This window comes from Mycobacterium sp. BK086 (assembly GCA_004362315.1).
Lineage (GTDB): Bacteria > Actinomycetota > Actinomycetes > Mycobacteriales > Mycobacteriaceae > Mycobacterium.
Genome location: SNWL01000007.1, coordinates 473,411 through 588,753, shown reverse-complemented (window position 1 = coordinate 588,753; position 115,343 = coordinate 473,411). Strand labels below are relative to the sequence as shown.

Annotated in this window: 65 protein-coding genes, 1 tRNA gene and 1 pseudogene (1 of these 67 cut by a window edge); 27 read left to right on the top strand and 40 right to left on the bottom strand. The window is 66.9% G+C overall.

What is annotated here, in order from left to right:
- From atpB to fadD1, 8 genes are all read right to left on the bottom strand, one after another.
- Positions 1 to 482: the 5' portion of a F0F1 ATP synthase subunit A gene (atpB, locus tag EV580_RS26345; protein ID WP_133694961.1), read on the bottom strand. It extends 274 nt beyond the left edge of the window; the window shows 482 of its 756 coding nt (coding positions 1-482); it begins with the start codon at positions 480 to 482; its stop codon lies beyond the left edge, outside the window.
- Positions 483 to 489: 7 nt separating this feature from the next.
- Complete coding sequence (locus EV580_RS26340; protein WP_133694959.1) at positions 490 to 966, bottom strand: ATP synthase subunit I; 477 nt, start codon at positions 964 to 966, stop codon at positions 490 to 492.
- Between the two features lie 236 nt (positions 967 to 1,202).
- Positions 1,203 to 2,393, bottom strand: coding sequence for a glycosyltransferase family 4 protein (locus tag EV580_RS26335; RefSeq protein ID WP_133694957.1), 1,191 nt, complete (start codon positions 2,391 to 2,393; stop codon positions 1,203 to 1,205).
- Entirely contained in the window at positions 2,393 to 3,046 is a 654-nt protein-coding gene (locus EV580_RS26330; protein ID WP_133694955.1) for an L-threonylcarbamoyladenylate synthase, read from the bottom strand. Before EV580_RS26330 ends, EV580_RS26335 begins: the two co-directional genes overlap by 1 nt.
- Entirely contained in the window at positions 3,043 to 3,891 is an 849-nt protein-coding gene (gene prmC, locus EV580_RS26325) for a peptide chain release factor N(5)-glutamine methyltransferase (protein ID WP_133694953.1), read from the bottom strand. The genes EV580_RS26330 and prmC overlap by 4 nt, the downstream gene beginning before the upstream one ends.
- Positions 3,888 to 4,955, bottom strand: a complete 1,068-nt coding sequence (prfA, locus tag EV580_RS26320) for a peptide chain release factor 1 (protein ID WP_133694952.1) — start codon at positions 4,953 to 4,955, stop codon at positions 3,888 to 3,890. The genes prmC and prfA overlap by 4 nt, the downstream gene beginning before the upstream one ends.
- Before the next feature lie 89 nt (positions 4,956 to 5,044).
- The gene (gene rpmE / locus EV580_RS26315) at positions 5,045 to 5,275 is read right to left on the bottom strand and encodes a 50S ribosomal protein L31 (RefSeq protein ID WP_133694950.1); all 231 of its coding nucleotides are present in this window, start codon (positions 5,273 to 5,275) and stop codon (positions 5,045 to 5,047) included.
- Positions 5,276 to 5,415: 140 nt separating this feature from the next.
- On the bottom strand, positions 5,416 to 6,987 hold the full coding sequence (gene fadD1, locus EV580_RS26310; protein ID WP_133694948.1) for a fatty-acid--CoA ligase FadD1: 1,572 nt from the start codon (positions 6,985 to 6,987) through the stop codon (positions 5,416 to 5,418).
- Positions 6,988 to 7,162: 175 nt separating this feature from the next.
- On the opposite strand from fadD1, the gene EV580_RS26305 reads away from it, so the two are divergent.
- Entirely contained in the window at positions 7,163 to 7,789 is a 627-nt protein-coding gene (locus tag EV580_RS26305; protein WP_133694947.1) for a TetR/AcrR family transcriptional regulator, read from the top strand.
- A gap of 84 nt (positions 7,790 to 7,873) precedes the next feature.
- Positions 7,874 to 8,677, top strand: a complete 804-nt coding sequence (locus EV580_RS33935) for an RsiV family protein (protein ID WP_166654897.1) — start codon at positions 7,874 to 7,876, stop codon at positions 8,675 to 8,677.
- On the opposite strand, the gene rho is transcribed toward EV580_RS33935, so the two are convergent.
- From rho to argS, 6 genes are all read right to left on the bottom strand, one after another.
- The gene (gene rho / locus EV580_RS26295) at positions 8,674 to 10,581 is read right to left on the bottom strand and encodes a transcription termination factor Rho (RefSeq protein WP_133694945.1); all 1,908 of its coding nucleotides are present in this window, start codon (positions 10,579 to 10,581) and stop codon (positions 8,674 to 8,676) included. The two genes, EV580_RS33935 and rho, sit on opposite strands and share 4 nt — an antisense overlap.
- Positions 10,582 to 10,859: 278 nt before the next feature.
- On the bottom strand, positions 10,860 to 11,804 hold the full coding sequence (gene thrB / locus EV580_RS26290; RefSeq protein ID WP_133694944.1) for a homoserine kinase: 945 nt from the start codon (positions 11,802 to 11,804) through the stop codon (positions 10,860 to 10,862).
- Between the two features lie 14 nt (positions 11,805 to 11,818).
- Positions 11,819 to 12,904 (bottom strand): threonine synthase, encoded by a 1,086-nt coding sequence (thrC, locus tag EV580_RS26285; protein ID WP_133694942.1) that lies wholly within the window; start codon positions 12,902 to 12,904, stop codon positions 11,819 to 11,821.
- The gene (locus EV580_RS26280) at positions 12,901 to 14,208 is read right to left on the bottom strand and encodes a homoserine dehydrogenase (RefSeq protein WP_133694940.1); all 1,308 of its coding nucleotides are present in this window, start codon (positions 14,206 to 14,208) and stop codon (positions 12,901 to 12,903) included. Before EV580_RS26280 ends, thrC begins: the two co-directional genes overlap by 4 nt.
- 6 nt (positions 14,209 to 14,214) lie before the next feature.
- A complete protein-coding gene (lysA, locus tag EV580_RS26275) occupies positions 14,215 to 15,546 on the bottom strand; it encodes a diaminopimelate decarboxylase (RefSeq protein WP_208114666.1) in 1,332 nt (443 codons plus the stop codon).
- A gap of 83 nt (positions 15,547 to 15,629) precedes the next feature.
- Entirely contained in the window at positions 15,630 to 17,282 is a 1,653-nt protein-coding gene (gene argS / locus EV580_RS26270) for an arginine--tRNA ligase (protein WP_133694936.1), read from the bottom strand.
- A gap of 126 nt (positions 17,283 to 17,408) precedes the next feature.
- Here argS and EV580_RS26265 point away from each other — a divergent pair.
- The 4 genes from EV580_RS26265 to EV580_RS33930 all read left to right on the top strand — a co-directional run bounded on the left by EV580_RS26265 (position 17,409) and on the right by EV580_RS33930 (position 26,485).
- Positions 17,409 to 17,481 (top strand) — tRNA-Arg (locus EV580_RS26265).
- A 545-nt stretch (positions 17,482 to 18,026) separates the two neighbouring features.
- A complete protein-coding gene (locus tag EV580_RS26260) occupies positions 18,027 to 19,505 on the top strand; it encodes a hypothetical protein (protein WP_133694934.1) in 1,479 nt (492 codons plus the stop codon).
- Positions 19,506 to 19,895: 390 nt separating this feature from the next.
- Complete coding sequence (locus EV580_RS26255; protein WP_133694933.1) at positions 19,896 to 21,149, top strand: hypothetical protein; 1,254 nt, start codon at positions 19,896 to 19,898, stop codon at positions 21,147 to 21,149.
- Between the two features lie 257 nt (positions 21,150 to 21,406).
- Positions 21,407 to 26,485, top strand: a complete 5,079-nt coding sequence (locus EV580_RS33930; protein WP_166654896.1) for a PE family protein — start codon at positions 21,407 to 21,409, stop codon at positions 26,483 to 26,485.
- 126 nt (positions 26,486 to 26,611) lie between these two features.
- Here the strand turns inward: EV580_RS33930 and EV580_RS26230 are convergent, their stop codons facing one another.
- Positions 26,612 to 27,130, bottom strand: coding sequence for a hypothetical protein (locus tag EV580_RS26230; RefSeq protein WP_166654895.1), 519 nt, complete (start codon positions 27,128 to 27,130; stop codon positions 26,612 to 26,614).
- Between the two features lie 88 nt (positions 27,131 to 27,218).
- Between EV580_RS26230 and EV580_RS33925 the strand changes: the two are divergent.
- Positions 27,219 to 27,986, top strand: a pseudogene (locus EV580_RS33925) (PE family protein); the annotation flags it as partial.
- Position 27,987: 1 nt separating this feature from the next.
- On the opposite strand, the gene EV580_RS26215 reads toward EV580_RS33925, so the two are convergent.
- Positions 27,988 to 29,751: an AMP-binding protein gene (locus EV580_RS26215; protein WP_133694928.1), complete on the bottom strand. Its 1,764-nt coding sequence runs from the start codon at positions 29,749 to 29,751 to the stop codon at positions 27,988 to 27,990.
- Positions 29,752 to 30,026: 275 nt separating this feature from the next.
- Between EV580_RS26215 and pks2 the strand changes: the two genes are divergently transcribed.
- From pks2 to EV580_RS26200, 3 genes are all read left to right on the top strand, one after another.
- Positions 30,027 to 36,371 carry a sulfolipid-1 biosynthesis phthioceranic/hydroxyphthioceranic acid synthase gene (gene pks2 / locus EV580_RS26210; RefSeq protein WP_133694926.1) on the top strand — a complete coding sequence of 2,115 codons (6,345 nt, stop codon included), beginning with the start codon at positions 30,027 to 30,029 and terminating at the stop codon, positions 36,369 to 36,371.
- A 70-nt stretch (positions 36,372 to 36,441) separates the two neighbouring features.
- Entirely contained in the window at positions 36,442 to 37,116 is a 675-nt protein-coding gene (locus tag EV580_RS26205; protein ID WP_133694924.1) for a methyltransferase family protein, read from the top strand.
- A gap of 13 nt (positions 37,117 to 37,129) precedes the next feature.
- Positions 37,130 to 38,080: a metal-dependent hydrolase gene (locus EV580_RS26200; protein WP_133694922.1), complete on the top strand. Its 951-nt coding sequence runs from the start codon at positions 37,130 to 37,132 to the stop codon at positions 38,078 to 38,080.
- On the opposite strand, the gene EV580_RS26195 is transcribed toward EV580_RS26200, so the two are convergent.
- The 5 genes from EV580_RS26195 to EV580_RS26175 all read right to left on the bottom strand — a co-directional run bounded on the left by EV580_RS26195 (position 38,077) and on the right by EV580_RS26175 (position 60,720).
- Positions 38,077 to 53,631 carry a non-ribosomal peptide synthetase gene (locus EV580_RS26195; protein WP_166654892.1) on the bottom strand — a complete coding sequence of 5,185 codons (15,555 nt, stop codon included), beginning with the start codon at positions 53,629 to 53,631 and terminating at the stop codon, positions 38,077 to 38,079. The genes EV580_RS26200 and EV580_RS26195 overlap by 4 nt on opposite strands.
- Positions 53,618 to 58,165 carry a non-ribosomal peptide synthetase gene (locus EV580_RS26190; RefSeq protein WP_133694921.1) on the bottom strand — a complete coding sequence of 1,516 codons (4,548 nt, stop codon included), beginning with the start codon at positions 58,163 to 58,165 and terminating at the stop codon, positions 53,618 to 53,620. Before EV580_RS26190 ends, EV580_RS26195 begins: the two co-directional genes overlap by 14 nt.
- A 27-nt stretch (positions 58,166 to 58,192) precedes the next feature.
- Complete coding sequence (locus tag EV580_RS26185) at positions 58,193 to 58,423, bottom strand: MbtH family protein (RefSeq protein ID WP_133694919.1); 231 nt, start codon at positions 58,421 to 58,423, stop codon at positions 58,193 to 58,195.
- A 279-nt stretch (positions 58,424 to 58,702) separates the two neighbouring features.
- Positions 58,703 to 59,980 carry a glycosyltransferase gene (locus tag EV580_RS26180; protein WP_133694917.1) on the bottom strand — a complete coding sequence of 426 codons (1,278 nt, stop codon included), beginning with the start codon at positions 59,978 to 59,980 and terminating at the stop codon, positions 58,703 to 58,705.
- A 14-nt stretch (positions 59,981 to 59,994) separates the two neighbouring features.
- Entirely contained in the window at positions 59,995 to 60,720 is a 726-nt protein-coding gene (locus EV580_RS26175) for a class I SAM-dependent methyltransferase (protein WP_133695076.1), read from the bottom strand.
- 102 nt (positions 60,721 to 60,822) lie between these two features.
- Between EV580_RS26175 and EV580_RS26170 the strand changes: the two genes are divergently transcribed.
- The 7 genes from EV580_RS26170 (at position 60,823) to EV580_RS26140 (ending at position 69,583) form a co-directional block, all read left to right on the top strand.
- Positions 60,823 to 61,323: a DUF2505 domain-containing protein gene (locus tag EV580_RS26170; RefSeq protein ID WP_133694915.1), complete on the top strand. Its 501-nt coding sequence runs from the start codon at positions 60,823 to 60,825 to the stop codon at positions 61,321 to 61,323.
- Between the two features lie 75 nt (positions 61,324 to 61,398).
- Positions 61,399 to 63,594, top strand: coding sequence for an acyltransferase family protein (locus EV580_RS26165; protein ID WP_221218885.1), 2,196 nt, complete (start codon positions 61,399 to 61,401; stop codon positions 63,592 to 63,594).
- Positions 63,595 to 63,693: 99 nt separating this feature from the next.
- Complete coding sequence (locus EV580_RS26160; protein ID WP_133695072.1) at positions 63,694 to 65,886, top strand: acyltransferase family protein; 2,193 nt, start codon at positions 63,694 to 63,696, stop codon at positions 65,884 to 65,886.
- Between the two features lie 44 nt (positions 65,887 to 65,930).
- Positions 65,931 to 66,974 carry an NAD-dependent epimerase/dehydratase family protein gene (locus EV580_RS26155; RefSeq protein WP_133695070.1) on the top strand — a complete coding sequence of 348 codons (1,044 nt, stop codon included), beginning with the start codon at positions 65,931 to 65,933 and terminating at the stop codon, positions 66,972 to 66,974.
- 127 nt (positions 66,975 to 67,101) lie between these two features.
- The gene (locus tag EV580_RS26150; protein ID WP_133694914.1) at positions 67,102 to 68,031 is read left to right on the top strand and encodes an ATP-binding cassette domain-containing protein; all 930 of its coding nucleotides are present in this window, start codon (positions 67,102 to 67,104) and stop codon (positions 68,029 to 68,031) included.
- Positions 68,028 to 68,783: an ABC transporter permease gene (locus tag EV580_RS26145; RefSeq protein ID WP_166654891.1), complete on the top strand. Its 756-nt coding sequence runs from the start codon at positions 68,028 to 68,030 to the stop codon at positions 68,781 to 68,783. The genes EV580_RS26150 and EV580_RS26145 overlap by 4 nt, the downstream gene beginning before the upstream one ends.
- Complete coding sequence (locus EV580_RS26140; RefSeq protein ID WP_133694912.1) at positions 68,780 to 69,583, top strand: ABC transporter permease; 804 nt, start codon at positions 68,780 to 68,782, stop codon at positions 69,581 to 69,583. Before EV580_RS26145 ends, EV580_RS26140 begins: the two co-directional genes overlap by 4 nt.
- A 2-nt stretch (positions 69,584 to 69,585) precedes the next feature.
- Here the strand turns inward: EV580_RS26140 and EV580_RS26135 are convergent, their stop codons facing one another.
- The 5 genes from EV580_RS26135 to EV580_RS26115 all read right to left on the bottom strand — a co-directional run bounded on the left by EV580_RS26135 (position 69,586) and on the right by EV580_RS26115 (position 76,017).
- The gene (locus EV580_RS26135; protein WP_133694911.1) at positions 69,586 to 70,863 is read right to left on the bottom strand and encodes a glycosyltransferase; all 1,278 of its coding nucleotides are present in this window, start codon (positions 70,861 to 70,863) and stop codon (positions 69,586 to 69,588) included.
- A 6-nt stretch (positions 70,864 to 70,869) separates the two neighbouring features.
- Positions 70,870 to 72,171, bottom strand: a complete 1,302-nt coding sequence (locus tag EV580_RS26130) for a glycosyltransferase (protein WP_133694909.1) — start codon at positions 72,169 to 72,171, stop codon at positions 70,870 to 70,872.
- Between the two features lie 8 nt (positions 72,172 to 72,179).
- A complete protein-coding gene (locus EV580_RS26125) occupies positions 72,180 to 73,184 on the bottom strand; it encodes an NAD-dependent epimerase/dehydratase family protein (protein ID WP_133694908.1) in 1,005 nt (334 codons plus the stop codon).
- Positions 73,185 to 73,230: 46 nt separating this feature from the next.
- Positions 73,231 to 74,613, bottom strand: a complete 1,383-nt coding sequence (locus EV580_RS26120; RefSeq protein ID WP_133694906.1) for a nucleotide sugar dehydrogenase — start codon at positions 74,611 to 74,613, stop codon at positions 73,231 to 73,233.
- Between the two features lie 135 nt (positions 74,614 to 74,748).
- The gene (locus EV580_RS26115) at positions 74,749 to 76,017 is read right to left on the bottom strand and encodes a glycosyltransferase (RefSeq protein WP_133694904.1); all 1,269 of its coding nucleotides are present in this window, start codon (positions 76,015 to 76,017) and stop codon (positions 74,749 to 74,751) included.
- 175 nt (positions 76,018 to 76,192) lie between these two features.
- Here EV580_RS26115 and EV580_RS26110 point away from each other — a divergent pair, with 175 nt between their 5' ends.
- From EV580_RS26110 to EV580_RS26100, 3 genes are all read left to right on the top strand, one after another.
- Positions 76,193 to 77,833: a GMC oxidoreductase gene (locus EV580_RS26110; RefSeq protein WP_133694902.1), complete on the top strand. Its 1,641-nt coding sequence runs from the start codon at positions 76,193 to 76,195 to the stop codon at positions 77,831 to 77,833.
- A 63-nt stretch (positions 77,834 to 77,896) separates the two neighbouring features.
- Complete coding sequence (locus EV580_RS26105; RefSeq protein ID WP_133694900.1) at positions 77,897 to 79,015, top strand: class I SAM-dependent methyltransferase; 1,119 nt, start codon at positions 77,897 to 77,899, stop codon at positions 79,013 to 79,015.
- Between the two features lie 111 nt (positions 79,016 to 79,126).
- Positions 79,127 to 81,313: an acyltransferase family protein gene (locus EV580_RS26100; protein ID WP_221220560.1), complete on the top strand. Its 2,187-nt coding sequence runs from the start codon at positions 79,127 to 79,129 to the stop codon at positions 81,311 to 81,313.
- On the opposite strand, the gene EV580_RS26095 is transcribed toward EV580_RS26100, so the two are convergent.
- The 5 genes from EV580_RS26095 to EV580_RS26075 all read right to left on the bottom strand — a co-directional run bounded on the left by EV580_RS26095 (position 81,310) and on the right by EV580_RS26075 (position 86,824).
- Positions 81,310 to 82,482, bottom strand: a complete 1,173-nt coding sequence (locus tag EV580_RS26095; RefSeq protein ID WP_133694897.1) for an acyltransferase family protein — start codon at positions 82,480 to 82,482, stop codon at positions 81,310 to 81,312. The two genes, EV580_RS26100 and EV580_RS26095, sit on opposite strands and share 4 nt — an antisense overlap.
- 3 nt (positions 82,483 to 82,485) lie before the next feature.
- Positions 82,486 to 83,760: a glycosyltransferase gene (locus EV580_RS26090; protein WP_133694895.1), complete on the bottom strand. Its 1,275-nt coding sequence runs from the start codon at positions 83,758 to 83,760 to the stop codon at positions 82,486 to 82,488.
- Between the two features lie 132 nt (positions 83,761 to 83,892).
- The gene (locus EV580_RS26085) at positions 83,893 to 84,891 is read right to left on the bottom strand and encodes a Gfo/Idh/MocA family protein (protein WP_133694894.1); all 999 of its coding nucleotides are present in this window, start codon (positions 84,889 to 84,891) and stop codon (positions 83,893 to 83,895) included.
- A 92-nt stretch (positions 84,892 to 84,983) separates the two neighbouring features.
- Positions 84,984 to 85,973, bottom strand: a complete 990-nt coding sequence (locus tag EV580_RS26080) for a Gfo/Idh/MocA family protein (RefSeq protein WP_133694892.1) — start codon at positions 85,971 to 85,973, stop codon at positions 84,984 to 84,986.
- Positions 85,973 to 86,824, bottom strand: coding sequence for a class I SAM-dependent methyltransferase (locus EV580_RS26075; RefSeq protein WP_133694890.1), 852 nt, complete (start codon positions 86,822 to 86,824; stop codon positions 85,973 to 85,975). The genes EV580_RS26080 and EV580_RS26075 overlap by 1 nt, the downstream gene beginning before the upstream one ends.
- A 161-nt stretch (positions 86,825 to 86,985) precedes the next feature.
- On the opposite strand from EV580_RS26075, the gene EV580_RS26070 reads away from it, so the two are divergent.
- The 3 genes from EV580_RS26070 to EV580_RS26060 all read left to right on the top strand — a co-directional run bounded on the left by EV580_RS26070 (position 86,986) and on the right by EV580_RS26060 (position 90,655).
- Positions 86,986 to 88,155, top strand: a complete 1,170-nt coding sequence (locus EV580_RS26070; protein WP_133694889.1) for a glycosyltransferase family 4 protein — start codon at positions 86,986 to 86,988, stop codon at positions 88,153 to 88,155.
- 75 nt (positions 88,156 to 88,230) lie between these two features.
- Entirely contained in the window at positions 88,231 to 89,880 is a 1,650-nt protein-coding gene (locus tag EV580_RS26065) for a GMC oxidoreductase (protein WP_133694887.1), read from the top strand.
- Positions 89,881 to 89,890: 10 nt separating this feature from the next.
- On the top strand, positions 89,891 to 90,655 hold the full coding sequence (locus EV580_RS26060) for an alpha/beta fold hydrolase (protein ID WP_133694885.1): 765 nt from the start codon (positions 89,891 to 89,893) through the stop codon (positions 90,653 to 90,655).
- On the opposite strand, the gene EV580_RS26055 is transcribed toward EV580_RS26060, so the two are convergent.
- The 4 genes from EV580_RS26055 to EV580_RS26040 form a co-directional block, all read right to left on the bottom strand.
- Positions 90,652 to 91,644, bottom strand: coding sequence for a Gfo/Idh/MocA family protein (locus EV580_RS26055; RefSeq protein WP_133694884.1), 993 nt, complete (start codon positions 91,642 to 91,644; stop codon positions 90,652 to 90,654). The genes EV580_RS26060 and EV580_RS26055 overlap by 4 nt on opposite strands.
- 30 nt (positions 91,645 to 91,674) lie before the next feature.
- Positions 91,675 to 92,508 carry a TylF/MycF/NovP-related O-methyltransferase gene (locus EV580_RS26050; RefSeq protein ID WP_221218887.1) on the bottom strand — a complete coding sequence of 278 codons (834 nt, stop codon included), beginning with the start codon at positions 92,506 to 92,508 and terminating at the stop codon, positions 91,675 to 91,677.
- Positions 92,509 to 92,583: 75 nt separating this feature from the next.
- Positions 92,584 to 93,852 (bottom strand): glycosyltransferase, encoded by a 1,269-nt coding sequence (locus tag EV580_RS26045; RefSeq protein WP_133694882.1) that lies wholly within the window; start codon positions 93,850 to 93,852, stop codon positions 92,584 to 92,586.
- 4 nt (positions 93,853 to 93,856) lie between these two features.
- Positions 93,857 to 94,831, bottom strand: a complete 975-nt coding sequence (locus EV580_RS26040; protein ID WP_133695065.1) for a sulfotransferase family protein — start codon at positions 94,829 to 94,831, stop codon at positions 93,857 to 93,859.
- A gap of 110 nt (positions 94,832 to 94,941) precedes the next feature.
- Between EV580_RS26040 and EV580_RS26035 the strand changes: the two genes are divergently transcribed.
- From EV580_RS26035 to EV580_RS26020, 4 genes are all read left to right on the top strand, one after another.
- Positions 94,942 to 96,336, top strand: coding sequence for a condensation domain-containing protein (locus tag EV580_RS26035; protein WP_286171858.1), 1,395 nt, complete (start codon positions 94,942 to 94,944; stop codon positions 96,334 to 96,336).
- 534 nt (positions 96,337 to 96,870) lie between these two features.
- Positions 96,871 to 97,290: an MmpS family transport accessory protein gene (locus EV580_RS26030; protein ID WP_133695061.1), complete on the top strand. Its 420-nt coding sequence runs from the start codon at positions 96,871 to 96,873 to the stop codon at positions 97,288 to 97,290.
- The gene (locus tag EV580_RS26025) at positions 97,287 to 100,169 is read left to right on the top strand and encodes an MMPL/RND family transporter (RefSeq protein WP_133694880.1); all 2,883 of its coding nucleotides are present in this window, start codon (positions 97,287 to 97,289) and stop codon (positions 100,167 to 100,169) included. Before EV580_RS26030 ends, EV580_RS26025 begins: the two co-directional genes overlap by 4 nt.
- A gap of 9 nt (positions 100,170 to 100,178) precedes the next feature.
- On the top strand, positions 100,179 to 103,109 hold the full coding sequence (locus EV580_RS26020; RefSeq protein ID WP_370629595.1) for an MMPL/RND family transporter: 2,931 nt from the start codon (positions 100,179 to 100,181) through the stop codon (positions 103,107 to 103,109).
- Positions 103,110 to 103,113: 4 nt separating this feature from the next.
- Here EV580_RS26020 and EV580_RS26015 read toward each other — a convergent pair whose 3' ends face one another.
- From EV580_RS26015 to EV580_RS25995, 5 genes are all read right to left on the bottom strand, one after another.
- Positions 103,114 to 104,553 (bottom strand): sugar nucleotide-binding protein, encoded by a 1,440-nt coding sequence (locus tag EV580_RS26015; protein WP_133694877.1) that lies wholly within the window; start codon positions 104,551 to 104,553, stop codon positions 103,114 to 103,116.
- A gap of 16 nt (positions 104,554 to 104,569) precedes the next feature.
- The gene (gene rfbB / locus EV580_RS26010) at positions 104,570 to 105,568 is read right to left on the bottom strand and encodes a dTDP-glucose 4,6-dehydratase (RefSeq protein ID WP_133694875.1); all 999 of its coding nucleotides are present in this window, start codon (positions 105,566 to 105,568) and stop codon (positions 104,570 to 104,572) included.
- Complete coding sequence (gene rfbA / locus EV580_RS26005) at positions 105,568 to 106,437, bottom strand: glucose-1-phosphate thymidylyltransferase RfbA (protein WP_133694873.1); 870 nt, start codon at positions 106,435 to 106,437, stop codon at positions 105,568 to 105,570. Before rfbA ends, rfbB begins: the two co-directional genes overlap by 1 nt.
- On the bottom strand, positions 106,434 to 112,904 hold the full coding sequence (locus EV580_RS26000) for a beta-ketoacyl synthase N-terminal-like domain-containing protein (RefSeq protein ID WP_133694872.1): 6,471 nt from the start codon (positions 112,902 to 112,904) through the stop codon (positions 106,434 to 106,436). Before EV580_RS26000 ends, rfbA begins: the two co-directional genes overlap by 4 nt.
- On the bottom strand, positions 112,901 to 115,343 hold a 2,443-nt coding region (locus EV580_RS25995; protein ID WP_166654890.1), incomplete at its 5' end, for an SDR family NAD(P)-dependent oxidoreductase. The genes EV580_RS26000 and EV580_RS25995, both read right to left, overlap by 4 nt.

Sequence of the window (115,343 nt, the reverse complement as noted above, 5' to 3'; positions counted from 1 at the left end):
ACCTTGATCGGGTGGCCGATCACGCCGCGTCGCCAGATGCCGGCCGCGTGGTAGCAGAGGAACACGAACAGCGCGAGCGCCAGCACGAAGTTGATATCGGCGGCCGGCGGCTTGAGCAGTTCGTGCGTCGCGCCTTCGGCGTTCTGGTACTGGACGGGCAGTACCGAGATCCAGTTGGAGACCAGGATGAAGACGAACAGCGCCACTGCCAGCGGCAGCACGAACGGGGCGACCTTCATGCCGATCGCGGATTCGATCTGGCCCCGCATCTGCGTGGTCAGCGCCTCCCAGAACAGCTGCACCCCGCTGGGCACACCGGTCGAGGTGACCTTGGCCCGCAGCACGAAGGCCAGCGCGATCACGATGGCGCCGGCGATCGCCGTCGCCAGGATGGTGTCGACGTTGACCGTCAGACCCAGCCAGTGCGCGGTCTCGTGGTGGCCGACCTCGATGGCGGCCTCGGCGAGGATTCGTTCACTCATCGTGTGTTCAATCCTTCGATGCTTCGTCTGCGGAGCTGGCGGCCCCGGGGGTTGCATTCACGTCGACGTCGTCTCCGGTGCGAATCTTCTTCCACACCGGCAACGCCGTGCTCAAGACCAGCAGAACTTGGAACAACGCCAAGCCGAAGAGCACGCCGAGCCCCATGGGACGGAAGAGGATCGCGATGGTCAGCCCGACCACCGAGATCACCAGCAACCGGGTCGCCGAGTTGAGGGCCATCTTGCGCTTCAGCGGATGGTCACTCGCGGTGATCGACTCGACCGAACGCTGTACGAGCACCGCGTTGAGCAGACCGAGGGCCAGGCCGATGCCGAAGAAGACGCCGAACATGATGTACGGGCCGGCCGTCGCGGCCGCGATCACCACGAGCGCGGTCAGGACAGCACAGATAGCAAGCAGCCGCACGGGCCGGAAGGCAACGGACGGGAACACCAACGGCGCATCTTGCGCTGGCGTCGTCACAGGTTCACCTCAATCTTGCGTTCTCGAGAGCCGTTGGAGCGATTTCTGCGTGCTGGTCCGCCGAGCGTATCGGAGGGCGACAGGCGCGCTGGAATCACCCAAGGGGCAGCTCCCTTTGTCGGTCGTAAATCGGCGCCGATCGGTCGTGACTCCGATGGGCCGGGCCGGCAACCCGCGAGGTTTCTTCGGGTTCTGCCAGTAACGTACCACATGGTAGACGGCAGAAAACACGTCTACTACTTACTGTCGTAAAGTCCCTCGTAATCGTCGTCGCGACGACGCAACAGCGGGACCAAAGTGACGACGACGGCGACGACGATCGCGGCCAGCATGACCGCTCCCGTGTAGCGCGGATCGAAGAAGATCGTGGCGGCCGCACCGAACGCGATGATGCCCACCCACAGGTAGATGAGCAGGACGGCCCGGCGATGCGAGTGGCCGATCTGCAGCAACCGATGGTGCAGATGCATCTTGTCGGGGCTCAGCGGACTGCGCCCGGCGCGGGTGCGCCGGACGATCGCGAGCAGGGTGTCCAGGGCCGGCACCAGCATCACGGCGATCACCAGCAGGAACGGCGAGAGCAGGGCGAAGACGTCGCGCGCGCCGTAGGCGCTCTGCGAGATCGGGCCTGCCGCGGTCGTGGAGGCGGCGGCGAGCATCAGGCCGACGAGCATCGAACCGGAGTCGCCCATGAAGATCTTGGCGCGATAGAAGTTGTGCGGCAAGAACCCCAGACAGGCGCCGGCCAGCACCACCGAGATCACCGCGGGCGGGTAGAACAGCACGTCGCCGCCGTGGTCGCGCAGCAGCCCGACCGAGAAGATGCAGATCGCCATCGCCGTGATCAGCCCGAGTCCGGCGGCCAATCCGTCGAGGCCGTCGACGAAGTTCATCGCGTTGACGATCGACACCGTCAATGCCAGCGTCAGCAGGATCGACGACACCTGGTCCAGCACGATGGTGCCGACCCCGCCGATCGGGATGTACAACACGCTCCATGCGACGCCCATGGTGACCAGCACGCTGGCCGCGGTGATCTGGCCGGCGAATTTGGTCAGCGCGTCCAGACCCCAGCGGTCGTCGATCAGGCCGATCCCCATGATCAACCCGCCGGCGACGACCACCGCGGGCATGCCCGAGGAATAGATGAAGCCGCGGGCCAGCGCCGGCAGCTGAGAGGCCAGGAAGACGGCGGTGACCACGCCGACGTACATCGCCAGCCCGCCCATCCGCGGGGTCGGCTTGATGTGCACGTCGCGCTCGCGGGGGTAGGCCACCGCACCGAGGCGGGTGGCCAGCACGCGCACCCATCCGGTGGCGAAGTAGGTGATGATCGCGGCGGTCAGCCCGACAAGGGCCAACTCGCGCAACGGAACTCCGGCGCCGCGGTCGGCCAGCGCCAGATTGCTCGCTACGAGATCAAGCATCACGCCATCAGCGACGCGACGTCGGTACCCAGTACCTCGGCGATGGCCGCGGCGCTGATCGGGCCCTCCCGCAGGATCTTCGGGGTGGGCCCGGTCAGGTCGACGATCGTCGAGGCGGCCTGCTCCGCCGACGGCCCGGCGTCCAGGTACACCTGAACCAGATCAGCGAGCTGGCGCTGCGCTTCCTCGGACGTCGTAGCCGCCGGGCGCCCGGACAGATTGGCACTCGACACCGCCATCGGTCCGGTTTCACGCAGCAGTTCGATCGCCACCGGGTGCAGCGGCATCCGCAGCATGACGGTCCCCCGCGCGTCGCCGAGATCCCACTGCAGTGAGGGTGCCTGCTGCACAACCAGGCTCAGCGCGCCGGGCCAGAAGGCGCGGATCAGTTCGCGGGCGCTGTGCGGAACCGAGTACACCAGGCCTTCGATGGTGTGCCACGAGCCGACGAGCACGCCGACCGGCATATCGCGGCCACGCCCCTTGGCGGCCAGCAGCGCGGCGACAGCTTCGTTGTCGAAGGCGTCGGCGCCGATGCCGTACACGGTGTCGGTGGGCATCACGACCAGCCGGCCGCTCTTCACCGCCGCGGCCGCCGCGGTGATGGCCTCGGCCCGTTGGCCGGCGTCGGCGCAGTCGAAAACCTGAGTCACGCTGACTCCTTTGTCCGGCGGGCCGTCACGAACCGCGGGCGCCCCGTCAGATCGCGATGCGGGGCCACTGCGGTGAAAAGCGTTGTGCTGCTGATCGTCTCGACGGTGCGGTCCGACGTGGTGTCGTCGTGCTCGACGGCGAACAGGCCGCCCGGCTTGAGCCAGCCGGCGGACAGGCGCGCGATCGGCGCGATGACGGCCATCCCGTCGGCACCGCCGAACAACGCGTGCGCCGGGTCATGGTCGGCCACTTCGGGATCCAGCGCTGCCCCGGCAGGAATGTACGGCGGGTTGGAGACCACGAGGTCGACGCTACCGGTCAGGTCTGTGAGGAGCCCGGGCACGGTGACATCGGCCCGCACCAGCTCGACCGTCGTCCCCTCGGCGTTGCGCCGCGCATAGTCCAGCGCGGTGGCGTCGTCGTCGACCGCGATCACCCGCGCCTGCGGCCAGTTGGTCGCCAACGCGATGGCCAGCGCACCGGATCCGGTGCACAGGTCCACGATCACCGGACGCTCGGGCAGTCGCTGGGCCAGCGCCCATTCCAGCAGCGCCTCGGTCTCCGGGCGTGGGATGAACACCCCGGGCCCGACCCGCAGCTCCAGCGGGCCGAACGCGGCTGAGCCGGTGATGTGCTGCAACGGGATCCGACTGCGGCGGGCGTCGATCGCCTGGTCGTAGCGGGTGAAGAAGTCGCCGCCGGGTTCGTCGATCGCGACCAGCCGGCCACGACTGACCCCGGCCACATGCGCGGCCAGCAGCTCAGCATCGGTGCGGGCGGAGTCGATTCCGGCCTCGGCAAGGGCGGCGGTGGCCACATCGATGGCCTGCCGCAATGCGCTCATGCCTGCTGGAGCCGGGTCTGCTTGTCGGCCTCGGCCAGCGCATCCAGCAGCGGGTCGAGCTCGCCGTCGAGCACCTGGTCGAGGTTGTGGGCCTTGAAGTTGATCCGGTGATCGGCGATCCGGTTCTCCGGGAAGTTGTACGTGCGGATCCGCTCGCTGCGGTCGACGGTACGAATCTGACTGGCCCGGTCGGCGGAGGCGTCGGCCGACGCCTGCTCCTCGGCCAGTGCCTGCAGCCGCGCGGCCAGCACCACCATCGCGCGGGCCTTGTTCTGCAGCTGCGACCGTTCGTTCTGGCAGGTCACGACGATGCCGGTGGGCAGGTGGGTGATGCGCACCGCGGAGTCGGTGGTGTTGACGCCCTGGCCGCCCTTGCCCGAGCTTCGGTAGACGTCGATCCGCAGATCGGATTCGTCGATCTGCACCTGCTCGACGTCTTCAGGCTCGGGATAGACGAGGACGCCTGCGGCCGAGGTGTGCACACGGCCCTGCGATTCGGTGACCGGAACCCGCTGGACCCGGTGCACGCCGCCCTCGAACTTCATCCGCGACCACACACCGTCGGCCGAGTCGCCCTTGCTGCGGATCGACAGTGTGGCGTCTTTGTAGCCACCGAGATCCGACCACGTCTCGTCGAGCATCGTGACGGTCCAGCCGTGGCGCTCGGCGTACCTGATGTACATGCGCGCGAGGTCGGCGGCGAACAACGCCGACTCTTCGCCGCCCTCACCGGATTTCACCTCGAGAACAATGTCGTCGGCGTCGTGCGGATCGCGCGGCGCCAGCAGATCGGTCAGATGCGTGTCGAGCTCGGCGACCTTGGCTTCCAGCTCCGGGACCTCGGCGGCGAACGACGCGTCCTCGGCGGCCAGCTCGCGGGCGGCCTCCAGGTCTCCGCGGGCGGCCTCCAGCCTGCGGTACGTCGTGACGATCGGGGCCAGTTGGGCGAATCGGCGCCCGACCCGGCGGGCGTTACCCGCATCGGCGTGCAGTGCGGGATCCGACATCTGCCGTTCGAGGTCAGCGTGTTCGGTCAGCACGGCCTCGACTGAGTTGGTCGTCATGCCTGCTCACCTCCTGTGCTCACTGGTCCCAAACGCAAACCGACGCCCGGCCTGCGCGCATGGCAGCAGAGCGGGCGTCGGTAAAGCAGCTACTTGTCGGCAGCGTCCGCAGTCTTGCGCTTTCCGTAGCGCTTCTCGAAGCGGGCCACGCGGCCGCCGCTGTCGAGGATCTTCTGCTTGCCGGTATAGAACGGGTGGCACTGCGAGCAGACCTCGACCACGATGTGGCCGCCGTCCTTGGTGCTGCGAGTGCTGAAGGAGTTGCCACAGCCGCAGACCACGGTGGTCTCGGCGTAGGCGGGATGAATCCCTTGTTTCATGGTGTCCTCTTCATTCTGTGGTCGCCGGGTCGCCCACCAGAGAATTCCCTGGTAATCGAGCGTGAACCGGTACCTGAGGTGGTCGACGATCCAGTATGCCAGGTGGACCGTCACCAGCCCAAACGCGTCGTCGCCGCCGGCTATTCCGAGTAGGTCTTGGCCCGGGCGGCGCGTGTCCAGACCACCCCGGTTCCGGGGTGGGGACCGCGGGCGATGAGCTCTCGCTTGAGCACCTTGTTGGTGGCGGTGGCCGGAAGCTCGTCGGCGATCCAGACGTAGCGCGGCCACGCCTTGGGCGACAAGTCGGACTGCTGGGCCAGGAACTCGGCCAGCTCGTCGGGACCGAGCTCGGCGCCGTCGGCCAGCACGATCGCCGCCATCACCTGGTCGCCCACATGCTCGTCGGGCACCGGATACACCGCGACCTGGCTGACCACAGGCAGCCGCTGGATGATGCGCTCGATGGGCGCGGCGGCCATGTTCTCGCCGTCCACCCGCATCCAGTCCGCGGTGCGCCCGGCCAGGAAGATCCAGCCGTCGGCGTCGCGGTAACCCAGATCACCGGACCAGTACATGCCGTGGCGCAGGCGTTCGTCGGTGGCTCCGGCGTCGTTGTAGTAGCCGCCGAACATGCCGCCACCGGTGGTGTTGACGATCTCGCCGATCGCATCATCCGGATTGGCCAGCGCACCGCTGTCGTCGAAAACTGCTGTGGCACATTCAGTTCGGGTCTCGGAATCGTAGATGGCCACCCCGGGAAAGCCCTTGCCGACCGAGCCGGGCGGGCAGTCGTCCTCGCGGGTGATGATGACCGCGCCCTCGGTGGAGCCGAAGCCGTCCCACACTGCGCAGCCGAACCGGCGGCTGAATTCCGCGATGTCGCGGTCGGTGGCCTCGTTGCCGAAGGCGACCCGCAGCGGATTGTCGTGATCGTCGTCCGCTTCGGGCGTGGCCAGCACGTAGGCCAGCGGCTTGCCCACGTAGTTCATGTAGGTCGCGCCGTAGCGGCGCAGATCCGCCAGCAGGCCGGAGGCCGAGAACGCCGCCGGCGCCATCGCCGCCCCGGCGCCCAGTGCCACCGCCCAGCCCGCCATCAACGCGTTGGAGTGGAACAGCGGCATCGAGAGGTAACAGACGTCGTCGGCGGTGATGGCGAACCGGTCGACCAGCGCGACCCCGGCGAACGGCACCATCATGTGGGCGACCTGAACCGCCTTGGGCTCCCCACTGGTCCCCGAGGTGAAGATCAGCATGAACGTGTCGGTCGCGGTGACTTCCCGGTGCGGGGTCAGCTCCCCCGCGCCCGCCAGCAGCGCCGACCATTCCGGCGAGTCGACGTCGAACACCCGGACTCCGGGCAGCTCGAGCCCGTCGAGCAGGGCGCGATCGGCGGCGTCGGTGAGCAGGATCTGGCAGTCGGCCTTGACGATGTCGCGGGCCAGCGCCGCGCCGCGCCGGGTGTTGTTCACCCCGCACAACACGTATCCGCCGAGGCCGGCGGCTGCCATGGCGGTGAGCATCGCGGGGGTGTTGCCCAGCAGCGTTCCCACATGCAGCGGCCGGTCCGGGTCGGCGATCGCGATCAGCGCCGCCGCCTGCCGGGTGGCCTCGTCGAGGTGTTCGCGCCACGTCCACACCTGCTCGCCGAACTTCACCGCCGGGGTGGTTTCGCTGAGGCGCTCACGAAGCAGCTGCTGGACGGTCTCGGCCACGGATCTCCCGTCTTTGGTCATCTCCCGCGATATGCGGTGCCTTAGGTCACAATAGAAGCGCAGGGTAAACAGAATGACAAATCTGTCTACCCATGCAGCGGGACCCACCGCTGATCCGGGTTTGGAAGGATGTCCCCAACGGGACTGTCGCGTCGATACGAGGAGGACCACCAAGGTGACTGCCAGCACCGACGCCGACAGTCGGCAAGGGGCCAAATCCGTCCAGGAGCGATTGGTCGACGCCGCGGAACAGTGCCTGCGGGCCAAGGGCATCCGGGCGACGACGGTCTCCGAGGTGGCCGAGGCCGCGGGGGTGTCGAGGGGCTGGCTCTACCGGCACTACCCCGACAAGGCCTCTCTCCTGGGCGCGGCGATCGTGCGACTCAACAACGCGTTCTGGGCGGAGTCGCATGAGGTACTCGACGGCCTCGGCACCTTCGAAGAGCAGCTGGCCGTCGGGGTACGGCTGGGCCGCAGCGCCTACGACTCCCCCGGCGCGCTGGTGATGCAGCTGCGCCGCGACGAGCCCGAGGAGTTCGCGGCGTGCGCGGGCGCCGGCGTGCAGGGTCTGGTCCCCGACCTCGGCCGGTTCTGGCAGCCCTATCTGGAGGCGGCGCGCGACCGCGGCGAGATCCACGCCGAGACCCAACTCGACGAGGCCGCCGAGTGGGTGGCCCGGGTGCAGATCAGTCTCGGCACGGTTCCCGGCGAGACGCTCGACCCCGACGACTACGACGCAGTGCTGCGCTATATGCGGCGATATGTTTTGCCCGGCCTGAGCGTTGCGCCCGCGTCACAATGATGTACCGGCGTGAAAACCGTTGGGCGCCAAACGCAATAGCAATCCAGGCGCGACACCACGGCACCTCCTGACACAATGTCCGTCATGGGCACACGCAGCCGCCGGGGGGCGGTCTTGGTCGCGGCTTTGGCAATCGGGCTCACCGCATGCGGCGGGTCGACGACGACGAAGGCCACCACCGCGACCACAAAGGCCGCCACGACATCGGCCAGCACCGGCGCGTCACCGACGACGGCGGCACCGACCAGCGGGGTGTCCAACAAGCAGAAGTATTCGGTCACCCGCTCGACGGCCGGGGACGCCACCGCGGACGGCAAGGGCCGATGGACCCTGGTCGTCGACACCATCACCGGCGGCGATCCGCAGGTGGCCGGGGCGTTCAACAGCGCGGTGCACGCATCAGCCGAAGGGCAGCTCGACCCGGTCAAGACCGGGGCGAACCCGGACGGGACGTGGACGTTCGAGACCCAACCGCAGATCTACTTCGGCGGGGCATCGGTCTCGGAGCTGATCAGCGGCCTGTTCGTGCCGGTTCCTGCCGCGCATCCGACCAGCTACGTCAGCACGGTGGTGATCGATTCGCGGACGGCCAAGCCGATCACGCTGGCGGATTTGTTCACCGACAAACAGGCCGGCCTGAACAAGCTCTCGGAGCAGACGAAGGCGTTACTACCCGCGGTGAGCGGAGTGGGCCCGACGCCGATGGCCGACGAACCCGGCAATGCCCCGACCGAAGCCAACTTCGCCAACTGGATCCCCACGCCCGACGGCCTGGAGATCCACTTCGCTGACTACCAGTTCTTCCACGGGACACCGACGATCACGGTGCCGTGGTCGGCGCTGGATGGCCTGCTGGCGCCCGGCATGGACGCCCTACGCCAGAGCTAGTCGATATCGCCGTTGCCGTTGCCGCCGCCACCCGGTGCCGTCTTGGACACCTGGACCAGGAACTCGTAGTTGTTCTTGGTCTTGCGCAGCTGGCTCATCAGCAGGTCGATGGCCTGGTGGCTGTCGAGGCCGGAGAGCACGCGGCGCAGCTTGTGCACGATCGCGAACTCGTCGGGGCTCAGCAGCAGCTCGTCCTTGCGGGTGCCCGACGGGTTGACGTCGACGGCCGGGAACACTCGGCGCTCGGCGATCTTGCGGTCGAGCTTGAGCTCGGCGTTGCCGGTGCCCTTGAACTCCTCGAAGATCACGGTGTCACCGGTCGAACCGGTCTCCACCATGGCCGTTGCGATGATCGTCAGCGAGCCGCCGTGCTCGATGTTGCGGGCCGCGCCCAGGAAGCGCTTCGGCGGATACAGCGCGGTCGAGTCCACACCACCGGACAGGATGCGGCCGGACGCCGGGGAGGCGTTGTTGTAGGCGCGGCCCAGGCGGGTGATCGAGTCGAGCAGCACGACAACGTCCTTGCCCTGCTCGACCAGGCGCTTGGCGCGCTCGATGGCCAGCTCGGCGGCCTGGGTGTGGTCTGACGGCGGGCGGTCGAAGGTGGAAGCGATGACCTCACCCTTGACCGAGCGCTGCATGTCGGTGACCTCTTCAGGTCGCTCGTCGACCAGGACCACCATCAGATGGCACTCGGGGTTGTTGCGGGTGATCGCGTTGGCGATGTCCTGCATGATCGTGGTCTTACCGGCCTTGGGCGGCGACACGATCAGGGCGCGCTGGCCCTTGCCGATCGGCATGATCAGGTCGATGACCCGGGTGGTCAGCCGGTCGCTGGTGGTCTCCAGGCGCAGCCGCTGGTTCGGGTACAGCGGGGTCATCTTGGTGAAGTCCGGACGGTTCTTGGCCGCCTCCACCGGGCCGCCGTTGACGCTGTCGAGGCGGACCAGCGGGTTGAACTTCTGGCGCTGGTTGTTCTGCTCGCCCTCCTTGGGCACGCGGACCGCACCGGTGACGGCGTCACCGCGACGCAGGCCGTTCTTGCGGACCATGTTCATCGAGACGTAGACGTCGTTGGGTCCGGCCAGGTAGCCCGAGGTGCGCACGAACGCGTAGTTGTCGAGCACGTCGAGGATGCCGGCGACCGGCTGGACGACATCGTCCTCGCGGAGCTCGGCGTCGTTACCGCCGCCGCCTTCGCCGCCCTGCCGCTCGCCGCGACGACGGCGATCACGGAACCGGCGGCCGCGACGGCCCTGACGGTCGTCGTCGTCGTCCTGGTTGCCGCCGCCGCCGCGGTTCTGGTTGTCGCGGTTCTGGTTGTTGTTGTCGCGATTCTGGTTGTCGCGGTTCTGCTGGCCGCCGCCCTGGTTCTGGCCGCCCTGATCGGACTGGTCACGGCCACGATCGTCGCGGTTGTCGGACTTGTTCTCGGAGCGCTTCTCGCCCTGCTCGGGGCGGTTGTCCTGCGTCTTCTGCTGCTCAGCACCCTCACCGGCAGCACCGGCAGCGCCGGCATCGCGGGAGGCGGCGCGGCGCTCACGGCGCCGCGGCTCGGTGCCGTTGGCTTCGGTCTTCTCGGCGTTCTCAGTGTTCTCGGCGTTCTGACGGGGCTCGCTCGGCTGCTCGGCAGGTGCCACAGGGGCGTCGTCGGCGCGGTGGTTGGTGCCGTTGCTGCCGCCGTTCTGGTGCTCCTTGATCGCGGCGATCAGATCGCTCTTGCGCATCCCGGAGGTTCCCTTGACACCAACCTGGTTGGCCAGGGCACGAAGCTCGGGCAGGACCATCGTCGACAGAGAGCCGGCACGGCCGGCGCCCCCGCTGGAGGGGGTTTCTGCGGTCACGGCGGGCGCCTCCGTCTGCGGGGCGCTCTCTCCAGCCGTGATCAGGTCCGTATCGGTCACGGATTTCCTTTCTTTCCCTCGCCGTTTCGTCGTGGCAAGGGGTTCTGGCATTCAGCCGATTCGCTGAATGCGAAGTCTCACCATCGTCTGTGCGTCAACGGTGATCGCCGGAATTCGCGGCTATATGGCGAACCGTCAGTCCACGAGTTGAACACAAGAGAAATTGGTGGTCGTCCTAGTGTCGGCGCAGGAACAGTCGCTGCGATTGCCTGGACGGGACCGAGAATAGCCCCCTTGACCGCCGGAAAGCAAGAAATCGCCACCGGCGTGTGCGCAACTCAGCGCCCGACCGCGACACCGGAGCCCCAGCGAACTGCCTCGCCGATGCCCATCTCGTTGACGGTGAATCCCTTCGCGATGCCGAACTCGACAGCCTCGGCCGGGAGTTCTGAACTGGTACTGAACGCCAGAACGGCTGGACCAGCACCGGATAGCACCGCTGGCACTCCACAACGCCGCAACACCTGCAGGTATTCCGCCGAGGCGGGCATAGCCGGCCCACGCTGCGGCTGGTGCAAAACGTCGTCGGTGGCCGCCATCAGCAAGTCCGGCCGCTCCGTGAGCGCGACCACCAGCAACGCCGCCCTGCTCAGGTTGAAGCGGGCCGCTTCGTGGGTGACGTGCTCGGGCAGCAATACCCGGGTCTCCGCCGTCGACGACCGCACCTGCGGGATTCCCGGGAACACCCGGATGTCGGGGTGCAGCCGCAGTCCGGCCGCCGCATACGTCGGGGGCGCGGTGCTCGCATCGACCCACGACACCACCGCCCCGCCCAGCACCGAGGCCGAGGCGTTATCAGGGTGACCCTCGAATTCCGAGGCCAGCTGGATCAGCTGAGAATCGGTCAACGGATCCCGATCCGCTTGTGCCAGAAGACCATTCGCCGCAGCAAGTCCACCGACGACGGCCGCTGCCGACGATCCGAGTCCCCTCGAGTGCGGGATCGCGTTGCGGCAGCGCACCACCAGCCCGGCGGCATCCGCACCGCCAGCCGCCAGACCGCGCTGCAGCGCACGGACCACCAGGTGTTCGGGGCCCAGCGGCACCTGGCCGGCGCCCTCCCCCTCGACCTCGACGCTCAGTCCGGCGCCGGTGGTCTCGACGGCGATCTCGTCGTAGAGGGCCAGCGCCAGGCCCAGGCTGTCGAAGCCGGGCCCGAGGTTGGCGCTGGACGCCGCGACGGTCGCGCTGGCCGTCAAACCGGCAGGCAGATTCAAGGTCACCGAGGATCCGTTTCTCAGACCAGGCCCAGCGCGGCGACGACGGCACCGGGATCGACCGGCACGGCGTTGACCGTGGGCATGTCCCGCAATGCGGTATCGGGATCTTTCAGGCCGTTGCCGGTCACCGTGCACACGACGGTGGAACCGGGCTTGACCCAGCCGTCCTCGATCGACTTGAGCAGCCCGGCGATGCTCGCCGCCGATGCCGGCTCGACGAACACGCCCTCGGCCTCGGCGACCAGGTGATATGCGGCCAGGATCTCCTCGTCGGTGGCGGCCAGGAAGCGGCCGCCGGACTCCTGCTGTGCGGCGATAGCGCCATCCCAGGACGCCGGCGAGCCGATGCGGATCGCGGTGGCGATGGTTTCGGGGTTGCTCACCGGCTGGCCGGACACCAGCGGGGCGGCACCGGCGGCCTGCGTTCCCAGCATGCGGGGCAGCTTGTCGGAGATCCCGTCGCGGTGGTACTCGGAGTAGCCCAGCCAGTAGGCGGTGATGTTGCCGGCGTTGCCGACCGGCAGCGAGTGCACGTCAGGCGCCGTCCCCAGCGCGTCGACGATCTCGAATGCCGCGGTCTTCTGGCCCTGGATACGCACCGGGTTGACGCTGTTGACCAGCGCGATCGTCGGGTAGTCGGCGGTGAGCTTGCGCGCCAGCTCCAGGCAGTCGTCGAAGTTGCCGTCGATCTGAATGATCTTGGCGCCGTGCATGACTGCCTGCGCCAGCTTGCCCATCGCGATCTTGCCCTGTGGGATCAGCACCGCGCAGGTGATGCCGGCGCGGGCGGCGTAGGCAGCCGCGGAGGCCGACGTGTTGCCGGTCGAGGCGCACAGCACCGCCTTCTGACCGCGTGCGACGGCGTCGGTGACCGCCATCGTCATACCGCGATCCTTGAACGAACCGGTGGGATTGAGGCCTTCGACCTTCAAATAAACTGTGCAGCCAGTCTTTTCAGAAATCCGCTTGGCACTGATGAGCGGGGTGCCGCCCTCCAGCAATGTGATCGGCGTCCAGTCGGCTGCCACCGGCAGACGGTCGCGGTAGGCCTCGATCAGGCCCGGCCACGGGGTGTGCACGGCGGTCGATTTCGCGGAGCTCATTCGCTGGTTCCTTCCAAACGCAGCACGCTGTTGACTTCCTGAACTGCTTCGTGGTCAGCCAGCGCGGCAACGGTTTCGGACAATGCGGCATCGGTCGCCCGGTGGGTCACCACCACGATGCGCGCCCCGCTGCCGTCACTGATGCCTTCCTGGCGCACCTCGGCGATGCTGACCTCGCGCTTGGCGAATTCCGCTGCCACCGAAGACAACACACCGGGACGGTCGGTGACCGTCATGCTGACGTAGTAGCGGGTCGGGATCATGCCCATCGGCGCGATCGGGAGCTGGGCGTACTTGGACTCGCGCGGACCGCGGCCACCCTGAACCCGGTTGCGCGCCGCCATCACGAGATCACCCATCACCGCCGACGCCGTCGGCGCACCACCGGCTCCCTGGCCGTAGAACATCAGCCTGCCCGCGGCCTCCGCCTCGACGACGACGGCGTTGAACGCGCCGTTGACGGTGGCCAGCGGATGGCTCAGCGGCACCAGCGCCGGGTACACCCGGGCCGAAACCCGCTGCTGGCCATCACTTCCCGTGACACGTTCGCAGATCGACAGCAGTTTGATGGTGCAGCCGAGCGCCTTGGCCGATTCGAAGTCCGCCGGGGTGATCTTGGAAATCCCCTCACGGTAGACGTCGTCGGCGGTGACCCGGGTGTGGAATGCGATGGACGCCAAGATCGCGGCCTTGGCCGCGGCGTCGTATCCCTCGACGTCGGCGGTCGGATCCGCCTCGGCATATCCCAGGGCGCCCGCGTCGGCCAGCGCGGAGCTGTAATCGGCTCCGGTTGAGGCCATTTCGGACAGGATGTAGTTGGTGGTGCCGTTGACGATGCCGGCCACCCGCAGCACGGTGTCACCGGCCAGCGACTGGGTGAGCGGCCGGATCACCGGGATGGCCCCGGCGACAGCGGCTTCGAAATACAGGTCGACATGGGCGCGTTCGGCCGCCTGCGCCAGCTCACCGGTGGACTGGGCCAGCAGTGCCTTGTTCGCGGTCACCACCGACTTGCCGCCCTCGAGCGCGGTCAGGATCGCCTTGCGGGCGGGCTCGACCGGACCCATCACCTCGACGACGAGGTCGACATCCTCGCGGGAGACCAGTTCTTCGACGTTGTCGGTGAGCATCTCGACCGGCAGGCCCCGGTCGGCGGAGACCTTCCGCACCGCGACGCCGCGCAATTCGAGCGGCGCACCGATGCGCGCGGCCAGATCGGGCGCGCTTTCCTGAATGATCCGGGCGACTTCGCTGCCGACGTTGCCCAGCCCCAATACCGCTACACCAATTGCTTTTTCGGTCATTGGCTGTTACCTCACTTCCAGACTCAGCAGGTCGTCGACGGTCTCCCGACGCAGGATCAGGCGGGCCCGCCCGTCACGCACGGCCACCACAGCGGGACGGCCGATCAGGTTGTATCGACTCGACATCGAATAGCAGTAGGCGCCGGTGGCGGCCACCGCGAGCAGGTCGCCGGGAATCACATCCTGCGACACCCAGGTGTCGCGAACGATGATGTCGCCGCTCTCGCAATGCTTCCCGACGATGCGGGCCAACGTGGGCGCCGCGTCGCTGGTGCGCGACACCAGACGGACGTCGTATTCGGAGCCGTACAGCGCCGGGCGGATGTTGTCGCTCATCCCGCCGTCGATGCTGATATAGCGGCGCTGCGCGGTGGGGCTGATCGCGACATCCTTGACCGTGCCCACCTCATACAGGGTCACGGTGCCCGGTCCGGCGATGGCGCGACCGGGCTCGACCACCAGAGCCGGCGTCGGCAGACCAACGGCCGCGGATTCTTTTTCGACGATGGCCTTGAGCTTGTCGGCCAGCTCCTGCATCGGTGGCGGATCATCGTCGGGAAGGTAGGAGATACCCAGTCCCCCACCGAGATCGATCACCGATATCTGCGCGGTCTTCTCGACCCCGAATTCGGCGACCACGTCACGAAGCAGGCCGATGACGCGGCGGGCCGCCACTTCGAAGCCGGCGACGTCGAAGATCTGCGATCCGATGTGGCTGTGCAGACCGACAAGGCGCAGGTGGTCGGTACCGAATACCTTGCGCACTGCGTCCATCGCGGCACCGCTGGCCAGTGACAGACCGAACTTCTGATCCTCGTGCGCGGTGGAGATGAACTCATGGGTGTGCGCCTCGACCCCTGGGGTGACCCGGACCAGCACGTCCTGCACCACACCCGCAGCGCCGGCGATGGCGTCCAGGCGCTCGATCTCGATCTCGGAGTCCAACACGATATGTCCCACCCGGGCCTTGACGGCTGCGGTGAGTTCGTCGACCGATTTGTTGTTGCCGTGCACAGTGATTCGCTCAGCAGGGAAGTTCGCATGCAATGCCACCGCGAGTTCGCCCCCAGTGGCGACGTCCAGCGACAATCCCTCTTCGTCCACCCAGCGGGCGATCTCCGTGCTCAAGAACGCCTTCGACGCATAGTGCACATGATCGCCGCCGCCGAAGGCCGCACCGATCTCCCGGCACCGCGACCGGAAATCATCCTCGTCGATGACGAAAAGCGGTGTGCCGAACTCGCCCGCCAGCGCACTGACGCTCACACCGGCGATGCTTACTTCACCATTGGCATCGCGAACCAAGTTGCGGGGCCAGACATTTGGCGCCAACATCATGAGCTCGTCGGAGCCAATCGGCTTGGCGGGGGCACCGCTGTGGTGAATCTCCTCGGCGTGGCGGGGGCCGGCGGGGTGAGCGTTCACATCCGCTCCGGTGCGCTGACGCCGAGGATCTGAAGACCGTTGGCGATCACCTGACGGGTTGCCGCGCACAGCGCCAGCCGCGCCTTATGAAGGCTCTGCGGTGTTTCATCGCCCATCGGCAGCACCCGGCAGGAGTCGTAGAACCGGTGATAGTCGCCGGCCAGGTCTTCCAGGTAGCGGCAGACCCGATGCGGTTCACGCAGCGACGCACCGGCTTTGAGCACCCGCGCGAACTCACCGAGGTTGCGGATCAGTGCGCCCTCCTTGTCGTGGGTGAGCAGTTCCAGGTGCGCGGTGTCGGGCGCGAGACCAAGATCCGCGGCGTTGCGAGCAAGCGCCGAAAGCCTGGCGTGCGCGTATTGCACGTAGTAGACCGGGTTTTCGTTGGATGCCGACGACCACAGCTGCAGGTCGATATCGATCGGGGTGTCCACCGAGGACCGGGTCAGCGCATAGCGGGCGGCGTCCACGCCGATGGCATCGACGAGATCGTCGAGCGTGATGACGGTCCCCGCGCGCTTACTCATCCGCACCGGCTGGCCGTCACGCACGAGGTTGACCATCTGGCCGATCAGCACCTCGACGGTGTCGGGGTCGTCGCCCAGTGCCGCGGCGGCCGCCTTGAGCCGGGCGATGTAACCGTGGTGGTCGGCGCCGAGCATGTAGATACACAGGTCGAAGCCGCGCTGGCGCTTGTCCAGGTAGTAGGCCAAGTCGCCGGCGATGTAGGCGGGCTGGCCGTCACTCTTGATGACGACGCGGTCCTTGTCGTCGCCGAATTCCGTTGTGCGCAACCAGGTTGCGCCATCCTTCTCGTAGATGTTTCCGGTCTCGCGCAGCTTGGCGATGGCCTGGTCGACCCGGCCGCTGGTGTGCATCGAGTCTTCATGGGTGTACACGTCGAAGTCGGTGCCGAACTCGTGCAGGGACTTCTTGATGTGGTTGAACATCAAGTCGACACCGATCGAACGGAAGGTCTCCTGCTGCTGTTCGGCGGGCTGGCTCATCACGTCGGGCGCCTTGGCCAGCACCTGGTCGGCGATGTCCTTGATGTAGTCGCCGGCGTAGCCGTCCTCGGGCGCCGGCTCCCCCTTGGCCGCGGCCACGAGCGACCGGGCGAACCGGTCGATCTGGGCGCCGTGGTCGTTGAAGTAGTACTCCCTGGTGACGGCCCCGCCCTGGGTGCTCAGCAGCCGGCCCAGCGCATCGCCGACCGCGGCCCAGCGGGTACCGCCGATGTGGATGGGGCCGGTCGGGTTGGCCGAGACGAACTCCAGGTTGATCGAGGTGCCGTCGAGCAGCTGAGAGTTCCCGTAGCCCGGACCGGCGTCGAGGATGTTCTGCACGATCACGCCCTGCGCCGACGCCTCGATCCGCAGGTTCACGAAGCCGGGGCCGGCGACCTCGGCGGCGGCGATCCCGTCGGCGGCGGCCAGCGCGGCAGCCAGCCAACCGGCCAGTTCGCGGGGGTTGGCGCCGACCTTCTTGCCCACCTGCAGGGCCAGGTTTGTCGCATAGTCGCCGTGCTCGGGGTTGCGCGGACGCTCGACGGTCACCGTCTCGGGCAGGGCGGCGGTGTCCAGGTCATGCTCGGTGAGCACCGCGGCGGCGGTGTTCTTGAGCAGCTCGGCGAGGTCGGCGGGTGTCACGGGGGTCCATCCTATGGTCTGGCGTGGTCAGGGCCCGAATCCGCATCCCGCTGCATTCTGCCGCGGTGCGGGGCAGCCGCCGGGATGCGTTAGGCTGTCTGAGCCCAACGGCGCATGTCCGCGTGCGCCCCCGTAGCTCAGGGGATAGAGCGTCTGCCTCCGGAGCAGAAGGCCGCAGGTTCGAATCCTGCCGGGGGCACTCAATTTTCCTTTGGCTTTCCAGCGGCAACCACGCCGGACTGTGGATCACACCCGCGGCTCGGGCGGCACCTGAAGCGCCAGTAGTGCGCAACCCAGGCGACTCGGGCGGCACCGAGGGAAGCAGTCGCGGACCCGCGTCACCAGCCCCGAGGACGGAAGCCCCGGCAGTCCCGGCGGCAGCGGCACAACGGGTGGCACAGCTGTCAGCGGCCCCGACGGCCCCGCTGCCAGCGCGCACCACTGGCAGGGGGCCCAATTGCGCCGACCCGCAAGGCACTTGAGCTGAACCGGGCGCCCAAGATGCTGCCGAGTTGTCTTTGCGCTCTGTGACGAACAGCTACCGCGGCGCCCGTCACCACCCGCCACCGGCTCCGGACCCAAACTGCCCGTCGACGTCGCGCGCAGGCGGTCCGCCCGTCAGCAGGCCGGCCACGTATCAGCTACGAATCGCGGCCGAATATCCATTGGAAGACTGTCAGTAGCGCGTACTTGTCCGGTACGGTCCAAACCAGCAAAGACACATTCGAAACAACGGAGATGTCGGTGGGTCGGGTTCGAGACGGGCGTAACGCGGCGCTTGGTGCGCTGGTCGCCAGTGCACTCGCTGCCGGCGCGTTCACCCCGACCCCGGCCGCCAACGCCACCTGCATGTCGGCCTTCGGCCTGAACAACGGCAACGGCTGCACAAGCAACCTGACGACACTCGCGATCGCGATCGGCAACGGCGCGGTCGCGAACGCGGGCAATGCACTGTTCGGCGGTGCCATCGCCATCGGTGACGGCGCCAACGTGCTCACCAATATCGCCGCGTTCACTTTCGGCGGAGCCTTCGGTAACGGAGCCTCCTCGGCGACACTGGGGTCCCTGTTCGGAATCAACCTGCAGTTCGGGCAGGGCACCTCGTCGATCCTGGGCGGCATGCTCAATTTCGTCCTCGGCGCCGCAACATCCGGCGCCACGTCCACTGGCGCCGTCGGGCTCGGGAATATCGCGATTCAACTCGGGCCGGGCACGACGTCGACCGTCGGCGGTTTCAACGTCGCGATCGGCCTGCCGGGCGGCGGCAGTGGTGCCCAGACAACCGGCGCCGCAGGTGTTGGCAATCTCTCCCTGCAGATCGGCGCAGGCACCGTCACCACCGTCGGCCTCCTCAACCTCGCATTGAGCATCGTGCGCAACGGCGGGGGGCTGCAATCCACGTCCGCCGGCGGTATCGGCGCGTGGGCGCTCAACCTCTTGGGCGACGCAGGCGAAGCCTTCGCCCAAGGCCTCTTCACCACCGCGGCGAACATCCTCGGAACGAATACCGTTGCGGTACAGGGCCTTCTGAGCGCAGCCGTGAACTTCATCGGAACCGGCAACGTGGTCCAACTGTTGTCGCAGACCGGATTCCCGGTGGTGCTGGGCCTGGTGATGAACTCGTTCGGCATCGACAACGTCTTGAACGCCCTCAATGGCCCGTTGTCGTTGATGGTCGCGTTCAACCTTGAGGCGCAAAACCTCTTCCTCAAGGGCCCCGGCATCAACATCAACAACTTTCACCTACCGAAGTTCACGCTGCCGCAGTTCAACGCGTCGACCATCTCGATGCCGACGTTCTCCGCGCCCGCATTCCACCTGCCCGAGTTCCACCTGCCCTCACTGCCTGCCGGCGGTAACAGCTCGACAGGCGGAAGCAACAGCTCAACCGGCGGCGACGATGGCACGGAAGAAGGCGTCGGGGGCAGCGGACGCCACGCCGCGTCGTTGCGGACCACAGCCGACGCCGCGCCGGCCACGGCAGCCGTCGACACCACCACAACGACGTCCGAGACCGGCGACGACAGCGGGACCAAGCCCGACACCGCCGCCGGCGGCCGCCATCGCAAGCCCGAGACTGCGAGCGATGCCGGCGGCAGCCAGCCCTCGACGGGTACCGCATCCGGCGGACGCCACCGGAAAGCGGAGTCGTCGAGCGACAACGGCGCGAAGTCGAACGGCAATAGCGGCAGCACCGGCGGTGGAAAGCACCGCAAGCAGTAGCAGCCCGCGGGCTCCCGTCAGCAATACGCGATTGGCCGCGATACCGGGACCGGGCGATGACCAATTCGGGGTGCCCGGTCCGCATGGCCGGCGCCGTGGGCAGCCGTGTGAGCAATTGCACCGGAGTTATCAACCGACCGATATCCAGCTTGAACACGATTGCTTAAGACTGGCAAAGACTTGTATCTACAGCTGCGCGATCGGGTCCAATACCTAATTCAGGTGATAGCCACGCATGCCACCACAGTCGGTCACTTATGCGGTGTGTACCTGGGCTCAGCGCTCGTACCCGCTGATTCGGGGGCGTGAACAGCCTTTGCCGAACAGCCTTGAACTGGGACATCAGTACAACAGTCACAGGCACTTGACGGCGCGTCGCACTCGTCACCGATGCCCGGTGTCGAGCGGATCGCGGCGCACAATGCCCACCAATTGGGAGTCGCGAGTTCAATATCCCCGGGAAAGGCTGTAAGCTCCATCCGCGTCGGGTACGGTCCAATCCAGCAAAGATATCTAGGGTTACAGGGCATATCTATGAATCAGGTTCGGGCGAAGAGCGGTGTGCTGGTTGCCGCTTTGGTGTCCGGCGCGCTCGCGGCGAGCACCCTTGGCGAAGCCCCCGCCGCCAACGCAACCTGTGTCTCCGCGTTCGGTATCGGCAACGGCGGGGGATGCACGAGCAACCTGACGAGTATCGCGATCGCGATCGGAAACGGCGCCGTCGCGAACGCCGGCAATGGCTTCTTCAGCAGCGCGATGTCTTTCGGCACCAACGCAGCCTCCGTGACGACGTTCGGCTTCATGAGTTTCGCGGTGGCAGTAGGCGATGACGCGCGCGCGTCGGTACTGCCCGGACTTCTGAATGTCGCGTGGCAGCAGGGGGCGGGCAGTTCGGCGGCCATGGGCGCGCTCAACTTTGCGATCGGCATTTTGACCTCGGCCAGCGGCGCACAATCGACCGGAGTCGCCGGGGTCGGCAATATCGCCCTGCAAATCGGGCCGGGCAATATGACGAACATCGGCAGCCTCAACCTCACCATTGCCAGTGGGGTCGGTGGCGACGGCAGCAAGTCCACCAGCAGCGGCGGACTCGGCAACTTGTCGCTCAATATCGGTGACGCGGGCGCTGTGCTGACTCAGGGTTTCTTCAATTCGGCCACGAACATGTTGGGCGACAGCATCGTGCAGGCGCAGGGCATCTTGACCGCCGCCGGGAACCTTCTGGGCAACGGCAACGTCATCACCGCGCTGGGCCCGTTCCCCAACACCACGTTGAGCCTGGCGTTCAATTTCTTCGGCGACAACAACACCATCACGGCGGGGTGGGGTCCGTTCGCCATCGCCGGGGCGATTGGCCGGAGTCTGCAGACGATCACGAGGTCGATTCCGGGTATCAACATCAACGGGAGCACCGCGCCCGGGGCGACATCGGTCGCCAGTAGCAAGAAGGCCTCCAGCGCGGCCGCAGTGCGCGCGAGCATCACCGAGACCGCCAGTTCGACGGCATCGCCGGACACCGACGCGCCTAGCGCTGTGGCAGCCACTCGCGGCGTCGGCCAAAAGAAAGCCTCGAGGTCGTCAAACGCCACCAGCAAAAAGTCCGGAACCGGCAGCGGTGGCAAGGGATCATCCGCCAGAGGCTAAACGTAGCCGAGTATTTCTGATTTGCACGTGTCGAGCGCGTCGTTCTAGGGCGTTCTCGCTGTAATTTTCCGATACATAACTGCACTTACAGTGCCTTTGAACTGCGCTTTCTCTACTACCGTTGGAAGTGATCCATAACCGATGCTTTAGATCGCAAATACTCGCCGAGAAGTTGCTAAAATTCACAACTTGTAGCAATTGCTAGGTGGGAGCAAACTATGGCTGCAAGGCATCGTGCGCGGGGTCGGACGACGGCCATGGCAGCTCGACGCGATCCCCGAACCCCTAGCAAGGTTTCGCTCTGGCTCGGGACGGGCGCACTCGCGGTGGGCGTCTGCGCGTCCTTGAGCGCCGCACCCGGCGTCGCCCATGCCGATACCTCCCCCGGCGATGCGACCGGCCACCGCGACACGGGCGCCAAGGTCGCCCCCCGCCGGCACGCGGGCCCACCGGCGGCTGAGCCGAACACCTCGACGCGAGGTGTCGGCGGACCACGTCGGCCTGCCCGTTCCCCCGAGACCACTGGTCGCCCGCACGTGACGCCGGATGCGCTTGCGCGCGCATTTTCCGTAGCCGCCGCCAACGCGTCGCCGAGGGCTTCGGCAACGGTGGATCCGATCACGATCCTGACCGGACGTCCGCTGGTCGGTAACGGAGCCGACGGCACAGCGGACAGCCCGGACGGCAAGCCCGGCGGATGGTTCTACGGCAACGGCGGCGACGGTTGGTCTGCGCCAACGAATTCCGGCCTGAGTGGCGGCAACGGTGGGCTTGCGGGGCTCATCGGAGACGGCGGCAAGGGTGGCGCGGGCGCCGCCGGCCAGGCCGGCGGTAACGGCGGATCGGCGCTCTGGTTCGGCACAGGCGGGGTAGGCGGCGCCGGCGGGGCCGCCACCGTGGCCGGTCAGGACGGCGGCAACGGCGGGGCCGGCGGCCAGGGCGGCTTGATCGGCGGCGGTAACGGCGGAATCGGCGGCGCCGGCGGCGCCGGCCTGGGCTCCGGCAAGGGCGGAAACGGCGGGGACGGCGGCGCCGGGGGCTATCTGAACCTGGCCGGCATCGGCGGAGCCGGTGGCAATAGCGACACCGGCACCGGCGGGACCGGCGGAACCGGCGGCGGGGGCATGCTGTTCGGCGGCGCGGGCGGTCAAGGCGGCAGCGGCGGAACGGGCGGCGCAGGCGGAACCGGCGGCGTGGCGAACAGCTATGGATTCGGAAACGCGGTCGGCGGGGCCGGCGGTCAGGGCGGCACCGGATCGATCGGCGCGGGAGGCGCCGGCGGCGACGGCGGTGTCGCGCTCGTCGGGCCCTATGACTTCACGCTGAACAGCACGGTGCCGGTTCCCATCGGGACCGCCACCGGAGGTGGGGCAGGCAACGGCGGCGCGGGGGCGACTGTCGGCGGGGCCGGCGGCAACGGCGGGATGGCTTACAACTACCTCGCAAACGGCTCTGCCACCGGCGGCGCCGGTGGTGATGGTGCCGATAGTCCGGGGGCAGGACTCGTGGGTGGCGCGGGTGGTAACGGCGGCGTTGCCTATGCCAGCAGCGGCACGGGCGGGGCGGGCGGCAACGGCGGCAGTGGCGGTGCCGCCGGAAACGGCACGGCTGGAACCGATTCCGCGACCGCACCCATCGCGGGTGGGCAGGGCGCGACCGGCGGAGCCGGAGGCGTCGGCGGCAGCGGCGGCGCAGGGCTCCGCGGTGCCACAGGTGGGCAGGGCGGCAACGGCGGCGCAGGCGGCGCAGGGGGCGCAGGGGGCAAGGGCGGCTCCAACATCGGCACGACCGGTGGCAGCGGTGCAGCCGGCGGGCAGGGCGGCACCGGCGGGTCGGGTGGTGCTGCCGGTGCGGGCGGCAGCAATGGCGGCGCGAACGGCACCATGGGCACCGGCGGGACCGGCGGCCTCGGTGGCAATGGCGGTAAGGGCGGCGCGGGCACAACGGGCGTGACCGGCACCTCGGCGACCGCTGGCGGTGTGGGCGGCAGCGGCGGCGATGCCGGGCAGGGTGGCACCGGCGGCGCCGGTGGCGGCAAGGGTGGCATCGGCGGTGTCGGCGGTCTGGCCGGAAACGGCGGCGACGGCGGCACGAACACCGGCAATTCCGGCGGCGCCGGAGGCGGCGGCGGACAAGGCGGCACCGGCGGCAACGCGGGCGCAGCCGGCGCCGGCGGGTCGGGTGGCGGTGCCGCAGGCAGCGCCGGGACCGCCGGCGATGGCGGTAACGGCGGCAACGGCGGGGCCGGCGCGATCGGCAGCACCGGGACGACCGGAACCTCCGCCACGGCAGGCGGATCGGGCGGCCAGGGCGGCAACGCCGGCGCCGGCGGCGCGGGCGGCGCGGGCAGCGGCGGAGTCGGCGGCGGTAAGGGCGGCAACGGCGGCGTCGGCGGTCTGGCCGGAAACGGCGGCGACGGCGGCACGAACACCGGCAATTCCGGCGGCGCCGGAGGCGGCGGCGGACAAGGCGGCACCGGCGGCAACGCCGGAGCGGCCGGCGCTGCGGGCGCCGGTGGCGGGAGCGCAGGTTCGGCCGGCACCGCAGGTGCCGGCGGTAACGGCGGTAACGGCGGTGGCGGCGGTACGGGCACGGCCGGGACGAACGGCACGACGGCGACTGCGGGTAGCCAGGGTGGTGCCGCGGGTGCGGGCGGCGCGGGCGGCAACGGTGGCGCGGGCAGCGGCGGAGTCGGCGGCGGTACCGGTGGCATCGGCGGCAAGGGCGGGACCGGCGGCGGGGGCGGCCAGGGCGGAACCAATACCGGCAGCGCGGGCGGAGCCGGCGCTGCCGGTGGACAAGGTGGCACCGGCGGAAACGCCGGCGCCGCAGGCGTCGGCGGGACCGGCGGCGGCACGAACGGCACGAACGGGAGCGCCGGCAACGGCGGTGCCGGAGGCAACGGCGGTGGCGGCGGTACCGGCACAGCCGGTTCCGGCAGCGCGACCGCCGCCGCGGGCGGTACCGGCGGCACCGGCGGCAGCGGCGGAGCAGGCGGTCAGGGTGGCACCGGCGGCGCGGGAATCTCCGGGGCAGGCGGCGGCACCGGCGGGCAAGGCGGTATCGGCGGCCTCGCCGGAAACGGCGGCACCGGCGGCGCCAACACGGGCGTTCTCGGTGGCGCCGGTGGCGGCGGCGGGCAAGGCGGTACCGGCGGCAACGCCGGCGCCGCAGGCAGCGCCGGCGCGAACGGCGGCGCGGCCGGCAGCGTCGGCAGTGCCGGCGCCGGTGGCACCGGCGGCAACGGTGGTGCGGGAGGCACCGGCACCGCGGGCACAGGCAGCACAACGGCCGCGGCAGGCGGCAACGGCGGTACCGGTGGCGCGGGCGGCGCCGGTGGCCAAGGCGGCACGGGCGGCAATGGCGGCACGGGTACCGGCGGCGCCGGCGGGCAGGGCGGCGGCGGCGGCCTGGCCGGCGCAGGCGGCGCCGGAGGCGCCAACACCGGCGTTCTCGGCGGCGCCGGTGGCGGCGGCGGGCAAGGCGGTACCGGCGGCAACGCAGGCGCCGCAGGCAGCGGCGGCGCGGGAACCGCAGGCACCGGAACCGCCGGTGGCGTGGGCACCGCCGGCAACGGCGGCGCCGGAGGCAACGGCGGTGGCGGCGGCACCGGCACCGCGGGCACGGGAAGCACCACAGCCGCGGCAGGCGGCACCGGCGGGACCGGTGGCGGCGGCGGCTCAGGTGGCCAAGGCGGAGCCGGCGGCAACGGTATCGGCGGAGTCGGTGGCGGCACCGGTGGCCAGGGTGGCGCAGGCGGGCTGGCCGGCACCGGCGGTGCGGGCGGCAACAACACCGGAACGACCAGTGGCGCAGGCGGTGTCGGCGGCAACGGCGGAACCGGCGGCAACGGCGGGGCGTCGGGCACCGCCGGCACGAACGGCGGAACCAACGGCACTGCCGGTGCGGCCGGCAACGGCGGCACGGGCGGCGCGGGCGGTAGCGGCGGCTCGGGCACCACCGGCACGACAGCTGGAACGGGCGGTACGGGCGGCGCGGCCGGCAACGGCGGCGCCGGCGGAACGGGCGGCAACGGCATCGGCGGTACCGGCGGCGGTACGGGCGGACAAGGTGGCGTCGGCGGCAAGGGCGGCACCGGCGGAACCGGCGGCACCGACACCACGACAGGCGATGCCGCCGCCAACGGCGGCGGAGGCGGCAAGGGCGGCACCGGTGGTACGGCCGGCACAGGCGGCACAGGCGGCGGTACTAACGGCGCTGCGGGCCAGGGTGGCGCCGGTGGCACCGGCGGAACGGGTGGTGCCGGCAACAACGGCACGAGCGGCACCGCTCCCACCGCAGGCAACGCCGGCGGACAGGGCGGAGCCGCCGGCGCGGGCGGCACCGGCGGTACGGGTATCGGCGGCGTCGGCGGCGGCGCCGGCGGACAGGGCGGCGTCGGCGGCACGGGCGGTGGCGGCGGCACTGGCGGCAGTAACACCGGCAGCAACGGCGGTAACGGCAACGCCGGCGGTGGCGGCGGCAAGGGCGGCCTCGGCGGCGCGGCCGGTGCGGGCACCAACGGCGGCGCCAACGGCACCGGTGGCGCCGGTGGCCTCGGCGGCAACGGTGGTGGCGGCGGCACCGGCGATATCGGCACCAACGGCACGGTGCCCACCGTCGGCGGCAACGGCGGCACCGGCGGAACCGCCGGTGGCGGTGGCACCGGCGGCGCGGGTATCTCCGGGGTCGGCGGCGGCAACGGCGGTGGCGGCGGCACCGGCGGAACCGGCGGCACTGGCGGCCGAGGCGGCAACGGCACCGGAACCAACACGTCTGGCGCCAAGGGCGGAACCGGCGGAACCGGCGGTTCGGGCGGTGGCGGCGGCGCCGGCACCGACGGCGGTTCGGGCGGTGCGGGCGGAAACGCCAACACCGCGGGCAACGGCGGGAACGGAGGCACCTCCAACGGCACCGGCACCGGTGGTGGCGGTGGAACCGGCGGCACGGCCGGCGTCGGCGGCAACGGCGGCAATGCCGGTGGAGGCAACGGGACGGGCGGATCCGGTGGGACCGGCGGCACCGCGGGAAGTGGCGGAACGGGTGGGGCCGGCACCGGCGCGAACGGCCCCGGCGGCGCAGGCGGCGGTGGTGCTGTCGGCGGCACCGGCGGAACCGGCGGCACCGGGAGCGGCTCGGGAACCGGTGGCACGGGCGGGACCGGCGGGGCCGGCGGTGGCGGCGGAACCGGCGGCACCGGAAAGGCCGGCGCAAGCGCGGGCAAGGCCGGCGGTGGTGGCGGCTCGGGCAATACGGGCGGTGCGCCCAGCGGGGTCAACGGCGGCAGTGGCGGAACCGGCGGCACCGCGGGCACGGGCGGGGCCGGCGGCACCTGATCGCAGTTGCCCCGAGACGGGCGATCGAGAGTTTGCCCTGACTCCGAATCACACGTTGCTACCATGTGGACGCTCAAAGCATTGGCGAACATGGGAGCAAACCATGGCTGCACGGCATCGTGCGACTCACCGGGCGATGTCCCGAGTACAGCGCACGACCGCCCGCCATCGCGGCCAGCAGCCGCACAGCAAAGTCTCATTCTGGCTGGGAGCAGGCGCTCTGACCGTAGGCGTCTGCGCTTCGCTCGGCGGCGCCACCGGGATCGCCAACGCCGACTCCTCGGGCAGTGACTCCGCGTCGTCGAGCCACAGCGCCACCGGCCCCAAGGTGGGACACTCCGGGCGTTCCACGGCGTCGAAAGCCACTGGTGGCTCCAAGACGAACTCGCCGAAATCGACGACCGGGAAACGCACGGGCACCACCACGGTGTCGGCCACGCCCGCCGCAGCGACCGAAGCCACCACGGAGTCGGTTCCCACCGTCACGCAGGCAGCCAGCGCACGGACGACGACCACCTTGGCCGCCGCGGACACTCCGACCACTCCGCCGAATCTGTCGATAAACGACGTGATCGCCACGATCGTCGCGTACGCCCGCACGGCGGGTGGCGGCCCGACGGTGACGATCAGCCTCCCCGAGATCATCACCGCGCTCGTCACCAACGAGTGGCAGGGCCGCCCGATCATCGGCAACGGCGTAGACGGCACCGCGGCGAGCCCCGATGGGCAGGGCGGCGGCTGGCTGCTGGGCAGCGGCGGCAAGGGTTACACCTGGACGGACGCGACCTGTACCGATAGCGCGGGCTGCACCGGCGGCGACGGCGGCGCGGGCGGGCTGATCGGCAATGGCGGTAACGGCGGAGATGGCGCGAACGGGGGTGCCGGCGGCAACGGCGGCTCGGCAGTGCTGTTCGGCTCGGGCGGAAGTGGCGGAGCCGGCGGCGCCAGCTCCGGCGTCGGCGGTGACGGTGGCGCGGGTGGCACCGGCGGCCTCATCGGCGGCAATGGCGGAGACGGCGGCAAGGGTGGCGACGGCGCCACCGGTGGCAACGGCGGCGCGGGCGGCTCGGTCATCAGCTTCGGATTCGGCTACTTCGCCGGCGCATATCACGCCGGAAGCGTCACCGGCGGGAATGGCGGAGCAGGCGGAAACGGCACCACCGGAGCGGGCGGAAACGGCGGAGCCGGTGGCGCGGCAGATCTCGGGAGTGACCCCCTCTTCAGCCTGCTGGTGTCGGTGGCCGGCGCATTGACGGGTGCGACTGGGCCGGGCGCAGCGGTCGGCGGCAACGGCGGCGCAGGCGGAGACGGCACGACGGGCGGCGACGGCGGTCTCGGCGGTCTTGCCTACAACTACGGCGCAGGAAATTCCGTCGGTGGCGACGGCGGCAATGGCGGCGACGGCACCACCGCGGGCGGGCTGGGTGCGACCGGCGGAACCGCTTGGGCGGCAAGCGGTTCGGCCACCAACGGCACCGACGGCACCAACGGAACGCCCTAGCTCAGCCGTCCAGGCGGACGAACTGCTTGCGCTGGTAGAGATCCACCGAGGATTGTCGCCTGACCTTGCCACTGGTGGTGACCGGGATCGAACCCCCGCCCACCAGAACCAGATCGGACACCGCGATGCCGTGCGTGTTCGAGATCGCCGACGTCACGTCGCGCTTGATGGCCTCGAGGTGCTGCTTGGCCTCTTCGTCGGAATCGCCACGCTTCCTGACCTCCATCACGACGACCAGCTTCTCCACGTCGTCATCCGGAACGGCGATCGCCACACAACGGCCCTTGGTGATCTCCGTGACCGTCGCCTCGATGTCATCGGGAGAATGATTGCGGCCGTAGATGATCAACAGATCCTTGATCCGGCCGACGACGAACAGCTCGCCATCCGAGATGAAGCCGACGTCGCCGGTCTTCAGCCACGGGCCTTCGGGCGTGCCTGCCGACGGTGCGACGATGGTGCCGCCGAAGGTGCGGGCGGTCTCCTCCGGGTTTTCCCAGTAGCCGATGCTGACGTTGTCGCCATGGCACCAGATCTCCCCGGTCTTCCCGTCCGGAACCTCGGTGCGGGTCTCCGGATCGACGATCCGCAGGACCGGCGAGCGCGAGCTGATCGGACCGTCGTAACTGACCAGCGGGGTGCCGTCCTCGCCGGAACGCTTGGCCTCGCCGGCGGTCAGGGCATCGGTGTCGAAGTACACGACCTTGATCGGGTCTTCGGGCCTGGGGGTCGACATGTACAGGGTGGCCTCGGCCATGCCGTACGACGGCTGAATCACCGCCTCGCTCAGATTGAAACGGGCGAATCGGTCGGTGAAGCGCTTGATCGTCGCGGGCTGAACCCGCTCGGCGCCGCTCTGGATGGTGTGCACGCCGCCGAGGTCCAGCCCGGCCATGTCCTCATCAGAAGTCTTCCTGGTGGCCAGGTCGAACGCGAAGTTCGGTGCCGCGGTGAAGGGGCACGGATTGGTCGCCAGCAGCTGCATCCAGCGCGCCGGCCGCACCAGGAACGACGCCGGGCTGGTCAGCACGGCGCTGGTCCCCAGAACAATCGGCGAGCAAACCCCCAGGATCAATCCCAGATCGTGGAAGAACGGCAGCCACGACACGAACGTCAGATCGGGCGGGGTGACCCCGGCATGCCTCGAGTAATCGGTGGTGATCTGTTGCAGATTGGTGAAAAGGTTTGTGTACGAGATCATCACACCAGCCGGTGAGCGCGTCGAACCGGAGGTGTACTGCAGATACGCGGTGGCGTGCGGATTGTCGTTCTCGTACATCGCGGGCGCCCCTGGCCGCGGCGGAGCATCGAGGTCGAGCAAATCGACCTCGATGATGGCCGGCGGCGCCTGCCCGGGGTTGGGGACGATGCTGCGACTCACCTCGGCCACAACGGCGGACGTCGTGAGCACGGCAACGGGTGATGCGTCGCGCATGACCGACTCGACCCGTTCGTCGGTGACACCGCCCATGGGGACCGAGAGCGGAACGGGAATCACACCGGCGTGCAGGGCGCCCAGGAACGCAACGATGTATTCCAGGCTTTGGGGGGCGATGATCATCGCGCGATCGCCGGGTGACGCGGTCAGGCTGAGCTCGCGGGCGAAGTTGGCAACGCGCCGATACAACTGCGGCCACGTCAGGCTGACCGGGACGCCGGCCCAGTCCTGGTCGTAGTCCATGAACGTGTACGCAATGTCATCCGGCTGCATGCTGGCGCGTTCGCGCAGCAGGGCCGGAATCGATGCCTCAATCGCCTGTGTCACGGCAAGCAAGCTATCAAAAGCCGTAGCGCCCTCACTTTCGAACAGCCAAGTTAAGTGACGCCCTCGTCAACCGTTGCGCGCCGCCCTAACCAGTCCGCTTAGCGCGCTCGGCAAACTCCCCTGCCACCGGCTTTCCTGTGCACTTACCTGCGAATCAAGCAAACTTGACCCGGGACGCTGCGTCTGCGTCAATAATCGTCTTGCCCGGGTTGGGGGACCAGAGGTGAGTCAAGCAACGGACTGGACTGCGGCTTCGTTGCTGTTGAGGAGACGGGATGGTTTCATTCGGTGCGATCGGTGATCGGCCAAGCGGCTCAAGTACCCCGATTTCCCCAGCCGCTATGAGCTCCAAGTCGACAATTCCGGTCGCCGTCATCGGTATGGCTTGCCGGCTTCCCGGCGGTATCGAGTCCCCCGAGCAGCTCTGGGAAGCGCTGCGGAACGGCGCCGACCTGGTCACCGAAGTGCCGCGGGACCGCTGGGACAACGACGAGTACTACGACCCGGAGCCGGGCGTACCGGGCCGCACCTCGTCGAAGTGGGGCGCCTTCCTCGACGACGTTGCCGGCTTCGATTCGGAATTCTTCGGCATCAACGAGCGCGAGGCAGCCGCGATCGACCCGCAACACCGTTTGCTGCTCGAGACCGCGTGGGAGGCCATGGAGCATGCCGGGCTCGCACCGGAAGCCCTGAAAGACTCACTGACGGGCGTGTTCACCGGGCTGTCGCACTCCGACTACCAGTCGGTGTCGGCGGAGTCCGAGGCCATGGAGGGGCCCTACGGGTTCTCCGGCAACACGTTCAGCATGGCCTCCGGCCGCATCGCCTACACGCTGGGGCTGCACGGTCCCGCGATGGCGGTCGACACCGCATGTTCGTCCGGGCTGCTCGCCGTGCACATGGGCTGCCGCAGCCTGAGCGACGGCGAGAGCGACCTCGCCCTCGCCGGCGGCGCATACGTGATGCTGGACCCGCGCAAGTACGTCGCGGGAACCGCGGCGGGCCATCTCTCCCCCACCGGGCGCTGCCAAGCCTTCGACGTCGAGGCCGACGGCTACGTCGCCGGCGAGGCCTGTGCGATGGTGCTCCTCAAGCGCCTGCCGGACGCGATCCGCGACGGCGACCGCATCCTGGCCGTCATCCGGGGTACGGCCGTCAACCACGACGGCCACACGGTGAACACCTCCACTCCCTCGGTCACCGCTCAGGCCGCTGTGTATCGGGCAGCGCTGGCGGCCGCGGATGTCGACGCAAATAGTGTCGGCCTGGTCGAGGCGCACGGGCCGGGCACTCCGGTGGGCGATCCCATCGAATACACCAGCCTGAGCGACGTGTACGGGCTCGACACGCCCTGCGCGCTCGGATCGGTGAAGACCAACGTCGGCCACTCGCAGTCCGCCTCCGGTGTCATCGGCCTGATCAAGGCGATCCTGGCGTTGCAGCACGGCACGATCCCCCGCAATCTGCATTTCACCCGCCTGCCCGACGATCTGGCCAAAATCCCCACGAAACTCTTTGTCCCCGTGGAGAACACCGAGTGGCCGGTAAACGGCTCCCATCCGCGCCGCGCGGCGGTGTCGTCGTACGGAGTGTCGGGGACCAATGTCCACGCCGTCCTGGAGCAAGGTCCTGAGCCGCAGGCAACACGCAGCACGAGCGCAGATCGCAACGACGCTCCCCCCGCACCGCTGCTCTTCCCGCTCTCGTCGACCTCAGCCGACGGCCTGCGGCGCTCGGCCGGCCGGCTGGCCCAGTGGGTGCAGACCCACGACGAGGTGACACTGCCGAATCTCGGGTACACGCTCGCGCGCCGCCGCGCGCACCGCCCGGTTCGCACCGCCGTCCACGCGACCAGCGGGTCGGAGCTGACCGCGGCGTTGCTCGAGGTCGCCGCCGACGAGGCGCCCCACCCTGCCGCACTGGCACACGACGATCGCGGGCCGGTCTGGGTGTTCTCCGGACAGGGCTCCCAATGGGCTCGGATGGGCGCGCCGCTGCTCGACACCGAGCCGGTTTTCGCGGCCACCGTGGCACAGCTCGAGCCGATGATCGCCGCCGAGTCCGGATTCTCGGTCACCGCGGCGATCACCGCACCGGACGTGGTGAGCGGCGACGCGCAGTTGCAGCCGGCGGTATTCGCCATTCAGGTGGCACTGGCCGCCACCATGAAGGCGTACGGCGCACGTCCTGGCGCTGTCATCGGGTATTCGATGGGCGAGGTGGCCGCGGCGGTTGTCGCCGGGGCGCTGTCCCTCGAAGACGGGGTTCGGGTGATCTGCAGGCGCTCGCAGCTGATGGCGCGCCTCGCCGGCTCCGGAATCATGGCATCGGTGGAACTGCCTGCCAAGCAAGTACTTTCGGAGCTGACGCTGGGCGGCATCAAGGACGTCGTCGTCGGGGTGGTCGCGTCACCGGACTCCACGGTGATCAGCGGCGCGACCGAGACTGTTCGCGAGCTGATGGCGACGTGGGAAGAACGCGACGTGATGGTCCGCCAGTCCGTGATCGACGTCGCGGCCCACTCTCCCCTTGTCGATCCGATTCTTCCTGAGCTCACCGAGGCTCTCGCCGAGATCAAAGCGCTGACGCCGCAGATTCCGTTCTACTCGGCGACCGGCTTCGACCCCCGCGAAGAACCGGTGTGCAACAACAAGTACTGGGCCAAGAACCTGCGCAACACCGTGCGATTCGCCGCGGCCGCACGAGCCGCACTGGAAGACGGATACCGGGTGTTCGCCGAACTGGCACCGCACCCGATGCTCACGCACACCATCGAACGGACCGCCAAGAACCTGGACGCGCCGGTCGCCACGTTCGCCGCGTTGCGCCGTGAGCAGACGTTGCCGCACGGGCTTCGCGGCCTGGTGGCCGATTTGCACAGTGCCGGTGCCGAAGTCGACTTCTCGGTGCTGTATCCGGATGGACAACTGGTCGACGCACCGCTGCCGGCGTGGACACGACGCAGGCTGTGGCTGGACCACGACGGCCACGAGACACAGTCACACGGCGGTTTCACCGTGTCCGTCCATCCGCTCCTCGGCCCGCACGTGCGCTTGCCGGAGGAGCCGGAGCGCCACGTGTGGCAGGCCCAGGTCGGTACCGTCGCCCAGCCCTGGCTCGCGGATCACACGATTCGAACCGTGGCGGTACTGCCCGGCGCCGCCTATTGCGAGATGGCCCTGGCTGCGGCGCACGCCGTGCTCGGAGAAGCCGCCGAGGTTCGCGATATCCGTTTCGAGCACGCGCTGTTGCTCGACGACGAAACCACCATCGGCGCATCGGCGGCACTGTCCTCCCCCGGCGCCGTCGACTTCCTCGTCGAATCCGATGACGGCGGGCGCCAAGCACGGCAAGCCAGCGCGGTGCTGTACACCGCAGACGACGAGCCGCCCGCCGCATACGATATCGCCGCCCTGCTCGCCGCCCACCCGCATCGCACCGGAGGCGACGAGGTGCGCGACCGGTTGGACCAGCTCGGCGTGCACTACGGGCCCGCGTTCTGTGGCCTTGGTGATATCCACACCGGCGATGACGCCAGCGGCAGCGTGCTGGCCGAAGTCGCACTTCCCCGCCAAATCCGGATGCAACAGGGCGCGTACGGCGTGCACCCGGCACTGCTGGACGCCTGCTTCCAGGCAGTTGCCGCCAGTCCGCAGCTCCAAGCCGGCATGGCGGGACTGCCATTGGGAGTGGGACGACTGCGCTCCTACGGACCGGCCCGCAACGCCCACTACTGCTACGCCCGAGTCACTCAAATCGATTCTGCCGGAATCGAGGCCGATCTCGACGTTCTCGACCAGGACGGCACTGTTCTGCTCAGTGTGCGGGGATTGATCTGCGGTACAGGGGAATCCGAAGAGGCTCAGCAGGAGCGGCTGCTCGGCGAGCGCCTGTTGGCCATCGAATGGCAGCAGCGGCAGCTGCCGGAGCCGACTCACGTCGACGCCGGCACCTGGCTGTTGATCAGCACCACCGCCACCGCTGACCTGCTCGGCAACGCACTGACCGACACCTTGAAAAACCAAGGTGCACAGTGCAACACGATGAGCTGGCCACCGAATGCCGACCACGCCTCCCACACCACGCACCTGGCCGAGCACCTGCGTTCCGGCAAGGTGACCGGCGCGGTGATCCTCACCGGACCGAAGACCAGCGAGGGCTCCGACCAATCCCCGCTCGTGGGAAGCGAATACGTCCAGCATCTGGCGCGCATCACGCGGGAGTTGGCGCAGACGACGGGCCACATCCCGCACTTGTTCGTGGTCACGCGTGCGGCCCAGACCGTCGTGGACGGCGATGTCGCCAACCTGGAGCAGGGCGGTCTGCGCGGGCTGGTGCGGGTGATCAGCACCGAATACCCGCACCTGCACGCCACCCAGATCGACGTCGACGACAGCACCGATGCAGAACAACTGACCAGGCAGCTGTTCTGCGGGTCCAAGGAAGACGAGACCGCCTGGCGCGACGGCGCGTGGTACACGGCCCGCATGCGGCCCAGCCCGTTGCGATCCGATGAGCGGCAGATGCTCGTCGCCGACAACGACTCCGAGGGCATGCGGCTGCAGATCCGCACGCCCGGCGACTTGGAAACCTTGGAACTGGTTGCCAGCGAACGCGTTACGCCGGGCCCGGGGCAGATCGAGGTCGCTGTCGGCGTGTCCAGCATCAACTTTGCCGATGTGCTGGTCGCGATGGGGCTCTTCCCCGCCATCGAGGGCGGCTTGCCCGAGCTGGGGATGGATTTCGCAGGCGTGGTCACCGCGGTCGGTCCGGACGTCACCGACCATCGCGTCGGCGACCGGGTCGGCGGGTTCTCCGCGAACGGATGCTGGGGCACGTTCGTCACCTGTGATGCCCGGCTCGCGGTGACGCTTCCGGACGCCCTGACCGATCACCAGGCAGTGGCGGTGGCAACCGCGAGCGCCACCGCGTGGTACGGCCTGCACGAGCAGGCTCGGATCGGGGCAGGTGACCGGGTTCTGATCCACTCCGCGACCGGCGGTGTCGGCCAGGCCGCCATCGGAGTCGCGCGGGCCGCGGGCGCCGAGATCTTCGCGACCGCGGGTAGCGAGGAACGTCGACAAATGCTGCGCGACATGGGGATCGAACATGTCTACGACTCGCGCAGCACCGACTTCGCCGACCAGATCCGCCACGACACCGACGGTTACGGCGTGGATATCGTGCTCAACTCCCTCACCGGGGCAGCCCAGCGCGCCGGATTCGAGCTCCTGGCCACCGGGGGGCGGTTCGTCGAGATCGGCAAGCGCGACGTCTACGGGAACACCCGACTGGGCTTGTTCCCGTTCCGGCGAAACCTGACGTTCTACTACGTGGACCTGGCACTGATGTCGCTGAGCCATCCCCAGCGGATCGGCGACCTGCTGCGCACCGTGTATCAGCTTGTGGCAGAAGGCGAATTGCCGCCGGCCGCGCACACCGAGTACCCGTTGGCCGATGCCGCGACCGCGATCCGGGTGATGGGCGCGGCCCAGCACACGGGCAAGCTGCTGTTGGAGATCCCGCGAACCGGGACCAGCAACGTCGTGGTTCCGCCGGAGCAGGCCAATGCCTTCCGCGCTGACGGCGCCTACCTGGTCACCGGCGGGCTGGGTGGCCTGGGATTGTTCCTGGCCGAGAAGATGGCCGTCGCGGGCTGCGGCCGGATCGTGCTGACCTCCCGTTCGCAGCCGACCCTCAAGGCGCTGGAAACGATCGAGCTGATCCGCGCGATGGGCGCCGAGGTCGTCGTGCACTGCGGTGACATCGCGGATCCCGCGACCGCACAGAAAATGGTGGAGGCCGCCACCGCCACCGGACTGCCGGTCCGGGGTGTCCTGCACGCCGCGGCCGTCATCGAGGATGCCACGCTGGCCAACATCACCGACGAACTGATCGAGCGTGATTGGGCGCCAAAGGTTTACGGCGCGTGGAATCTGCACAGCGCCACCGCCGATCAACCGGTCGACTGGTTCTGCTCGTTCTCGTCGGCGTCCGCGCTGGTGGGCTCGCCCGGGCAGGGGGCCTACGCCGCGGCCAACAGCTGGCTGGATGCGTTCACCCGCTGGCGGCGAGCCCGAGGCCTCCCGGGCACCGCGATCGCCTGGGGCCCCTGGGCCCAGATCGGGCGCGCCACTGAGCTCGCCGAGAGCGCAGGCGTGGCCATCGCTCCCGACGAGGGCGCGTATGCACTGGACGTGTTGCTGCGCCACGACCGGGCCTACACCGGTTATGCACCGACCACCGGCAGCACGTGGTTGACCGAGTTCGCCGAGCGGACGCCGTTCGCCGAAGCATTCAACACCGTCGGAGAAACTCAAACGGGCACAAGCAAACTGCTCGCCGAGCTCAGCGGGACGCCGCGGGCGGAGTGGCCGACCCGATTGCGCCGCCTGATCTCCGACCAGGTGAGCCTGATTCTGCGTCGCAATATCGAGCCCGACCGGCCGCTGGCCGAATACGGCGTGGACTCGCTGGGAGCGTTGGAATTACGCACCCGACTGGAATCCGAAACGGGTGTGCGCTTGACGTCCGGCGACCTCGCCGTCGGCACCGTTCGCGGGCTGGCGGAACTGCTGTGCGAAAAGCTGGCACCGACCAACAGCGACGCGCCGGCCTAGCCGCCATGTCGGATACCCGGCGCGACATCGGCACAGGCATGCGCAACTGGACAGAGATCTTGGGAGGATCGTGAACGCCGTTCTCAGAGTGGCCGCCTTGGGCTTCAGCCAGCTCGTCGCGATCGGCCTGCTGGTGTTCCTGCCGGCCGGCACCGTGAACTACTGGCAGGCGTGGACCTTCTTGGCGGTGTTCGCGCTGACGGCGTGGTTCCCGAGCATCTACCTACAGATTACGAATCCCGTTGTCCTGGAGCGTCGGATGCGCAGCGGGCCGATCGCCGAAGGCCGGGCGGTGCAGAAGATCGTCATGCTCGGCCTCTACGGATCTCTGGTGGCGATCTGTGTGGTCAGTGCACTCGACCACCGCTTCGGCTGGTCATCGGTACCGGCAGCACTCTGCGTGCTCGGCAACGTCTTGGCCGGCGGCGGCTTGATCGTGACGGTGCTGGTGGCCGTCCAAAACACCTTTGCCTCCACCACCGTTCAGGTCGAGACGGGCCAGACGGTCGTCAGTACCGGCCTCTACGGCCTGGTGCGGCACCCCATGTACACCGGCAACGTGCTGATCCTGGTCGGTCTGCCCCTCGCGCTGGGCTCCTTCTGGGCACTCGCATTCGTCATGCCTGGCGTGGCCGTCCTCGCCGCGCGCATCCATGACGAGGAGAGGCTGCTCGGCGACGAGTTGGACGGATACCGCGAATACACCCAGAAGGTCCGCTCACGCCTGATTCCCTACATGTGGTGACGGGCGGCCTCAGGTGACTGATCTACACGTGCGGAAGTTGCGATTCGGCTTCGCCGACTATCCCGTTCCGTTCAACTGGAATCCGTCCGATCCCGCCTTCTCCTGCGCGGCCAACTTGCTGTCGTTCCTGTTTCTCGCGGTGGAGAAGATGATCAGCGCGACGGTCCACGAGGTACTCCCCACGATCACCGACCAGGAAATCGCCGAGGAGGCTTTGGCATTCGTCCGTCAAGAGGGCCAGCACAGCATGGCGCACCGCCAGCATGCCAAGGGTCTGATCAAGGGCTATCCGGCGCTGGAAGAGACCCTTGACGAGATCATGGCCGCCTATGACGAGATGACCGCGAACACGTCGGTGAACTACCGATTGGCCTACATCGCCGATCTGGAGGCGACGTTCACACCGACGTTCACGATGATGCTCAACAACGCGGACACCTTGTTCGCGCCCGGCGACGACCGGGTGGCCTCGTTGTTCCTCTGGCATTTCGTCGAAGAAATGGAACATCGCAGTTCGGCGCTGATCATCTACAACGCCGTCGTCGGCGATCCGTGGTATCGGATGCGGATAGCTCCGTCGGTGTTCCAGCACGGCGGAGAGGTGATGGTCAAGGCCACCAGAAGCTTCAACAAGCACATTCCACTCGAAGAGCGCAAGGTCGACGCCACTTCGATGTTCGGCAGTCCGGGCTTGAAGGCGACTCTGTCCAATAGATTTCCGTTGCTTCAGAAGTATCGGCAATTCGATATCCCCAACTACGGGCCGATCCAGAAGTTCTATCCGCACATCCCGCTGCGCGAGCAGGCGGTCGCGGCGTTCGGGGTGATGCGCAGCCAGCTTCCCGGTCACAATCCCGCCAAGCAGAAACTCCCCCGCCTGGCCACTGAATGGCTTGCCCGCTATGAGGCAGGCTACGACGTCACCCGCTGGTACACCGCGGGAAACCAAGCCTCACAAGGCTAGTGCGCTGCGGCTCTGCTCATGTCCCGCACTGTGGGCGCCGCGAGGAAGTCAGGCAGCGTCACCGCCGCACCAACGGCCGCGTTGATCGCCGCGACGGCACGCATCGCCGACAGTGAATCTCCGCCCAGATCGAAGAACGAGTCGTCGACCCCGACGCGATCAACCCCCAGGATCTGGGAGTAGATGCCACACAGCGTGTGTTCGGTGTCGCCGTCGGGCGCGCTGTAGGCACTCCCGCCCGACGGTGCGGTAGCCCGAAGCGGCTGGCTGTCCCCCGTCGCGAGCGGGCGTCCCGGGTCGGCAACCATGTCGACGAGTGCCCGATCGAGATCGGCAACGATCCGCTGAATGCTGTCTTCGTCGAACACATCGGTGCGGTATTGGATCCGCAGGTCCAGCTCAGCGCCCGGTACCGCTTGGACCGTGAGCGGATAGTGGTAGTAGTCGCGGCTGGCGACGTCGGTTACCGACAGCCCGTCGGCTCCCGTCAGCAGTGAGGTGTCGGTCGGGTAGTTCTCGAACACGAATACGGTGTCGAAGAGCTTCGCCTGACCTGCGACATGGTGAATATCGTTGAGCCCCAGGTACTCGTACTCGAATGTGCGGCTCCGGCTGTCCCGCAATTGTCCGAGCAGGTCGGTGACGGTGCCGCCGGGCGCGACGGTGACCCGCATCGGCACCGTGTTGATCAGCAGGCCCACCATCGAATCCGCGCCCGCGACTTCATCGGGCCGGCCGGCTACCACGACGCCGAAGGCGATGTCGCGCTGACCGGTCATCGACATCAGGAGCTGCGTCCAGGCCGCCTGCAGGACGGTGCTGACCGTGGTCTGGTGAGTCCGGGCGAGCTCGTTCAGCGCCTGCGTGGTCTCTTCTGAAACCCGAAGCGAGGTAACGTTTCGCGGTCCGGCCCCCACGTTCGGCGGGCCAACCAGGGTCGGTGTGCTGAAGCCGGCCAACGCCTCCGCCCAGACGGAGCGAGCCGCGGGCACGTCCCGGTCGGCCAGCCAGCTGACGAACCTGCGATACGGCACGGGTGCAGGCAGCCGCTGTCCGTAGTAGCCGGCGAACACTTCCTGCAGAAGCACCGTCGTCGACCAGCCGTCGAGCAGGATGTGGTGGTTGGTCAGCACCAGCCGGTGCTCGTCCGGTGCCATGCGGATCAGGGCGGCCCGGAATGCTGTCTGCCCGGCCAGATCGCAGACCGCGACGCGTTCAGCGGCGCACAACCCGTCGATCTGCTCGTCGCGACCGGTCGCATCCCGGCTGAGATCGACGTACTGCCAGGGCACCACCGGATCGGCGGGGATCACCTGGATCGGCTCGTCGAACTGCGCGCTGAAGCACGCCAGCAGATTCGGATGGCGCTGCACCGCCGCCTGTACCGCCTCCTGCAGCCGGTACCGGTCGAGCCGCCCGTGCAGCGTGACGCTCATCTGCACGGCGTATACGTCGTCGCCGGACGCGTGAGAAACGTTGGCGTGGAACAGCAATCCCCGCTGCAGCGGAGTCAACGGGAGGACGTCGGCCACCTCGTGTTCGCGGCACAGCTCATCGATCTGTTCCTGGGTCAGCCGAGCGGGCGCGATGTCCGATGGCGTCAATCCGCCACCGCCGCCGTGCACGTGCGCGCAGATGCCGGCGAGAGCGTCGAACCACAGCTCCGACAGGCGAGCCACCTGCGCGTGATCCAGAGCAGACAGCGCCCAGGTCCAGCCGGCTCGAAGCCGCGGTCCGTCAAGCGTTTCCACGGTGCCGGCGTTGAGCTCGACGGTGTGCATCAGCGGCATCGGAACGGCCGCGGCGGCACCGGTCACCTTCCAGCCGTCCTCCCGGATCTCCCAGAAGTCGCCGGATGTCTGGCCGCCGGCACCACTCATCCGGCCCAGATAATTGAACCCGATCGTCGGGTCGGCACCGGCCAGGTCGACGTCGGCATTGAGGTAGCGCAACAGACCGTATGTCAGACCGTCCGGCAGCGCGCGCAGTTGTTCCTTGGCGTCCTTGATGACCGGCCCGAGGTCGGCGTCGCCGGCCAGCACCTGCCCCCAGTCCAAGCCGCCGACGGCGAGCGATATCGGGTACTTGGTGGTGAACCATCCGACGGTCCGCGACAGGTCGACGTCCGCGACTTCCTCCTGACGGCCGTGTCCCTCCGCATCGATCACCACGGGTGCGCCTGCGGTGCCGAGGAATTCGGTCAACGCCAGTCCGAACGCGATCAACAGGATGTCGTTGATACCGGCATGGAATGCCGCGGGCACCTCGCCGAGCAGCATCCTCGTGGCTTCGGGGTCCAGCTCCACCGACAGGCTGCCTGCGTTGGCGTAGGTATCCACGACGGGCTGGACCGCGGGCAGCGGTGCGGGAATCGCCGCGATCTCCCGCCAGCGCGCAGCGGTGCTCACCACGTCCGCGTCATACGCGTGGTCGGCCAGGATCGACGCCCATCGGGCGAACGACGTCCGCGCAGCGGGCAATTCCACCGGCTGCCCACCATGCAGCTGGGCCCACGCGAGGTTGAAGTCCTCCAACAGAATTCGCCACGAAACGCCGTCGACGGACAGGTGGTGCACGATCATCAGCAGCTGCCCGGTGGGGACCGCCCACAGCGCACTCACCATCGCGCCGGTCGCAGGGTTCAGCCTGGAGCGGGCCTTGGCGACCGTCTCGTCCGACAACACGTCCACGGTGTGCAGGCACATGCGCGCGTCCACGGATCCGGCCTCGGGTACGGTCAGCGACCAGCCACCCGCACCGTCGTCCTCGACGTGCATCCGCAACATCGCATGCCGGTCCAGCACGGCCTGGAGGACAACCAGCACGTCGTCCTCGGTGACCCCGACCGGAGCCTGGATCAAGACGGTCTGGTTGAACTGATCGACCGGCCCGTCAACGTCGTTGAGCCACTGGATGATCGGGGTCGCCTGCAGCTCGCCGATGCCCTCGTCGACCACATCGTCGTCGCCGTCGGTGAGGGTGGCAACTCTGGCGAGTCCGGCAACCGTCTGTTCGACGAAGATGTCGCGCGGCCGGCAGATCAGTCCGGCCGCCCGCGCCCGCGCGACCACCTGCATCGACAGGATGCTGTCGCCGCCGAGTTCGAAGAACGATTCGTCGACGCCAACCCGCTCCAGCCCGAGAACCTGAGCGTAGATGCCCGCGAGGATCTCCTCCACCGCGTCCGAGGGGGCGCGGTAGGAGTCGACGTCTTGATAGTCCGGTGCCGGAAGGGCTTTCGTGTCCAACTTGCCGTTGACCGTCAGGGGTAGCGCATCCATCGCCACCACCGCGGTGGGGACCATGTACGACGGCAGCCGGTCAGCCAGTACGGCGCGTGCGGCGACCGGATCCACATCGCCGGTGACGTACCCGACGAGACGCTTGTCGCCGGGACGGTCTTCGCGGGCGATCACCACCGCCTGGTCGACACCGTCCACATCGCTGAGTGCGGCCTGGATTTCGCCGAGTTCGATCCGGTACCCGCGGATCTTGACCTGCTCGTCGGAGCGACCCATATAGCGCAGCTCGCCGTCGGCGCCCCACGCCATCAGATCGCCGGTGCGATACATCCGGGCCCCCGGCTCGCCGAAGGGGCACGCCACGAACCGGATGGAAGACAACCCGGACCGGCCGATGTAACCGTCGGCCACGCCCGCACCGGCCACGTACAGCTCCCCGACGACACCGGTCGGAACCGGCCGCAACAGGGTGTCGAGGACGAAGAAGCCGAGGTGACCCAAGGGCACCCCGATGGGGCTGACGGCGCTGTCCGCATCCGCGGCGACGATCTCCCGGAACGAGGCGTGCACCGTCGTCTCCGTGATGCCGTACATGTTGAGCAGGCGCGGCGTGCCGGGAGGATGATTCGCCAGCCACGCCCGCATCTTCTGTGGCTCAAGGGCTTCCCCGCCGAACACGACGGCCTCGAGCTTCAGCTGTGAGCCCAGTTCGGGATTCGCCGCATCGGCGGTCTGCAAGGCATAGAACGCCGACGGGGTCTGGCTCAGGACACCGACCTGCTCGGTCACCAGCAAGGCGTGCAGATCCTCCGGCGAGCGCACCACCGCATCGGGGACCACGACCACGCGGCCGCCGTAGAGCAGCGCACCCCAGATCTCCCACACCGAGAAGTCGAATGCCAGTGAGTGGCATTGCGACCAGGCGAGGCCGGCCATGTCCATATCGGCGTCCAGGGTCTCCAGCAGGCGAATCACATTGCGGTGCGGAATCGCAACACCCTTGGGTGTTCCCGTGGTGCCGGACGTGTAGATGATGTAGGCGACGTCATCGGCCTGCGGCCCGGGCAGCACTGCACCGGTATCGACGGCGACGTCGACCAGGTCGTCGGCATCGATGACCGAAAGAGCATGTCCATCAAGCAATTCGGTCAATGCGGCGGTGGTGACCGCGGCGACGGGCTTCGCGTCGCCGAGGACGAACTGCCGGCGCTGTTCGGGCACCGACGGATCGATCGGCACATAGGTGGCGCCGGTCTTCACCACCGCCACCATGGCCACGATCGCCTCGGCCGACCGCGGCAGCAGCAGCGCCACCCGTTGGCCCGGTCCCGCACCGCGACTGGTCAATACGTGCGCCGCCCGGTCCGTCGCCTCGTCGAGCTCCCGATACGTCATCGACACGCCCTCGAAGGTGACCGCCATGGCGTCGGGGGTGAGCGCTGCCTGCCGGGCGAACATCGAGGCAATCGTGTCCGGGGTGCGCACCGGCTCGGCCAGTACCGCGCGGTTGCCGATCTGGTCCAGGCGGGCGTGCTCGGCCACATCGAGGACATCGAACGCCGACATCGGCGCAGCCGGGTCGGCGGTCATCACCGTCAGCACCCGCTGCAGCCGGTCGACGAGCGTGCCGATGCTGGCGGAATCGAAGACGTCAGTGCGGAATTCGACACCGCCACCGATCCCTGCGGGTTCGCCCGCTTCATTCCACCGTTCGGCCAGGTTGAAGGTGAGATCCATCCGGGCGGTCTTGGTATCCACCGCCATCGGTTCGACCTGCAAATCCCCCAGCGACAATCCGGCGGCGTCGCCCGCCTGCCAGCCGAAGTTCTGCCAGGCCAGTACCACCTGCACCAGCGGATGATGAGCCATGCTCCGGGTCGGCTTGAGCCGCTCCACCAGCACCTCGAACGGCACGTCTTGATGCTCGTAGGCAGACAGGCTGCGCCTGCGCACCTGGGCGAGCAGGTCAGCGAAGGTGGGATTCCCGGACAGGTCGACGCGCAGCACCAACGTGTTGACGAAGAACCCCACCAACTCGTCGAGCGCGGTATCACCACGCCCTGCGATCGGGAAACCAACCGCCACATCATTGTTCGCGGACAGGTTCGACAGCAGCACCGCCAGCGCGGTCTGCATCACCATGAAGGGGGTTGCGTTGTGCTCGCGTGCCACCTTGGCGACCTGCTGCTGCAGCTCGACGGGCCATTCGATATCCAGGCGCTCGCCGCGGTAGTCGGCGGCCAACGGGTAGGGCCGATCGGTGGGCAGTTGCAGCTGTTCGGGCATCCCGGCCAGCGCGTCTTCCCAGTAGGCCAGTTCCGCGGAGATACGGCTGTCGGCGTCGGCCAGGTCGCCGAGTCGAGATCGCTGCCAGAGTGTGTAGTCGACGTATTGCACGGCCAGACCGGCCCACCCGGGAGCCTCACCGGCCGCGCGGCTGGCGTACGCGACGCCGAGGTCACGTACCAGCGGTGCGATGGACCAGCCGTCGGCGGCGATGTGATGCACAACCGCCACCAGTACGTGCTCATCGCCTGCGATGCGGAAAAGCTTTGCCTGCATCGGGATTTCGGTGGCAAGATCAAACGTATACCGAGTTGCCGCGTCGATCGCGTCGGCCAACTCGGCGTCCGACCAGTTGGTGGCATCGATCACCGCCCAGCCGAAGTCCGCGACATCGGTGGGCACGACGAGCTGCTGTGGCACACCTTCGATCGCCGGGAACCGGGTACGGAGGCTTTCCTGGTGGTCCACCACATCGGCCAGCGCCGCACCCAGAGCGTCGGTGTCGAGCTGGCCTCGCAGCCGCAACGACACCGGCAGGTTGTAGATCGGTGACGGCCCCTGGAGCTGATCGACGATCCACAGCCGGTTCTGAGCGAAGGACAGCGGTACGACGTCTGGCCGCGGGCCGGCCACCAACGGCTCGGTACGGGTGTCGTCGCCGGAAACCCGCAGCGCCAGTTGCGCGACGGTGGGTGTCTCGAACAGCACGCGGACCGCGAGGCCGGAGCCCATGCTGTTGTTGACGGCCGCGACCAGGCGCATTGCCGACAACGAATCCCCACCGAGGTCGAAGAACGAGTCGTCCACACCCACCCGGTCGGTGCCCAGCACCTGAGCGAAGATGCCGGCCAGAATCTCCTCGGTGGGAGTGCTTGGGGCGCGGTAGTTTTCCGTGTCCTGGTAGTCGGGGGCCGGTAGCGCCCGCCGGTCCAGCTTGCCGCTGACTGTCAGCGGCAGCGCCGACAGTTCCAGCACGGCCGCCGGAACCATGTAGGCGGGCAGCTTTTCGGCGAGCGCTACCCGGATCTTGACCGGATCGGCCGTGCCGGTGAAGTAGCCCACCAGGCGCGGGTCGCCGGGGCGATCCTCGCGGGCGATCACCACCGCCTGGTCGACCCCGTCGAGGCCGGCCAGTACGGCCTGGATCTCGCCGGGCTCGATGCGGTATCCGCGGATCTTGACCTGCTCGTCGGCGCGCCCGAGGTATTGCAGCTGCCCGTCGGCACGCCACCGGACCAGGTCGCCGGTGCGGTACATCCGCGAGCCGGGCTCGCCGAACGGGCATGGCACGAAACGGGATGCGGTCAATCCGGTCCGGCCGATGTACCCGACGCCGACGCCACGGCCGGCCACGTACAGCTCGCCGACGACGCCCTCCGGCACCGGGCACAGCCGTTCGTCGAGGACGAACAGCGCGACGGTCGGGGGCGGAGCACCGATCGGTACCTCAGCCCCGACCGCCAGGGGCGCACTCATCGTCGCGTACACGGTCACCTCGGTGGGGCCGTAAGCGTTGATGACGACCCGGCCCGGTGCCCACTGCTCGACCACTTCGGGCGGGCAGGCCTCGCCGCCGAGCAGCAGCGCCACCGACTCCAGCCCCTCTGGGCGCAAAGCCGCTACCGCCGAAGGGGTTTGGGTGAGTACGTTGACGTGCTCGCTGACCAGCAGCGCGTGGAAATCCTCCGGCGAGCGGACCACCGGGTCCGGCACCACCAACAGCCGGCCGCCGCCGAGCAGCGCCGCCCAGATCTCCCACACCGAGAAATCGAAGGCATAGGAGTGGCATTGGGTCCACACCTGGTCGGCAGGCAGATCGGGATGCGCTGAGGCGGCCAGGTGTGCCAGGTTGCGATGAGACAGCGCAACACCTTTGGGGGTACCTGTCGTCCCCGACGTGTAGATCAGGTAGGCGATGTTGTCGGGAGATGGCACGGGCAGCGCGGTGCTGGGTTGGCGATCCGCGACGGGATCATCGATATCGATGACCGTCACATCATGACCGTGCAGCCGCGAGCGCAGCGTGGCCGTGGTGACCACGGCGACGGGTGTGGCATCGGCGAGCATGAACTCGATCCGCGCCTCCGGAAGCGCGGGATCGATCGCCAGGTACGCGGCGCCGACTTTGAGCGCGGCGAGCATGACCACGACAGCGCCTGCCGAGCGGTCCAGCAGCAGCGCCACGCAGTCGCCGGCCTTGACACCGCGGTCAGAAAGCAAGTGCGCGTAGCGGTTCGCCGAATCCTCGAGTTCAGAGTAGGTCATCGACACATCGGCGGACGTCAGCGCAATCGCCTGCGGGGCGCGACTGACCTGCGCGGCGAACAACTCCGGAACCGAGACAGCATCGGGTGCGGCCGCCGTCAGGACCGCACGGTTGCCCATCACATCGAGGCGCGCGTGCTCGGCGGAATCGAGCACATCGATCGATGACACCCGCGCAGACGGGTCGGCGATCATCGCGGCCAACACCCGTTCCAGGCGCCCGACCAGCGTTTCGATGGTCGCGGGATCGAAGACGTCGGTGCGGAACTCGGCCATGCCGTACAGGCCGGTGGGCTCGCCGGAATGGGTCCAGCGTTCGGTCAGTGAAAACGCGAGATCCACCCGCGCGGTGTGGGTGTCGAGCTGAAGTTGGCTGACCTGCAGGTCGCCCAATGCCAGCGCAATGTCTTCGCTGGTCTCCCCCGGCAGGTTCTGCCAGGCCAACATCACCTGGACCAGCGGGTGGTGGTTGAGCGATCGAGTCGGGTTGATCCGCTCGACGACGACCTCGAAGGGCACGTCCTGGTGTTCGTAGGCAGCCAGGCTACGCTTGCGCACCTGGGCCAGGAGGTCGGCGACGGTGGGGTCACCGCCGACATCGACACGCAACACCAGGGTGTTGACGAAGAATCCCACCAGCGCATCAAGGGCCGGGTCGGTGCGCCCGCCGATCGGGAATCCCACCGCCACATCGGAACTCGAGCTCAGTTTGCTCAGCAGCAGCGACAGTGCCGCCTGAACCAGCATGAAGCTCGTCGCGTTGTGCTCGCGGGCCACCGCGGCGATCCGCTGCTGCAGCTCGATCGGCCACTCCCAGCCGATCGTGGCGCCGCGCTGGTCGGCCACCGGCGGGTACGGCCGGTCGGAGGGCAATTGCAGTCGCTCCGGCATGCCTGCCAACGCGTCCTGCCAGTAGTCCAGTTGTGCGGCGATCAGGCTGTTGCCATCGTCCAGGTCGCCGAACTGCGCACGCTGCCAGAGTGTGTAATCGACGTATTGGACCGGCAATTCAGCCCATGCGGGCTCCATCCCCAAGGATCGGCAGACGTAGGCGACGCCCAGGTCATTCACCAGCGGAGCCATCGAGAGTCCGTCCGCGGCGATGTGATGGGCGACCGCCACCACCACGTGCTCGGCGTCGCTGACGCGAAATAGCCGCGCCTGCATGGGAATCTCCGCGGCCAGATCGAACGAGTGCAACGCCACCGCACTGACGGCTTCGTCCAATTGGGCTTGCGACCAGCCGGCCGCATTGATGACATCCCAGCCGAAGTCGGCACGCTCGGCGGGTACCACCAGCTGCTGCGGAATCCCGTCGGGTGCGGCGAACATGGTGCGCAGGCTTTCGTGGCGACCCACCACATCGGCCAGCGCCGCGCCCAGCGCCTCGGCATTGAGCGGTCCGACCAGTCGCAGGCCCACCGCCATGTTGTAGGTCGGCGACGGTCCCTGCAATTGGTCGAGGAACCACAACCGGTTCTGCGAGAACGACAGCGGAATCACCGCCGGACGCTCCATCGGGCCCAACGGCTTGAGCCGATCGTCATCACCGCCGATGCGTGGAGCCAGCTGAGCCACCGATGGTGCTTCGAACAGTGTCCGTACCGAAAGGTGGGTGTTCAGACCGGTATTGACCGCCGCGATCAAGCGCATCGCCGACAGCGAATCTCCACCGAGGTCGAAGAACGAGTCGTCCACCCCGACCCGGCTCAGACCGAGGATCCTCGCATAGATGCCGACCAGGATTTCCTCGACCGCGGTGGCCGGCGGGCGGTAGGAGTCGGTGCCCGCGAATTCCGGAGCGGGCAGGGCCCGGCGGTCCAGCTTGCCGTTGACCGTCAACGGCAAGGCGTCGATCACCATGATCGCCGCGGGAACCATGTAGTCCGGCAGACGTTCGGCCACTGCGGCTCGCGCGCCAACCGAATCGACCGAGCCGGTGACGTAGCCGACCAGACGCTTGTCGCCGGGGCGATCCTCGCGCGCGATCACGACCGCCTGCTGCACTCCGTCCACCTCGGCGAGCACAGCACGAACCTCGCCGAGTTCGATGCGATAGCCGCGAATCTTGACCTGCTCGTCAGCGCGGCCCACATAGCGCAGCTCACCGTCGCTGCCCCACCAGACCAGATCCCCGGTGCGATACATCCGGTCTCCTGGCGCGCCGAACGGACAGGCGACAAAGCGCGACGACGACAACCCCGGTCGCCGCCAATAGCCCAGACCAGCCTGCGGCCCAGCCACATACAGGTCACCGATCACACCGGCCGGCACCGGGCGCAACCACTGGTCGAGCACGAAGAACGCCAGGTCCGCCAGCGGGCCACCGACAGGACTGACATCGGAATCGGTGTCGCCGTTGACGATCTCCCGGAACGACGCGTGCACGGTGGTCTCGGTGGTGCCGTACAGGTTGAGCAGGCGTGGCGTCCCGGGGTGGCGGTCCAGCCACGTCCGAAGACGTTGTGGCTCAAGAGCTTCACCGGCGAAGATCACCGCATGCAGCTTCAGCTGGCGCGCGAGGTCGGGCTGCATCGCGTCGGCGGTCTGCAGCGCATAGAACGCCGACGGCGTCTGGGACAGGATGGTGACCTGTTCAGCGGCAAGCAGCGCGTGGAACTCCTCCGGTGCGCGAGCCACGGACTCGGGGACCACCACCAACCGCCCGCCATAGAGCAGTGCGCCCCACATCTCGCAGACCGAGACGTCGAAGGCCAACGAATGCCACAGCGACCAGACTTGTTCCGCCATATCGATGTTGACATCCATGGCGGCCAGCAACTGGGTCACGTTCTGGTGGGTGATCGCAACACCCTTGGGAACACCAGTGGTGCCCGAGGTGTAGATCAGGTACGCGATGTCATCGACTGCGGGCCCGCGTAGTGCCGTACTGGGTTGGCTTGCGATCGCGGGATCGTTCGGGTCGATGATGTGGATGTCTTGACCGACCAGCCGCGGCGCCAATTCGGGATTGGTGATCGCGGCGACCGGCGCGGCATCGCCGAGCACCAGCTGCATACGGGCAGCCGGAGCGGCCGGGTCGATCGGCACGTAGGCTGCCCCGGTCTTGAGCACCGCCAGAATCGACACGATCGCATCCGCCGACCGCGGCAACAGCAGCGCCACCCGCTGTCCCGGCCCGATCCCGTTGCCGGCCAACAGATGCGCGAACCGATTCGTGGCCTCGTCCAGCTCACGATAGGTCCAGGTGCGCTCCCCCCAGGTGAGCGCGCCCGCATCGGGAGCGCGCGTCACCTGGGCCGCGAACAAGTCGGGAATCGAGAACGACGCGGGCGCCGGCTGGGTCAACACCGCCCGGTTACTCCACTGATCCACGTCGGCCAGCTCGGTGTCGGCCAGCACGTCAATCGTGGACAGCGGACGTGACGGTTCGGCGATCATGGCCGCCAGCACACGCTTGAGCCGTTCGATCAGTGATTGCACGTCCGTTGCGTCGAACAGGTCGGTGTCGTACTCGACGCGCAGAGTCAGCTCATCGCCCGGCAGGGCCTGCATTGCGATGGGGTAGTGGTTGTACTCGCGGTGCGCGAAGTTCGTGACGGCCAAGCCGTCGGCGCCCGACAGCTTGGCGGCATCGATCGGGTAGTTCTCGTACACGAAGAACGTGTCGAACAAATGGTCCTGGCCCGCGATCCGATGGATTTCGCTGAGCGCCAGGTGCTGATGGTCGAGCGTGTACGCGTAGTCGTTCTGCAGCTGATCGAGCAGTTCCGTGGTCGTGGTCGTGGTCGTGATCCTGACCCGCACCGGCACGGTGTTGATCAACAGGCCGACCATCGAGTCCGACCCCAACACTTCGTCGGGGCGGCCCGACACCGTCGTCCCGAAGGCCACGTCCGGCTGCCCGGTCATGGCCATCAACACCCGTGCATAGGCGCCCTGCAATACCGTGCTGATCGTGGTGTGACTGGTGCGCGCCAATTCGCCAAGGGCTCTGGTCATCTGCTGGGAGAGAAGAGATGACGCGACATCGCGACGTCCCAGACTCGCCCGGCCGGCCGCGCCCACCAAAGTCGGCGTCTCGAATCCGGACAGCACCCGCCCCCACGCGGCACGCGCGGCATCGAGATCGCGTCCGCCCAGCCAGCTGACGAACCGCCGATACGGTGCGGCGGGGCGCAGCCGTTGCCCGTAGTAGCTCGCGAATACCTCGCCCAGCAGGATCGGCAGCGACCACCCGTCGAGCACGATGTGATGGTTGGTCAAGACAAACCGATATTGATCGGGAGCGGTTCGAATCAACGTCGCCCGAAACGCCGGCTCATTGGCCAACTCGCACACCGCGATACGTTCGGCCGCACACACCTGGGCGATCTGCGCCTCGACATCGCCGTCTGCGGCGTCGAGTTCGAAGTACTGCCACGGCACCGCCGGATCGGCCGGGATGACCTGAACCGGCTCGGCGAACCGTTGCGAGAACCGAGCCGCCACATTGGGGTGGCGGGCAACGACCGCCTGCACCGCAGCGTGCAGCTTCTCCTGATCCAGTGGACCACTCAAACTCACATAAAGCTGGACCGCGTACACATCGTCGCCGCCCAAGCCCGCACTGGCGTGGAACAGCAGCCCCTGCTGCAACGGGGTCAGCGGCAAGACGTCTGCGATGCGCATGGGCCCACTGGAGCCCGTCGAGCTGCTCTTGGCCACGGGCACCGGCGCCGGCGCTTGGGCGACCGCAGGCTGGGGCACGGCTTCGTCCCCACTGATCAACACTGCCAGCTGGGCGACCGTGGGCGCCTCGAAGATCGCCCGCACCGAAAGCCGGGTATTCAGAGCGGTATTGACCGCAGCGATCAGGCGCATCGCCGATAGCGAATCCCCGCCGAGATTGAAGAACGAGTCGTCGACGCCGACGCGCTTCACACCCAGCACGCTGACGTAGATGCCGGCCAGCACCTCCTCGACCTCGGTGGCCGGGGCACGGTACTGGCCGGCGTCGGAGAACTCGGGTGCCGGCAGAGCGCGGCGGTCGAGCTTGCCGTTGACCGTCAAGGGCAAAGCGTCGATCACAACGATCGCGGCGGGAACCATGTACTCCGGCAACCGTTCCGCGATCGCCGCACGCAAGGCGAGCGGGTCGAGGTCATCCGCAAGGCGCGTGACGTAACCGACCAGGCGCTTCTCGCCGGGACGATCCTCGCGGGCGATCACCACCGCCTGGTCGACTCCGTCCAGTCCGGCCAGCACCGCGCGAACTTCGCCGAGTTCGATGCGGTAGCCGCGGATCTTGACCTGCTCGTCCGCGCGACCGACGTACCGCAGCTGCCCGTCCGGACCCCACCACGCCAAGTCACCGGTGCGGTACATGCGGGCTCCGGTGCCGCCGAATGGGCATGGCACAAAACGTGATCCGGTCAACCCGGCGCGGTCCGTATATCCGATGCCAACGCCCTGGCCGGCTACGTACAGCTCACCGACCACTCCGGGTGGCACCGGACGCAGCCAGCTGTCGAGTACGAACAACGCCGCCCCGGCGATGGGCGGCCCGATCGGGACCGCTCCGGATCCCGCGGTCAGCGGAGCACTCAGCGCCACGTCGACGGTCGTCTCGGTGGGACCGTACGCGTTGATCATGACCCGGCCCGGCGCCCACTGATCCATCAGCTCGGTCGGGCAGGGCTCGGCGCCGATGATCAGCGCCACCGACTCGAGGACTGTCGGCGACAGCATCCCGACTTCGGACGGGGTGGTGCTGAACACCGTCACCCGTTCGGCGACCAGCACGGCCTGCAGATCTTCGGGGGCGCGGGCCACCGACTCGGGCACCACGACCAACCGTCCGCCACCCAGCAGCGCGCCGAAGATCTCCTGGACCGAGACATCGAAGCCGTAGGACCGGCATTGCGACCAAACCCGCTCCGGCGGAAGGGGTGTCGCATGCAGTGACGCCACCAGCTGAGCCACGTTCCGGTGGGCGATGGCGACGCCCTTGGGGACGCCGGTGGTACCCGAGGTGTAGATCAAGTACGCGATGTCGTCGGGAGCCGGACCGGGCAGCGGACTGCTCGACTGAACGAGCACCGCGGGGTCATGCACATCGATGATGCGCAGATTCTGTCCGGCCAGCCGCGGCGCGAGTTCGGGGTTGGTGATCGCGGCCGCGGGCGCGGCATCGGCCAACACCAGTTGCATACGCGCCGACGGTGCGGCCGGGTCGATCGGCACGTACGCCGCCCCGGCCTTGAGCACAGCCAGAATCGACACGATCGCATCCGCCGACCGAGGCAACAGCAGCGCCACCCGCTCACCCGGACCAATCCCTGTGTCCGCCAACAGGTGTGCAAACCGGTTGGCGGCCTCGTCCAGCTCGCGATAGGTCATCGAGCAACCGTCGAAACTCAGCGCGGTCGCCTCCGGGTGACGCGCCACCTGCGCCGCGAACAACGCCGGTATCGACAGTGACGTCCCCGCCGAATCGGCCAGCACAGCGCGGTTGCTCCACTGATCCAGCGTGGCGTGCTCGTCGACGGCGAGCAGATCCATCGACGACAACGGCGACGACGGATCCGCGATCATGGCGGCCACGACCCGGTTGAGCCGGCCGATCAGAGCGTCGACCCCTGCGGCATCGAAGACGCCGGTGTCGTACTCGACCCGCAAGGTCAGCTCATCACCCGGAATGGCTTGAACCGACAGCGGATAGTGGTTGTACTCATGGTGGGCGAAGTTCGTGACGGCCAAGCCGTCGGTACCCGACAACGTAGCGGCGTCGATCGGATAGTTCTCGTAGACGAAGAACGTGTCGAACAGGTGGTCCTGTCCGGTCAGACGATGAATCTCGTTGAGCGCCAAGTGCTGATGGTCAAGTGTCTGGGCATGCTCGTTCTGCAGCTGGTCGAGCAGATCGGCGGTCGTCGTCGACGCTCCGATACTCGCCCGAACCACAACGGTGTTGATCAGCAGCCCCACCATCGAGTCCGCGCCCAGCACCTCGTCGGGCCGCCCAGAAACCGTGGTACCGAACGCGATATCGCGTTGTCCGGTCAGCGACATCAGGACTCGCGCGTACGCGCCCTGCAGCACGGTGCTGACCGTGGTGTGGCACGACCGGGCCAACTCACCCAACGCCCGGGTGGTGTCCGACGACATCTGGAACGACGCGACGGCGCGCCCGCCTGGGACATGCCCCGCGGGGCCGACCAACGTCGGAGTGTCGAACCCGGCCAGCACCTCACCCCACGCCGCGCGCGCGGCATCGAGATCACGGCCCGTGAGCCAGGTGACGAACCGCCGGTACGGCGGGGCCGGCGGGAGGCGCTGCCCGTAGTACGTGGCGAACACCTCGCCCAGCAGGATCGGCAGCGACCAACCATCGAGCACGATGTGGTGATTGGTCAACACAAAGCGGTACTCGTCGGCCCCGGTTTTGATCAGCAGCGCCCGGAATGCCGGCTCATTGGCCAACTCGCACACCGCGATACGCTCGGCCGCGCACACCTGTGCGATCCGCTCCTCGGCATCGTCTCCGTCGAGCTCGAGGTACTGCCACGGCACCGACGGCTCAGCGAGGAGGATCTGTACCGGCTCGGCGTACTGCTGTGAGAACCGCGCCGCGAGGTTGGGATGCCTGCCGACCACCGCTTGCACCGCATCGCGCAGTCTGTCCTGATCCAGCGGACCAGCCAAACTCACGTACAGCTGAACCGCGTATACGTCATCGCCACCCAGCGCCGCGCTGGCGTGAAACAACAACCCCTGCTGCAGCGGAGTCAGCGGCAGAACATCAGCTATCCGCATACTGCCGCTGAAGCTCGTCGATCTGCTCCTGGGTGAGGCTGGCCGCGATATCGGACGGTGTCAGCCCGCCGCCGCCGCCCTGCACATGCGCGCAGATTCCGGCCAGGGCCTCAAACCACAACTGGCTCAACCGATTGACCTGCGCCTGGTTGAGCGCCGAAGGCGCCCACGTCCAGGCCGCGGACAGACACGGCCCCGCGTCGGTGTCCACCGTGCCGGCATTGAGTTCCAAGGTGTGCATCAGCGGGATGGCCGGCTTCACGTTCGGGCTGATGTTCGCCAAACCGTCCCAGCAGATCTGCCAGGTGTCACCGGACGTTTCGGCCGACGTCGCACCCTGGCGCCCCAGATAGTTGAACCCGATCACCGGATCGGACCCGTCCAGGTCGACCTCGGCGTTCAGGTAGCGCAGAGCGCCGTAGTTCAGCCCCTCCGGCAGGCTGCGAAGCTGCTCCTTGGCGGCCTTGACCACCGCGCCCAGCCTCGCGTCACCGGCCACCACCTGCGCCCAGCTCAGTCCGCCCACGTCGAGGGCCACCGGATATTTGGCGGTGAACCAGCCGACCGTGCGGGACAGATCGACCTGTTCGGCCGGTGCGGCCACCAGCTCGTCGTCGCGCCCATGACCCTCGACATCGATTGCGATCGGCGTCCCGCCGGTGCCCAGAAACTCCGTTGCCGCCAAGGCGAAGGCGATCAGCATGATCTCGTGCACGCCGGCGTGGAACGCCGCGGGCACCTCCCCGAGCAGAGTCTGAGTGGTCTCGATATCGAGAACCGCCGCGAGGTTCCCCGCGGTCACCAAGGTGTCCGCGAAGGGATCCACCTCAGGCAAAGCGGACGGCGTCGCGGCGATCTGCCGCCACACATCGGCCTCCGCCACGACATCGGTTCGGTGTGCGTGCTCGTCGAGCAACGACGCCCACCGCGCGAATGACGTCCCCGGCTCGGGCAGCAGCACCGGCTCACCGGCCCGATGCTGAGCCCACGCGAAGTTGAGGTCCTCCAACAGGATTCGCCACGAAACCCCGTCGATCGCGAGGTGGTGGATGATCGCCACCAACCGCCTCGTCGAGGTCACCCACACCGCGCTCAGCATGACCCCGGCGGACGGGTTCAACTGCGTCCCGGCATGGAGCACAGCGTCGTCGGTGAGTTCGTCGACGGTGTGCAGGCGCGATCGGGCATCCACCGAACCGGCCTCGGGCACCTCCAGCGACCAGCGGCCGTCATCGTCGCGATCGACGCGCAGCCGCAGCATGGCGTGCCGATCCAGCAGGAGCTGCAGCATGTCCAGGACATCGGCCTCGGTGGTGCCCACCGGCGCCTGCACCACCACGGTCTGATTGAAGTGCGCAACCGGGCTGCCGGCGGCTTCCAGGCTCTCGAGCCAGCGAATGATCGGGGTGGCGATCACCGGACCTGAGCCGTCTGCGGCCATGTCACTGTCCGCGTCGAGCACCTTGGCCACCTGGGCCAGCCGTGCCACCGTCTGCTCGACGAAAACGTCACGCGGACGGCACAATACGCCCGCGGCCCGCGCCCGGGCGACCACCTGCATCGACAGGATGCTGTCGCCGCCCAGCTCGAAGAACGACTCGTCGACGCCGACTCGCTCGAGCCCGAGGACCTGAGCGTAGATCCCGGCCAGGATCTCCTCGACCGCATCGGCGGGGGCGCGATAGGACTCGGCATCCTGATAGTCCGGTGCCGGCAGCGCCTTGGTGTCGAGCTTGCCGTTGACCGTCAACGGGAGTGCGTCGATCGCGACGACGGCGGTGGGCACCATGTAGACCGGCAGCCGATCGGCAACGGCCGCACGCGCGGTCACCGGGTCGGCGGACCCGGTGATGTAGGCCACCAGGCGCTTGTCGCCGGCGCGGTCCTCGCGGGCGATCACGACCGCCTGCTCGACGCCGTCCAATTCGCTGAACGCAGCCTGGATCTCGCCGAGCTCGATGCGGTAGCCGCGGATCTTGACCTGCTCGTCGGCACGTCCCATGTACTCGAGCTCGCCGTCGGCGTTCCAGCGCACCAGGTCGCCGGTGCGGTACATCCGCGCGCCGGGCGCCCCGAACGGGCAGGCCACAAACCGCGTTCCCGACAACCCGGCCCGGCCCACGTAGCCGTACGCCAGGCCCGAGCCGGCGACGTACAGTTCACCGACCACACCCGCGGGCACCGGCTGCAACCAGCCGTCGAGAACAAAGAATCCCAGGTTGGCCAGCGGACGCCCGATCGGGCTGACGGCGTTGTCAGCGTCGGACTCGACAACCTCCCGGAACGACGCATGCACGGTCGTCTCGGTGATGCCGTACATGTTGATCATCCGAGGCGAACCCGGATGGCTCTGCAACCAGGTCCGAAGACGGTGTGGCTCAAGGGCTTCGCCACCGAACACCACGGCTTTGAGCGCGAGCTGCTGCTCGGCGGGTGCATCGACGCTCTGCAGCGCGTAGAACGCGGTCGGGGTCTGGCTCAGCACGTCGACCTGTTCGGCCGCCAGTAATGCGTAGAAATCCTCCGCCGAGCGCACGACCGCGTCGGGCACCACCACACACCGGCCGCCGTAGAGCAGCGGTCCCCAGATCTCCCACACCGAGTAGTCGAACGCCAGGGAATGACACTGCGTCCAAACCTGCTCCGCCAGTTCCATATCGGTGGCCAGCGCCGACAACAGGCGGGTGACGTTCTGATGCGGAATGGCCACGCCCTTGGGCGTCCCCGTGGTGCCCGAGGTGTAAATGATGTACGCGATATCGTCGGGCGCCGGCCCCGGCAATGCTGTGCTCGGCTGGGCGTCGACGGCCGCATCGTCGAAATCGAGGACCAGCAGGTCCCGTCCGTCGAGACGAGGACGAAGCTCGGCGGTGGTGATCGCGGCGACGGGTGCGGAGTCGTCGAGCACGAACTGCATCCGCGCCTCCGGCACGGACGGATCGACCGCGACGTAGGTCGCCCCGGTCTTCAGTACCGCCAGGATCGCCACGATCGCCTCGTCCGATCGCGGCATCAGCAGCGCGACGCGCCGGCCGGGGCCCGCGCCGTGACCCACGAGCAGGTGGGCCAGCCGGTTCGTCGCCTCGTCGAGGCGGCGATACGTCCACGACCGCTCGCCGTAGCTGAGCGCCACCGCATCCGGGACGCGCGCAGCCTGCTCGGCGAACAGCGTGGGGATCGAAACCGCCGCGCTCATCGGCTCCGCGAGCACCGCGCGATTGCCCCACGCGCCCAGTCGATCCCGCTCGGCGGCGTCGAGTACGTCGATCGACGACAGCGGCCGCGCGGGGTCGGCGGTCATCGCGGCCAACACATCGAGCAGACGCCTGGTCACCTCGGCGGCGTCGCTGCCCGCGAAAAGGTGCCCGGCACCCAGTGTGCTCAGGGAGAGGTCGTCACCGAGCCCGGAGAAGGTGAAACCGGTGCTGCCGCCCAGACCGGAGTTCGTCATATTCGCTTCGGCAGGCGCGCCGCCGAAGTCCAGGGTGAAGGCGGCCGGGAAGAAGTTGATGACCACCCGGTTGGCTGTCTGGGTGCCGCGCTCGAGCGCGTGCACCGGGAATCGTTGGTGCGCCACGGCTTCGGAGATCTGGGTGTCGACGTGCGTGCAGAAATCGCGTACCGAGCTCTCCGCCGGGGTACGTAGCACCAGCGGCACCAACCCGGCCGCCTGCCCGGGCAGCGTCTTCAGCTCGGGGCGGACCCGCCTGCTGACGGGGAAGTCGAACACCACCTCCGAGCCCTCGGCGCAGCGCCCGCGCACCAGGAGTGCGCTCGCCGCCGCGACGATCGAGGTGCGCGGGATGTTCCATTCGTGGGCCAGTTCGCCGACTCGCCGCAGCACTGCCGGATCGAGCGGAACCGGGGCCGACCGCCAGCCCCCGTCGTCGGAGTCGTCCAACAGCGGGTTGTCCGGTCCGCTGCCGGACGGAAGGTGTGCGGCCCAATAGGCCTGGTCGTCCGAATAGTCGCTGGACGCTTCGTATTCCGATTCGCATTCCAGCAATTCGCGCAATGAACCAAAGAATGCGGGCGGAATGAGATCGCCCGCAATGGTGGCGGAGTAGAGCGATGCGACGCGATTGACGAGCAGCCAAATTCCCGCGCCATCGATGACGATGTGGTGAAAACAGCCGAATACATAGAATTCGGCGGGCCCGGTCTCGAATAGTGCGTACTTGAAGAGCGGACCCGTGAACGGCATCGGCGTGCGCTGGATCGACAACGCCATTTCGTGCACGTCGCGGGCCGGATCGTCCGAGCCGGAGAGATCGTAGAAATCGAGCTCGATTTCCGGGTAGTCGATCACGCGCTGGAAGACCTGGCCGTCCTCCTCGAAGAACGCGGCCCGCACGGGTTCGGCCTCGCGCATCGCGCGTTGCAGCGCCCACTCGAAGGCGTCGCGTTCCAGCATGCCCTCGACCTTCAGCAGCATGCCGATCTGCCAGTCGGTACCGGGCTGACCCGTCTCCTGTGCCAGCCAGATGTCCAGCTGCGCTCGCGTCAGCGGTAGCGCATCCTCGTTGAACTCCATCAAGACTCCCAGACCCAAACCGTTGAACTAGTCAGACGCTCGGCTACCTGCCAACCGGTCGCGCAGACTTTTCGGTCGGATGTCGGGCCAGTTCGCCTCGATGTAGTCGAGACATTCCGCGCGGTCGGCTTCACCGTGGACGACCCGCCAGCCGGCAGGCACATCGGCGAACGTCGGCCACAGGCTGTGTTGCTCCTCGTCGTTGACCAAGACAACGAAGCGACCCTCGTCGTCATCAAACGGATTGGTGCTGCTCACCGGGTCTCCCGACACTCTCGTCAATTTGGGTAGAACAAGTTCCAAACCATACTTCGTGGTGTGACCCATGTCATGGAGTTCGGTGTGACTCACATCACCGATAGCTACCTTTTGTGCACCCACACCATCGAGTGACAGTGGTGGCCACCGCTTTCTCTCAGATGGCGCGCTTCGGTTCGCCTTAGAGGCATTTCGGCTATGGGCCGGGACAGAGCCGATGTGAACGCCGATTCCGCCTACGGTCGTTAGTTCCGCCTGCCAGCAAGCACCCGGTGTGCCTCAGTCGCGACGACCGAGTTGCCCTTGCCGGGCGAAATCCTCCAGCCGGTCGGCCGTATCCGCGGCGCTCTTGGCAGGTTCGGTGATCCGGGTCGCCAGCTCGCGGGCCCTGGCCACGTAATCGGGGGCGAGGACGGCACGCAGGTCGGCAACCAGCGTCTGCTCGGTGACCGTGGAAAACCGCCGGGCGGTGCCCACCTTCAGTCGCTTGACCGCCGTGCCGTAGATCGCGTGAACCATGTCCCAGAAGAGGATCACCTGCGGGATTCCGGCGCGCATGACGATGGGTGTGGTGCTCGAACCGCCGTGGTGGACGACCGCGCGGCAGGCCGGGAAGACGGTCGCGTAGTTCATCACGCCGACGACTTTGACCCGCTCGGAGTGCGGGGCGCTGCTGAAGTCCGTTCCGGCGGCGCCGACCAACGCCCGCTCCCCCAGCCGCGCGCACGCCGCATCGATCATCGCGATCGTGTCGGCCGGAGACTCCACCGGAATGGAGCCGAAGCCGAAGAAGATCGGCGGTGTCCCCGCCGCGATCCACGACATCACATCGTCATCGTCGGCCGTCGCCAGCTCCAGCGTCAGCGTCCCGACGAACGGGCGCTGTCCGTCGAAGGACGCCCACTCGCCCCCGAGGCCGGGAAAGCACGCCTCGTCATAGGCCTGGACTTCCAGCGATCCCCGCGCGGTGATCCGCGACGGCGCGGACCGGGTCGCCTTGGGCAGGCCGAGCTCGCGGCGCTGGGCGTCCTCGGACTTCTTGGTGCCGCGCCACGACATCCACCAGAACGCACTGACGACCGAACGGGCCAGTGCGGCAGGCAGAAAGGGCAGGACCCTCGCGTTCGGTCGCAGCGGAAAGTAATGCAAAGTGGCGAACGGGATGTCGTAATATTCGGCGACATTCGATGCGGCATCTTCGAAATTGATGCCGCTGAATATCAAGTCGGCGCCGTCGGCCAGTGACATCAGCGTCGCGCTCATGTCTCGCCACCCCTGGAACAGAGGCCCGGTGATTTCCCCGCGCGCCTTGGCCATCTTCCGCAGTTTCCACGGCGGGCTGAAAAAACACGTCCAATAGTCGCGATGCGCATCGAGGATCGACCGCGAGTTGGGCCCGAAGCCCCTCGAGTCGGGCACCGCCGCCTTGCTGAATTCGACAAGGTCCGGCGGAACGGCCATCGACACCTCATGCCCGCGGCGCACCAACTCGCGACCGACGGCCGCAGTGGGCTCGATGTCGCCGCGGCTACCCCAGGTTGCCAGCACGAACTTCATTGCGGAGCAGCGACCTACCGCGCGCCGCTCATGGCGAGGAATTCGCCGAGGTAACGGGGCGGCTTGAGGTTGAGCAGCCGGGTGCGGTCGGCCTTGAGGTCGGCGTAGGTGAGCGCCTCGACCTGCTCCGGGGAGTACGGCAGCGTCGATTCCGGCGATCCCTTGCGGACGAATCCGACGCCCTGGTCACACTTGAGCACGCCGACCAGCAGGTCGGGGCGGGTGCTGCGGAGTTCGACGATCGCTTTCCAGACGTCCCCGTTCCAGATGCCGATCTTCAACGGACCCGACTGCTGCGCCATGAACTCGTCCCACGACTCGGCGCGGCGGCCGGCCAATTCGAACGGCGGGTTGCAGTCGTGCAGGAAGATCACGCCGTCGTCTTTGAGATGGCGCACGGTGTTCTCGACATCACGCACCACCTGCTCGTAGGTGTGCAGCCCGTCGATCAGCGCGACGTCGACAGGGTGCTGCTCGAGCAGCGCCTTCTCGTTCTCGAAAAAGGCGTCGCTGGTGGTCTCGAAGTATTCGACGACACGCCCCTTGGCGTTCGCGGCCTCGCGGGTGCGCTCGGTGAGCCGGAACGCCGGGTCGACGGCGAACTTCACGTCGGCGCTGATCCGCTGGAACGCTTGTCCGCGGGATACGCCGATCTCCAGATAGACGGGATTGGACCGCATGGCGAGCGCCTGCTGGACGGCCCTGATCCGGTTCACACCTGGCATCGCGTCCGCCAACATGACCAGACCCTGGTTGATATTCACGCGAGGTTCCTACCACAAAGCGGTTGTGCAGCATGAGGGTTTCGGCCCACTGCCCCGTGGGCGTAAGAATGGTCGGCTATGTCGCGTTCATTCGAGATCGTCAGCGAATCAGCAGCCAGCGTCGAGGCGATTCACGCGGCGTTCGCGCGTGAGGACTACTGGCTGGATCGGCTGGCCGGTGATGCGGCATCCACGCTGGACTCCTTCACCGTCGATACCGAAGGCGCGGTGGAGGTGCACATCACCCAACACCTCGGTCGCCAGATCCTGCCGCCGCTGGTGTCGAACTTCGTGCCCGGCGACCTGAAGCTTCTCTACCGCGAGAAGTGGCACCTGGCCGGCGAGGGGCGGGTGCGGGGCGAGAGTCACGTGACCGCGTCCGGCGGACTGGGATCAAGCCGTGCGGACAACGTCCTGACGCCGTCGGGCGGCACGTCACAACTGCGTTCGGCCGGGAAAGTCATCGTCAAGATCCCTTTGGTGGGCGGCAAACTCGAGAAGTCGATCGGCGAGAGCCTGACCAAGAGCATCCCCGCGACGCTGCGCTACACGACCACGTGGATTGCCGAACACTCCTAAAGCGCCTCTTATTGACGCACGCGAATGCAAGAATGCCACGACCGATCGACGCGTCCGCTCATTAAGTAGGTGATCTTGCGCCAGGCTGACAGCGTTAGCCCTACCGAGAAGCAGCAGCCTGCACGCTCCGAACAGAAGACATTCCGCGCGGACATCGAGGGCTTGCGCGCGGTTGCCGTGGTGGCCGTCGTTCTGTTCCACGCCGCTGTTCCCGGTATCGACGGCGGCTTCGTGGGCGTCGACGTCTTCTTCGTCATCTCCGGGTTCCTGATCACCGGACTGCTCTGGCGCGAAGTGAGCAGCACCGGCAGCGTGCGGCTGCACAACTTCTACGGGGCGCGTGCCCGCCGCCTGCTGCCCGCATCGGCCACCGTGGGCGTCGTCACGATGGTCGCCTCGGCAATTCTGTTGCCGCCTCTACAGGCTCGACCGGCCATCAGCGACGGTATCGCCAGCGCGCTCTACGTCAGCAATTACCAGTTCGTCCTGCGCGGCGTCGACTACTTCGCCAACCATGTGACGGCGTCGCCGTTCCTGCACTACTGGTCGCTGGGCGTCGAGGAACAGTTTTATCTGGTCTGGGCGCCGATGCTGCTCGGCACCGTCTGGCTGATCCGGTTGACGCGCCGAGCCCGACGCCGCCCCGCGGCCGACGCCATCACGTCCAAGCGCCCGTTCGTCGTGCTGCTCACGCTGGTGACGGTCGTGTCGTTCGCGATGTCGTTTCTGGCGAGCTACATCGTGCCCGCTGCGGCGTTCTATTCACTGCCCACACGAGCCTGGCAGCTGGCGATCGGCGGATTGGTCGCGCTGACCGCCGTTGGCTGGCAACGGATCTCGCCACGGGCCGCCGCCGTGCTCGGCTGGGCCGGGCTGGGCATGATCGTGCTGGCCTGTGTCTGGCTGACCCCGACCACGGTCTACCCGGGTGCGGCGGCGCTGCTGCCCACCCTCGGCGCCGCAATGGTCATCGCCGCGGGCTGCGCCACACCCGACCAGGGCGGCGGGCGTCTGCTCGGCTGGGCACCGATGCGCGCGATCGGCCGGATCTCCTACTCCTGGTACCTGTGGCACTGGCCGGTACTGGTTCTCGCACCGTTCCTGCTCGGCCACTCGCTCGGGCTCGCCGAGCGGATCATCGCGGCTCTGGCGTCCGCGGGGCTGGCCTGGCTGACCTTGCGCTATCTGGAAAACCCGCTGCGCTTCGCCCCGAAGATCCGCGCCTCCGGATGGCGCAGTCTCGGGCTCGGTGCGATCGCGACGATCGTCGCGGTGTGCGTCGGTATGACGTTGCTGCGGGTGATGCCCAGTCCGGTCGGGCACGGCGCGCCGGTGGCTCCGCTGAACTTCACCGCGGCCCCGGTCGCTGCCGGCGCTCCCGCCGACGCCTACGACGCGGCCGTGCGCCAGACCTTCGCGCAGGTGCAGGCCGCCGTCGCGGCAGCGGCTGATGTCACGTCCGTCCCGGCCAATCTGACGCCGCCGTTGATGGAAGCCTTCGCCGAGAAGAAGGCGCTGTCGTTCAACGGCTGTCTGCGCGAACCGTTCGAACGCGGGCAACCCGAATGCGCGATGGGCAATGTCTCCTCGCGCACCACGGTGACCTTGGTCGGCGACTCGCACGCCGCGATGTGGACCCCGGCGTTACAACAGGTCGCCGGCCAACGGCAGTGGCGGCTGGAGATGCTGGCCAAGGGCGCGTGCCCGCTGTTGGACTTGCCGATCACCAATCCCCTGAGCCGGTTGGCCGAGCTTTTCGAGCACTGCGCGGAGTGGCGCAATGAGATCGTCGCGCGCTTGGAGGCCGAGCGTCCTCAGCTGATCGTGTTGAGTCTGTGGCGCGGTTATGGGACCGGGGAGTCGCTCTCGGGATACCGGGCGTACGACGCCGCGTGGATCGACAGTTTCACCAGGCTCGTGCAGCGACTGCGCGCCACCGGTGCACAGGTCCTGGTACTCGGCCCGATCCCCGATCCGCACTTTCAGGTGCCGATTTGTCTGTCCGGTTACCTCGATGACGTACCGGCGTGCACTCCGTCGCGATCGGCCGCGGTCAACGAGTCCGGTATCGCGGCAGAAGCCGCCGCGACCAAAGCCGGAGGCGGGCAGTACGCCAGCACCACCGACCTGTTCTGCACTGCAGACCGCTGCCCGGTGATCGTCGGCAACACGCTGGTCTATGTCGACGAGAACCACATGACGCTGGAATACGCGCGGTTGCTGGCACCGGCCGTCGGCGCACTGGCCGATCGTGCGCTCGCCCACAACTAGGTCACAGAACGCCGTTCTCGAAACCACCCCTCGTGGCCGCGCCCGGGTGTAAGAATGCCTCGACTCAATTGACGTGTTCGCTGATTTAGCAGGTAGGTGATCTTGGCCCAGGCCGACAGTCTCAGGGCTAGCGAAGAACAGCAAAGTCGGCGCCCCGAACAGAAGTACTTCCGCCCGGACATCGAGGGCCTGCGCGCTGTCGCCGTGACGGCCGTGGTCCTGTTCCACGCTGCGGTACCCGGCATCAGCGGCGGCTATGTGGGTGTCGACGTGTTCTTCGTGATCTCCGGGTTCCTGATCACCGGACTGCTCTGGCGCGAAGTCAGCGGCACCGGCTCCGTGCGGCTGCGCAAGTTCTACGGGGCGCGCGCCCGCCGGCTGCTGCCCGCATCGGCACTCGTCGGCGTCATCACCATGATCGCGGCGGTAATTCTGTTGCCGCCCTTGCGAGTTCCGACGGTCCTCTACGACGGCATCGCCAGCGCGTTGTACGTGGGCAACTACTGGTTCGTCATCGACAACATCAACTACTTCTCCGATCTGCTGACGCCGTCACCGTTCCTGCACTACTGGTCGTTGGGCGTCGAGGAGCAGTTCTATCTGGTCTGGGCCCCGTTGATGCTCGGCACCGCGTGGCTCGTCCGGCGATTCCGGCGGGACAGGACGCGCGCCATCGCGTCGTCGCGTCGTCCTTATCTGGTGGTGCTGGGACTGGTCACCGCCGTGTCGTTCGCGATGTCTCTGGTGATCACCTACGTCGTGCCCGCGATGGCGTTCTTCTCGCTCACCACCCGCGCCTGGCAGCTGGCCATCGGCGGACTGGTCGCACTGACCGCGATTCACTGGCAACGTCTCTCGCCACGGGCGGCGGCGATCGCGGGCTGGGCCGGACTGGCCATGATCGTGTTCGCCTGCCTGTGGTTCACCGCGGCCACACCGTTCCCCGGTACCGCCGCGCTGGTTCCCACCCTCGGCGCAGTGTTGGTGATCGGCGCCGGCTGCGCCACCCCGTCGCAGGGCTGCGGGCAGTTCCTCGATACAGCGCCGATGCGGGCGGTCGGCCGCATCTCGTACTCGTGGTACCTCTGGCACTGGCCGGTACTGGTCCTCGCGCCCGCGCTGCTGGGTCACCCACTGGGGCTGGCCGAACGGATCATCGCGGCGCTGTTGGCGGCCGGGCTGGCGTGGTTGACCATGCGCTACGTGGAGAACCCGCTGCGCTTCGCCCCGAAGATCCGGGACTACCCGTGGCGCAGCCTCGGCGTCGGCGCGGTGGCCACCGCGATCGCGGTCTTCGTCGGTCTCGGGCTGCTGAAGGTCGTGCCGACGCCGGTGGGGCAAGGTCCACCAGCACCTGCGATCACACTCAACGGTGCGTCGGTCCCGACCGGCTCCACCACCGCCGCCTACGACGCCGCTGTCGCCCAGACCGTCACCCAGATGCAAGCGGCACTGGCCAGCTCCTTCACCAGGAGCGCAGTCCCGTCGAACTTGAATCCGCCGCTGACCAATCTGGCTGCCGAACAAGCGGATTACACGTACAAGGGGTGTCTCCGCACGCCGTATGAGAGCGGACAACCCGACTGCGTGATGGGTGATACCAACTCCCCGAATACTGTTGCCCTCATTGGCGACTCACACGCCGCGATGTGGACGCCCGCCTTCCAGCAGATCGCCACTCAGCGACACTGGCGGCTGCAGATGATGGCCAAAGAGGCCTGCGCGCTGATGGACGCACGCGCCGGCAACGCTTTCGGCAACTTGGTCGAAGACCTTCAGCACTGCCAGCAGTGGCGGACCGAGATCATGGGACGCTTGGCCACCGAGCGCCCCAAGCTCGTCGTGGTCAGCGTGTGGCGCGGCTACGGAATCGACGAAACGATGTCGGGCTTCCGCGCCTATGACGCCGCCTGGACCGACGGAATGACCGACCTCGTGCGCCAACTGCGCGATATGGGCACGCAGGTGCTGGTGCTCGGGCCGATCCCGAGTCCGCATGCCAATGTGCCGATCTGCGTGTCCGGCCACCTCGACGACGTGACTGCGTGCGCACTGTCCCGATCGTCGGCGGTGAACCAGACAGGCATCACCGCCGAAGCGGCCGCCACCGCCGCCGGCGGCGGCCAGTATGCGGACCTCTCCGATTTGTTCTGCACCGCCGAACGGTGTCCCGTCATTGTCGGCAACACGTTGGTCTACCTCGACGTGAGCCATTTGACCCTTCAATACTCACGCGTGCTGACGCCGGCCATCGCCGCGCTGGCCGACCGCGCGTTCGCCCACGGTTCGTAAACAGGAGGCTCACCTTGTCCGCAGCGCCCAACAGCCACAAGACGGTGCTCATCACCGGCGGGGCCGGATTCATCGGATCCGCGCTCGCGCGACGTCTCGTCGAGGCCGGCTACGACGTCGCCGTGATGGATATCCTGCACCCGCAGGTGCACGCCGAAGGAGCCGTGATCGACCTGCCGCCGTCGGTGCGGTTGTTCACCGGCGATGTCACGCACGCACCCGACTGCGACGCCGTGCTGCGACTGGTCAAGCCCGCTCAGATCGTGCATTTGGCGGCCGAAACCGGTACAGCGCAGTCGCTTTCAGAGGCAACCCGGCACGGGTCGGTCAACGTGGTCGGCACCACGCAGCTGCTCGACGCCTTGGGCCGGTGTGGGCACGTGCCCGACCAGCTGGTGCTGGCCTCGTCGCGGGCCGTCTACGGCGAGGGCGCCTGGCAGGCCGGCAGCGACATCTTCTACCCGCAGCCGCGCAGCCACGCTCAGCTCGTGGCGGGCATCTGGGATCCTCAGGGCCCCACCGGCGAGCCCGCCGTTCCGCTCGCGAGCAGTGCGATCCAGACCGAGCCTCGGCCCACCAACATCTACGCCGCGACCAAACTCGCCCAGGAGCACATCCTGGCGGCCTGGACCTCCGCGCATGACACCAAGCTCAGCGTGCTGCGTCTGCAGAACGTCTACGGCCCCGGCCAGTCGCTGACCAATTCCTACACGGGAATCGTGGCGCTGTTCGCCCGGCTGTCGCTTCAGAAGCAGGCCCTCGAGGTCTACGAAGACGGCCGCATCGTGCGCGATTTCGTCTTCATCGACGACGTCGTCGAAGGGCTGTTCGCGGCGATCGAGACTCCTGCGGCGCCGTCTCGCTATGTCGATATCGGGTCAGGCGTTCCGACCACCATCCACGAGCTCGCCCAGCAACTCGCGGCGATCTGCGGCGCCCCCGAACCGGTGGTCGTCGGGAAGTTCCGCGACGGTGACGTCCGCGCCGCTCGATGTGACATCGAGCCGGCAACAGCCGAGCTCGGGTGGCGCCCGAAGTGGTCCCTCGAGGAGGGCACGCGCGCCCTGCTCGAGTGGATCGGCAAATAACCGATCGTCCGGTGAATCCACTGCTCCCAGCACTGAAGAGATAGGTCGTTGTCTTGAGTTTCTCGGTTGCGACGAAGACGTCGCGAGTTCGCCCGAAGCCACTCCGCTCACGCTATGGTCAATATCTGTGATCGAGCTTGACGGTGTCGCGAAGACGTTCGACGGGAACATACTGGCCCTGCAGGACGTGAGTTTTTCCGTTGCCACGGGTTCGGTGTGCGCGCTTCTCGGTCACAATGGCGCGGGAAAAACAACGACCATCAACATTCTGTCGACGTTGATGAAGCCGTCATATGGCAAAGCAATTGTGGCCGGGTACGACGTCGCCAAAGAGCCGGCTCGGGTACGCGAGTCCATCTCCATGACCGGGCAGATCGCCGCGATCGACTGGCAGCTCACCGGGCGGGAGAACCTGGTGATGTTCAGCCGATTGCACGGGATGCGGCGCAAGGAGGCCAACGCCCGTGCCGAGGAGTTGATCGAGCAGTTCGACCTCACCGATGCGGCCGACCGCAACGTGGTCACCTATTCGGGTGGCATGCGCCGCCGAGTCGATATCGCCGCCGCGCTTGTGGTGCCGCCGAAAGTGTTGTTTCTGGATGAGCCGACGACGGGCTTGGACCCGCGCAGTCGCCGCAGTGTCTGGGATCTGGTGTCGTCGTTGGTAGCTGACGGGGTGACCGTTTTGCTCACCACCCAGTATCTCGAGGAAGCCGACGTCCTGAGCGACTCGATCGTCGTGCTCAACCACGGGCGCGTTGTCGCCACCGGGACGGCAGATGACCTCAAACGCCGGGTCGGATACAGCTATTGCACTGTGAGCCCGGTCAATCCGGCCGACCTGCCGAAGATCCTCGCGGCCGTCGCCGATCTTCAGGACGCTCAGGCCGACGAAGACGCCAACAGTGTGTCGGTGCTGGCGCCCAATGGGGTTGCGACGCTCAGCGAGGTGTTCCGCCGCGTCGACCAGCTTGACGTTGAGCTGGAAGATATTTCGCTGCGCAAGCCCTCGCTCGACGAGGTATTCCTGCACCTCACGGGCAGCGTCACCGCGTGAGTTCGGTTGCGGTTCTGACCGAACGCATGGTGCGCAACACATTGCGCAGCGATCTGCCGTTCGCCGTCTTGGCGCCGGCAGGCAATTTCATCATCTTCAACCTCGCGCTGCGCAATGTGATCGACACCGGCGGGATCGGGTACCCGCAGTACCTCCTGCCGGTGATCATCGTCCAAGTGACGTTGCTCGGCGCGTTGACCACCGTCGACCGGGCCACCCGCGATCATCAGTCCGAACTCGGGCTTCGGTTCCGCACCATGCCCATCGCCACCGTGGCGCCGTTGACGGCGCGCATGTTGTACTGCCTCATTCGCGGGATGATCGCGCTGGTTGCGACAATCGTCGCCGGATACCTCTTTGGCTTTCGAATGCTCGGCGGACCATGGCATTTGGTGGCTTTCATCTCCTTCGTCCTGGCATTGACCCTCGCGCTGTCGCTTGCCGCGGACGCAACCGGCGTGGGTATCTCCGCCTCCCCGATCGGCAGGAACGGCGGGTCGAGTCAGGTCCTGCTGGTCCCCCAGATGATGCTTGTCATGCTCTCCACCGGAATGGCGCCCGTGGATTCGTTCCCCGAGTGGTTGCACGGATTCGTTCGGTACCAACCTGTTTCACAGGTCACCGAAACCCTGCGGGGGTTGGCCGCGGGCAACGTCGCAGTCAGCAGTCTGGCGAGCAGCTTCGCATGGTGCCTTGGACTGCTCGCGCTGTTCGGGGTCATCGCAGTGCGAATGCAGAGGCGGACCCAATGACCACCACTACCGCAGCGCGACGCGGCTCACTGCTGTATGAAAGCCTGGTCATCGCGCAGCAACACTTCACCCACTGGCGCCGCGACCCGCTGGTGCCGGTCCAATCTTTGGCCTTCCCAACGTTTCTGCTGATCACGTATTACCTTCTGGTCGGCAAATCGGTGTTGCGGATCACGGGCGCCGACAGCCTCTACGGTCTGGTGCCGACCTGTGCGATAGCCGGCGCGTTCTCCGGATCCCTTGCCGTCGGCCTCACGCTTTCCTTCGAACGCGACACCGGACTGCTCAGCCGATTGTGGGCATTGCCCGTACACCGCGCCAGCGTGCTCACCGGCCGACTGATCGCCGAGGCCGCGCGCACACTTCTGAGTACCGCACTGATCACCGCGGTCGGCATCGGCCTCGGCCTCCGCTTTCGCGGTGGCCCACTGGAGTTGCTGCTGTACCTGCTCGTACCCGTGATGGTGGTGATCGTCTTCGCGATGGCGGTGATCGCCGTCGCGGTACGGGCCAAGGACGGCACGGTGCTCATCTGGCTCGGGCTGCCCGCCATCACCGCCGTCTTCGCCAGTTCCGGTTCCCCGCCCATCGAATCACTGCCCTCGTGGATGTGGCCGCTGCTCCGGTTCCAGCCGATGGAGCCGATCGTGGGGTCGATGCGGGCCCTTGCTCAAGGCCAACTTCCGTGGTGGCCACTGCTGTGGGGCGTGCTCTGGACAATCGCCGGCGCCGCATTGGTTGCGCCACTGGCCATTCGCGGGTACCGCGCGGCCGCCGAATCCGGAGGTGTTCGCGGCTGACGTCAGCCGCGACGCGACAGCGCGAACTGCTCCAACGCGTCGGCCGCAGCGCCGACACTGTCGGCGGGCTTGGTCATTCGGGCTGCGAGTTGTTCCGCGCGAGTGCGGTATTCCGGCGCGAGGATCGTCCTCAGGTCGGACACCAGCGTTTTCTCGGTGGTGCCGACAAAACGGCGGCCCTTGCCAACCTTCAGCTTCTTGAGTCGAGAACCCCAACATCCCTGATCGGGCAGCATCCACAGGATCAACGTCGGCCGACCGGCTCGCAGTCCGGCGTGGGTGGTGCCCGAACCACCGTGGTGCACCACGGCGCGGCAGGCCGGGAACACTTCGGCGTAGTTCATCGGGCCGACGATCTTGACATGGTCATACTGCGGAACAGTGCTGTAGTCAGCCCAGCCCGCACCGATCAGCGCCCTCTCGCCGAGCTGCGCACAGGCCCGGGCGATCATCCCGATCGTGTCGGCCGCGGTGTCGACCGGCATGCTGCCGAAGCTGAAAAAGATGGGCGGGGTTCCCGCGGCGATCCACGACGCGATCTCGGCGTCCTCATCGGCAGGCAATTCCATCGTGAGCCCCCCGACGAACGGCCGCTTGGGGATCTCCTGATCGTTGAACGGCGCCCATTCTTCGGGCAGGCCCGGATAGCACGCCGCATCGTATGCCTGGATCTCCAACGCGCCACTGTCCGCCATCCGCCTCGTCCAGTGGTCCGTCGCCTTCGGCAAGCCGAGCGCCAGTCGCTCGGCGTCGTCCTCGACCTTGTGCCCGCGACGCGTCAACGACTCACCCACAACCATCGCCGAGCGGCACAGCGGGGCAGGCAGAAACGGCATCTGAAAGCTGTTGACCCGCAACGGGAAAATCTGCAACGTGGCTAAAGGCGTGCCGCAATACTCGGCCACATTGGAGGCGACACCCTCATAGTTCAAACCCGTGAGCAGCAGGTCGGCCCCGTCCGCCAGGTCAAGTAGGCTCTTTCTGGCCTGCTCTCGAAACTCATCGAGGAGCCCTGCGAATGCGCCCAGCAGTCCGTTCAATTCCTTGAGCTTCCACGGCTTGCTGAACAACAGATTCCAGAATTCGTGATGGGGGTCGTCCACGGCGCGCAGTGTCGGCCCGAAGGCCACTGCCTTGGGACCGGCAGACTCCGCGAAATCGACCATCTCCGGCGCGACCACCAGGTGAACGTCGTGCCCACGGCGCACCAGCTCGCGGCCGATTGCGGCAAAAGGTTCCACTTCGCCCCTGGTTCCCCAGTTCGCCAGTACGAATTTCATTGCGCCCTAGCCTCTTTCGGCTTGCGTGCGGCCCACGAAAGGAGCGCGAGCATAAGCCTCGACGAGGTCAGCCGTGGCCGCGACGCTGTCCGCGGGCTTGGTCATTTTCGCCGCAAGCCGGCGAGCTCGGCCGACGTAGTCGGGGGCGAGAATCTTGCGCAGGTCCGCAACCAGAGACTTCTCGGTGGCCGCCAAGAAGCGGCGCCCGGTGCCGACTTTCAGTCGTTTGAGCCTGCCCGCCCAGAACAACTGATCGGGCAGCCTCCACAGGATCATCGTGGGGCGCCCGGAGCGCAGCCCCGCATTGGTCGTGCCCGAACCCCCGTGATGCACGATCGCGCGGCAGGCCGGGAAGACCTCCGCATAGTTGATCGTGCCAACCACCTTGACGTGCCCGAACTTCGGTACGCCACTGAAATCGGCCACACCCGCGCCGATCAGCGCTCGCTCGCCCAGTGTGGCGCAGGCCCCTGCGATCATCGCGATCGTGTCATTGGCGGATTCCATTGGCATGCTGCCGAATCCGAAGAAGATCGGCGGTGTTCCCTCGGCGATCCACGACTTGACATCCGTATCGTCATCCGCGGGCATCTCCAGTGTCAATGCGCCGACAAAGGGCCGTCGGGGCGGCGACTGCGCGTTCCAGCTCGACCACTCGTCCGCCAGCCCGGGAAAGCACACTGCGTCGTAGGCCTGGATCTCCATGCTTCCGCGTTCGGCGATCCGTCGTGTCCAGTGCCCCGTCGACTTCGGCAGGCCGAGATCGCGGCGCTGGGCGTCGTCATTGGCCCGATGCCCACGCCAGGTCAGCCACTCCGATATTCGCATCACCGCGCGACCGAAAGGTGGCGGCAACACGGGCAGCAGCCGGCCGTTGACCCGCAACGGGAAGTGTTGCAACGTGGCCAGCGGGATGTGGCAATACTCTGCGACATTGGCGACGATGCCTTCGTAATTCATGCCCGTCACCAGCAAGTCGGCACCGTCGGCGACCGCCATGAGCGTCTTGCCGGCCGCTTCGCGCCCCTCATCGATCGGGTCGGCGAACTCGTGCACGAGCCTGCCCAATTCTTTGAGCCGCCACGGCTTGCTGAACAGTAGGGCGAAGTACTCCTGGTGCGGCTCGATGATCGCCTGCACGGTCGGTCCGTAGGCGACCGCTGTGGGTCCCGCGGACGAAGCGAATTCGACGAGGTCAGGCGCGACGACGAGATGAACGTCGTGCCCGCGACGCACCAGCTCGCGACCCAACACCGCGAATGGTTCCACTTCGCCGCGAGATCCCCAGTTGGCCAACACGATTTTCATCGCGAAGACTAGCCCTGCCCATCCCCGGCGGGTTGCTGGAGGTACCAAGGATTGGCCCGGGCCCACTCGATGGTGCGGCGGATACCCTCTTCGACGTCGACCTGCAAGCGCCAGCCCAATTCTCGCTGCGCCTTGGTCGAGTCCGGGATACGACGCGGAATGTCTTCGTAGCGGCCGCCGAAACGCGCTGCGGTATCAACGGATTCGGCGCTGGATACCGAGTCGACGTCGGCGATCTTGATCGCCATGTTGACCGCGTCACGCATGCTGGTCTCGGTCATGCTTCCGACGTTGAACGCCTCACCGATCGCCGCGTCGCTGTCTGCCGCGAGCAAGGTTCCGGCAACGGCATCGTCGACATAGGTGAAGCAGCGCGTCTGGTCACCCGAGTCATAGAGCAACGGTTGGCGGCCGTTGAGGATCCGATGCACGGTCTGCGACACCACGAAGATCGGATTCTGGCGCGGCCCATACACATTGAAGTACCGCACCACCGTCACCGGCAGCCCACGGGCAGCGTGCATGGCGAACACCAGATGCTCGGCCATCCCCTTGCTCGTGCTGTAACTCCAGCGGGCAGTCTTCGTCGAGCCCAGCACCCGGTCATGATCCTCCGCCCACGGCGGGTTGGGGTTCTTGCCAAACACCTCGGAGGTACTGGCGAACACCACCCGAATTCCGTTGCGGTGGCTCAGTTCCAGCACATTGCGAGTGCCGATGACATTGACGTCGAGAACCTGGAGCGGATCGTCCATGTAGTTCTTGACGCCGACCACCGCTGCCAGATGGAACACCGTGTCGACATCGGGCGTCAAGGCTTGTTCGAGTGCTGCCAGGTCGGTGACATCGCCCTGCACGAAACGGAAGTTGGGGTTGCTGTCGAAATCGATGCTGCTGTCGCGGGTGTTCTTCGCGAAGTCGAAGATGGTGACAGTGTCGCCGCGTTCCAGCAGCGCGGTCACCAAATGCGATCCGATGAAACCATAGCCGCCTGTGACGACGACATTGGACATAGTTGCTCTCTCGTTCTATAACGGTTTGCGGATATCTGTCAGCCGGCTAGCGGCCGATACCCTTATAGATGAAGCCCGCCGCCCGCGCTGCCGCCGGGTCAAAGCTGTTGCGTCCGTCGAGAAATACACACCGGTCCGCTGCCAGCTCCGCGAGTCGCACCAACGGAATCTGGTGGAACTCCCGATGGCCGGCAAGGACAACCAGTGCGTCGGCATCCTTCACCGCGGATTCGATGTCCGGGCTCAGCGGGACCTTGGTGACGGTATGCGCTTCTTCGTCCGGCACCCAGGGGTCATGGACGGTCAACTGACATCCGGACTCTTCCAGCAGTGCCACGACATACTTGGTCGGCGTGAGTCGGCAATCGCCCGTGTTGTTCTTGAACGCGATACCCAGGACCGCGATCTTGCTGTCCTCGATCGCCTTGTCCTGATCGGCCAGGAGCTGGGTGAGCAACCCATAGGTGTAGCTGGGCATCGTGTCGTTGACCGTCCTCGACGTCTTCGGCACGTGCAGATCCAGTCCCAGCGTCTCGCCAAGGTGATTGACGAACCACGGATCCTTCGTGAGGCAGTAGCCACCGACACCCATACTCGGGCTGAGGATGTTGACGTTGTGCATGCCCTTCGGCATCGAGTTGGCCGCGGCGATGACCTGGAGAACGTCCATGCCGAGTCGGTCGCAGACCTTGGCCAGCTCGTTGGCCATCGAGATGTTCAGGTCGATCCAGAGATTGTCGGCGAGCTTGACCATCTCGGCCGTCCGCGGATCCTCGACGACGATCGACTCCAACCCGAGGCCGTGGCGCCACAGCGTGGCGCAGCTACGCGCGCTGCGCTCGTCGACGGCCCCGACCACGACGGGAATAGAGGTTAGTTCCCGGATGGCCTGCCCTTCGGCGAGCCGCTCGGGGCAGAAGGCCAACCCGAAGTCGACACCGGCTTTCAAACCGGACGCCTCTTCCAGAATCGGCTGCACCAGCGTCTCGGTGGTGTCGGGCGGCACGGTGCTCTTCAAGATGACGAGGTGGCCGGGGCGCAGGTGTTCGCCGACCGCCCGCGCGGCCGCCTTGATGTCGTCGACGATGGGCTCGTAGTCCGGCCCGAGCGGAGTGCCGACGGTGACGATGATGAAGTCGTTGTCGGCGATCACGCTGAAGTCCGATGTGGCGCGAAGGCGGCCGACCTGAACACTTTCGGCGACAAGCTCGCCCAGGCCCGGCTCAGGAACGCTCGTCCGGCCCTGGTTGATCTCGTCGACGATGTTGGGGCGCACGTCGATACCCGTCACGGGCCAGCCGCGGTCGGCCAGCACCGCACCGATCACCGTGCCGATGTAGCCGAAGCCCACCACTGCGATCCCCGACCGCATACCGCGGACCAGCAGGTCGATCTCAGCATCGCTTTGTCCGAACGCGCCTCTAGCCATCGCAGTTCCTAGCTCCTTCAACGTTCCCCCGTGCGCGTCCTGGAATGAACCGGACCTCGCGACCAGGCCGGTCGCTGCGCAGCCTAACCAATATTGTGGCCGCCGACCGGAAATTTGGCTGGCTGACGAAAGTGATCAGGCACGGCACTTCACGCGCGCAAATTCCTCCACGCGGTCAGCTGCCGCGACGACGGCATCGGCACGGGACGTCATCCATGGGGCGATCTCGCGGGCCCGTGCCGCATATCCCGGAGCCAGTATCCGACGCAGGTCTTTGACCAGTGATTTCTCGGTGGTGGTCGAGAAGCGCCGCCCGGCACCCACCTTGAGCCGCTTCAGCTGCGCCGCAAAGAATGGCTGGTCAGGCAGCGTCCACAGGACCAGCTGGGGAACGCCCGCCCGCAAGCACGCGGCCACGGTGCCAGAACCACCGTGATGCACGACCGCGCGGCACGTCGGGAAGATGGTTGCGTAATTCACTTGGCCGACCACCTTCACGTGGTCGTACTGCGGAACCTGGCTGTAGTCGGTACCGCCCGCACCGACGATCGCACGCTCCCCCAACTGGGCGCACGCGGCGGCGATCATCGCGACCGTGTCGGCTGGTGATCCGATCGGGACACTGCCGAAGCCGAAGAAGATCGGCGGCGTCCCCGCCGCGATCCACGACGCCGCCTCCTCGTCGGAATCCGTCGGCGACGCCATGGCCAACGCCCCGACGAAGGGACGCTGACCGTCCCACTTGCCCCATTCCCGCCCGAGGCCCGGAAAAACCAGCTCGTCGTAGGCCTGGACCTCGAGTGAACCTCGGCCCGCGATGCGGCGCGGCGCGGAGCTGGTGGCGGCGGGCAGCCCGAGTTCGCGGCGCTGGACGTCCTCGCCCTTACGGGTGCCGCGCCACGCCGTCCACTCGTTCGTGGCCATCGCCAACCGGCTCAACGGTGCTGGCAACAGCGGCAGGAGTTGACCATGGACGCGGTAGGGGAAGTAGTGCAGGGTGACCAACGGGATGTCGTAGGCCTCGGCGACGTTGGCGGCAGGCTGCTCGAAGATCAGCCCGGTCAGCAGAAGGTCAGCGCCTTGGGCCACCGAGGCCAGGGTTCTGGTCATCTCCGCCCAGCAGCCCTCGGCGAATTGCGCGGTCTCGCTGGCCATCCGATTGAGCTCTTTGAGCTTCCACGGTGTGCGGCCGTACAACGTGAAATACCGCCACTGCAGCTCCAGAATGGCTTTGGAATCCAGTCCATACGCCACCGCGGACAGCCCGGCCGCCTCGGCAAAGCCGACCAGATTGGGCGGGACGACCATGCGCACATCGTGGCCTCTGCGCAGCAGCTCACGGCCGACAACCACGGCGGGCTCGATATCGCCGCGACCGCCGTAGCTGGACAGCACAAGTTTCATCGCCGGTTCTGGCCTTTCGATCGTCCTGCGGCACACCGTCAGGAGCAACGGCCATTATTACCGGTTTTTTGACGAGCCAGTAAGCGTTCGGCCATGCCTTCGGCTCAACGTTGGTACCATCCCGAATCGCCCAGTCCAGACCGATCTTTGGGCCATCACGCTGAGGAGCTCGATTTTGGCTGACGGCGCATTGACTGCGCGCGAGACGGAACGCATCGAGTGGGACGTGATCGTGGTGGGCACCGGTATGGGCGGCGGCATGCTGGGTTATCGGCTGGCCCAGGCGGGCCGGCGAGTGCTTTTCGTCGAAAAGGGACGCTCGACATTGCCCGGCGCGCCGGGGGTCATCCGGTCGGCAATGCCCGAACTGGCCGAGCCCGCAGCGGCGCGGTCCACCGCGGCGTATCACGACGCATTGGCGCGCGGGGGACGCTCTACCGACGAGGTCGAAGACATCAGTGGACGGCGCCCCAAGCGTTTTGTGCCGTTCATCGGCAGCGGGACCGGCGGATCGTCCGCGCTGTACGGCATGGTCTGCGAGCGGTTCTTCGAACGGGACTTCACTCCCCGGCAGAATTTCGCCGACCCGGGAGATTCGACGGTGCCGGAGGCCTGGCCGGTCAGCTACGACGAGATGCGGCCCTGGTACGCCGATGCCGAGAAATTGTTGGGAGTCCGCGGCCAGCCCGACCCACTGCGGCCCGAGGCGGCCGATGTCAATCTGCCTGCCGCACCACCATTTTCGGCCGACAACCAGCCGTTGGTGGAGTATCTGACAGGCCGAGGTCTCCATCCCTATCACTTGCCGATGGCCTGTGACTACACCGCCGACTGCGCGACCTGCCAGACCTTTCTCTGTTCCAAGGCGTGTAAGAACGACGCGGCGCGCAACGCCGTCCTGCCCGCGGTCACCGAGCACGGCGCCCAGCTGCTGACCGAATGCCGGGTCCTTCACCTGGAGGCCGACCGCACCGGCGTCCGGCGGGTGATCTGCGAGCACTCGTCGGGCCGATTGACTCTCAAGGCCAAGGTGGTGGTGCTGGCCGCAGGCGCGCTGGCCACCCCGGTGCTACTGCTCAATTCCAGGTCCGGCGATTGGCCCCGCGGGCTGGCCAACGGCTCAGACATGGTGGGCCGCAACCTGATGCGCCACTTCCTCGATCCGATCGAGATCTGGCCCGAGCCCGACTCCACGATCACCGCCGCGAACAAGGAGATCGGGCTCAACGACTTCTACTTCTTTCAGGGGCAGAAATACGGGACCGTGCAGTCGTTCGGTTCAATCCCGCCGATGGAGTGGTTGATCAACCGCCCGGGTCCGCAGGGGCGGGCCTTGCGGATGATGAGCCCGGCGGTGCGCCGGGTCTACGAGAAGTTCTTCACCGGCGGACTGATCCTGGCCGCGATGATGGAAGACCTCCCCTATCGGGACAACCGGGTGTTGCTCCCGGACCGCCCCGGCTCCGACGGTCGCCAGCGGATGCGGATTCAGTACCGGCTCCACCCGAACGAACTCGACCGGCACGCGGAGTTCCTGCGGCTGTTCAAGGAGATTCTGAAGCCGTTCCGCACCCGCGGTCTGGGCAGCGGCAAAGAGAACTCGAACATGGGCCACGTCTGCGGGACCTGCCGATTCGGTACCGATCCGGCAACCAGTGTGCTGAATGCGCAGAACCGCGCGCACGAGGTGGACAACCTCTACGTCGTGGACACCTCGTTTTTCCCGTCCAGCGCAGGCTTGAATCCGAGTCTGACCGTCGCGGCCAACGCGCTGCGCGTAGCGGCACACGTGAATCAGGCAAACTTTGCCAGCTGACGCCGGATCGGGCCTCCCGCACGTCCGGGACACCCTAGTCTGTCCGGAAACCGGAGGTGAGTGTTGAGCGTGGTTGACAGCGGGACAGTGGATCGGACGAGGCAGGCGGTCGACCGGACGAATATCCATCGGGTATGGAAAGCCGTCCTCGTTGCCATCCTGGTGGGGATAGCTGTCGCGTGTTACTTCGCACCCGTTCTGCTCATTGTGATCGGCGTGCTGCTGGTATTGCTGCTCGGCGCACGCGTGGTTTACCGCGGGCACGATCGCTTTATCCCCAACCTGTATGCGAAAGACGTCAGGGTCTACGACGACGCGTATCAGGAATTCATCGCCCGCACGCTCACGGATATCCGACACCACAAGATTCCCGGCCATCCACTGCTCTGGGAAGCGTCCCGGCTGCCGGCGCCGACACCTGAGAACGCCGACGAGCTACTCCTCGATCTGGGGGTCTGGCTCGGCTGGTCGACGCGACTGACAGCCGATGCCACCGGCCGTACCGTCTACGGCTTCGACACCTTCGAAGGTCTCGTCGAGGACTGGCAGATCGAAGATCAGATCGTGATCAAACAGGGCACCTTCTCCCTGTCGGATCCGCTGGCCAGGCGATTTCGACGGGAAACCGGGGTGACCCTGAACGACGGCGTGCCGGATGCGCTCGGCCGGGACGTGCAGTTCGTCAAGGGGCGTACCTACGAGACGCTCGCGCCGTTCCTCGCCGAACGGCCGGGTGCCCCGATCCGGCTCTTCCACATGGATTTGGACACCTACGAGAGTTGCCTGCACGCGCTGGAGACGTGCAAAGACCGGTTTGTCGCGGGCTCAATTCTGGTCTTCGACGAATATCTCGTCACCAATGGTGAGCTGCGCGCGTTCTTCGAGTTCCAGGAACGCTACGGGTTGGAATTCCAGTACCGGGCCTGGGGTCTCGAGGTCGGCGAGATGAACGCCGAGATGGTTATTTCGCGCTGGAAGCGACCTCTCTACTACCTGACTGCCGTAGCCATACATTTGCTGGGCGGACGCTTTCTCTGGAAATTCCTCACCAGGCGGTTCTGGCGGTTTTGGCTCGGCGCTCCGATCGGCGACATCCTCTTCATGATGGGCGCCGCCGGACACCGGAAGTCGGTAAGCCTCGAGATCACCGGCCTGGGAAACCTTGATCCGACGCGACGCTGAACGCCCCAGCAATGTGGTGTTCGGTATCCGTCCTGAACCGCCACAGCGGTGGTTGCCCGGGTGTAAGAATGCCTCGACTCAATTGACGCACGCGAAACAGGTGGGGTGACATTGCGCCAGGCGGACAGCGTTAGTCCTACCGAGGAGCGGCAGGATTCTCGCGCGGAACAGAACAAGTTCCGGCCCGACATCGAGGGACTGCGCGCAGTCGCGGTGGTGGCCGTGGTCCTGTTCCATGCTGCGGTGCCCGGCCTGGGCGGCGGCTACGTCGGTGTCGACGTCTTCTTCGTCATCTCGGGCTTCTTGATCACCGGGCTGCTGTGGCGCGAGGTCAGTACCAGCGGCTCGGTGCGCCTGCGGTCGTTCTACGGAGCCCGGGCCCGCCGTCTGCTGCCCGCCTCGGCCGCGGTGGGTGTCGTGACGATGATCGGGGCGACCTTCCTGCTGCCGCCGCTACAGGCGCCAACCGTTCTGGCCGACGGCATCTGGAGCGCGCTCTACATCAGCAACTACCGCTTCATGTTCGAAGGCGTGAACTACTTCAGCGCCGCCAACCACCTCACTCCCTCGCCCTTCCTGCACTATTGGTCGTTGGGCGTCGAAGAGCAGTTCTATCTCGTATGGGCGCCCTTGATTCTCGGCGTCGCTTGGCTGATGCGGCTCGCGCGCCGGCGTTCCACATCCACAGCCGCGCAATCCCAACGCCCGTATCTGGCCGCGCTCACGCTGGTCGCGATCCTGTCCTTCGGAGTTTCGTTCGTCCTCACGCACGTGATGCCCGCCGCGGCCTTCTATTCGTTGCCCACCCGGGCGTGGCAGCTGGCGGTCGGCGGTCTGGTAGCGCTCACGGCGGGCCACTGGCGCCGCCTGCCTGCGGTGCCCGCCGGGGTGCTGGGCTGGGCAGGGCTGGCGCTGATTCTGTTGGCGTGCACCTGGTTCAGTCCGACCACACCCTTTCCGGGTACCGCCGCTCTGCTGCCCACCGTCGGCGCGGCGCTGGTGATCGGTGCCGGCTGCGCCCTACCGGCGCGAGGCTGCGGCCGGCTACTGGGACTGTCACCCATGCGAGCCATCGGCCGCATCTCCTACTCCTGGTATCTCTGGCACTGGCCTGTGCTGGTGTTGACCCCGTTGATCGTGGGCCACCCGCTGGGCCTCGTCGGTCGGGTGACCGCGGCTCTGCTGTCCGCCGGATTGGCCTGGCTCACCCTGACATTCATCGAGAACCCGCTTCGCTTCAACACCACGATCCGCAACTCGGCCGGCCGCAGCCTCGGCCTGGGCGCGGTGGCCACCGCGATCGCCGTCTGTGCCGGATTGGTGTTGACGCAGGTGGTACCGAGCACCGTCGGGCGCGGCGCACCCGCGGCACCGCTGACGGTCGCGGCAACGCCGGTCCCCGCGGGCGCGGGAATCGATACCTACGACATCGCCATCCGCCAAGCTGTCGCGCAGGTGCAAGCCGCCGTCGCAGCCTCTGCCGACCTCACGGCCGTCCCATCCAATCTTGTTCCCCCGCTTGCGAATGCGGCGGCCGAGGAAAAGGGTGTGTACCTCGGGGGCTGTATGCGCGATTTCCTCGAAACCGGACATCCAGAATGCGCATCGGGTGACACCGCCTCGGCCACCACCGTTGCCCTGGTCGGCGATTCGCACGCCGCGATGTGGAATCCGGCCTTCCGGCAGCTCGCCGACGAACGTCATTGGCGGGTCGAGACTCTCGCGAAGTCCGGCTGCCCCCTGCTGGACCTGACGATCCGCAGCCCGCTCCTGAACCGGGAATACACCGAGTGTGAGCAGTGGCGTGCCGAGATCACGTCCCGGTTGCGCGCCGAGCATCCGCGGCTCGTCGTGCTCAGCACATGGCGCGGATACGGCTCGGCCGACTGGCCATCGGGCTTTGCGGCGTACGACCGCGCGTGGCTCGACAGCCTCACCCGAATTGTGAAGCAGCTGCGCGATATCGGATCACAGGTATTGGTGCTCGGGCCCATCCCCGACCCCCAGTCGGTGGTGCCGGTATGCCTGTCCGCCCACTTGGACGACGTCACGGCCTGTGAGCCGAAACGGGCCGGCGCGGTCAATCCCGCCGGTATCGCCGCGGAGGCCGCCGCCGTCACAGCCGGGGGCGGTCAGTACGCCGACCTCACCGACTTGTTCTGCACGGCCGATCGCTGCCCGGTCATCGTCGACAACACCCTGGTCTACTTTGACTGGAATCACGTGACGCTCGAATACTCCCGGGCTCTGGGCCCGGTGATCGGCGCCTTTGCCGATCGAGCGCTGGCCAGTCGTTAGGCAGGCGGCGCGGCCGCCGGCGGACCGCGCCTGCCCAAACGCGCCTTCAACGACATCGCGGGCTTCTCCACCAGGAACCAGCTCAGTGCCGCCAAAGGCAGTGTGATGACGGCAGCGATGAGCGCGAACACCGGCGGGGCCAGAAAGGCAAGTCCGCAGATCACCAGGATCTGCTGGATCGGAAACGCGTAAATGTAGACGCCATAAGACAAATCGGTCCGTAACCGCAGGCGTGGATCGTGGATGAGCGCGCCCGAAACGACGAGCGCATATGCCAGCGGGAACGCACCGATCCACCGATAGTTGGGCAGCAGGCTGGCCGCCAGGACGATTGCCACACTCAGCGCGACGAGCGACCACCTCGCGGGAATGACATGGCGCACCTGGAACAGCAGCGCTCCCGCCAGGAACATCACCGCGAACCGTGCAGCCGCTCCTTCTGCGATCAGCATCTGGGTCGCCGCATCGAGCGGGGGCCGTTTGTCGGGGGGTGCTTCGACGATCGCACTCATCGAGGGCAATTGGGTGGACCAGAGCACTGCCAGGGCGAGCAAGCTTGGGACCACCCATCGCCGGCGCAACAGTCCGGTGATGCCGAGGACCGCGATGGCGATGTAGCACAACGCCTCCCAGTACAGCGTCCACAGTGAACTGTCCCACTCCCCTGGCAGTGGGACCCCGAGAGGTGTTCCCGCGATATCGCTTTGCCTCATCAAGAGCCCGAAGTTGTTCAGGACGTAGGAAATCGGGCCCGACGACAGCAGCAGTCCGCCGGGCGAGCCGCCTTGGATCGCCACGCTGATCGGTGCGATGACGAACGCGATCACCACCAGGCAGACCCAGAATCCGGGGAGGATGCGCAGCCCTCGGGCGACGAAGTAGTCGCGCAACCGCGGCCTTCTGGTCCAGCTCCACGTGATCAGGAATCCCGAGATCGCGAAGAACCCGTCCACCCAGACATCTCGCAGCAGCTGATGGGCCGGCTCGAAAGATATGGTGCGGCCGGTGATCAGCCACGAGTGCCACAGGATCACGCCCGTTGCCATCGCCAGCCGCCACGCGTTCAGCGCGTTGTTCTGCGGATCGAATACCTCTTCGAGCGTGCCCTTGATCCGACGCGCGACGCTCTCGTCCTCGTTGTCGCCGACTACTTCCGGATTCGCGCTCATCGATCAGCAAACGCGCCCGAGGCGTACGAAATCTTCAACGAGATCGGTGGCGGCTGCCGCGCTTTCGGCCGGCGTCGTCATCCGGGTCGCGAACTCGCGGGCCCGGGTGAGGTAGCCGGGAGCCAGAACCTTGCGCAGGTCGGCGATCAACGACTTCTCAGTCGTCGTGGCGAAGCGCCGCCCGGTACCCAGCTTCAAACGTCGAAGCTGATTGGTCCGCAACCCCTGATCGGGCAGCGTCCACAGTCCCACCTGCGGCACTCCGGCCCGCAGGCACGCCGCGATGGTGCCCGCCCCGCTGTGGTGCACGACCGCGCGACAGAGCGGGAACACCTCGGCGAAGTTCACCAGGCCCACCACCTTGACGTGATCGGGATAGGAGATCGCGCTGAAGTCGGTGGAGCCCGCACCCACCACAGCCCGTTCGCCCAGCCGCTCACAGACGGCGCTGATCATCGCGATCGTGTCAGCCGGCGAGCCGACCGGGACGCTGCCGAAACCGAAGAAAATCGGTGGTGTTCCGCCGGCGATCCACGCCGCGACCTCCTCGTCGGATGCCGTCGACGACTCCAGCGTCAGGGTGCCGACAAACGGACGCTGGCTACCCCAGTGCGCCCATTCGGCAGCCAGCCCGGGAATCCAGACATCGTCGTAACCCTGGATCTCCAGGGAACCGCGTTCGGCGATGCGTTCCGGCCAGGCCGATGTCGCCTCCGGCAGACCGAGCTCACGGCGCTGGATGTCCTCGACCTCTTTGACCACCCCGCTCCACGCCATACGCTCGTAGGCCTTCATCACCGCGCGACCGGTCGATGCGGGCAGCAACGGCAGGACCCTGCCGTTGGCGCGGGTCGGGAAGAAGTCGACCGTGACCAGCGGGATGCCGTAATACTCCGCGACATTGGCCGAGAATTGCTCGAAACCGTAGCCGGCGATGATCAGGTCCGCCCCCTCGGCGAGCGACGCAAGGGTCGCGAACGCCTCCTTCGTCCAGCACCGGGAAACGATCTCCCCGATGTCGGCTCCGAGCTTCGTCACTTCCTTTGGCTTCCAAGGAATTCGGAAGAACGCCGTCCAGTAGTCGCGCTGCGCGTCCATCATCACCTGCGACTCGTCACCCCACGAGACCGCGGTGAGCCCGGCCGACTCGGCGAAGGCCACCACGTTCGGCGGGACCGCGATCGCCACGTCGTGTCCCCTGCGCTGCAGTTCACGACCGATGACGACGCAGGGCTCGACATCGCCACGGACGCCGTGGCATGCCAGGACCACCTTCATCGCAGATCTAGCCTCTCAGCCTCTTCGGCCCGCGCACGCTCGAGGAACACCGGCCAGTATTGCCTGTTTTTTGACGGCCAAGTAAGCGTTTGGCTAACTGGTAGCTGCCTTGCTGGTGGCCGTACACATCGATCAGCTCGGCTCACGGATCGGGAGGCCCGCCGCTCGATAGACCGAGTCGATGACGCTCATGTTTTCGACCGCGTCCAACGGTGACGTCCGAACCGGCTCGCCGCGCAGCACCGCCCCTGCGAACGCCTCCAGTTGGTAGGAGTAGGTGGTGCGACGGGAGAAGCGCTCGGACCGCTTCCCGTTGGCCGACCGGACCGAGAGCATCGGGAACAGGTTGGGCGCTGCGGGACTGAGCCAGCGCAGCTCGCCGTCGTCGCCGACGATCTTCGCGCTCGCCCGGAACAGGTTCCCCGACCACAGCGCGCAGCGCAGCCGGCCGGTGTGACCGCCCGCATAGCGCAGTTCGGCCGTCATGGCGCGATCTACCTGGGGCTTCTGCAATTTCGCCTGTGCTGAAACAACTTCCGGGGTGGAACCGCCAAAGGTCCGGGCCATGTTGGTCACATAGCTGCCGGCGTCCATCATGGCGCCGCCGGCCATCGCGTAGTTGTAGCAGTTGGCTTTGAACGTCGGCAGCATCACGCACAGGGTGACATCCACCCGCCGCAGTGTGCCGATCTCGCCCGACGCGATGATCTGCTCGACGCGGCGGGTCAACGGGTGGTGGCGAAACTGGATCGCCTCCATCACCACCCGATCCGACTTGGCGTCCAGGTCTGCGATTTCCTGGGCCTCGGCGGCGTTGGCCGTGAATGGCTTCTCCACCAGGACGTGCCTGCCTGCGTCCAGCGCCAACTTGGTCCACTTACCGTGCATGCTGGTGGGCACCAGGACGTAGATCGCATCGAGGTCCGGATCGTCGAGCAGTGCCTCGTAGCTGCCGTACGCCTTGGCAATGCCGTACTTGGCGGCGAATTCATCGGCGCTGGGCTGATCACGGGATGCCACCGCGGCCACCACGACGTCGCGGTTGTCCTTGGCCGGATTGAGTATCGTCGTCGGCGCGAAGCTCGACGCGCCCAAGATGCCGATCCGTACCCGGCCCGCGCTATCTGGCATTACTTCTCTCTCCCTGTTCAAACCGCCGCCGCGATACTAGAACGCGTTCTAGCAACGATGGCCGGAATTGACATTACCGTCAGCAACCAGGGTCAACTCGGCTCGCGCAGCGGGAGGCCCGCGGCCCGGTAGACCGAGTCGATGACGGTCATGGTTTCGATCGCGTCCTGCGGCGTCGTGCGCACCGGCTGGCCGCGCAACACCGCCGCGGCGAATGCATCCAGCTGATAGGCGTACGTCGCGCGCCGCGGGAATCGTTCGACCCGCTTGCCCCGTTCGGATCGCACCGAGAACCGATGAAAAAGATGTGGCAGCAACGGGTTGAGCACATACAGCTCGCCGCGGTCACCGGTGACCCGCAGGCTGATCCTCAACAGGTCGGCTGACCACATCGAACAGCGCAATCGGCCGGTATGCCCGGCGGGAAAGCGCACCTGCGCCGTCATGGCCCGATCCACCCTGGGATCTCGCAACTTCGCTTGTGCGGAAACAACTTCCGGAGTGCCGCCCCCGAACGTGCGCAGCATGTGGACCGCATAGCAGCCGGCATCCATGGTGGCGCCACCGGCCAGCGAGTAGTCGTAGCGGATGTCGGAGAACTTCGGCAGCGGGAAACAGAAGGCGACGTCCACCCGCTGCAGGGTGCCCAGCTCTCCCGAGGCGATGATCTCCTCGGCGCGCAACGCGAACGGGTGATAGCGGTAATGAAACGCTTCCATCACCACGCGATCCGATGTGGCGGCCAGTGCCGCGATCTCTCGCGCCTCGTCGGCATTGGCGGTGAATGGCTTCTCACACAACACGTGCTTGCCGGCCTCGATCGCCGCGCGAGTCCACTTGCCGTGCAAGCCGTTTGGCAGCGGGTTGTAGATCGCATCCACATCCGGGTCGGAGATCAGCGCCTCATAGCTGTCGTGCACCTTCGCTATGCCGTGCTTGGCGGCGAACGCCCGGGCCCGCACTACATCCCGGGCCGCCACCGCGGCAACCACGACCTCGACGTTGTCCTTCGCCGGGTCGATCAGCGCCGCGGGCGCGATCTGGGCTGCCCCCAGGATGCCGATCCGCACCTGCTCTGCCACTAGTCGTCGAACTCCAGCAGGGTCAATGTCGCGATCGTCGGCCAGTTCATCCCGACCCACCGGCGAAGCGGGCGATGGATCGGCAGGCCCTGCGTCTTCGGCAACAGCGAATCGAAGAGCGGCCCACGGCCCCGGGGCAGCGGTAAGTCGTGTACCGCCCGAACCCCGGGCACGGTGTCGGCCAGCCTGGCCAGCTCACGCACGGTGAGGCTGAACGGCGTCCTCGGCCAGTCTCCGCGCAACACCGTCCACAACTTGGGCCGGGCGGCGAGCAGTGCCTGCGATTTGGGGGGCAGGTCGAACATCATCTGGCCACCGGGGAAGCGCACCGCGCACTCCCCGATCAGGTCGAGCGCCTCGCTGGGCTCCAGGTACGGCAGCAGACCCTCGGCGGTGACGAACACGCCGTGCTGGGGATCCACCTGGTCCATCCAGCTGAAATCAAGGACCGACTGGGCGCACGCCGACATCCGGTCCGACGGTGGCAACAGCTGCTCGCGCAGCGTGATGTTGGGCGAGAAATCGACTGTCAGCCAACGGAATTCATGGCCAACACCGGCGGCATCGAGGCGCCAGAAACTGGTCTGCATCCCCTCGCCGAGGGCGACGACGGTGGCCTTCGGGTGCGCCGAAAGGTAGCGGCGGGCCCCATTGTCAAAGGACAGCGCGCGCAGCGCGAGGTCTTGGCGATCGGTGGAGCCGAGCTTGAACTTGCTGAAGTCGTAGTCCATCGAGTCGACCAAGCGGATCGCCATCGGATCCTGGACGATCGCGTCGGCACGGCGCGCTTCGTTCGCGCGGCAGAACAACGTCGCCAACGCCGTGTCGGTTACCGGCATGACGTCAGTCATCGGACAGGTGCTCCTTGCATAACTGCTTGATTCCGGGCGTAGCTAATATCAGTTCGCCGTGCCCAGGGCCTCGGGTGGCCGTGGAGAAGGCTACGCCAACCCGACATTTCGTAGCGCCGATTACGGATTAAGGCCGGTGGGTTGTCGCATAAACTCTGCCCGTGTTTGACGCCAGCGACAGCCCCGCACCCCGGGTCGTGGTCGTCTCAAACGTCAGCAAATGGGGCGGCGGCGGCGTGGTCGGATTCCGCGACATGCTGCTGGCGATTCGGAACGAGCGCCCGGACGCGGACGTCATCGCGGTCGTCCCGCAGAAGGGTGACGTGGCGCAACGATGCGCCGAAGACGGTATCGAAGCCAAAATCGCCTGGACGCCATGGTGGGGTTTTGGCAAATGGTCGCGGTGGAAGTTCGCCGATCCCCACGCACTGGTCGGCTGGCTGCCCTATACCGCGATCCTCCTGCCCGGCATCGTGGGCGCATTGGTGCTTTTCCTCCGGCGGCGCCCGACGATGGTCCTGACCAACACCATGACGATTCCGTCGCACGCGATCGCCGCGAAGATCCTCCGCATCCCGCACTACTGGATCGTGCGCGAGTTCGGGCGTGACGACCACCAGATCTGGTTCCTGTTCGGCTACCGCAGAACTGTCCGCATGGTCGGTCGGCTGTCGGAGCTGGCGATCTGCAATTCGCACGCCGTCGAGCAGGCGATGCTGGCGCTGGACCCGACGATGAAGACCCGCGTGCTCTACCCCGTCGTCGACACCGAACTGGGCACGCCCCCGGAGCGGCAGCCCGGCGAGCGGATGCGGACCATCCTGGTCGGCTACTTCTCCGAGGCGAAGGGCCAGAACCTGGCGATCGAGGCGATCGCCGTCGCCAGGAAGGCCGGTGTCGACATCGAGCTGACGCTGGTCGGCGCCGGTGGTCACCAGCCCCTGCAGGGCCTCGCCGAACGCTTGGGCGTCGGCGATCTGCTGACCATTCACGAACCCACCCGCGACCTGCGACCACACTGGGCCGCCGCCCACGTCGGCCTGATGTGCAGCCAGAGCGAGGCATTCGGCCGCGTGACCGTCGAAGCCATGCGGGCCGGCCTGCCGGTATGCGGGACGAACTCCGGCGGCACGCCAGAGATCATCGAACCCGGCGTCGCCGGACTGCTCAGCCCGGTCGGCGACGCACACGCACTGGCGGCCAACCTCATGACGCTGGAAGCCGACGAGGACCTGCGCCGCGGCCTCGCCAAGGGAGCGCTGGAATCGTCGCAGCGCTTCGGCCGTGACCGCCACGACGACGAACTCGCCACGTATCTCGGGCTGCGTTGATAGCATCCCGAATCGCCCGGAACCAGGCCGAGTTTCAAGCGGACCGAGTGGGCCATCTCAACAAGGAGCTCGATAGTGCCTGACGGCGAAGTGACTGGGCGCGAAGCCGAACGCGTCGAGTGGGATGTGATCGTCGTGGGTGCCGGTATGGGCGGCGGCATGCTCGGTCAGCGGCTGGCACGCGCGGGCCGCCGGGTGCTGTTCGTGGAAAAAGGCCACTCGACGCTGCCAGGGACACCGGGCACGATCCGCGCGGCGATGCCCGAGATCGCCGAACCGCAGGCATCGCGGTCGAAGAAGACCTATTACGAGACGCTGGCTCGCGCCGGCCGGAGCAACGACGAAATCACCGATATCAGCGGGCGTCGCCCGCGCAAGTTCGTGCCGTACATCGGCGCGGGCCCCGGCGGATCGTCTGCGCTCTACGGCATGGTCTGCGAACGGTTCTTCGTCGACGATTTCACGCCACGGCAGTTCTTCATCGACCCCGGCGAATCCACTGTGCCGGAGGCCTGGCCGATCTCCTACAAAGAGCTGGCGCCGTGGTATTCCGAAGCCGAGAAATTGCTCGGGGTTCGGGGCGATGCCGATCCCCTGCGCCCCGAGGCCGCCGACGTCGGACTGCCCGCCGCACCGCCCTTTTCGGCCGACAACCAGCCGCTGGTCAACTACCTGTCGGGACGCGGACTGCATCCCTATCACCTGCCGATGGCCTGTGACTACACCGACGACTGCGCGACGTGTCAGGCCTACCTCTGTGCCAAGGGCTGCAAGAACGATGGTGGCCGCGCCGGTGTGCTGCCCGCCGTCACCGAGTACGGCGCTGCGCTGCTGGCCGAGTGCCGGGTCTTGCGCCTCGAGGCGGACCGCAACCGGGTGCAGCGGGTGATCTGTCAACGCCGCAACGACATGCTGTCGCTCAAGGCGAAAGTCGTCGTGCTGGCCGCCGGAGCGCTGGCCACTCCGGTGTTGTTGCTGAATTCCCGGTCCGGAGACTGGTCGCGCGGACTTGCCAACGGGTCAGACATGGTGGGGCGCAACCTGATGCGCCACGTGATGGACTGGATCGAGATCTGGCCGCAACGGGGCAGCAAGATCACCGCCGAGAACAAAGAGATCGGCCTCAACGATTTCTATTTCATCGACGGACAGAAGTACGGCACCGTGCAGTCGGCCAGCTCGATGGCCTCGTTGGCCCCCATCGACATGATGATGAACCAGCCCGGCATGGTGTCAAAGGCGTTGCGCTGGACAAGCCCCTTCGCGCGCCCGATCTACGACCGGGTGATCAGCGGCGGGTTGGTGCTCGCCGCGATCATGGAAGACCTGCCCTACCGGGACAACCGGGTGCTGCCGAGCGATCAGCCCAGTGTGGACGGTCGCCAGCGGCTGCGCCTTCAATACCGCATGCACGCGAACGAGAAGGACCGCCGCGAGGTGTTCCTCGGCGCGCTCAAAGAGGTGTTGCGGCCGTTCCGCACACTGACCTTGCGCACAGGTGAGAACAACGGGACGTTGGGCCACGTCTGCGGCACGGTGCGATTCGGCACCGATCCGTCGAACAGCGTGCTGAACGCGGAGAACCGGGCGCACGAGGTGGACAACCTCTATGTGGTGGACGCATCGTTCTTCCCGTCCAGCAGCGGCATCAACCCGAGCCTGACCATCGCCGCCAACGCCTTGCGCGTCGGTGAGCACATCAACGAGGCGCATTTCGCCAACTAACATCGCAGCCGTGGACCTGTTCGTGCGCGAGTCCGGTCCAGTCGGGGCGCCCGCCGTCGTCTTCCTGCACGGCGGGCTGATGAGCGGCTGGACGTGGGAGCCGGTGGTGATGCGGATGCAGCACTATCACTGCCTTGTCCCCGATTTGCCCCAGTACGGCAAGAGCTTTCAGCACGGACCGTTTGAGATGGGACGAGCCGCCGAAGCGGTGGCCGAGCTCATTCGCACCCGAGTCAGCGCCGGCCGGGCACACCTGGTCGGCTTCTCGCTCGGCGCCCAGGTCGGCGTCCAGCTGCTGGCGACCCAGCCACAGCTGATCGACAGGGCCGTGCTCAGCAGCACATTCATCAACACGTGGCCCGCAGTACCGCTCACGCGACGGCTGGCCGGGCTGGCCGCGCGCGCCACCCTGTTGCGATGGTTACTGATCACCCGTCACTGGGACACTCACCACGCAGCCCAGAACCCGGGCTACCGCGACGATGCCCGCCTGAACTCGGGTGCACAGCTCGCCCATATCGCCATGGCGTCAGCGGGGTTCACGGTGCCACGAGGGCTCGACACGTCTTATGTACCAACGCTATTCGTCACCGGCAGCGAGGAATTGCGCGTCATCCGCCGGTGGGCGGCAGCACTGGCGCGGCCGATGCCCAACGGAGTCGACAGACTCGCACAGGGGATGCGCCACGATTGGCCGCTGCACAATCCAGACCTCTTCGCCCGCACCGCGGACGCCTGGCTCTCGCTGAGCCCGCTACCGTCTGCGATCGTCTAGGCCGGCTGGCGGACCTCAAGACCGGCAGCACGGTAGATCGCGTCGATCACCGTCATGTTCTCGACCCCCTCTGCCGCAGTCGTTTTCACCGGTTCGCCACGCAGCACGGCCGCAGCGAAGGCCTCCAGCTGATACTCGTAGGTCGGGCGGGCCTTGAAAAAGCGCTCCACCCGATTGCCGTCGGCAGATCGGACCGAGAACTGTTGGTACGGGGTGATCGGGTGCAGTCGCAGCTGGCCTCGATCACCGATGATCTTCGCGGTGTAGTGCGGCGGGGTTTTCGACCACAGCGAGCAGTGCAGCCGCCCGGTGTGCCCTTCTGCGAATCGCAGCTCGGCCGTCATCGCCCGATCCACCTGGGGCCCGCGCAGTTTCGCTTGTGCGGAAACAACTTCCGGGGTGGAGCCGCCGAACGTGCGGAGCATGTCGACCACGTAGCTACCGAGATCCATGAGCGAACCGCCGCCCAGGGCGTAGTTGTAGGCGTTCGCCGACGAGTTCCGCAGCCAATAGCAGTCGGCCGCCTCCACCCGCTGCAGTGTGCCCAGCTCGCCCGAGGCGATGATCTGCTCGACGCGCGCCGCGAAGGGGTGATACCGGTAGTGGAATGCCTCCATCACCACACGGTCCGATGCCACCGCAAGAGCGGCGATCTCGCGGGCCTCGGTCGCATTGGCCATGAACGGCTTCTCACACAGAACATGCTTGCCCGCTTCGAGCGCGGCCCGAGTCCACCTACCGTGCAAGGCATTCGGCAGTGGGTTGTACACCGCATCCACATCGGGATCGGCGATCAGCGCTTCATAACTGTCGTAGGCCTTGGCGATGCCGTGTTTGGCGGCGAATTCCCCGGCCCGCGTTGCATCACGAGCGGCCACCGCGGCAACGACGACCTCGGCGTTTTTCGCGGCCGGCTTGATCAGGGCCGCGGGCGCGACGCGGGCGGTGCCCAGAATGCCGATCCGTAGCAGGCCTTCGCCGTCAGGCATGTGCGAGTTGCGAAGACGACGAGCCAGTCGTCACTTCTTGCGCCACAGCACGCCCGTGCCATCGATGTCGACGATTTCCTCGGTGATCCCGTGCTTGGTGCGGTAGTCGGTGACGGCTTGTTCGCACGCTTTCACGGCCAGGTAGTCATCGACGATGCAGAACCCGCCGGGTGACAGCCGCGGGTACAGCGCATCGAGGGCCTGAATCGTGGACTCGTAGAGATCGCCGTCGAGTCGCAGCACCGAGATGGCCTCGATCGGGGCGTCATGCAGCGTGTCCTTGAACCAGCCTGGGAGGAAACGGACTTGGTCGTCCAGGAGCCCGTAGCGCTCGAAGTTCTTCCTGACATCGGCCTCTGACACGCCCAGGATGCCCGAAACGATTTCGGCGTGAATTCCTTTGTCCGCCTTGTAATTCTCGGTATCGGAGCGCGGGACGCCCTGGAAGGAGTCACACAGCCAGACGTTGCGCGTCCGATCTCCGTAGGCCGCCAGCACCGCACGCATCAGGATGCACGCGCCGCCGCGCCACACACCGGTCTCGACGAGATCGCCGGGGACGTCGTCGGCAATGACGGTCTCGACGCACTCCTGCAGGCTGGTGAGCCGCTTCATACCGATCATCGTCTCGGCCTCGGCCGGCCAGTCCAGGCCCGCCTCGCGATAGTTCTGATCACGAACCCCGGCGCCGCGGAGTTTGGGGCCGAAGGTGTTCGCCGCCTTCAGCAGGAGACGTCGCCGCAACGGCCAATCCGAGGGCATCCGCTCATGCATCCCGAACCTGGTCAGGTTGCGACGGAGCAGGTCGAGGTACAGGGAACGGACGTCGTAGTCGGTGATGGTCAAAATGGCCCTATCTCGCATGCCAGCATTTCGGCGCTGAGTCTAAACTTGCAGGGCCGTCAGTTTGCGGCGTTTCCCACAGATCAGATCGGCGACTCAGTCAACCCGCTCGCGTCGAGCGAAGTCTTCCAACAGGTCGGCAGCTCTGGTCACGCTGTCCGCGGGTCTGATCATCCTGGCGCCGAGTTCGCGGGCCCGGGTGCGGTAATCCGGCGCGAGGATTGTGCGCAGATCCTTGACCAGCCGCTTCTCGGTGGCGGACGCGAACTTCCGCGACGAGCCGACCTTCAGCTTTTTGATGGCGGCACCCCAGATCATCTGGACATCGGCCATGTAGAGGACCAGGGTCGGGATTCCCGCGCGCAGGCCTGCCGCGGTGGTACCGGCGCCGCCGTGGTGCACGACCGCGCGGCACGCTGGGAAGATCGTCGCGTAGTTCACCGCGCCGACCACCTTGACGTGGTCGAACTCGGGGACGTCGCTGAAGTCGGTCCACCCGGCGCACACCAAGGCACGCTCGCCGACCTGCGCGCACGCCCCCGCGATCATGCGAATCATGTCGGCGGGCGACTCCACCGGGATGCTGCCGAACCCGAAGCAGATCGGCGGTGTCCCCGCAGCGATCCACGACATCACGCCGGAGTCTTCTTCGGTGGCCAACTCCAGCGTCAAGGTGCCGACGAACGGCCGCTGGTCGCTCCAGCGCGCCCACTCCTCGGCCAGCCCGGGGAAGAGCGCGTCGTCGTAGGCCTGGATCTCCAGCAGCTGGCGCTGCGCGATCCGCCCCGGCACCGGACCTGTCGCCGGGGCGAGGCCCAGTTCCCGGCGCGCCTTGTCGACTTCCTTCTTCACCCCACGCCAGATCAGCGACTCCCCCGCCTTCATCCCCATCCGGACCACCGGCTCCGGCAGAAACGGCAAGAGCTTTCCGTTGACCCGCATCGGATACCAGAGCACCGTGGCCAGCGGAACGTCGCAGTACTCGGCGACGTCGAAGACCAGCTCCTCGTAGCTGACCCCGGTGACCAGCAGATCCGCCCCGCCGGCGACCGACGCCAGGGCCCGGGTCATCGGACCCCAGGCGCGCATCCCGGGGCTGCGGGAGTCCTCGAGGTACTTCTTCACGTCGCGGACTCGCCAGAAGTTGCGGAAGAAGTAGCCCCAGAAGTCGCGGGTGTTCTCCAGCCACGACTGCGTATCGGGGCCGTAGGCGACCGCCGTGAGTCCGACAGCCTCGGCCGAACCGATCAGATCGGGCGGGACGGCCATCTGCACATCATGACCGCGCCGCATCAGCTCGCGACCGACGGCGATCCCCGGTTCGACGTCCCCGCGGGTTCCGTAAAAAGCCAGTACGAGTTTCATCCTGTTACGCCCACGTCCCCTTGCGCCGGTGAACCAGCGCAAGGCTCTCCAGACCCAGCTTCACCACGAACGGCGGCAACAGACGGTCGACGTTGAGGTAGCGACGGGAGTCCTTCAACGCCTGCCGGAACCCGCGTTCGCTCGCGCCATAAGCCTGGAAGACCCGATCGAGGTCGGCCTCGTCCCAGCGTTCGTCGCGGGCGGCGGCGGCCAGCGCGTCGTACACGGTGGTGATCCAGTCGGTGCCGAAGGGTTCGGTGGCCGGGCCGCGAGTCTGGTGGTGCCGAAGATCCGGGGTGAGAAACTCGTCGACCTCATCGTTGGCGTCGAGATCGATGGCGAGCGCCGTCGAGATCCGTTTGAGTTCCCGGCGCCAGTCGGCCAGGAGGTTGGTGTATTCGACGAACACCCGCGGCACAGCACGGGTGTCGCGTTCGGCGAGCAGGCTGTATTTCAACCACCACGCACAGGTGAGTTCGGGTGAGGAGTCAACGTAATTCTGCTGGTTGGCCCGCTTTTCCAACGATCCGATGATCTCGTCCGGATGGCGCACCGCAACGACGGCCGCGACGTCGAAGCCGGCTTGCCGGGCCGCCTCGAACCAGATGCCGGACACCGTCGTCGTCTTGGGTTCCTTGATGATCAGGACCGGGGCGGCGGGCAGGCTCGTGAGGTAATCCCGCAGCTTGGCGACCCAGACGCCGTTTCGGTCGGCGTCGAATGTGCCGTCGAGGTAGGAATCCAGCGCCATGTCGTACCCGGAGCTGCCGTGGTCGTGCAGGATCGCCTGGTTCAGATGGATGACCGCGCGCGCCTCGAAGAAGCCGCGCGGATTCTCCGAAGTGGCCCCCAACAGACCCGGCGGAAGCGAGCCGCCGCACAGCGAGAGAACCCGCGCCAGCGCCGATGTTCCGGAGCGGCCATTGCCCAACACGAAAAGCGCAACCGGACGATTCTCGGCACTGGGCCGGCTTGTGATCACAGCGGCAGAATAGGGTTCCCGCGAGCGCTTCGACAAGGTATTGGGCGGTTGCCCTGCCCCACCCAACCTCGCCAAATCGACCCAGGCGGTCGGTTACTCTGACGCTCGTGTCAATCCAGGAACATCCTGCGCAAGCACCCGACAAGGCCCGGCCGGACAACCGGCTCGTCCTGATGGATCAAGCCTTTTACGCCGGGCATCACGCCGCCGGGCAGCGGGAAGTGATGCAGGTCGGCTGGGTTTACCAGCATCCGGTCGACCTCGAGGCTCTGCAGCGGTTCCGCGACAAACTCAGCCAGGGAATGATGGGCCGGCTCATCGAGCGGTCGCCTTTGCCGTTCGGCCGGTGGCGGTGGGTGACGGACCCCAAGCCGGCGGAACTCGATATCGCGACGACCCCCCGTCCCCGGGATGAACTCGGCGACTGGTTCGACGAGCGCACTCAGCTGCCGATCGACCCCGAGTCGGGACCGGGCTGGCGAATCAGTGTTGTCCCGCTCGGCGACGGCTCCACCGCAATCAGCTTGGTTCTGTCCCATTACGTCATCGACGGCATCGGCGCTGCCGTCGCGGTGACCCAGGCGCTGTTGGGTCTGCCTGTCGACCTCGGCTACCCACCGCCTCGGTCGCGATCGCGCCTTCAGGCACTCGTTCAAGACATCCGCGAAACCGCGAAAGACGCCCCCGACGTCGGGCGGGCGGTACTCGCCGGCGCGAGGGAGGCTCGGCGCCGCCAACAGGATGTCGTGCACTCCCAAGCCCAGGCCTCCCTGCCGGTGGCCACCCCGACCAGGGGCGCCGACGACATCGTGATCGTGCCCAACATCTGGATCCGCCTGCGGTTGGACGACTGGAACGCGCGTGCCGAAGCATTGGGGGGAACGGCGAGCGCGCTGGCTGCGGCGTTCACCGCGCGTCTCGACCGGCACATGGGACGCCGGCACGGTGACGCCGACGACGTCAGGATGCTGCTGACCGTCAACACCCGCACCATGGACGACGCGCGAGCGGTCGCGGTCTCCTTCGTCCGGGTCGGCATCGATCCGACCGACGCCGCGAGCGATCTGACTGCCGCCCGCACCGCGATCAAGCAGGCACTCAAAGACGCCAAGGACACCCCCGACGAATCCGCCGAGCTCGTCGCCCTGACCCCGTTCACCCCCAAGCGGGCATGGAAGCACCTGATGGACTACGCGGTCAGTGACCCGGAGCAACCCGCGGTGTGCTCGAACCTCGGCGATACCGGTCCGGCGGCGAGCCGCCCCGACGGCACCCTGTGCGACGGGATGTTCGCCCGGGGCGCGAGCCAGAACGTCACCCGCGGCTGGCTCGAGCGAACGGGCAGTCAATTACACGTTTTCGTCGGCACGTCGATGGAGATGAACCAGGTCGGCGTCTGCGTCCGCGGGTATCAGCCGGGTTCGGTGACGACCCGAGCCGAGTTACGGGAGCTGGCCGAGCGGACGCTGACCGAGTTCGGGCTCACCGGCGAGATCGACTGACGCCATACCTCTATATATGAGAGCTGACCCGATGACGCCCTACCGGTTGCGGACGCGTCAATACAATTAGCCTGTGAACCAACATAAGACTTAGCCATTACCGCAGCTCCGCGCATGCGCTAACGCGTATGCTCCGCTGTTGCACCGCAAAGAGCCCACACGGAGGCCATCAGCATGGTTGACTCTCGTCGAGATCGGTCGCGTAATCGACGGCCCCGCACATTTGCGGGGACTGTTGTCGCGCTGGCCGTGACACCCACCCCTTGGGGGTTACGAGAGACGCCGTGCCTCGATGTGTAGTCGGACGCTCCATCTGACGGCTGGCGCCAGGAGTGGAAACACTCGGCAGACGGGAAAGGTCGGCGTGCAGTGATCGACGGAAGTTTGCCCGACGTTGCGCAAACTGAGCCCGATGCCACCACCTGGCCCCGCGAGGACACCGCAGTGCAGCCCGCTGACCAATCGCCGCCTGTGCCTCCGGCCGAGAGCAGATCTCGCGGACGCCGTCGAAATCGGGGACTCGTGATCAAGTTGCTGGGCCGCCTGTGGATTCCGCTGGTCGTGGTCGCCGTGCTCGCGGCGGGCGGGCTGGCCGTGTCGCGCCTGCACGGGATCTTCGGCAACGAGAAGACCCTCTCCTACGGCGACACGAAGAACGACAAGGGCAAGCCCTACAACCCGAAGAAGATGAAATACGAAGTCTTCGGACCGCCGGGAACCGCGGCCCAGATCAGCTACTTCGACGAGAACGGTGACCCGGTCCACCAGAACGTGACGCTGCCGTGGTCGCTGGAGTTCCCGATCTCAGCGGCGGCGGGCATCGGAAGTATCGCCGCGCAGGGTGACAGCGAAACCATCGGTTGCCGCATCACCGTCGACGGCGTCGTCAAGGCCGACAACACCACCACGCATGAAGTCAGTTCTTTTGTTTCCTGTCTGCTGAAGGCCGCATGAGTAATCACGAGCTGCACTCCGGCCAGTCCGTGGTCGCGAAGACGATCCGCCGATTTTCGGCGCTCATCATCTTGGGATGGCTGGCGGTCGTCGTCGGCTTGACCCTCGGGGTCCCGACACTGGAGCAGGTCGAGGCAGAGCACTCGATTTCTCAAAACCCCACCGATGCACCGTCATTCCGCGCCACTCAGCGCATGTCCGAAGTCTTCCAGGAATCGGTGTCCGGCACGGCCGCGGTGATGATCGTGCTGGAAGGCCAGCAACCCCTCGGCGATGAGGCCCACGCCTACTACGACGGCTTGATCCGCCAGCTGCGCAGCGACCCCAAGCATGTGCAGCACATTCAGAACTTCTGGGGTGATCCGCTCACCAGCGCCGCGGCCGAAAGCGATGACGGTAAGGCGGCCTACGTTCAGCTGTCGGTGACCGGCAAGCCGGGCGAGGCCATGGCCAACGAGTCCGTCCGGGCAGTGCAACACATCATCGCGGAGACACCGGCGCCACCGGGGATCAAGACCTACGTCACCGGTCCGGCCGCACTCGCCGCGGACATGAGCGTCAGCGGCAACAGCACCGTCACCACCATCACGTTGGTGAGCATCCTGGTGATCCTCGTGACGCTGCTCTTTGTGTACCGTTCCCCGCTCACCGTGATCCTGTTGTTGATGGTGGTCGGAGTCCAGCTGCAGGCGGCACGTGGATTCGTCGCGCTGCTCGGTCACCACGAGATCATCGGCCTGACCACCTTCGCGGTTAATCTGTTGGTAGCCCTGGTGATCGCGGCCGGGACCGACTACGGGATCTTCTTCATCGGGCGCTATCACGAGGCGCGCCTGGCCGGCGAGGACAAAGAGACCGCCTTTTACACGACCTACCGCGGCGTCGCCCATGTCGTCTTGGCCACCGGCTCGACGGTCGCCGGCGCCACACTCTGCCTTCACTTCACCCGCCTGCCCGCGTTCCAGGCCCTCGGCATTCCTTGCGCGGTGGGCATCATGGTCGCGGTCGCCGTCGCCCTCACACTCGTCCCCGCGGTGATCGCGGTCGGCAGCCGATTCGGCCTCTTCGAGCCCAAGCGGACCGCCAGAGCCTTCGGCTGGCGACGGATCGGAACGGCCATCGTCCGGTGGCCCGGACCCATTCTGGTCGCCTCGCTGGCGGTCACGCTGATCGGACTGTTGACGCTGCCGGGCTTCAAGCCCGACTACAACGACCAGCACTTCCTCCCGAAGAACATCCCGGCCACCGAGGGAATTCAGGCGGCATCGCGGCATTTCAGCCCGTCGGCGATGATGTCACCCGAGGTGCTCATGGTCGAGACCGATCATGATCTGCGCAATCCGGCCGATTTCCTGGTGCTCAACAAGCTGGCCAAAGCCGTACTCGCGGTTCCGGGTATCGAGAAGGTTCAGGCTGTGACCCGGCCGGAGGGAACTCCGATCGCACACACGACGATTCCGTACCTGATGAGCACGCAACAGGCCGGCCAGCAGCAATTCATGTTCTTTCAGAAAGCACGGATGGCGGACCTGCTCACACAGGCCGATCAATTGCAGCAATCGATCGACATCATGTCGCGCATGTACGGCCTCATGAAGCAGATGTCAGCGACGATGCACGAAATGGTGAAAAGCACGCACGAAATGGCTGACATCACCATGCAATTGCGTGATCACATTGCCGACTTCGAGGATTTCTTCCGGCCTATTCGGAACTATCTGTATTGGGAACCGCACTGCTTCAACATCCCGCTGTGCTGGTCTGTCAGAAGCATCTTCGACATCCTGGACGGCGTCGACGGGCTGACCGAGAAGCTCCAGCAGCTGGTCGGAAATCTCGACCAGATGGACGTCATCATGCCGCAGCTGCTCGCGCAGTTCCCGGAGATGATTTCGATCATGGAGGGCATGCGCGGAATGCTGCTCACCATGCACAGCACCATGTCGGGCGTCTTCGGTCAGATGGACGACAACGGCGCGAATTCGACTGCGATGGGCAAGGCTTTCGACGCGGCCCAGAACGATGATTCGTTCTATGTGCCGCCGGAGGTCTTCAAGAACGAAGACTTCAAGCGGGTCATGAAGATCTTCATCTCACCGGACGGGAAGGCCGTCCGCATGCTCATCTCCCAGAAGGGCGACCCCACCTCACCGGACGGTATCGCCCGCGTCGATGCGATCAAGAGCGCGGCCGAGGAAGCGCTCAAGGGAACGCCGCTGGAAGGCTCGCAGATTTCGCTCTCCGGCACGGCGGCACTGGTGAAAGATCTGGTGACCGGCACCCGATACGACATGATGATTGCGGTCGTTGCCGCGCTCTGCCTCATCTTCGTCGTGATGCTGATCGTGACGCGAAGTCTGATCGCCGCAATGGTGATTGTCGGCACGGTATTGCTGTCATTGGGTGCATCATTCGGTCTGGCTGTATTCGTTTGGCAGTACCTGTTGGGCATACCGTTGCACTGGTCCGTATTCGTCATGACAGTGATCATTCTTTTGGCGGTCGGATCCGATTACAACCTGCTGCTCGTCGCCAGAATGAAAGAAGAATTGGGCGCAGGCATCAACACCGGCATCATTCGGGCAATGGCCGGCACCGGCAAGGTCGTGACCACCGCCGGCCTGGTATTCGCGTTCACGATGGCGTCGATGATGGTCAGTGATCTGGTCAGCATCGGCCAGTTGGGCACCACGATCGCGCTGGGTCTGCTGTTCGACACCTTGGTGGTGCGGGCGTTCATGACACCGTCCATCGCGGCACTGTTGGGACGTTGGTTCTGGTGGCCACAACGGGTCCGGCCCCGCCCCGCCAGCACGATGCTCCGACCCACGGGACCGCGCCCGCTGGTGCGCGCCCTGTTGCTGAACCAAGAGAAGTAAGTGTCGGATATCCAGACCAGGACTGAGCCGGCACATCAGCTCGATCGCCCGCTGATCGCGCGGTCGATCCGTGCGCTGTCGCCGCTGATCATCGTGGCGTGGGTGGCGATCACGGTCTACGTGACGTTCTTCGTCCCCTGGCTCGAGACCGTCGGCCGAGACCACTCCGTACCGATGGCCCCGCAGGACGCCCCGGCGGTCATTGCCATGCACCGGATGGGCGCGGAATTCAAGGAGTCGTCCTCCGACAGTTTCGCCATGCTGGTGATGGAGGGGCAACAGGAACTCGGTGACGAGGCGCACGCGTACTACGACGGACTGATTCGCGCGCTCAAGAGCGATACCAAGCACGTCGAGCACGTACAAGACTTGTGGGGAGATCGGCTCACCGCGGCCGGCGCACAGAGCAAAGACGGCAAGGCCGTCTACATTCAGCTGAACCTGGCCGGCAATCAAGGGACGACGCTGGGCCAACAGTCAATTGCCGCGGTTCGCGGGATCGTCGAACGAACGACCGCGCCGCCCGGCATCAAGGTCTACGTCACCGGCCCCGCCGCGTTGGTCGCCGACATGCAGCACGCCGGCGACCATTCGATGATCAAGATGACGGCGGTGGGCGGCGTCATCATCTTTGTGATCCTGCTCTTCGTCTACCGGTCGATCATCACGGTCCTCGGCCTGCTGCTGACGGTCGGTATCGAAGTCCTCATCGCCCGCGGCGTTGTCGCCTTTCTCGCCGACCACAATGTCATCGGCCTCTCGACCTTCGCCGTCAGCCTGCTGGTCGCCTTGTCAATGGCGGCCGGTACCGATTACGGCATCTTCTTCTTCGGCCGATATCACGAAGCGCGTCAGGTCGGCGAGGACATCGAGACCGCCTTCTACAGCACCTTCCGCAGCGTCGCGCCGGTAGTGCTGGGCAGCGGTCTCACGATCGCCGGGGCCATGTTGTGCCTGAGCTTCACCCGGCTTCCTATCTTCCAGAGCATGGGCGTGCCGTCGGCTGTCGGCATGTTCGTCGCCGTCGGGGTGGCCGTCACATTGGTTCCGTCGTTTCTCGCGGTCGGCAGCCGCCTGAGACTGTTCGACCCCAAGGTCCGGCTCAGGAACCGTCGCTGGCGCCGAATCGGCACTGCGGTCGTCCGCTGGCCGGTGCCCATTCTCATCACGACGATCGCGATCGCGCTGGTCGGCCTTCTGGCGCTGCCCGGCTATCAAACGAGCTACAACGACCGGCTCTACATCCCCAAAGACTTGCCCGCGAACGTGGGAAATGCCGCCGCCGATCGCCACTTTTCCCAGGCGCGCATGATGCCGGAAATCCTGATGATCGAATCCGATCACGACATGCGGAATCCCGCAGATTTCTTGATCCTGCACAAAATCGCGAAGGCAATTTTCAAGGTTCCCGGTATATCTCGGGTCCAGGGCATTACCCGGCCCGAGGGCACCCCGATCGAGCACACCTCCATACCGTTCCTGATGGACATGCAGAACGCCGGCATGCAGAGCAGCCTGAAGTTCATGCAAGCCCGCATGGACGACCTGTTGAAACAGGTCGGAATGATCAACCGGCAGATCGAATTGATGAAGCGCATGTACGAGTTGCAGAAGCAGCTCAACCAAATTACGCATGACTCGTTCATCACCACGAAAGAAATGTCGCAAGTCATCACGATTTTGATGAACAATGCGGCCGACTTCGACGACTTCTTCAGGCCGATCCGCAATTACCTGTATTGGGAACCGCACTGCTACGACATTCCGCTGTGCTGGACGATGCGGTCGGTATTCGATGCGATCGACGGCATCACCGCACTCAACGACAAGATGAAAGAGATGCTGGTGCATCTCGGTGACCTCGACAAATTGATGCCGCAGCTGCTCGAACAGATCCCCCAGATGATCACGATCATGGAGGGGATGCGGGACATGATGCTGAAGATGCACAGCACCATGTCCGGGACGTTCGGTGTGCTGGACGACACCAACATGAACACGACCACCATGGGTCAAGCCTTCGACGCCGCCCAGGACGATGACTCCTTTTATCTGCCGCCCGAGGTTTTCGAGAATCCGGACTTCAAGCGGGCGATGAGCGCCTACCTGTCCCCGGACGGAAAAGCCGCGCGGTTCATCATTTCCCACAAGGACGAACCCGCGTCGCCCTCAGGTATCGCGAGTATCGCCAAGATCAGATCTGCGGCCGAAGAAGCCCTCAAGACCACCCCGCTGCAGGGCGCCAAAATCTCGATCGCCGGCACCGCGGCGACGTTCAAGGACTTCAGCGACGGCTCCAAATACGATCTGTGGATCGCCGCCGTCGGCGCGCTCTGCCTGATCTTCATCATCATGCTGCTCATCACCCGCAGCCTGATCGCCGCCTTGGTGATCGTCGGCACGGTCGCACTCTCGTTGGGCGCATCGTTCGGTCTGTCGGTATTGCTCTGGCAGTACATTCTCGACATCAAGCTGCACTGGATGGTGCTGCCGATGTCGGTGATCGTGCTCTTGGCGGTCGGCTCCGACTACAACCTGCTGCTGGTATCCCGAATAAAGGAAGAACTGGGCGCCGGCATCAATACCGGCATCATCCGGGCCATGGGCGGCACCGGCAAGGTCGTGACCAACGCCGGCCTGGTGTTCGCGTTTACCATGGCCGCGATGGTCACCAGCGATCTGCAGATCATCGGTCAGGTCGGCACCACCATCGGCCTGGGCCTGCTGTTCGACACCCTGGTCGTGCGGTCGTTCATGACACCGTCGATCGCGGTGCTGCTCGGCCGGTGGTTCTGGTGGCCGCAGCGGGTGCGTCCTCGCCCGGCCAGCGTGATGCTCCGGTCGCAAGGGACTCGTGCGTCCGTGCGTGCCTACATGCTGCCGCGCACGGACCACGACGACGATGCGGTCACCACCGAAATCCCAAGAACCTCGGTCTGATTCGTTAGCGGGCCGCGGTCTGGCTCGCGTTGCTCTCCGCGCGGATGTAGTCCACCAGCGTCTCGTCGGCGGCGGCGGGCACGAATCCGGTGGACTCGATCTTCGTCAGGTCGAGCACACCGCGCAGCGGGCGCGGCGACACCGGAGTGGCAGCAGTGCTGAAGTACTCCTCGGTCGATACCCCGGTCACCCGGCCCGGATCGTGGCCGGCGAGTTCAAAGGTCCGTCGCGCCACGTCGGCCCACGAGGTGACCGGGCCGGACCCGGTCATGTTGTACGTGCCGTATGGCGCGCGGTTCTCGGTCAGGTGCCGGATCGCCCGGGCCAGTTCCGAGGTGAAGGTCAGCCGGCCGACCTGGTCGTCGACCACCGAGGGGTCGATACCGCGCTCGGCCAGGGAAAGCATGGTGCGCACGAAGTTTCGGCCTTCACCGATCACCCACGAGGTGCGCAGGATGTAGTGCTTGTCCAGCGTGGAGATGATCTGATCGCCGGCAGCCTTCGTCTGCCCGTAGACACCGAGGGGTGCCATCGGATCGTCCTCGCGGTACGGCCGCGTCGCGGTGCCATCGAACACATAGTCCGTCGAGACGTGCACAACGGTCAGCCGGTGCGCCGCCGCGACCCGCGCGAGATTCGCGATGCCGGTGACGTTGGCGGCCCATGCCGCCGCACGCCCCTCCGGGGTCTCGGCGACGTCCACCGCCGTGAAGGCAGCCGCATTGATGATCGTGTCGTAGTCCCGCCAGGAGCGCGCCGACGCGAAATCCGGTGAGGTGAGGTCGAAGTCGGGCAGGTCGACATACTCGACGTACGAAGCCCCGTCGAATGCCGCCCGCAGCGCGCGGCCCAGCTGGCCGTTGCAGCCGATCACCAGAGTCTTGCGCGGCTGGACGGGAACCACCTCGGACAGCGGCCCCTGGGCCTTGTCCTTGGCGGACAGTTCGGCCTGGTCCAGCGGAATCGGCCAGTCGACGGCGATGGTCGTGTCGGCCGGGTTCAGCGAGGTGTAGACGCCGTCGGGTGAGTAATGGTCGTTGACCAGGTAGGTGTAGGCGGTGTTGGGTTCCAGCGTCTGGAATCCGTTGCCGACGCCCTGCGGCACGAACACCGAACGCGACGGATCGACCTCCGCGGTGACCACGGTGCCGAACGTCGGCCCGTCCCGCAGATCGACCCACGCGCAGAAGATGCGGCCGGTGGCAACCGAGATGTACTTGTCCCACGGCTCGGCGTGAATGCCCCGCGTGGTGCCGGCCGATTCGTTGAACGAGACATTGTTCTGCACCGGTCCGAAGTCGGGCATACCGGCGGCAATCATCTTCTCGCGCTGCCAGTTCTCCTTGAACCAGCCGCGGTTGTCGCCGTGGACAGGCAGGTCCCAGATCACGAGCCCCGGAATTGCCGTGGCCGTTGCGCGCAGCGTCTTCCCGAGCTCCGTCATCCCCCGTGCTTTCCTGTCACTGCCCGATGCGGGCGTAGAACGCTTCTGTGGCATCTTTGCTGGGTACCCACCAGTCCTCGTGATCGCGGTACCACTCTATGGTCGCGGTCAGGCCCTGTCCGAAATCTGGATACCGTGGCCGCCACCCGAGCTCGTCCCGCAGCTTAGTCGCGTCGATGGCGTAGCGCAGATCGTGGCCGGTCCGGTCCGGCACCTGCTCGTAGTCGTCGGCGTCGTGACCCATGAGCGTCAGGATCATTTCGATGACGGTCTTGTTGTCTTTCTCCCCGTCGGCACCGATCAGATACGTGTCGCCGATGCGGCCCTTCTCGAAGATCAGCAGAACGGCCGCTGAATGGTCGTCGGCGTGGATCCAGTCCCGCACGTTCAGGCCATCGCCATAGAGCTTGGGCCGAGTGCCGCGAAGGACGTTGGTGATCTGGCGGGGAATGAACTTCTCGACGTGCTGGTAGGGCCCGTAGTTGTTGGAGCAGTTCGAGATCGTCGCCTGCACACCGTAGGAACGCATCCAGGCCCGCACCAAGAGGTCGCTGCCGGCCTTGGTCGACGAATACGGCGACGACGGATTGTAGGGACTGGCTTCGGTGAACCGTCCCGGGTCGTCCAACGCCAGATCGCCGTACACCTCGTCAGTCGAGATGTGGTGGTAGCGGACGCCGTATTTGCGGACCGCCTCCAGCAGCGCGAACGTACCGATGAGGTTGGTGTGCAGAAACGGCTCCGGGTCGTCCAGTGAGTTGTCGTTGTGGGTTTCGGCGGCATAGTGCAGAACCCCATCAGCGGACGCCACCAACTTGTCGACCAACTCGGCGTCGGCGATGTCCCCGTGGACGAAGGTCACCCGGTTCTCGGGCAGGGCTGCCAACGATGCCCGGTTGCCGGCGTAGGTGAGCTTGTCCAGCACGGTGATGTGATGGTCGGTGTGCTCGACCGCGTAGTGCACGAAGTTGGATCCGATGAAGCCCGCGCCTCCGGTGACCAGTAGCTCAGCCACTAGGCGCCCCTTTCGAGTAGATCCAGCAGGTACGTTCCGTAGCCCGACTTCACCAGTTTCTCCGCACGCTCACGCAGCTCGTCCTCGCTGAGAAAGCCTTGCCGCCAAGCGATTTCCTCGGGCACACCGATCTTGAGGCCGGTGCGGCGTTCCATCGTGCGCACGAAGTCGGCCGCATCGGTCATCTGGTCGAACGTCCCGGTATCCAACCAGGCCGTGCCGCGCGGCAACACCTGCACGCGCAACCGGCCCTGCTCGAGGTAGGCACGGTTGACGTCGGTGATCTCATATTCACCCCGATCACTCGGGGAGAGGTCCCTCGCGATGTCCACGACATCGTTGTCGTAGAAGTACAGACCCGGGACCGCGAAGTTGCTCTTGGGTTGCTTGGGCTTCTCTTCCAGCGACACCACCACGCCGCTGGGGTCGAATTCCACGACACCATAGGCCGACGGCTCGGCCACCCAGTACGCGAAGATCGCCCCACCATCGATGGTGGTGAAGCTCTTGAGCTGGGTGCCCAGGCCCGGCCCGTAGAGCAGATTGTCACCCAGGATCAGGGCGACCTTGTCACCGCCGATGAAGTCGGAGCCGATGGTGAAGGCCTGCGCCAGCCCGTCCGGCGACGGCTGTTGGGCGAATGTGATCGACACCCCGAACCGCGATCCGTCACCCAGCAAGCGTTCGAAACTCTCCGCGTCGTGTGGAGTGGTGATCACCAAGATGTCGCGAATCCCCGCCAGCATCAACGTCGACAACGGGTAATACGCCATCGGCTTGTCGTAGACCGGGATCAGCTGCTTGGAGACGCCGAGCGTGATCGGATGCAGACGGGTGCCTGAGCCGCCCGCCAGGACGATCCCTTTCATGGCGCCTTGCGGATGACACGAACGCCCATCCCGCGGGTCTCGTAGATGCAGAGGTCATCGCACCAGAACCGACCGTCGAACACGACCAGCACGCCACGGTCATCGCTCTGCGTGGACTGGATCTCGATTTCGGATTTGGTCTGCTTGTTGGTCGGCGTGACCTGGCCGCGGAACTTCCAGCTGAACATCTGGTCGAGAGCCACCGGCTCGAACTCGAATTCGTCACCGGCGCCGACCAACCCGGCCAACCGCACCGCTGCGCGCGCCGCCTGCTGCATGGCCTCCAGCCCGAGCGACCCCGGCTGCACCGGATCCTGGAAGAAGTGGGCCTTGAAGAACCAGGCTTCGGGGGTGACGTCGTACTCGGCGACCAGCCGGCCCAGGCCGGCCTCTCCCCCATCCGGCCAGAAGTTCACCCGGTCGATGACCTGCAGCCGGCCCTGGTCCAGCCACGGCGCTCCGTCGAGTTCGGCGGCCCGGTAAGACAGGGCGACCGGGGCCGGCACGGAAAGCGCCTCCAGCACACCGGGTTTCATTCGCAGGCCGACCTGGGTCTTGAGCGCTTCCGGGCTGAAGAACCCGAACGCCGTCTTCATCGTCATGACGACTTCATCGTCCTGCGTGCAGACGACGTCGAAGAACACGATCGTCGAGCCGGCGCCGTCGGCAAAACGTTCCAGCGTCGACGTCACCCGCAGCGTCCCGACCCGCGCGGGCCGGCGTTGGACGACCTCGCCACCGTCGAGATTGCGGAACACCACGTCATCATGACGATTGGCGGCGAAACCGTTGTACGAGGACAACCAGCCACACGGCTGCAGCAGGATTTCGATGAGCACCGGCATCGGAACCGCATCGACGTGGGCGTCCCCGAAATACCACTCACCGGCGGGAACGTCGTATTCCGCGACCACCGTGCCGCCCTTGGTGGGCACCCCCGGCGGGCTGGAGACGCTGAGCACCCGCGACATGAAGTGGTAGGGCTCGTCGGGCAGGCGCGGCGCCCGGCGGGTGCCGTCGAACGGTGCGTACAGCGCACCGAACGCATCCGAGGGCATGCCACGCCCGCAGGCCAGCAGAGCGCCCTGATCGCCGCGAACATCGTTGGTACCGGCCAAGATCTGCACGGGGCCGGGCGCACCGGGCGGCATCGGCCAGTCCGGGACCAGACGCATACCGAAGCGCCGGGCGTGGAACACCTTGAAACCGTCACTGCGGCAAAGCAATGCGGCGAACACGGTGGGGGTCGGCCCGTCGATGATCTCTTCGATGAACACCTCGTAGTCGAGCATGTGATCGGCGTCGGGAGTCACCTGCCCGCGACACACGAAGCGCGCCATGTCATCCGGGACGGGCTCGAACCGCCAGCCGTCGCGCTCGATGGTGAACCCGTAGGCGGCCATCGCGAAGGACAGCGCCTGCGTGGCCGCGTCGGCCATCAGCGTGCCGGGCATGCAGGGATCGTTCTTGAAATGCCCGTCGTAGAACCACATGTCCTTGGGCACCGCGGCGGTGGCGCGCAGATAGCCACGGCCCCATGGCCCGCCGGTCGGATCGAATTCGGCGATCTCGTCGATCAACCGCAGCTTGCCCTTCGGCAGCGACGGCGTGCGAGTATGGGCGGCCGCGCGTTCGAATCCGGCTCCGAAACACGAATACGCGTGGCCGTCGGTGAAGGCCTCGAGATCCTCGCGGGTGAACGACCGCTTCTGTGTGATGACGGCCGGTTCGTCGCGGACCGCGCCGTCACGCGGAGCGTCGTCGGCGGCGTCCCACAACACCCCGTCCGACTCGGCCAGTTCCGCATCGGAGAAGAAACCGGCCTGACCATTGCGCACCGAGATCATCAGCCGGTCGCCGATGTAGCAGTCGTAGTGGAAGAAGAACAGCCGGGTGTCACCGGTTTTCGCGTGCCCGTCGATGTGGATCTCGTAGTGCAGCGTGTCGCCACCCTTGGGCAGTTCACCCATGAACGTCAGATCGCACCCGAGCAGGCGGTAGACCCGTTCGCTGCGGTTGGTGAAATCCGCGCCAAGGTACGAGGCGAGCAGCAGGTCGGCCTGTCCGCTCTCGATCACCACACCCGGCGACATCCGGCCGTTGTGGATGTACCAGGCGTCCGGGTCGACGTCGGTCTCGGTGACGATCAGACCGGTTCCCATCGTGCCGGGCTCACCCTCGATGCTCATCACCCGGTCGGCCAGCAGCAGCGGCGGTTCAGGCATCCGTACCAGGCGCTCGTACTGGTCGTACTCGGCGAACTTCGGCCCCATCACCTCCGAAACGTTGCCTCCGGCAAGTATTTCCAGCTGCGCGCGGGACCACAGGGGTTCCTTGGCCGGCGCGGGTCGCTTGCTGGGCGCCGGAGCAGGCGCGCTCGGTGCGGGAGCGGGCGCCGGCTTGACCGCCACCGGCGGCGGTGGCGGAGGTGCGCTCGGAGCAGGCGGCGCCGGGGGCATCGGTGCGGGCGCAGGCATGACCGGAGTGGGCGCGGGTGCGGGTGCGGGGAGCACCGGAGCGCTGGCCACGACCGTGGGCACCGATCCCCGTCGTCCCGACACCAGCGCGAGCAGATCGCCGCGGGACTTCAGGAACGAGGTGTGGGCCTCGGCTTGCCGCTCGAGGAACGCGGTGTGCGCATCACTGACCGAGGCAACCAGATTCAGTGCCGCGGTGGTCTGATCGCTGACTGCCGCGGCAGCCGGCGCGACCGGCTTGGCGACGACCGGTCTCGCCTCCGGCACGGATTGGACGACGACCTCTTGGGCGACCACCAGCGCCGCCGGCTGCGCCGGCGCGGGCGGCATGACTTGAACACTTCCGTGGTCCACCTGGGGCATGGGCACGCTTCCGTTCTTGGACACCGTCGTCGGCGTCGGCGTCGAAACAGTCTTGGGCACTTCGGGTGTCGCGACGATATCGGGCCAATGAGCGGCCAGCGTCAGCTTTCGGGTATTCCCGTCTTGTGCTGACTGGCCCTGTTCACGTAACTGCCGGATCCGCGCCTCGAAGGCATCGATGTCGACGGGCAATCCGTGAACCCATAGCTTGCAGACGCTTTCGGCCAGCGCACGCAGCCCGCGGCGCTCCTGGGCGTCCAGCGCGACCGCCAGATGTGGACGATCGCCGAGGATCTTCGCCACCGCGCCGGTCAGGATCGCGCGGGGCCCGTGCTCGACGAAGATCCGAACGCCGTCCTCCCATGCTTGGAGAATCGTGGCCGGGAAATCGATCGGTTCGAGGGCCTGCCGGGTGATCGCCTCGGCGGCGGCCTCCCGCGTCGGCACATACGCCCGGTTCACCGCGTTGGTGTAGAACCGGACGTCCGGCACCTCGTGCGTCTCGCGGGTGTGGATGTTGCGCCAGGTATCGGCGAACGGTGCCATCGCTTCGCAGTGGATGACCATGTCCAGACCCAGCGGTATCGCGGTCGCGCCCTCGACGGCGTCGATCACCCGCCGGCACGCCGCGGGATCGCCACCGATCACGCAATCGTCGGGTGCCTGAACAATCGTCATATATGCGCGCGACTCGAGGGCGAGCGCCGCGTCGACCTGCGCGCGGGGTGCGGTGATCCGCCAGCACTCCCACGGCGCGGGTTGATCACCCAGCCCCCAGTCGGCGGCCGCCACCCGGCATTCGCCGGTCAGCTCGTCGCCGTACATGCCGGACGCCTCGATCTCATCGAGCATCGGCTCCAGGTCGCTCCAGACCCCGAAGGCCATCAGTGAGTTCGTCTCACCCGACGAAAGACCAATGGCAGCAGCGGGTTTGAGACCCAGCACGGTGCGGGAGAACTCGGCCTGCGACTGGCAGACCAGCGCGCAACCGGTCAGCTGGGTACGCGGATCCAGGGTGGAGATCCCGGCACCGTGCAGAGCACGGGCCAGGTCGCCGACGCCGGAGAAGCGTTGGGTGAGCGCGTCACCGATCTCGGGCCACGCGAACAACAGATCCCGCCCGGCACCCGGATACGCCGCGGCGGCGCCGGTGAACGTGAACGCGAGTTCTCCGGTCATCGGCGTCTCGGCATACGCGATGCCCGGGACCACCGGCGCCTCGCCTCGTTCCAGCCGCTGCACGGCCTGCTGCCGAAGCGTGTCGAGCGTGGTCTGGCTGTCGCCGACCAACGAGCACCGCACCGGTCCGGTTCCGCCCGGCTCACCGCGTTGCAGCCGGCCCAGCAGCTCGGCCCGGTTCTCGGCGGCGTACCGCTCCGAGACCGGAACAACACTGACCGCCAACGGTTTCGGCGCACCGCCGGCCGCAGACACCGTGATTCCGTCGGCATGTCCGCCCAGCGCCTCTACCCACACCGCCGCGGTGGTGCCGCCCGGTGCCGGCTGCGCGCCGGCCTGGTCTACCCGTACCCGCGCGCGCACGGCTTCCGCGCGGGCCGCGATCTCCACCGCCGCGCTGGCCGCGTGGGTGCGGCCGATCCGCGCCTCGGCGAAGTTCGAATCCGTCGCGATCGGCTCGTCGTCGGTATCGATGACGGCGATGATCTCGTCACCGGCGGCTTCGGCGTCGGCGCGCCGCTTGAGGACGAACGCGGCGGCCGCATCGCCGTGCGCCACACTGGTGTCCACGTCGAGCGCATCCGCCGCGCGCGAATGTGCCGGCTCACAACACATGTCGACGGCGCCGGCGACAACCGTGTCGAGTTCGCGGTGCCGCAACGCGCGAATGCCGATCTGCAGCGCGGTGATCGCGGACAGTTCCTCGGTCGAGACGGTGAAGCCGAATCCGCGGAAGTCGCGCTGCGCGTGGATGCGATTGGCGGGAATGTTGGGCATGGTTCCGATCACGCCGTCGGCGGTCAACTGTGGGGCGGCCTCCTTGTTGGCCTCCAACCACCGATCGTCGTCGGCGTTCAGCACCCGCAACCGCTGCCGCGCAATGGTGGCGTCACACCCCATGCCGACGAATACCCCGGTGCGTTCCGGGTCCGTGGTCACGTTGTGCAGCGCCTCCCCCGCGGCCGCCAGCATCACGGTCTGCTGGCTGAGGCTGCCCGCGAGCTCCTTTGGCGGAAAGCCAAGGCCGGCAAGGTCGAGCTCGACGGCGTCGAGCGGGGTGGGTTGCGCCTCAGGACCGAGGACGCGGCGACGGAACGCCTCAGTGTCGCGGGCGTCACCGGTGACCACACCGATTCCGCAGATGACGATCTCGTCGTCCGGCGGCTGCTGGCGGGGCGTTGAAGGGATGGGGCCCCGGTAGTTCTCGACGATCAGGTGCGCGTTGTTGCCGCCGAACCCGAAGTTGCTGACCGCCGCGCGTTTGACTTCGCCGTCCCACGGTGTCGCGGTGGTCACCAGGGTGAACGGCGTGCCGTTCAGCTTCTCGGTGGGCTGCTCGCACACCGTCGGCGGAATGGTCGACGCCTGCATGGCGGAGAGCACATTCACCAGGCTGGCCGCGCCCGACACCGTGATGGTGTGGCCCAGATTGCCTTTCAGCGCACCCAACTTCAGCGGAACGTCGCCGTATGCCGCCGCGATGCTCTGCAGTTCGGTGGCATCACCCAGCGGTGTGCCCGTGGCGTGGCAGTCCACGTAGTCGATATCGGCCGGTGTCAGGCCCGCCTGTTCGAGCGCGGACGCCATGGCCCGGGTCTGTCCGCCCACGGCCGGTGCCAGGAAGCCGCTCTGGCGCCCGTCGTTGGAGAGCCCGACCCCCAGGATCACCCCGTGGATGTGGTCGCCGTCGCGTTCGGCGTCTTCGAGGCGCTTCAGCGCGACCAGCGCGGCACCGTGCGAGGGCACCAGGCCATCGGCTTCGGCGTGGAACGGCCGAGAGCGGCCCGACGGGCTGAGCGCCTGCAGCGACGTGAAACCCAGATGCAGGAACAGATCGTCCGAACCGTTGACACCGCCGGCGAGCATCACGTCCGCGTCACCGTCGTGCAGCGCATCGCAGGCCAGCTTGATGGCGTAGAGCGACGATGCGCATGCCGCGTCGAGTGCGTAGACCGGGCCGTTCATCTCCATCGCGCCGGCCACCAGATGCACCGGCAGCCCCGACGAGAAGCGGTTGCGCGGGTCGTCGTTGCCCTGGCCCGTCCACACCGACTCGACGAACGCGGTCCCCATGGTGCTCGGATAGGACAGGTTGCCGACGATCAGCCCGGTTCCCGGTGCTGCGAGCGGTCCGCCCAGCGCCTGCTGCGCACACTGGGCAAGCCACGGCACGATCGGGTCGAGCCGGTCGAAATCAGGTATCCGCGCGGCGAATTGGGTCAGGTCGAACGATGTCTCGACATAACCGCCGGTCGCCGAGGACACCCGCAAGCCCTGTTTGTCGCTGGCCAGCAGCTTTCCGGGGTCCACCCCGCGCCATTGGTCGCGCGGGGTGGGCGTCAGCAGGCAGCGTCCAGTCAGGGATGCGTCGAACAGCTCCTCCGGCGTTGCGGCACCTGGCAGTACACAACTACGTCCGACGATCGCGACGGGTTCGAACCTGCTCACGCCGACGTGTCCGCGGCGGTGCCCGCAGCGTAGAACTCCACACCTTCCAGCGTTGCGACGAGCGCACCGTCAGAGGTTTCGTACGCGATATCGAAGTCGACCCGCTTGTCGTTGACCGGATGCGCGGCCAACCGGCATCGGCCAATGCTGCCGTCGCCGAACGCCCGGTGCAGCACGACCCGACCGATCCGGATCGGCAGGACAAGGGGGCGTCCTTGCGCGCTCGCCCAGACGATGCCCAGCTGCAGGCCGCCGTCGATGCTCGCGGCGTCGACCGCCCAGCCGTTCTGCGGCCAGCCGAGCTCCTCGAGACTCTTCAGAGTCGCTGAGCCACCGGCAGTTCCGAACGCATCGAGTGCGGAGATGACCTCGAACTGCGGGCCGTGGAACAGCGGGCCGGCATAGGCGTCCCCGACACCCAACGGCCACGCCGACCCCGACACCTGCGGCACCGAGAGTTCCGGTGACGCGACAGCTTCGGTGTCCACCGTCGCGCGGTAACGCGCCCGGCCGTCTCGGTCGATGATCGACACGGTGTACGACGAGGAGTCGGCCGGCTCGAAATCGATGGTGAGCGACTGTCGTTCACCCTCGGTGAAGGTCACACCCGAGAGCACCTGGAAGTCGCGGACCACCGGGCACGCATCAGCGACCAGCCCACGGGCGCCGCGCAGCATCGCGTCCAGCGCGATCACCACGGGCACCACCACCTTGCCGCGAACCTGGTGATCGGTGAGCACCGGCAGATCTTCGGCCGACACCTCCCAGTCCAGTCGCGCCGCACGCAGTCGCGGCTCCGCGGGTGCGGCGACCACGACCGCTGTTGCCGACGAACGGCACAACGCGTGCTCGGCGAAGAACTGCGCACCCTCGGCGATCGGGATGACACCGACACCGCCGGCCAGGAACCGGCTCTTCAATGTGGCGTCGACCATGCCGCCATCCCACGGGCCCCACCCGAATGCGCGCACCACGCACTCGCCGTTGCGGCGCGCGGACTCCCGGGCTGCGATGGCCTCCAGCGCGGCATTGGCTGACGCGTACGCCGCCTGCCCGGGGTTTCCGGCACGCGCCGCGATCGAGGAGAACAGCGAGATGAAGCGCAGTTCGTCGGTCGACGTTGCGTCCAGGAGCGCTTCGGCACCAACCAGTTTCGTGGTGAACACCTTGACGAATCCGTCGTCGTCGAGATCCTCTAGCCGCTTGTCAGCCAGCACACCAGCACCGTGGACGACACCGACGATCGGGCCGAAGCTCTGCCGAACCTCGTCGAGCACGCCGCGCAGGGCGGCCTCGTCGGTGATGCTCGCCGCGAAGTAGCGCGCCGGGGTGCCCTGCCGCTCTGCGGTGGACAGGGTGGCGCGGACCTCGCGCTCGGCAAGCAGGCTCTCGGCCTGTGCCCGGGCCTGCGGCAGGCTCAGCTGCTCGCCACGTGCCCGCGCCGATGCCGCCAGTGCGGTGGCGATTTCGGCGGCGGTGGTGCCCGCCGGCTCATCGGCGGAGACCTCACGCAGCGGCGTGCGGCCCAGTAGGACGAGCCGCAGTCCATGCTGCTTGGCCAGCGCGAGCGCCGATTCCGCCGTCACACCACGTGCGCCGCCGGTCACCACGACGACGCCGCCGGAGGCGACACTGATCGTCTCGCCCTCCCCCACCGAGGATTCGATGTCGTCGACGGCGACCAACCGCGTGCCGTCAGCGCGCAGAGCGACCTCGATACCGCTACCGCCTTCCAGCAGTTCAGCGACCAGCCGATCCGGATCGAGGGTTTCCATGTCGATGGCACGCACCGAGGCGTTGGGCCACTCCCAGCCGGCGGTCTTCACCAGGCTGGCAACCCCAACGGGCACGTCGGCGGCGACGAACCGACCGCCGGTCGACTGCACGGTGACGAAGAGCCGCGTGGGCGCACTGCTCTGGGCCACACTGCGGGCGGCGTGGAAAGCCAGCACGTGTACCGCGACACAGTCTTCCGGTGTGCGGGCAAGGGCCAGCGCGGCCAGGCTGATCACGGCACCCGCTTCGGCGGGCAGCTGGTCGACTGCCCGGGCCTGCAGGCCACGAGCGGTCATCGCCCGTTCGAGCGCGTCGGCGAAATCGGGATCTTCACGGGTGATGAAGACGACGCCGTCGCGCAGGCCTGCCATCGCCAACCCGCTGGGCGGCGCCGCCCGCAGTTCGGCTTCGGTGCAGGACAGGCCGACCGGCGCTGATGACTCCGGAGCCGAATGCAGCACTGCGGCAGCCTGATCGGTGCTGCCTCCGGCGGAGAAGCCGGACACGGTGTCGACAACGTCCTGCAAGGTGCGCAGATTGGCCAGCTCAGAAGCCGGGATCTCCGGAGCACCAGGGAACTTCGCCTGCAACGCCGCCAAAATCTCGACCTGCTTGATCGAATCGATCCCGAGCTCAGCCTCCATCTCCATGCCCAACCCGAGC

Coding starts and splice junctions, on each gene's coding strand:
- EV580_RS26335 (WP_133694957.1), bottom strand. CDS start 2,393: ATGCTTGATCTCGTAGCGAGCAATCTGGCGCTGGCCGACCGCGGCGCC.
- prmC (WP_133694953.1), bottom strand. CDS start 3,891: ATGAGCGCATTGCGGCAGGCCATCGATGTGGCCACCGCCGCCCTTGCC.
- prfA (WP_133694952.1), bottom strand. CDS start 4,955: ATGACGACCAACTCAGTCGAGGCCGTGCTGACCGAACACGCTGACCTC.
- rpmE (WP_133694950.1), bottom strand. CDS start 5,275: ATGAAACAAGGGATTCATCCCGCCTACGCCGAGACCACCGTGGTCTGC.
- EV580_RS33935 (WP_166654897.1), top strand. CDS start 7,874: ATGGGCACACGCAGCCGCCGGGGGGCGGTCTTGGTCGCGGCTTTGGCA.
- thrC (WP_133694942.1), bottom strand. CDS start 12,904: ATGAGCTCCGCGAAATCGACCGCCGTGCACACCCCGTGGCCGGGCCTG.
- EV580_RS26280 (WP_133694940.1), bottom strand. CDS start 14,208: ATGACCGAAAAAGCAATTGGTGTAGCGGTATTGGGGCTGGGCAACGTC.
- lysA (WP_208114666.1), bottom strand. CDS start 15,546: ATGATGTTGGCGCCAAATGTCTGGCCCCGCAACTTGGTTCGCGATGCC.
- EV580_RS26255 (WP_133694933.1), top strand. CDS start 19,896: ATGCCCGGTGTCGAGCGGATCGCGGCGCACAATGCCCACCAATTGGGA.
- EV580_RS33930 (WP_166654896.1), top strand. CDS start 21,407: ATGGCAGCTCGACGCGATCCCCGAACCCCTAGCAAGGTTTCGCTCTGG.
- EV580_RS26230 (WP_166654895.1), bottom strand. CDS start 27,130: ATGATCTCGGGGAGGCTGATCGTCACCGTCGGGCCGCCACCCGCCGTG.
- pks2 (WP_133694926.1), top strand. CDS start 30,027: ATGGTTTCATTCGGTGCGATCGGTGATCGGCCAAGCGGCTCAAGTACC.
- EV580_RS26195 (WP_166654892.1), bottom strand. CDS start 53,631: ATGCGGATAGCTGATGTTCTGCCGCTGACTCCGCTGCAGCAGGGGTTG.
- EV580_RS26190 (WP_133694921.1), bottom strand. CDS start 58,165: ATGGAGTTCAACGAGGATGCGCTACCGCTGACGCGAGCGCAGCTGGAC.
- EV580_RS26180 (WP_133694917.1), bottom strand. CDS start 59,980: ATGAAGTTCGTGCTGGCAACCTGGGGTAGCCGCGGCGACATCGAGCCC.
- EV580_RS26175 (WP_133695076.1), bottom strand. CDS start 60,720: ATGTTGGCGGACGCGATGCCAGGTGTGAACCGGATCAGGGCCGTCCAG.
- EV580_RS26170 (WP_133694915.1), top strand. CDS start 60,823: ATGTCGCGTTCATTCGAGATCGTCAGCGAATCAGCAGCCAGCGTCGAG.
- EV580_RS26140 (WP_133694912.1), top strand. CDS start 68,780: ATGACCACCACTACCGCAGCGCGACGCGGCTCACTGCTGTATGAAAGC.
- EV580_RS26135 (WP_133694911.1), bottom strand. CDS start 70,863: ATGAAATTCGTACTGGCGAACTGGGGAACCAGGGGCGAAGTGGAACCT.
- EV580_RS26130 (WP_133694909.1), bottom strand. CDS start 72,171: ATGAAAATCGTGTTGGCCAACTGGGGATCTCGCGGCGAAGTGGAACCA.
- EV580_RS26125 (WP_133694908.1), bottom strand. CDS start 73,184: ATGTCCAATGTCGTCGTCACAGGCGGCTATGGTTTCATCGGATCGCAT.
- EV580_RS26120 (WP_133694906.1), bottom strand. CDS start 74,613: ATGGCTAGAGGCGCGTTCGGACAAAGCGATGCTGAGATCGACCTGCTG.
- EV580_RS26115 (WP_133694904.1), bottom strand. CDS start 76,017: ATGAAACTTGTGCTGTCCAGCTACGGCGGTCGCGGCGATATCGAGCCC.
- EV580_RS26095 (WP_133694897.1), bottom strand. CDS start 82,482: ATGAGCGCGAATCCGGAAGTAGTCGGCGACAACGAGGACGAGAGCGTC.
- EV580_RS26090 (WP_133694895.1), bottom strand. CDS start 83,760: ATGAAGGTGGTCCTGGCATGCCACGGCGTCCGTGGCGATGTCGAGCCC.
- EV580_RS26085 (WP_133694894.1), bottom strand. CDS start 84,891: ATGCCAGATAGCGCGGGCCGGGTACGGATCGGCATCTTGGGCGCGTCG.
- EV580_RS26075 (WP_133694890.1), bottom strand. CDS start 86,824: ATGACTGACGTCATGCCGGTAACCGACACGGCGTTGGCGACGTTGTTC.
- EV580_RS26055 (WP_133694884.1), bottom strand. CDS start 91,644: ATGCCTGACGGCGAAGGCCTGCTACGGATCGGCATTCTGGGCACCGCC.
- EV580_RS26050 (WP_221218887.1), bottom strand. CDS start 92,508: ATGCGAGATAGGGCCATTTTGACCATCACCGACTACGACGTCCGTTCC.
- EV580_RS26045 (WP_133694882.1), bottom strand. CDS start 93,852: ATGAAACTCGTACTGGCTTTTTACGGAACCCGCGGGGACGTCGAACCG.
- EV580_RS26025 (WP_133694880.1), top strand. CDS start 97,287: ATGAGTAATCACGAGCTGCACTCCGGCCAGTCCGTGGTCGCGAAGACG.
- EV580_RS26015 (WP_133694877.1), bottom strand. CDS start 104,553: ATGACGGAGCTCGGGAAGACGCTGCGCGCAACGGCCACGGCAATTCCG.
- rfbA (WP_133694873.1), bottom strand. CDS start 106,437: ATGAAAGGGATCGTCCTGGCGGGCGGCTCAGGCACCCGTCTGCATCCG.